The sequence below is a fragment of the Acinetobacter sp. ANC 4204 genome (assembly GCF_002135205.1).
Classification (GTDB): domain Bacteria; phylum Pseudomonadota; class Gammaproteobacteria; order Pseudomonadales; family Moraxellaceae; genus Acinetobacter.
Genome location: NZ_NEFZ01000004.1, coordinates 1 through 115,343 on the forward strand (window position 1 = coordinate 1; position 115,343 = coordinate 115,343).

Consider the following 115,343-nt stretch of genomic DNA (forward strand, 5'->3'; position numbering starts at 1 on the left):
AAAAGGCAGTAATTTAAATGCCTATACGGATGAATATATCTCAGAAATCACTCAACGTTTGAATCATCGCCCAAGAAAAAGACTCAGCTTTAAAAGTCCGAGTCAGGTATTATGGCAACAACATGGTGTTGCACTTCAAATGCTAATCTAAGTATCTAAAAATAATTAATATCAACCACATAAAACTCAAAACCACACTTTAACAATTTATCGCCGAAATGCCTTTGACTTTGAGTTGTTTAATATTTTTGTAATATTTCTTTAATATTAATGACTTATTTGTAATCAATAATGAGCGCCAAGAGACAGAAGTCTGATGGATAAAAAGACGACTGAATAACCTTTTATAGACGAATCAACAAAAAGTCTTTCTTGGAGCTACACATGAAAAAAACACTTTGCGCATTAGCAGTTGGGGCAACATTACTTACACCAGCTTTAACAATGGCTGCTGACGTAAAAATTTATGGCCGTGCGCATGTTTCTTTAGACTATCTTGATGATGGTGCTGACTACAACGAAGTTGGTATTTCTTCAAACTCTTCACGTCTAGGTTTCAAAGCTGAGCAAGAACTTGAAAACGGCATGACTGTATTCGGTCAAATTGAACAAGAAATTAACTTTGCGAGCGGTTCAGCAAATAGTGATCTTGAATTTGCAACACGTGATACTTTCGTTGGCTTAAAAGGTAACTTCGGTCAAGCACGTGTAGGTCGATTTGACAGCCCATTCAAAGCAGCACGTGGTCCAGTTAACTTCTTCGGCGACATGGTTGGTGATGTACGAAACGTAACACGTGTAGGCAACTTGAAGTTTGATGAGCGTAATGCAAATACCATCGAATATAAGTCACCTAAATTTGGCAATGGTTTTAATGTATTAGGTGCTCTTTCACTTCACGAAGCGAATAGCCCAGATGCTACAAAAAATGGCTCTAAAGACAAAGATAAAGCATACGACTTAGCTTTAACTTATAAAGAAGGCAACGTAGACTTCGCTGCTGCATACGAACACTATGAAGAAGAAGCAACAAGTGGCGAACGTGATGGTTTCCGTATTGCTGGCGCATATAAAATCACACCTGATTTTAACTTAGGTGGTATGTACCAATTTCTTCAACATGACAACTCTGATGCAAACCCTGACACGCAAGTATTCGGTGTAGCTGGTGAATATAAATTTGCACCAAAAACTTTAGTCCGTGGCGAAGTATTCTACCGTGATGTTGATGCTGATGATGCAAACTCAACATTACTCGCTGTTGGCCTTGAGCACCGTCTAGACAAAGCAGTACGCGTCTACGGCAACTTAGCAACTGTAATCAATGATGACAAGTCGAACTTAACACCATGGAAAGAAGGTCGCACAAACAGCGTAAGTGGTGTCGCAGGTGAAAATAGCCTTGGACTTTCTCTCGGTATGCGTTACGACTTCTAAGTTAAGCAGTCCAAAAAATTAAAAAAAACACGCTTCGGCGTGTTTTTTATCTGACAAGTTTGAATCTAGAAAAGGTTATTGCTGCATTAGAATTCATACTGATCAATCTAGAAATGACCTCATTTTCTTAGTTTTTGACTATTCACAACAGTAAGTAGAGTCTTACTATTTTAAATCAAATCTTCTAGACTCATTTTATTCCTTACGCAGTTTTTCTTATTTGCTAAATGCAATAAAGCAGGCTTGTCATTCGCATACCCTAGTTTACTGTGTCAGCGACTACAAAATTCATTAAGGGAATTAACATCGCCTTTAGACAAACAGTTGTGAATCATGTTTTTAAGTACCAGACACCTTGATGAATTTAAAAATCAAAAATACCAGTCAACTTCTTAGCTGACTGGTATTCAATACAGAGTTATTGTTCATGTAAAGCTTAACGTTTCAAGAAACCTGAAACCAAATTTAAAACTTGCTGAATATCTGCATTGGCCTCTTGTGGATTAGTTTGTCCTGCCTGAGGGGTTAAAGAATCAATGATCTGCGGTAAAACTTGTGAAATAGCACTATATACATCTTGTTTAGGCGCATTGACTTGTTGTGCAACCTGTTCTACATCAGCATCATCAAACAGGTTCTGTACCTGTTCTGGATTTACGCTGGCATTTTCTCCTGAGCCAGTCGATACCCAATCATCCACTTGACTGCTTAAGCCTTGCCCTTTGAGCTTATCCAAAGCCGCTTGTAAACCACCTTGCTGTTGAATCCACCCCAAAATCAAAGGCAATACAGCGATCAATAAACTTTTTCCACCACCTGAAAACCCAGAGTTCTGAGCATTTGACGTTTGTTGTGACTGCGCACCAGTTAAACCACCCAACACCGAACCTAAAATATCACCCAAACCACCCTGTGATGATTGCCCTGATGTATTTGTTCCAAGTTGTCCCAATACAGAGCCCAAAATTCCACCCAAACCGCCTTGTTGGTTTGACTGTTGCTGCCCTCCCATAGCCTGCTTAGCCAAGATTTCTATAATATTATTAAGGTTCGTCATCGTTTTATCCTTTGTAAGTTTTAAAACAGCATACGATGTTTAAATGGAGCCTACACGGATAAATTGTTAATTTTTGCTATGACTCAAGTCATATACGTCCTACTACCAACGAAATTTGTTCCAGTTTTCAGGGTTCGCCCAAAATTTTGAATTAAACCAATCTGGCACATGCTTATAAGTTAAAATATTAAACTGCCATAACGCAAAGTCTTGTTCGTGAGTTGTTTTATCTATGAGTTGAGTAAAGCCCAAAGCACGTAACAGTTGCTCATCTTGTAACTGACTGACCACCACAATCCGCTTTGCCATCAAATCTCTTAAACGCACCAATACTTGTGATTTTTGTTGCTCATTCACATTTTGCATTTCAATTGTATCCAAAAGCACGAAACCCAAGTCATAGCGCTGTGTAAAAGGCAGACTTAAAAAATCAGATACGCTAAAATATTGCCATTGAATAGATTGATGATGATCTGGGCTAAGATTTTGCCCAATGCATAATGCAGTTGAAATAGGCTGTTCTTGAGATAAATCGTCTAGCATAGAAGTAATGACGTTCAGTTCAGCCATAACCGCATCCTTAATATTAAGTGAGTAATTCTGTATGGAACTTCAAGGCATTTGCCATAAAATGCATGCAGGTCTTAAGGACCTTAGTGTAACTGATCAACATACACACAAGGCAAATGTTGAATATAAATTTATTTTAGATCGTTCAGAAGTTGACCTTCCTTTTAACTTAGGTCAAGAAATCGAAATCGAATGGACTGGTAAAATCTTCTGTGTCTCGTGCGGTGCTAAAACGTCTAAATCTTTTTCACAAGGTCATTGCTTCAAGTGTTTCAAAACTAAGGCCTCTTGTGACATGTGTATCATGAAGCCAGAAACCTGCCATTATCATTTAGGGACTTGTCGCGAAGATAGCTTTGCCCATGAAGTATGTTTTCAACCACATATCGTCTATTTGGCGAACTCAAGCGCACTAAAAGTTGGTATTACCCGGATTAGCCAAATGCCAACCCGTTGGCTTGATCAAGGAGCCACTCAAGCACTACCCATTATGAAAGTAGGCTCACGTCGCCTTTCAGGTCAGCTCGAAATCATGTTTGGAACGCAGGTTGCAGACAAAACCGATTGGCGTAAATTACTCAAGGGTGAAGCTGACCCATTAAACTTGATTGAAGTCCGTGAACAATTGCTCGAAGAGTTTTCACCTAAAATCCAAACCATTCGAGATGAATTTAGTCAGAATCTTGAGTTCAATGAAACGGTCGAAATTTTGGAAACCGAATTACCACGTGAATTTGTTTATCCAGTTGAGCAATATCCAGAGAAAATCAAATCTCACAACCTAGATAAAACTCCAGCCATTCGTGGCAAATTGCAAGGCATCAAAGGTCAGTACCTAATTTTGGATACTGGCGTAATTAACATACGTAAATATTCAGGCTATGAGCTCAAAATCCGTGCTTAAGCGTACTTCTCCCTAAGGCGAATTACTTCCCTTTAGATATAAAAAAACCTGCACGAATGCAGGTTTTTTTATTCGATATGATTATTTAATCTTTGCATGTGCTTTTAAGTATTGCACATAATCTTCTGACTCTTGCTGACCGCGAAGCTGTTGATATAGCTTAGAAAGCTCTGCCAACTGTTCATCCGTCAACGCATTAGACGTCGTCTTGTTTACATTTGATACTGCGACTACGACCATTTCAGTCGGCAATAATGCTGTTGTTACAGACCATTGCCCAGCTTTTGGCGTCGCCTGGCTAAATGCCGCACGCTCAACTACACGAGGAAGACCTTGCGAACGAATAAACACTTGCGGCGCAGTAAACGTTAAACCACTCTTCGCAACAACTGATGCCGCTGGTTGAGTTTTAAAGTCTTTTAAACTTTGCGCAATCTTCGCTTTCGCCGCTTCATACGCTTTTTGTTGAACTAATTTTGCTTTCACGCGTGGAGTTGCTTCTTGAAGCGTTTGCACACCTGCCGCATGGTAATCACGTACTTTGACCCAGACAACATCACCATTTGTAAGTTGAATACTACTGGTCGCGTTACGGTCACCGTTTTTAACGTCATCGTTAAACAGTTTCACTTTTACTGCTGCATTGCTTAATACAGGATGCTGTGTAGAAAGCGTCATACCTTTGACAGTTTGAACTTGTACGCCTTTCACTTCTTGTGAAACCACATCCAAAGCATCAGAATCTACAACTTGCTCATTTAAACTATTTACAGTGTCTGAAAACGCATTGGCTGTTTTACTTTTTTGAACTTCAGCAGTAAGTCGTGCTTTTTCAGTTTCAAAAGATGGCAACTTCACAGCAGGTGTGTCAGTTTCAATGACATGATAACCAAATTCAGTTTTAACAGGTGCAGACACTTGACCGGATTTAAGTGATGTTACAGCTTGATCAAAAGCATCACCAAATGTACCTTTGTTATAGACTGCCAGTACGCCACCATTAGACTTAGATGCTGTATCTTCAGAGTATTGAGCCGCTGCGGCTGCAAAGCTTGTGCCTGCTTTAATTTTTGCAACAACTTCTTCTGCACGCTTCTTCGCTTCAGCATCTGTACGCGTATCTACAGTAATTAAGATATGTTTCACCAAAGGTGCAACATTTTGCTTCTGTGCTTCAACAAACTGAGTATAAGCTTGTTGTAACTCAGTATCAGTGACTGGTGATGTCGTAGCAGGAACATTTGCAGGTGTTAACAACACATACTCTACATCTACACTTGCTACTTGTTTAAATGCTGATGGATGTTGCTTGTAGTAGTTAGCAATTTCTTGAGCTGAAACACTGATGTTCTTTTTGTATTCATCAAGATTTACATTGGCAAACTGTACGGTACGCTGTTCTGTTTGCAAATTCGCAATCTGCTGAATATCTAATTTACTCACCAAAGCATAATCAGCAAAAGTAGAACGCATCATTTTTAATGCATGATCTTGGCGCAGATTTGCAACCAAAGCATCACTACTCATTCCAACAGATTGTAAATAGCTAGAATACCGTGTTTCAGAAAATTTTCCATTTTCTTGAAAACTTGGTTGCTGAGCGATCATCTGTTCAATTTGAGTATCACTAAGTGAAATGCCTAGCTTTTCCGCCTGTTGCAACAACAAGGTATTAGAGATCAGTTGATCCATTGCTTTATCTTTGATAAAGCTTTGATTCAATAAAGTTTCATCACCATTGGCATAAGCCAAGAACTGTTCTTTAAAAGACGCTGTTAGTGTTTCTAGTTCCTTTTCAGAAATATCTTGACCATTGACTGATTTTACAGCGTCTTTTGATCCGCTACTAAAATATCCTTCAATACCTACAAGTGCTAAAGGGGTCAAAAACAAAATGAGTAAGGCTTTGCCCAACCAACCCTTAATAACTTTACGAAAAGATTCCATAAGTATTCCAATATTTTATTTGCACGAGATTTTAACTGAAAAGTAGCAATGAATGAATGTGTTATCGTCACATTTTCTAATGTTTAATAAAAAACGCGCCGAAATGGCGCGTTTAGGATTTATTTAAAAGATTATGCAACAGAATCTTTTAAACCTTTTCCTGCTTTAAAGCTTGGTACTTTGCTTGCTTTAATTTCTAAAGTAGCACCAGTTTGTGGGTTACGGCCAGTACGTGCAGCACGTTCTTTCACATTGAAAGTACCAAAACCAACAAGTGTAACTGTATCACCAGACTTAAGCGCTTCAGTGATTGAAGCAATTGTAGCGTCTAAGGCCTTACCAGCATCAGTCTTAGACAAACCCCCTTTTTCTGCAATTGCATCAATTAATTCTGATTTATTCATGTGGATCGCGTCCTCTTAATATCGTTTATTTAAGGTCCAAGAGTTTAGTATAAATTACCGTAACGCCTTTATAGCAATGCTTTAGGTGAAAACGCAATACTCTGTATAGGCTTTTTTGGAAAATAAATCACAAAAAAACCTTGAAATTGCTACAAAAGCACAACCAGATCACTTTTTATTCACTTTTTCGTTTAACTTCTTATTTTCTTCAATCAAAACATCTATTTTTTCGTTAAGCTGAAGAATTAAGTTTTCCAAGTACTGGATATCTTTGACCGTAACTAAACCAATACGGTTCAAAGAATGATTTACACTCCGGTCTACGATCTTCTCAACCTTATCTTTAGTATCCGTAACCGATTCACGCGCCTTTTCAGATACTTTTTCAACTGTTTGATCTGCAATTTCAGTGGTTTTTGATTCTAGCTCCTCGCCTACTTGGACGAGTGAGTCAAACAATTTATTGCCTTCCTCTTCCGCACGTGAGAAAGCACCTAAACCAGCCAACCAAATTTGCTTAGTGTACTTTCTAAAATCTAAACTACTTTTACGGTGAAAATGATGCTTAGTTCTTGTTTTTTTTAATGTTTCATCTTCTTGCAAAATATCATCCAACGCTCTATCTGCTTTTTCCATTAGCACCATCTCCTGCATGATTTATGTGCAAAAACTTCCAAAAAATCTTATAGATTGCACTATACTAGCAAATATTGGACTTGATCGTTTTGCAAAACTGTTCTACAAAGCATCTTTATTACATTTTTTATTTTAAGTCTGAAGTTTTTGCGAGCAGGATGCTCATTTCAGGTCAGGATTTAGGTTACTACTTATGAGTGATTCTCAAAAAGAACACAATCAAACACATATGCTACTCACTATGCTAATGATTGTTCTTGAGACGATCTTTTCTCTTATTTTAAAACATGACCGTGTGGTTGCTCTACATTCAAAAAAGTTTGTTGAGCAAAATATTGCGATTAAAATTAACAGCTATTTACCTTACTTCGACATCTATATTACCTTTAGTGAACAAGGTATTTTATTTGATGCGAAAGCACCTGAAAAACCTGTCGATCTCGATGTGCGCACTACCCTAATGGATTTAATTAAAATTTTCGTTTTTGGAAATCGTCGCAGTATTAAAACCATGCGTATTGATGGCGACATCATACTCAAAGATGAGTTCAGAGATTTAATTTTACACTTTAGTGCTCCTAAAGTTTTAGCCGACTGGAAAAACTGGTTAACTGAACCAACTGATCCACAAAATGTGGTTGCATCAAAAAAACGTATTGCGCCACTTTTAGAAAAAATTGATGATCAACGCTCTAAAATCAACACCCTACAAGTTGAAGTGAAACAATACAAAAACCGTATTCGTCGCATGGAGCAACGCCAAAAACGTATAAATGTCACATTTTTACTGTTTTCTATACTTTTGATTAGCTTATTGGTATATAATATTTGGCTTGCATAACTACATAATATTTCAAGCAAATTAAATACGCATAATCATTATTAAAAAAACTTGACTATTTTAGTCAGGATTCTTAAAATCGGCACATCTAGTCTAATCATGTGTATCGAATCATGCGCTTAACAACTCGCGGACGCTACGCAGTGACTGCTCTACTTGATTTAGCTTTGCAGCCAACTGAACAAACGATCACGCTTGCTGAAATTGCAGCTCGTCAAACTATCTCTGTTGCTTATCTTGAGCAGTTATTTGCGAAATTAAAGCGCCACGGCTTAGTTTCTAGCATTCGTGGTGCCAATGGTGGCTACCATTTAGCTCGTCGCGCTGATGAAATTACAGTATTAGCAGTTATTGAAGCTGTAAACGAAACAGTTGATGCCACTCGCTGTGACCATAAAGGCAACTGCCAAAATGGTGCAATGTGCTTAACTCACGATTTATGGCAAGAACTCTCCCATCACATTGCCGACTATCTCGCTAAAATCACTCTTGCTGACCTTGTAGCACGTGACAACGTCCAAAAAGTTGCCATTCGCCAAAACACAGCACCTTCAGATTCAGCCCTTTTATCGGTAACAGGTATTTGACATGAAACGTCCAATTTATCTTGATTATGCAGCAACAACCCCTGTAGACCCTCAAGTCGCTGAACGCATGATGGAATGTCTGACATTTGACGGCACATTTGGCAACCCAGCATCTCGCTCGCATGCTTACGGTTGGCAGGCAGAAGAAAAAGTAGAATATGCACGTGAACAAGTTGCGAACTTGATCAAAGCAGATCCACGCGAAATCGTTTGGACTTCTGGTGCTACTGAATCTGATAACCTTGCACTTAAAGGCGTAGCACAATTCTATGCGTCTAAAGGCAAGCACATTATTACCAGTAAAATTGAACACAAAGCTATTTTAGATACTTGCCGTGAGCTTGAGTCTGAAGGTTTTGAAATCACTTACCTTGAGCCACTACCAAACACGGGTTTAATTACCCCTGAAATGGTTGAAGCAGCTATTCGTCCAGATACCATTCTTGTTTCCCTAATGATGGTGAACAACGAAATTGGTACTGTGACTGATGTTGCAGCAATTGGTGAAATCACTCGTGCACACAAGATCTTCTTCCATGTCGATGCAGCTCAAGCCGCAGGTAAAGTTGAAATTGACCTTTCAACTATGAAAGTAGACCTAATGAGCTTCTCTGCTCACAAAATTTATGGCCCTAAAGGTATTGGCGCACTCTATGTACGTCGTACTCCACGCGTTCGCTTAAAAGCACAAATGCATGGTGGCGGTCATGAACGCGGTATGCGTTCTGGTACACTTGCAACACACCAAATCGTTGGTATGGGTGAAGCATTTGAACTTGCAGGTAAGAACTTAGCTTCTGAACAAGCACGCATTCGCGTACTTCGTGACAAGCTTTGGAACGGCTTACAAGACTTAGAACAAATTTTCTTAAACGGCCATCCAACACAAAACGTTGCAAACTACTTAAATGTCAGTTTCAACTTTGTTGAGGGTGAATCGTTAATGATGTCATTGAAAGACGCTGCTGTATCTTCTGGTTCAGCATGTACTTCAGCAACATTAGAACCTTCTTATGTATTACGTGCATTAGGTTTGTCCGACGAACTTGCGCACAGCTCAATTCGTTTCAGTTTTGGTAAATACACCACTGAAGCAGACATTGACCACGTACTTACAGTAACACGCTCTGCGGTTGAGAAACTCCGGGAACTTTCTCCACTTTGGGACATGTACAAAGAAGGTATCGACCTTTCTACAGTTGAGTGGGCTGAACACTAATTTTATCCTTTGAAGTCATTCACATACTGGATGACTTCATTGAAAAATCAAGTTTTAACCCCATATTAAATATTAACGCTGACCCCGAGGTTTGGAGACGCATCATGGCTTATAGCGAAAAAGTAATTGATCATTACGAAAACCCTCGTAATGTTGGTGTATTAGATAAAAATGCGGAAAACGTTGGTACCGGTATGGTCGGTGCACCTGCATGTGGTGACGTAATGCGCTTACAGATCCAAGTGGATGACAACGGTGTGATTGAAGAAGCACGTTTCAAAACTTATGGATGTGGTTCTGCTATTGCATCAAGCTCTTTAGTGACTGAATGGCTAAAAGGCAAAACCTTAGATGAAGCTCAAGCGATCAAAAATATTGATATCGCAACTGAGCTTGCTCTTCCTCCAGTAAAAGTACACTGCTCTGTGCTGGCTGAAGACGCGATTAAAGCAGCGGTTGAAGACTACCGCAGCAAAAAATCTAAAGCTTAATTGCTTTGCATTTTAAAGAACGATTAACGGAGTTTTCATGATCCATTTAACTGAAAATGCTGCAACTCATATCAGCAATTATTTAAAGAATCGCGGTAAGGGTGAAGGTATTCGCGTTGGCGTGAAAACTTCAGGCTGTTCTGGTTTAGCTTATGTGCTCGAATTTGTTGATTCAATTGATGCACATGACACCACTTTTGAGCAGTTTGGGGTAAAGGTTTTTGTCGATCCCAAAAGCTTGGTTTATCTCGATGGTATGGAGATGGACTATGTGAAAAACGGTTTAAACGAAGGCTTTGAGTTTAATAACCCAAACAAAAAAGGTGAATGTGGTTGTGGTGAATCTTTCACTGTATAAATCAAACCACAGGTTTGCCTTTTAGACATTAAAACAGTGTGTATTGCACTGTTTTAATTGCATTTACATAGCGTGTTTTTGCTTTTGCAAGCACTCCAAATTTAGCGCGGAACCCCCTTTCTATGAATCATTTTGAGTTGTTTAACCTCCCAGTAGCACTCGATATTGATTTAGCAGCCTTAAAAGCAGAGTTTTTAAAGTTGCAGCAACAATATCACCCAGATAAAGCTCTCGATAAAGATCAAGCCCTGATTAAATCAAGCGAGATCAATCAAGCATTTAAAGTTTTATCTCAGGTCGATAGCCGCGCAGGATATTTATTAGGTTTAAAAAAACAAGACTACCATCTTGATCAATCCATCAACGACTTTGAATTTCTTCAATCCGCATTAGAGATTCGCGAACAACTCGATGAAGCACGTTCAGCAGATGAATTACAATCGCTCAAAATTGACGTTCAACAATGGATTGACGGTTTAGTTCGTGAATTCAAAATTGATTTTGAAGCTGAAGATTGGGCCGAAGCACGTGATGATGTCCGCAAACTTCGTTTCTTTGTCAAAGTCATGCATGATATAGACAAAGCTGAAGATCGTTTTGAAGATGACGATAACTTTGATTTAGATGATGAATTTTAACCTATTTTTAATTTTTGACGCTCAAAGGATGTAACTCATGGCTCTCTTGCAAATTGCAGAACCTGGACAATCAAGTGCGCCACATGAACACCGTATTGCCATTGGTATCGACTTAGGTACAACTCACTCTCTTGTTGCCACTGTCCTTTCAGGCAAAGCCAAAGTTTTACACGACGAACAAGGTCGTGTCTTGCTTCCTTCGATCGCACATTATGGTACAAACCAAATTCAGTATGGCGATGAAGCAAAACCCTTTTTGACTTCCGATCCTAAAAATACCATTGTTTCGGTCAAACGTTTTATGGGCCGTTCTAAAGCCGACATTAAGTTTCAACACCCATACACTTTAGTGGGTGAAGATAATCAAATGCCCGCTTTTGAAACATCACAGGGCCGCAAAACCCCTGTCGAAGTGTCCGCTGAAATTTTAAAGCAATTGAAAGATCGTGCTGAAGCAAGCTTAAAAAATGAAGTCAATGGTGCAGTGATTACCGTTCCTGCATACTTCGATGAAGCTCAGCGTCAAGCAACACGTGATGCCGCACAACTTGCAGGTTTAAACGTATTGCGTCTTTTAAATGAGCCTACCGCTGCTGCAGTTGCGTATGGTCTCGACCAAGACACCAATCTTGCACATGATCATAACTATGTAATTTATGACTTAGGTGGCGGTACGTTTGATGTTTCCATTCTACGCTTTTCACAAGGCGTGTTTGAGGTCTTAGCAACAGGTGGCCATACCGCATTAGGTGGTGATGATCTTGATCGTTTAATCGTAAAATGGGCGAAAAAAGAACTCAACATTGAGCAGTTCGACGATACTGAATATGCACATGTTTTGGTTGCTGCGCGTAAAGCCAAAGAAGCTTTAACAAACGCAGAAAGCGTACATTTGCAGGTGCTAGAGCATAGCCTGACTCTTGATCGCACGACATTTGAAAGCATTATCAAAGTTGCTTTAGATAAGACGATTAGCGTGTGCAAACGCGTGCTCCGCGATGCCAAGCTTGAACTTAGCGACATTCAAAACGTAGTCTTGGTTGGTGGTTCAACACGTTCTTACGCTGTACAAAATGCTGTTCGTGAAGTGTTTGCTCAAGAACCATTGTGTACGATCAATCCAGATGAAGTTGTCGCAATTGGTGCATCAATTACTGCTAACCAGTTGATTGGCAATACAGCAGATGGGGCATTACTACTTGATGTCACCCCACTATCTCTCGGTCTTGAAACCATGGGGGGCTTGGTTGAGCGTCTTATTTCACGCAATACAGCCATTCCCGTTGCACGTCGCCAAGAGTTCACGACTTACCAAGATGGTCAGACTGCGATGCTGATCCACGTGGTTCAAGGCGAACGTGATTTGGTTGAACATTGTCGCAGCTTAGGTCGCTTCGTTCTTCGTGGTATTCCACCTATGACTGCAGGTCAAGCACGTATTGAAGTGACCTTCCAAGTAGATGCCGATGGCTTACTGACGGTTTCAGCTAAAGAAACAACCTCTGGCGTACATGCACAAATTGACATTAAGCCATCATATGGTTTGGCTGATAGCGATATGGAACGCTTACTGCTTGATGGTTACAAGTTTGCTGAAGAAGATAAAAATCTTCGCCACTTACAAGAAACCAAAGTCGAAGCCAAACGTGAACTTGAAGCTTTAGAACAAGCACTAAAAGTAGATGCACACCTACTCACAAGTGAGCAGCAAGTTGCATTAAATGCAGCCAAAATTTCACTAGAGGCAACGCTTGAAACAACAGAAATCAAGGCCATTGAATCTGCTGTTGAACAGCTTAAAATACACAGTGATGCTTTTGCAGCAGCACGCATGAATCAGCATATCGATGCTGCGCTGAAAGGCACAAAACTCGACGACTGGTCAAACTCAAACTAATTTATAGGTAAAGACTATGCCACGTATTAAAGTTCTTCCACATGCGCAAATCTGCCCAGAAGGTGCTGAGTTTGAAGTCGAGCAAAATGCAAATCTTTGTGAAAGCTTACTCAAAAATGGAATCAAAATTGAACACGCATGTGATATGTCTGCTGCATGTACAACGTGTCATGTGGTGGTGCGAAAAGGTTTTGACAGCTTAGAAGAAATGAATGATATTGAAGCTGATTTACTAGATCGTGCTTGGGGCTTAGAGCCTGATTCTCGCTTATCTTGCCAAGTGAAGTTAGTAGATGAAGACTTAGAAGTTGAAATCCCGAAATACACCATTAACCATGCGTCTGAAAATCACTGATTTTGCAAACATTAAAAAAGCCACTCATTTGTAGTGGCTTTTTTAATGTCTCTTGTTTTTACAAGCATATCATCATTAATGGTATTCGTTTCTTTTAACGGTTTCAACGACCTCATCTTCAAGATTTAATTTCACAATACCTTGAGAATTCGTCATTTTTTGCTGCGTTTGAATACGTTGAATCATTTTTTCTAAAACTTGAATCAACTGCGGGTATTCAAAATTCTGCACCTCATCCAAATTCAGCAGTAAATGAAATCCCTTATATTCATAATCAAACCAGCGTTGGTAGTCTGATTTCTGAGATGTATATTTTTCAACGACTTGCCAAGTCTTCACAGCCCCTTTTATCCCTTTAAGGAAAATTGGTGCTTTCGGTGCACAAAGATAGTCATTTTTCACCAAATTATGCGTATCATCTGAAATTAAGATTTCATCGACTTGAGCTGCACTCTGTAAACGCGCTGCAAGGTTTGCATCACGCCCAACAATGGTATAAGCCATCCGATGTGATGCACCATAGTTTCCAACGTGACAATAACCCGTAGAAATACCCATACGAATGTGCAAAGGCGGATAACCCATTTTCACCCAACGCTCACGCAAAATTTTCATTTGCTGGCGCATTGCCATTGCCATTTCTAAGCAATTCTGCGCATCCCGCTCTACACCCTCAGAATTCGGATCCCCAAAAAAGACTAAAATGGCATCCCCCATGAATTTATCAACAGTACCCTCGTATTGCTTCGCAATCTCGGTCATGTGTCTTAAATAGTCATTAAGCAGGAATGCCAAATCATCAGGAATTAAGCTTTCAGACAACTCTGTAAAACCTTGAATATCTGAAAAGAAAACCGTGAGTTTTTTACGTTTATATTCAATTTTCGCTTCAGACTCACCTTTCATAATTGACTGCCACAGTTGCACTGGAGCATAGCGGCTCAACTGATTCGCAAATTCCATGTAGCGATTCATTTGATCGTAATAATGATTCTTGCGGCGATATATATCCTGCATTTGGTTGCGCTGATAATAACTACCCACACCAAAATAAGTAATCAGACACAAAAAACCCAATACGGTCAGCTCGGTACTGGTCGCTTCAAAATATTCACCAAAACCAAAGATAAAGATCAGAGATAAATAAAAAACAACAACACCAATCAGACTCGCCAAAGAAATCATGAGAAATGAAACTTTGTTGCTAATGGCGGTATAAAGCAGTGCAAAAATAGACAAAAAAGTGAGTACGATATTCAGATGAATTGCTGCCAAAATAATTGAAGTGACAACAATATCAATCACAAACATCACACTACGTCGCACATTAGTGTTGAAGCGATAGCCTAACCACCGTGAAAAAGGTGGTGCAAACAATAATACAACCAATAACAATAATGGGACATAAATTTGATAATGCGTATCCGCCATCGTGTAGTGATAAACGATAGTCAATAGCGACAACATGCTATACCCCATCACTCGATGGAAGTATTCAAATTGTTTGGGTTCTTTAGATATCCAATCGTCTAATGGCACTGATTGTTCCCCATGATGCGCACGATCAAATCATCCCTGATTTGATTTCCACGTGAATTAGTCCATACGCCAATCAAACGGCATATCACCTTGTCCACGTAATGCAAGCATTAAAGTCTGACGCATATGTGCAAGGACTTCATTGCTATAAGGAACAGCTGGAGTACCCCAAACTGGTTTTGGCCATGCAACATCGTTTTGATAACGAACCACATGGTGGAAATGAAGCTGTGGCACCATGTTACCCAAAGCAGCAACATTCATTTTATCAGCTCGGAATACGCGAGCTAATTGGCTTGACAACCAACTTGACTCACGTAAAAACTGTTCTTGGTCGGCTTGGCTGAGTTCATATAACTCAGTGATACCTGGCACGCGTGGAATTAAAATTAGCCACGGAAATTGCATATCATTCATTAAGCGACATGTTGAAAGTGGAAAGTCGCCTACAAAAAACGTATCTTGAGCAAGTTGTGGATGCAAACTAAACATATCTTTATAAATGATGCAAATTAGAATAATGGCTAATACTATCACATCCAATCGGAGGTGAATATTATAAGCAATGTGTTTCAATACAAATAAAATACGTTTTACTTTGAACTACATCACATTTATCACTTTAATAAATTTCATCAAAAAATCAAGTATTTCTTTTTGTCGTGCAAACACCTACGAAATACCTGATATCTGTATGAAATAACAGCAAATTAGAGCTACTAATTAATGCAATTCTTTAAGTAAATTTGCTAATAAGTCATTGATAAACTGAATTCGCTTTTCATACTCTTCCAACATCACCATAACCTTTAAGCGCTGACCGCCCTCCATTCTAAAAAAGGTCGGGTGTTTTTGCATCATTTGAATAATACTGATGGCCTGTACGGGTGTATCAGGTGAGAATTCAATAGCTCCTCCATTGCCCGAAATATCGACTTTCGTGATCCCTAATGTTTCAGCTTTTAGGCGAATCTGATGAACAGCAAAGAGTTGCTTCACAGGCTGTGGCGGTATACCAAAACGATCAATCAGCTCCATGCGAATATTATCAAGCTTTTCCTGACGATCTGTATTACTAATCCGCTTATAGAACAATAAACGCTGATGCACATCTCCCAAATATTCATCTGGAATCAAGGCTGGCATATGTAAATTGATTTCTGCGGTCAGTGATAGTGGCGCATCGAAATTTGGCGTTTTCCCTTTTTGAATAGCTTTAGTCGCCTTCTCAAGCATTTCCATATACAAGCTATAACCAATGGCTTGCATTGATCCACTTTGTTGCTCACCGAGTAACTCACCAGCCCCACGAATTTCTAAATCTTCCGTCGCCAACATGAAACCTGCTCCAAGGGTTGAGGCCCGCTGAATGGCATCTAAACGCTTTTCAGCATCGCCTTTCAACCCTTTAATGGATGGCACCAGTAAATATGCATAGGCTTGATGGTGCGAGCGCCCAACACGTCCACGCAGTTGATGCAACTGTGCAAGCCCCAGTTTATCAGCACGTTCAATCAAGATAGTATTGGCATTTGGGACATCAATCCCTGTTTCAATAATGGTTGAGCAAACCAATACATTATATTCTTTATGATAGAACTGCTGCATGACTTGCTCTAACTCGCGTTCGCGCATTTGCCCATGTGCAACAGCAACACGTGCTTCAGGAACCAATTCTCGGAGACTTTCAGCCGCGCGCTCAATGGTTTCTACTTCATTGTGCAAGAAGTAAACCTGCCCACCACGCAGTAATTCACGCAAGATAGCTTCTTTGACGGCATCACCCGTATGCTCTTGTACAAAGGTTTTGACCGCTAAACGTCGTGCAGGCGGCGTTGCAATAATTGAAAGATCTCGCATACCACTAAACGCCATGTTTAAAGTACGCGGAATTGGTGTTGCGGTAAGGGTTAACATATCCACATCAGCACGCATCGCCTTGATCCGTTCTTTATCACGCACCCCAAACCGATGCTCTTCATCCACAATCATAAGACCTAAATCTTTAAACTGGACGCTTTCTTGCAAGATTTTATGCGTACCAATCACAATATCAACTTTGCCTTCTGCCAGATCTTCGATCGTTTTAGTATGGCTCTTACTACTACCAAAACGAGATAAAACTTCTATACGAATAGGCCAATCCGCAAAACGGTCTTTAAACGACTCATAATGCTGTTGAGCCAACAAAGTTGTTGGAACCAAAACCGCAACTTGCTTATTGTTTTGTACTGCTAAAAAAGCAGCCCGCATTGCCACTTCAGTTTTACCAAAGCCTACATCACCACAGACCAAACGATCCATTGGTTTCGTCTGTTGCATGTCATACAAAGTCGCCTCAATCGCATTAGCCTGATCTAGCGTTTCTTCATAGGCAAAGCCACTGGAAAACTGCATATATTGGCCATGCTCTAGCTCAAAGCCAAAACCAGGTTTGGCTTGACGACGTGCTTGAATATGTAACAATTCTGCCGCCACATCATGAATTTGCTCGAGTGCTTTACGCTTCGCTTTGCTCCAAGCATCTGTACCCAACTTATGTAAGGGTGCCAAGTCTGGGTCACCACCACTATAGCGACTAATCAAATGCAGATTAGTCACAGGAACATAAACTTTGGCAGCATCGGCATAGTCAAGCTGCAAGAACTCATAGTCCTGATCATCAATACTTAAAGTGACTAAACCTGCATAACGTCCTACACCATAGTCAATATGTACAACTGGCGCACCCATGCTCAACTCAGTCAAACTGCGAATGAGAAACTCTTCAGAAACCTCTTGTTGACGCTTACGCCGACGTTGCACCACACGGTGTTCATACAACTGGTTTTCTGAGATAACACTCAGCGTATTTTTTAAGACCAAACCACGTTCTAATGGTGCATTGGTAATGGCAATAGCATGTAAAGACTTTTGAAACTCAGCAAAATTTTCGACATTAGGAATTTCTCCCAATGTTGCGCGCAATGCATCTTTTAAAGTTTCACGACGTCCCGCGCTTTCAGCAACCAGTAATACGGGATGATTTGCTGTATCAATATACTGTTTCACCGCATGAAAAGGTTTTTCACTTTTTGGGTCGACGGGTAAACGAGGTGGAAGTTCAGTCTTTAAATTCACCACCCCCGCTTTTAAGTCGAAAATATCGCCTGAGGCAATAATACGTGGAAAGGTATTGAGCTGTTCTAAAATTTGATTGGTTGAAATAAAAAGTTGTTCAGGTGGCAAAATGGGCTGATCAATATTGTGTCTACGGTCCTGATAGCGACGATCAACCTCTTTCCAAAAACTATCTAAACCATCATCAACCTGTTTATCTGTAATGACAATAGAATGACTAGGTAAGTATGAAAGTAGTGTACTTTGAGCTTGCATCTGCTCCGCACTAAAAAAAAGTGGGAAATAGAACTCAATCCCTGGTGATGCAATCCCTTCTAGCACATCCTGATAAATTGGGTTCTTCTTAGGGTTCGCCGTTGGAAACATCTCCGCATAACGATCACGGAATACACTACGCGCTTCTTTCAGCGGAAACTCTTTCGCAGGTAAGATAGAGAATTGTTTTAAGTTTTCCGTGGTGCGCTGTGTTTCCGGATCAAAAAATTTAAGAGTTTCAATTTCATCATCAAATAAATCTATGCGAATTGGCGCCGCTTGACCTGAGGCATAGATATCCATAATGCTACCGCGAACTGCAAATTCACCATGGTCGTATACTGTGTCGACCAAATGATAGCCTGCTTGAATCAAACGTTTCTTTTGCTGTTCCAATTCAAACTTTTGACCGACACGGATATCAAAATGCTCACCTAAAACCCACGAAGTCGGTGCCACACGTTGTGCCAAAGTCGAAGCCGAAATCAATAAGACACCCGTTTGTGGCATATTGGATAAAATCGCGAGACGCTCAGACACGATATCTTGATGAGGAGATAACCGGTCATAAGGCAGAATTTCCCAATCAGGAAAAATCGTCGGTCGGATGCCGTAAAACTCAAACTCACTTTCGAGTTGCGCCAAATGTTGGTTATTTTTTGCAACAACCACAAAAAGTTTTTTATTCTGTGTACTGAGCGTTTGAATAAATAGCGCAACAGATGAGCCGAGCAGATTTCCGAGCCATCTTTTTTCGCCCGCTTTTAGTTGTTGCACATTCAGTTGGGAGATTTCTTCTTGGAACATGGGCATTGCTTAAGCACCTAAAAACATGCGTCATATACTAGCACGATGTCCTAAAGCCGCACGTTATTTTTCGCTACAAAACACCCTCTTACACGTAGCCAAGCCCCTTTCATCACTCAATTTTATGTCATTTAAATGCTCTATTTTTTATCGCGAATAAACTGATAATAATAGTCACTCAGGAGTTTAATGATGTGCTTTAACTCGGTTAAGTTTTCAAGATTATTACCCAAGCGAGCAACAAAGCGCCCACTGGCTATTTCCAAATCAATTTTTTCATTCATCAACATCGCACTATAAAAAAGTGCATTGAGGTCATCAAACTGATTGATTCGACGATTTGAGAAATACGCTAAGCGTTCAGCATGTATATCATTGATCACAACACCCTCAATAATAAATCCATTCTGTTCATCATATTCAATCTGATGCTGCTGCAAAAACAGTTGTTCTGGTGCATCTTTCTTTCGTTTCAACAAATTGGTTAGTTTAGTGAGCATATCAATCTAATCATCTTTCTCTCTGCATATTGTAGTTCTAACCAGGCTAGATTGTTAGCCAGTCTTAGCTTAAATGTATAAAAGCAGCCGATTGGCTGCTTTTATACATTTCTAAGGCTATAAATGTTTAACTGACTTGTGCCAAAGGAACGACTGTAGGCGTCACCTCAGTCACCAAGTTTTCAAATGAGAAGATTTGATCCAACTGGTCTTGTGTCAGTAGCTCTTGCTCCAATACTACCTGTTGAATGGTTTTATTTTCAGCAATACACTGTTTCCCAATTTCGTCACATTTCGCATGACCTAAAATTGGATCAAGTAAAGTCACAATGCCAACACTACGCATAACTGCGTCATAGCATACTTGTTCATTGGCTTGAATACCTTGAATACATTTAGTGTCTAATGCAGCAATACCATTTCTAAGCAATTCAATTGACTCATGAATACTCTGTGAAATAACAGGCTCCATTACATTCAACTGTAACTGACCTGCTTCTGCTGCCATGGTCACAGTTAAATCATTACCAATCACTTTAAACGCGATTTGGTTCACCACTTCAGGAATCACAGGATTGACTTTTGCAGGCATGATAGATGAACCAGCCTGTAGTTCTGGTAAACGAATTTCAGCCAAACCGGTACGTGGACCAGAACTGAGTAAGCGTAAGTCATTACAGATTTTCGAGAGCTTCACCGCCAAACGTTTTAAGGTGCTCGATAAGATAATAAACACACCACAGTCACTGGTTGCTTCAACATAATCTTCCGCACCAATTAAGTTAAGACCCGTCAGCTCTTTCAAGGCCTGAACCACTTCAACTGCATAACCCTGTGGTGTATTCACCCCAGTACCAATTGCAGTTGCACCCAAGTTCACTTCTAATAAAAGCTCACGTGTACGTTCAATTAAACGTAAGTCTTCCTTTAATAAAGTTGCAAAGGCACGAAACTCTTGCCCCAAAGTCATCGGCACAGCATCTTGCAACTGGGTACGCCCCATCTTTAAGACATATTGAAACTCAACTGCTTTGCCTTGCAAAGAATGAATTAAATTTTGGATCTGTATAAATAAGTCATCCAAACTGTAATACGTTGCTAAACGTAGCGCCGTTGGGTACACATCATTGGTCGATTGTGATTTATTTACATGGTCATTTGGATGAATAACGTCGTATTTACCTTTAGGAAGTGATAAATGCTCCAATGCAAGATTGGCCAACACTTCGTTGGTATTCATATTAATCGACGTGCCTGCTCCACCTTGATAAACATCTAAAGGAAAAGCATGCGTCCAGCTTTCAGGAGTTTGGATTAATTGATCACATGCAATATCAATGGCCTGAGCAATTTCGGGAGAGATTTTGCCAAATTTACAGTTGCTTTGCGCTGAGGCTTTTTTAACTTGCGCCAAAGCACGGATAAAATGAAGTTGAGTTCCTACTTTCTGATTAGAAATTTGAAAGTTTTCTAAAGCACGTAAAGTATGAATGCCATAGTAGCAATCCATTGGAACTTCCTTCGCTCCCAATAAATCACGTTCTATTCTTGTTTGATCGACTTGAACCGTAGTCACTGCCTAGTACTCACTTAGATGCACAGAATTAGTGCAATAATGAAATACTAGTCTTTTCGATATGTTTCATTGCTGTAAATATATTTCATAAATGAAATATTTTATATTTGAATGTTTGCTTTATGTATTAATTGTAACATCTCGTAATTAAAATAAGCTTTAAATTATAATTAAGCCAATGATTTCATAAAATGAAAAATATAATTTTTGTACAACTTGCACAAACTAAAACTAAGCAACAAACAAATAAAATATTTTCAATAAGTTATAAGACAATTTTAAAAAACAATTAATATTTACATAAAATACACAAAAATATCTCACAACTGTTACAGAGTGTAATTTTATTTTCATGATTGAATCGCCCTCTCAAACAAAGCGATTAAAAAATCTCCCATCTCGGATTTTTTGCCAAGGAATGCCTATGAGTCAAATTAACCCCACCCTCGTCACGTTTTTAGTTTATATCTTTGCCATGGTTGCTATTGGCCTCTATGCATACAAATCTACCAGCAACTTTGATGACTACATCTTAGGTGGTCGTAGTTTAGGAAGTGTCGTTACTGCCCTTTCTGCTGGTGCATCAGACATGAGTGGTTGGTTACTCATGGGCTTACCAGGTGCAATTTATCTATCAGGTTTATCTGAGGCATGGATTGCAGTCGGTCTGATTATTGGTGCCTGGCTGAACTGGTTATTGGTTGCAGGACGTTTACGTGTGCACACTGAAATCCAGAATAATGCACTTACACTACCCGATTACTTTACTGGTCGTTTTGCAGACCGTAAACGTATCTTACGTATGATTTCTGCGGTTGTAATTTTAGTTTTCTTCGCCATTTACTGTGCTTCAGGTATGGTTGCTGGCTCTCGCCTGTTTGAAAGTATCTTTGGTTGGGATTACACTACTGCACTTTGGATTAGCGCAATCGCGACTATCAGTTATGTTTGTATTGGTGGCTTCCTCGCAATCAGCTGGACAGACACATTCCAAGCAGGTTTAATGATTTTTGCGTTACTATTGACCCCAATCATGACTTACCTTGCGATTGATGGTAATGCAGCTGAATTCACGATTTTACTTGAAACTGCTCGTCCACAAGCGATGCATATTTTCTCTGAGTTGAGTACGGTTGCCGTTCTATCATCCTTAGCTTGGGGCTTAGGCTATTTCGGTCAGCCACACATTCTTGTCCGCTTCATGGCAGCAGATTCTGTGAAAACAATTCCAGCTGCACGTCGTATTGGTATGACGTGGATGATTTTATGTCTAGGTGGTGCGGTAGGAGCAGGTTTTATTGCCATTGCCTACTTCCAACAGCACCCTGAACTCGCCGCAGTGGTTTCTCAAAACCCTGAAACTGTGTTCATGGAACTAACTAAAATCTTATTCAATCCATGGGTTGCAGGTATTGTTCTGGCCGCAATTTTAGCCGCAGTAATGAGTACATTAAGCTGTCAGTTACTGGTATGTTCTACCACATTGACTGAAGATTTATACAAAGCATTTATCCGCAAAACAGCATCTCAAAAGGAGCTAGTTTGGGTGGGTCGTTTCATGGTGCTTGCTGTTGCAGTTCTTGCAATTTGTTTAGCAAGCAACCCTGACAGTAAAGTTCTAGGCCTTGTGGCTTATGCATGGGCAGGTTTTGGCGCGGCATTTGGTCCACTCATTATCTTGTCTTTGTTCTGGAAGCGTATGACCTTGAATGGTGCTATTGCAGGTATTCTTGTAGGTGCCGTGACTGTTATTCTGTGGAAAAATACTATGGGGCATCTTGGCCTATATGAAATCATACCAGGCTTCATCTTCTCTTGGATCAGTATTGTGGTTGTAAGCTTGTTGGGCAAAGCGCCTGAAGCTGAAATGGTTCAACGCTTTGAAAAAGCAGATGCACTTTATAAACAAGCAATGGCTGAAATGAAAGAAGAGTCTGCACAACGTTAATGTAACGCTTGGAATGGCAAAAATTAAGGGGCTTTTAAGCCCCTTATTTACATTTCGCACACTCAATCATTTCGACTGCGGTTTATATTTCAGCTGAATACGTGAACTTTCTTTGATGACTTCCATGACTGGATAACTGCGCGTTTCTTTCACGCCCGGCAACTGCCATAACACTTGACCTGATATTTTACGAAATTCGTCCATACTGGCACAGCGAATCTTCACCACAAAGTCAAAACCGCCACTGGTCATGTGACATTCCACAATTTCATCGTGTTGTAATACTGCATGGCGAAAATCATCTAAAACATTCGGTGTCGTCTTATCCAAAAGAATTTCAACAAACACCACAAAACTGGCATTCAGCATGTTTGGATTTAAACGCGCTTCATAATTTAAAATAAAACCTTCCTTAGTTAATTTTTGCACCCGAGCCAAAGCCGCCGTGGCAGATAGGTTCACCTCCTCGGCAAGTTTAATGTTCGATATCTTTCCATCTCTCTGAAGAATATCCAATATTTTGATATCTGTTCGGTCCAAACCAATAATTGGGCTCGTCATCTGAATTAATCTCTAAATAGCATACAAATTATAGTGAGTTATTCGGCATTCTTTCTGTAATCATAAATTAATTACTATAGATCTCTCAACACATTATTGTATGCACAGGATGTAGGCATGAATATGATGGAAAGCAACGCGCATTTCAACGAATCTCAAACACCATTTGAATATATTACCGAATTCAAAGAAAAAAATGAGTTTGAGGTTGAAATCAACACCGCTTGGCGACGTGCCGAAACTGAGTGTGTTCAAAACTTATTAGACCACAGCAAAATTTCTGATGAAATGAATCAACGCATTCACGAACTTGCGTTTGATTTGGCTCATACTTTACGTGAACGTAAAAGCGGCAGCGGTAAAGCGGGTATTGTACAAGGACTCTTACAAGAATTTGCACTGTCTTCTCAAGAAGGCATCGCACTGATGTGTTTAGCTGAAGCATTACTTCGTATTCCAGACATGGCAACACGTGACTTGTTGATTAAGGACAAAATCAACCAAGGCAACTGGAAAGAGCACGTTGGTCAAAGTAACTTAATGTTTGTCAATGCAGCAGCATGGGGCTTGATGCTCACTGGCAAGTTGATGGAAACACCAAAGCAAAATAGCTTATCAGGCACTTTAACAGGCTTATTGGCACGTAGTGGTCGTGGCATCATCCGTAAAGCAGTTGATGTGGCAATGCGCATGATGGGCGAACAGTTTGTCACTGGCGAAACCATTGGTGAAGCATTGCAACATGCTGAACGTCTTGAAGAAAAAGGTTTTCGCTATTCATACGACATGCTGGGTGAAGCGGCACTGACCGACCACGATGCTGATCGTTATATGAAAGACTATACCGATGCCATTCATGCCATTGGTCAAGCGTCAAAAGACAAAGATGTCTATGACGGCCCAGGTATTTCAATTAAATTATCTGCTCTACACCCGCGTTACCAACGTGCCCAAATTGCACGTGTGCATGACGAACTTTATGGCAAAGTCTTTACTCTTGCTAAATTGGCACGCGGTTATAACATCGGTTTAAATATTGATGCAGAGGAGTCTGAGCGTTTAGAAATTTCTTTAGAAATGCTCGAACGCCTATGCTTTGAACCAGAGCTCAAAGACTGGAAAGGCATTGGTTTCGTTATTCAAGCCTACCAAAAACGTTGTTTCTACGTGGTTGACTACATCGTAGATTTGGCTAAACGTAGCGAAAAACGCTTAATGATCCGTTTAGTGAAAGGCGCGTACTGGGATAGCGAAATTAAGAAAGCGCAAATCGAAGGCATGACCGACTACCCTGTATTTACCCGTAAAGTACATACGGACTTATCTTACATTGCCTGCGCAAAGAAATTATTGGCTGCGCCAGAACAAATCTACCCACAGTTTGCAACGCATAATGCTCAGACTTTAGCAACCATTTATGAAATGGCGAATCCTGAGCAATATTATGTAGGTCAGTATGAGTTCCAATGCTTACATGGCATGGGTGAACCCCTTTATGAACAAGTCGTCGGTGAAAAGCTAGATAAAAAACTGGGTGTCCCATGTCGTATTTATGCACCTGTCGGCAACCATGAAACACTATTGGCTTATCTTGTCCGTCGTTTACTTGAGAATGGTGCAAACACCTCTTTTGTAAATCGTATTGCAGACAAGTCACTCGCGATTGATGATTTGATTGAAAATCCAACGCAAACCATTCTAAGCAGTGCAAAACGTGAAAATGTTGTCGGTCAAAAACACCTTTCCATTCCACTGCCTGCTGAGCTTTATGGTCAACTGCGTGCAAACTCTAAAGGTTTAGACCTTGCAAATGACACGGAGTTAACCCAGCTCAATCAAACAGCTCAACAGTTTTCACAACAGCAATGGTTTGCTGCACCTATGGGTGAGCAAATCCAGACAGATGAAACGGTTGTAAAGCAAAGTATTGTTAACCCAGCACGTCACTCAGATGTTGTCGGTTATGTACAAGAAGCAACAACTGAACAAGTTGAGCAAGCATTAAATAATGCACAGGCTGTTCAAGACATTTGGGCACGTACGGCTAAAGACACCCGTGCAAGTTACCTACTTCGTGCTGCTGACTTAATGGAAGCTCGCCTAGAAGAACTGATGATTTTACTGTGCCGTGAAAGTGGTAAAACCTATGCCAATGCCATTGCAGAAGTTCGTGAAGCGGTCGATTTCTTACGCTACTACGCAACGCAAATGATTGATCTAGATCCGAATGCAGAGGTTGAGCCTTTAGGCACGATGCTGTGTATTAGCCCATGGAACTTCCCATTGGCCATCTTCACAGGTCAAGTCGCTGCCGCATTGGTTGCGGGGAATACCGTGATTGCTAAACCAGCGGAACAAACACCGCTAATTGCGGCTCAAGCGATTCAAATCTTATGGCAAGCAGGTGTGCCTCAAGCGGCTGTACAGTTGATGCCGGGTCGTGGTGAAACTGTAGGTGCACAGCTCAGCGCAGCTGAACAGGTTCAAGGCATCATGTTCACAGGCTCGACTGAAGTTGCCAAAATTTTGCAAAAAACTGTGGCGAAACGTCTGAGCAAAAATGGTGAAAGCATTCCACTGATTGCTGAAACAGGCGGTCAAAATGCCATGATCGTTGACTCATCAGCACTGACTGAGCAAGTTGTACTTGATGTCGTTAGCTCAGCTTATGACAGCGCAGGCCAACGTTGTTCTGCCCTACGCGTACTATGTGTACAAGAAGACAATGCCGATGCTGTGATTCAAATGCTTAAAGGCGCAATGCAGCAACTTCAAGTGGGCAATCCATATCTACTCAAAACTGATATTGGCCCTGTGATTGATGCTGAAGCGCAAGAAAATATCCAAAAGCACATCGAAAAAATGCGTCAAAAAGGTCATCGCGTACACCAGTTGATGCGTAATGATACTCAAGACTCTGAACTAGATGCAGGCACGTTCATTACACCAACACTGATTGAGCTGCCAAATCTCAATGATTTAGAGCGTGAAGTGTTTGGTCCTGTGCTACACGTAATTCGCTTTAACCAAGGCTCACTTAAACAGCTACTTGAGCACATCAACAGCAAAGGCTATGGCCTGACGATGGGTCTACATACCCGTATTGATGAAACCATTCAAACTGTAATGACCCATGCTGAAGTCGGTAACCTTTACATCAACCGTAACATCGTGGGTGCAGTAGTCGGTGTACAACCTTTTGGTGGTGAAGGTTTATCGGGTACAGGCCCTAAAGCGGGTGGTCCAATTTATCTATATCGCTTAATGCAAAACTGTTCTGCGAAAAAGTTGAATAAACCATTTGCAACAGGTGCTGATTTGAACCCTCAGGTCGAGTTCAGCAACTCTGCATTGCTCCTTGAGTGGGCAACTAAAACCTTCCCAGCTGTAAAATTGGCAAAAATTGAGAACTTCTGTTCAGGCCATCATTACGAGTTGCAAGGCCCAACAGGTGAAAGTAACCAATACATGGTGATCCCACGTCATGCAGTCTTGTCATTAGCTGAACAAGAAGCGGATCAGTTACAACAGTTGAATGCGATTTTTGCAGTCGGTAGCCGTCCAGCAGTACTCGCAGATAACCGCTTTGTGTTAAAGCACATGCCAAGCATGCCTAAAGCATTGGCTCAAGCGTTCCATGTCATCAAAGACATCAAAACTGATGCATTTGATGCGGTATTGCACCATGGTACGACAGCACAACTTTTAGCTCTGCAACAACAGATAGCTGAACGTCAAGGTGCGATTGTCGGTATTACCCACCTTAGCCCATCACAAACTGCCATTCCTCTGGAACGTTTTGTGATTGAGCGCGCGATCAGTGTTAACACTGCAGCTGCTGGTGGAAATGCAAGTCTGATGACTTTGAACTAAACCCAATTTAAACCTGTAGTCCGCATTGGGGTTACAGGTTTTTACCGTGTTTCCTCTATTGCCAAGTAAACATCTCCTGGTCTGTTTACTTGGCATTTTTTATGTGACTCAGTTTGGCTTAATCTGCTCGAAAATTTCTGATATAACAATACATCAATCCACCTGTAGCATGAATAAACTCCACGCTTTTGCTGAATATCTTTAGGCTAATTCGGCAAACTTTGTTACCATCTCTTTTTTCAATATGTTTGCGATTTTTACTGCATATGACTTCTTCTTATCAACAACAACTTGACGCCAAAATTGAACGAATTACAGCTCAATTTGCTGAATTCACTCCACCTTCGCTTGAAGTTTTTCAATCTCCTGAAAAAAACTTTCGCATGCGTGCAGAATTCCGTATTTGGCATACCGAAGATGATATGTTTTATGCCATGTTTGAACGCGATGAAGACAATCAGAAAAAAGTCATTCGTATTGATGACTTCCCAATCGCTGATACCAGTATTAATCAGCTCATGCCTGTTTTATTGGCAGAATTAAAAAGCAATGACCTCCTCTCAAAACGCTTATTTGAAGTGCATTTCTTAGCGACCTTAAAAGGTGAAATGCTGGTTTCGCTGATTTATCGCTGCCCACTCGATGAACAATGGCAGGTTTTAGCCAAACAACTCGCAGAAAAATTAAATATTAAGTTGATTGGTCGTAGCCGTGGTCAAAAAGTGGTACTTACTGATGAATTTGTGGTGGAAGAACTGCAAGTTTTTGAGCGTAAATATCAGTACAAACAAATTGAAAGCAGTTTTACCCAGCCCAATGCGCAAGTCTGCCAAAAAATGCTCGAATGGGCCTGTAATGCTGCACAACAGTCGCACAAAGATTTGTTAGAACTTTACTGTGGCAATGGTAACTTCACCCTACCGCTTTCAACCCGTTTCAACCGTGTCTTAGCCACTGAACTGGCTAAGTCCTCAGTGTATGCCGCACAGTGGAATATCGAACAAAATAAAATCGACAATATCCAAGTCGCACGCTTGTCAGCAGAAGACTTCACCCAAGCTTATAACGGTGAACGTGAATTCCGTCGCTTACAAGAAGCAAATATCGACATGAGTAGTTATGAGTTCGATACTGTGTTTGTTGACCCACCGCGTGCGGGTATTGATGATGAAACATTAAAGTTGATTCAACGTTTTGAGCACATCATTTATATTTCGTGTAACCCTGACACCTTGTATGACAACTTAAAAACACTCAGCCAAACCCATAAAATTTCAAAGTTTGCGATGTTTGACCAGTTCCCGTATACGCATCATGTTGAAGCAGGAATTCTGCTCGAAAAGATCTAAACAATTTGTTGCAAAATATGCAACTTCAAAAATGAAGCCGTCACAGGCTTCATTTTTACTTATTCTTAGAAAATAGTAATTTACATAAAATACAAGAATTTTCCCTGTCATAATAACGTTAACTTATGAAACTATAATCGGAATTTTTGGATACTGATTGTTGCTTTTATCTCTTTGCCCATCTTGCATTATTCTCTAGATTGGTTATATTTCACCCTATGTTAGGTTGTTAATGAAGTGTCTATGAGTTTTTGGCAAAAGCTGTTTTCAAATGAACAGCAAAACGAGCATAAAAATCAAATTGCTTGTGTTGAAAATGACTGCTCTTGTAAAACCAACGAACAACTTCTCGAAAAGCTGAAAGTAGCAACGGATGAAGATGTGATTGTTGGTATTAAAAAAGTTTTGGCTTCGCGTGGCTATAGCCGTAGGGAGTTAAATGAACTTCAGCATCGACCTCTACAATAGTAGAGTTTCTGAATATTCACCAAGAAGGCATTTAGATTAATCTAAATGCCTTTTTTAATGCCGACACATATAACTCCCCCCTAAGAAGATTGAACAAGTGCAAAACAATTCACTTTTGCGACTAAAAATCACACAAAGCCTTAAATTTTTGCTACCTTACAGGCTCAATATAAAAATCAATAATGTTTCAAAATTAAAGGTTTAAGCAATGAAAAAATTACTCATGATTAGTGCAAGTATCATCCTTTTGTCTTTGATCGCGTGCAGCAAAATGCCGAAGGCCTGTATTGAGTCATGGGAAAAGATGGAAAAACTTGGAAAACAAATGGGTTTAGCTGAAGAACAACTCAAAGAACAAAAGAAGAAATTTGAAGAGGAAATCAAAACAATGAACGAAGAAGAAGCAACGCGGATGTGTAGTACTCAAAATTCACTTTTAGGCTTGGTTGGTCAGTAATCCGTTCTATTGCTAAAAAGAAAATGACATAGAAAAAAAGCCGTATTATTTGAATACGGCTTTTTGATTCATTATTTAAATACCTTGAAGCGCACCGTATCATCCACAAAGCCTTTTTCTTTAGCTTCACCCTCAACTGAACCAAAGACTAATTGTGCGCGTAATTTCCAACTGGCAGGCACACTCCATTCAGCATGGACTTCTTCATCCACAATTGGATTATAATGTTGTAAAGATGCACCTAGACCCAAGGTATGTAACGCAGTCCACGTTGAAAACTGAGCCATAGCTGTCGAATGCTCTGCCCAAATAGGAAAGTTCTCAGCATAAGATGGAAATTGCTCTTGTAAGCTCTGAATGACATCTAGATCTTCAAAAAATAAAACTGTTCCCACACCTGCTGCAAAACTAGCCATTTTAGCGGTTGTTTTAGCTGCACTTTCTTCGTCTTTAGCATAAGACTTCAGTTTTTCAGCCACAAAAGTCCAGAATTTTTCATGCTCCGCATTGAACAAAATCACAGCTCGAGATGACTGCGAGTTAAAAGATGATGGGCTTTGTTTAATAGCTGTTTGGATCAAATCAGTTAAAAATTCAGAACTGTGCTCAACTTTTTTACCAATAGCATAAATAGTACGACGTTTTGTAATTAAGTCGATGAACTGATTTGACATGTATTAAAATCCTTGTGGTTCTATTCAAAAAAAAATTCATAGCAAATTTAAACATTAGTCTGCCATGAATGATGACCTAATGTATCAAGCAAAATTAATTCCAATATTTGACCAAATAATAAAATTTAATGCTTTAGATGTAGTTTAAATGCTTTGTGTTTACCACAAATACATAGTTCTGCTATCCATATAAAAAAAATCCTCCAAATGGAGGATTTTAAATTTGTTTAGAATTTGGCTTCTAAGACTTGAGTGGGAATTTTATTTTTCCATAAGTCCCGTAGCACGGGTAAATAGAATTTTTCACCCAATTCAACTAGTTCCGCATCAATTAACGCATGTATTTCATGCATAAATAAATAATCAAGTTCAACCGTTTTCAACTGTTGCTGTGTTTTGGCAAAGTCTTTGCGCTTTTGTTGTGCACGTTTCACTAGAGCATCTGCAAAATCTTTATCTTTAAACTGCTTAATCGCGTTTAAGCGTAACTCAATCACGCCCCAACCACTCAATAACAGTTTGAAAAGTTCAAAGTCAGCCGTGGTTGATTCCCATGTCATTTCTTCAAGATTTTCATTTTTAGGTAGAACAGGAAGCAATAATTCCATAACACTTGGGAAAATCTTTTTGAAATTTAAAACAAATTTAACAGGATGCTCACCCGGATAATCGTTAAATTGCACGTTTTTCTGAACATCTGTCAAATAAATATCAAGCATGGTAACTCATCAGCAGTTTATCTTTAGTCGACCATTGTACCGACTTCGCCCAAAGATAAAAACTGCTGATGTTCATTTGCTCTTTCATTGAGCAATTGAAGAAAATTTATTTTACATTTGGTGAAATCATTTGTTCTGGACGGACCACTTCATCAAACTGCTCAGCAGTGACCAAGTTCAACTCTACAGCCACTTGTTTTAGTGTTTTTCCTTCTTTATAAGCTGTTTTGGCAACTTTCGCTGCATTTTCATAGCCAATCACTGGATTTAAAGCCGTAACTAACATCAATGAGTCATGTAAGAAGTGGTCAATTTTTTCACGGTTCGGCTCAATACCCACTGCACAGTGATCATTGAAGCTATTACATGCGTCACCCAAAAGCTGAATCGACTGCAACAAATTAAACGCAATTACAGGCATGAACACATTCAATTCAAAGTTACCCGATGCGCCCGCAACATTAATCGTGGTGTCATTGCCTAAGACTTGAGCCACCACCATAGTCATCGCTTCACTTTGAGTCGGGTTCACTTTCCCCGGCATAATACTTGAGCCTGGTTCATTTTCTGGAATACGTAATTCACCAAAACCACAACGCGGGCCACTAGCCAACCAGCGAATGTCATTGGCAATCTTATTCAAGCTTACCGCAAGCGTTTTTAATGCACCTGAGGCAAACACGGCTGCATCGCGCCCAGCCAATGCTTCAAATTTATTTGGCGCAGTCACAAAAGGTAGTCCGGTCAACTGTGCCAGTTGCTCCGCCGATTTTTCCGCATAATCAGGATGCGCATTCAGCCCTGTACCTACAGCCGTTCCACCTAAAGGCAGCTCATACAAACCTGAGAGTGCCTGTTGTAAACGCTTTAAGCCATGATCGAGCTGAGAAACATAACCGCTAAACTCTTGGCCCAACGTTAATGGTGTTGCATCTTGTAAATGAGTTCGCCCAATTTTGACGATGTCAGCAAATGCTTGAGACTTTGCATCTAAAGTATCTCGAAGCTGAGTAACCGCAGGAATCAGTAATTCATTGATCAGAATACTTGCTGCAACATGAATCGCCGTTGGAAATGAGTCATTGGTTGACTGAGCACGGTTCACGTGATCGTTCGGGTGTACAGGTTTTTGTGCGCCTAAAGGATTGCCGAGTTTCTGATTGGCGATATTCGCAATTACTTCATTACAGTTCATGTTACTTTGCGTGCCTGAACCAGTTTGCCATACTACCAAAGGAAACTGACTATCCCACTGCCCTGCAATCACTTCATCCGCAGCGCCGACGATGTATTGCGCCAATTCTTGTGGAATTTGGTTAAGTTCAGCATTGGTCTGCGCTGCTGCTTTTTTCACTAAGCCCATAGCACGAATCATTGGTCGCGGTAGACGTTCACTGCCAATTTTAAAGTTTTGCAAACTACGCTGAGTTTGGGCACCCCAAAGTGCTTCGCTTGGTACTTCAACTTCGCCCATCGTGTCGTGTTCAATACGTGTTTGCATTTTAACCTCTTCCTTTTTAAGTGAATTGCAAAATGATTATTTTGCGCTTGTTTTCCTTATCTTAATGATTAAGTAAAAGCATGTAAATGATAATTGTTATCAGTAAATTAATTAAAGACCCTCTAAACTTTGTCGGTAGAAACGCCATCCATCCTCAAGGGTTTGTTGTAAACTGCGCTTCGCTTCCCAGTGTAAAACATTTTTCGCTTTACTACATTCGGATGCGACCTGATCTAATTCCACGATGTTCGAATCAACTATATCGACTGTAGCAATGTCACTTTGCGTCACGTTTTCAACTTTTTCAACCAACTGCTGTATCGACACACTTTGACCTGCAATATTAAACGCTTCACAAGCAAACTGTTGAGTGCTCAACCATTGTAACGAAGCAGCAATCGCATCACACGCATCCAAAATATGTAAAAAACTACGTTCGACCGTATGGTCTGCTGTTTGTGCTTTTTTTCTCAGTTCAATATGATCACGCTGTTTGGCAGCGACTTGCATCAACAGTGGGATAATATTTTTCGGTAAAGGCGGAAACAGCTCTCCGAGCATTCCATTTTCAAATGCGCCTGCGACATTGCCCATTCTTAAAACGGCAATTTTCCATTCATTATCTGTTTTTGCTGTATCTCGAATAATTTCTTCGACCATTTGTTGCGACTTGATATACGGGTTTGGATAGCCGAAATTCAGTTCCAAGTCTTCTTCTAGATGTAGACTCGACTCACCATAAACTGCAAGACTGGAAAGATGCACCAAAGTTCGAACACCTGTGCGTTGCATAGCACGCAGTAAACTCATAATACAACTAACATTGTCATTATAATATTCCAAAGGCTTCAACACAGACTCTTCAAGCGATTTAAAGCTTGCGGCATGTACCACTGCATCAATGGAATACTGCTCAAAAACTTTGTTCAAAGCAGGCGTATTTCGGATATCAATTTTGACAAAAGGCACGTACATGCCACTAATAAATTCTAATCGTTCAAGAGTTTGTAAATTCGCATTGGATAAATTGTCTACAATAATGACCTCTTGCCCATGCGCCATAAAGCTCAAAGCAATATGTGAGCCTATAAAGCCTAAACCACCAGTCACTAAAATCATTGTATACTACCTTTTTATTATGAAGTCCGAATGTACCAAGCAAGTTTTGGACATTCCTCTAGTGAAGTTTGATGAGTACTTTATTACTAATTACCTCCGCACCGAGTTCGATTCATGCATGGCATGCGCTGGGTTTAGCACAAGCACTGCATGCGAAAAATGAACTCTTTCGAGTGTTTTTCTACCAAGATGCTGTTCAAGTTGCCAATGCCCTACAATGGGTACCTGACGACCAACGGAATCTATGTTCTGAGTGGCAAAAACTCGCCATTCGCCTGCCAGTTTGTGTTAGTGCAGCCTTGGCTCGAGGAATTACCGATGCCGAAAATGCACAGCGTCATCAGTTAGCACAGCATAATCTTGCTACAGGTTTTGACTTGGTCGGCTTAGGGGAACTGGCCGATGCCGTTCAGTCTGCAGAGCGCTTAATTCAATTCTAAGTGCTAAGTTTTCAAGAATTTGTTGCTTTTAAAAGGTATATTGTGTGAAATCTGTACTGGTTATTTTAACCCAAGCCAATTTGAACTCTTTGCAGGTGCATGAAAGCCTCTCTGCAACGATGGTTCTTGCAACTTTTGGCTGTGAAGTCAAAGTCTTACTACAAGATGCTGCGCTCAGCTTATTAAACGATGCTCAGTCATTTGAACCCTTAAAGCATGCTTTTAAACTGGCGTCAAACATGGTTGATAGCTTTGAGTTTTATGACTTAAGCCCGATTTGGATTGAAACCAAAAATCAAGCTTCTGCCTTTGTTCAACAAACCGAGCAAGAAATAGAATGTGTTGAACTCAATGCCAATTTAATACAACAGTTTGACCATGTGCTGTATTGGTAAGGAGACAGTTATGAGCAAAACAATTTATCTCGTGCAGTCTCCATTTGCCGCGACAGAGCTAGCGCTGAGTAAATTACAAAGCCTGTATCAATCAGGGGATGATGTGGTTTTAATGGGAGATGCGGTCCTATATATAGAGCATCCTTTTATTCAGCAGTTGCCTTGTATATTTGTGCTTGAGCAGGATGCTGAAAATATCGCTGCGGCCTATCCGAGCAACCTAGAAACCATCAGCTATGCTAGGTTTGCTGAGCTATGTTTAAACCACAGTCGTTGTATCAGTTTAAAATAATTTTGAGTGTTTAGATGAATTTAGAATTAGACCAAGATGGTCATTTAGTCGATTACACCATTTGGAATCAAGAGGTTGCAAAAGAGTTAGCAAAATCTTTAGAGCTTGAATTGACCGATTGGCACTTTGAAATCCTCATGGCAGTGCGTCAGTTTTACCAGCAGTTTGGGCACTCACCTGCAACACGTCCACTGATTAAGTTTTTAATGAAAACAGTCAACGCAGACATCAATAATGCCATACTACAAGAAAAGTTTAATACTGGACTTGTAGCACGCCATCTGAGCCGTTTGGCTGGTGTACCAAAACCTGCCAACTGTTTATAAGCTTAAGCTTCTTTAATGTCTGATTGAGCTGCTAAAGCATCAACATAAACCTGTGTCGGTATCGCTTTGATGTCTTTGGCATGTATGGCATCACCACATTCGTTACAAACTAAACGTGGCTGAATGCTATGCCCACATGTTTTGTGGATAAATTGCACGGGACGACCTTGCCCCTCGTCCATCCATTGATCGGCCCATGTTGCCATCGACATCAGCACTGGATATAAAGCCAAGCCTTTTTCAGTTAGACAGTACTCAAATCTTGCTTGACGATCCGTGTAAGGTCTTTTCTCCAAAATTTCATGTTCAACCAAGCGCTTTAATCGAGCAGACAACAGGTGCCGAGTCATACCTAAATTTTCTTGGAAGCTTTCAAATCGGCGCGTTCCTAAAAATGCATTTCGTAAAATCAGCACAGTCCAGCGGTCACCAATTACCGATAGTGTTCGTGCAATTGAACAAGGCTGCTCCCCGATCTCATCCCATTTCATTACAAAAGAACCATGTTGATTGTTCCCGTAACGTTAAAAGATTTAAAGGCAGAAGAAAAGCTCTTTTACCTGGACTTCTCTTTAAACATCTAATTGTAGCTATGAACTACTCCATTACACACAACTGGCTTTTAAAGCCTTTTGCTGCGTCTGGAACATAAAGTCTACTATTTCAATTTCACCGTTTTGTAGCTCATTGAGACGTTTTTCCATGACGTAATACAAAGCTTTTTTATGTTCTTTAGACAGCGACATCTGTTGAAGCTGTTGTTTCAAATGAACCAAAAGGCTTTCTATTGGCTGATCATCTTCTATCATCAGGTATGCATAGCCAAAAATTGCACCACTTAATAAGGCTTCAAAAGAAAATCCATGCGAGACATTGTAAGCAACCGATGAAAAAACACGTTCAAATGCGCTTAGTTTTCGAAGTGGGTCACGCGCAACACGGCTGCATGGGTCTTTATAAGCATACTGGCATGACTGATCAAAACTTTTTGCCAATCGTATTAAATCATTTTTGCGTTTTGGCAGGTAATGCGTCAGACCTTGCGTCACTTCTGCAAGCAGTTTTTCAACATAATACTGCACTCGCGGATCGCCCATCGCTACTCCAATGGTCTGATGCCCGAGTAGGCTGGCATACCATGCAGTCATGGCATGTACGCCATTCCATAAGCGGTTTTTAATGAGCTGAATATCTGAAATTTGATCGACCAAGATCATTTGACGCATTTTACTGAGTAAGGGACTTTTGTTTTCCACGTAGATCGGCATATCCATTTCAGCATTGAATAGAATTAAATCCATATGTTGTAAAATATGGCTCGGTTGAAAGTTTTGTCTCAAATCCTCAACATATTCACTGGCACGGCGTTCTTGATCTGCACTGAGTTTACTGACATCTTCAACTTCAATTTGATTACTCTCATCATCAAGTTGATATTGCTTAAAAATATTGTATTTAATACACAGTTGACGATATAGATTTTTATCGCTTAGCTTAGACACCATACGGTTGACTACCGTATCGCAGAAATAGTGCTGCTCTAAAATAAAATCGGCAACAGCATGGTCTGTTAATTCCACCAAGGCTTTACGTACCTGCTCAAGAACCAACTGCTTGGCGCCTATTTTATTTAAGATAATTAACAGCGTCAGTGGAGTTTGAACTTGCTCATCTTGTGCCAAATAGCGTGCATAGAGGCCCTGTGCAATGGTTGCTGCTTCACTGACTAGAGCATTTTCAGCTAAACAAATCGCAATTAAACTCGACTCGACGTACATGGCATGCATCTGCTGTAAGTCTTCAGCATCAATAATATGCATATTTTCAATACGTTCATCATAAGACACTTGCCCATAGCGAATACAATATGCCCCAAATGCGTTAACGGCTGAGCGATATAAGCTATTCCGTGTAGACGCATAGATTTTTTTAGGACGCGTATAACCATCCCAATGCGATAAAATTTGTGCGATATAACCGCCACCAATCGCACCAAAGCCGTGAATTCCAACAGTGAGTTGATTTAAAGTTTGAGGAAAGCTTTCTTGTAAATTGGGCATTTCCAAATGTGAGCTGTAGATATCTAATTCCATTAGATAGTCATACATATTTTCAAAATAATAATTAGCATGAGCCAACATACTTTCATTCGGTTCTTTAATATCTTTGAACAGTACACAGATGCCCCCAGCATCATGTGCCGAACGGATACCATTTTCAGAGTCTTCAAACATGAAACACTGTGCAGGTTCAAGGTTCAGTTTTTGCGCTGCACTTAGGAAAATTTCAGGATGTGGCTTCCCCTGTTCAACTTCATCACCACAGACCAAGACATCAAAAAACTTATAAACATTGGCATTGATTAAATACTCTTCAGCAATCGCTCTTCGACTAGAGGTCGCCACGGCCATACGTAATCCTGCTTTACGTAGGCGTTCTAGAACTTGTACCAATCCTTTTTTAATCGGAACACCATATTGGCGCACTGTTTCTAATTCTAATTCATCAGCTCGCTTACGAATGTCCCCGTAAGGAACTTCTTGACCATATTGCTTTTGAGCTAGCACTTCAGAACTACGTGCACTTAAACCTAAACAAGCCATGAGGTAGGCATCTGAAAACTCGACCCCAATCTGCTCTTTGGATGCCTGTTTCAAGGTTTGAAACCGTAAACGTTCGGTATCAAACATTGTTCCATCCATGTCAAAAAGCGCACCATGCACAATATCATTTTTAAATTTAAACATTTAGCCTCCGTTTTTATGTTTGCACTTAGACTATACAAAAACCGGGCACAAATTTGATCCTCAGATTTCCTGAAACATTTTTGTTTACTTATTGATCAATAGATTGGGGTTTAAGCATTTTTTTGTAAACGCAAGGTAATCTTAGGTAATCGAACCGTAACCATAGCGATCATTTTTTTAACAAATTCTATCTGGAGATGAGCCATCTAAAAATGAATTTGATCTTTATATTCATCAATGATCGACAACCATGCACGAGTAGCAGGATTCATGACTACGGTGGAATTCCATGCCATATTTAAGTTCCAGCGCAAACTTGGTTGTTCCACTAAACTGACACTGAATTTTGCGCGATCTAATTGCTCACAATAAATTTGTGGTAATAAAGCAATACCGACACCAGACTCGACCATTTTGGCAATAAAGTCCCACTGACTACTTTTACATAATACTTTGGGTTCAAAGCCTGCTGCCATAGCTGCTTCCAATATCACATGGTTCAATGTAAAGGTATCTGCATACAGCAGAAACGATTCTTCTTTGAGCTCGGCAAATTGCACCACGTCACGCTTTCTCCATTGTGAGTCATGGTTGGAAAGCAAACACAGCGGCGAATCAATAATTTGTATCCCCTGAATACTAGGCTTTAATTCTCCCAGTAAGATACCCACATCAATATTTTTCGCTAAAATTGCTTCTTCAATTCCTGTTGCACCGACTTCTAAAAAATTCAACTCAATATTGGGATAAAGTTTATGAAATTTAGCAATCAATGAGCTTAAAAGGACTGAACCTAAAGGTGGCAGACCGAGTCTCAGCACACCTTGCTTTACCCCTCGAATCTGATCAGCAGTTTCAAAAATTTGCTGTTGCTGTTGTAAAATCTGCAATGCATGCTGATACAGCTGTTCCCCCATATAGGTCAATTTAACTTCTCGCTTTCGTCCTGCTTGCCCTTTATGAAATAGGGGTAAGCCAATTTCATCTTCTAGTTGCCTTAATACTTTGCTGATAGTGGGTTGAGTTAAATAAAGTTCCTCAGCAGCTACACTAAAACTTTGGCTTTTCACTAGTTGCACAAATATTTTAAGGGTCTTAAAATCCAAAATTATTCCAGATAAGCATAATTATTATTTTATTATTCATAATTACCACCCTAGGTCAAACTTAAAATAACACTAACAATCCAAACATGGTGGACATCAGATGCGTCCGTTCAAACTGGTTTATCGTTCAATTCTTCAAGTCGGCCTGCTAATGGCCATTTGGTATATCGGTACGTTTGTACAAGCTACGCTGTCCTTGCCTGTATCTGGTGGAGTCGTCGGCTTAACACTTTTGCTTATTGCACTGTTAACAGGATTATTCAAACTAGAATGGATTAAGTCAGGCTCTGATCTACTCCTCACTGAGCTATTATTATTTTTTATCCCCTGTGTCATCGGGTTAATTAAATATAAACATCTCTTTCTTACTCAAGGCTGGCAACTGGTTTTATCTATTGTTGTTGGTACCATTTGCGTAATGACCTGCACGGCCTACTGTGTCTCCTTAGGCTTTAAGCTTGAAGAAAAGTTTCAAAAAAAGACCAAACGACCCCATCAGCTCAATACACAAGTTTAAGGAACCACCATGCATATTCATTTTGTAGCCTTAATCTGTTTTATCGGGACCATACTGGCATATATTTGGGGTAAAAATTTTTATCAGAAATATCCCTATCTGTTATTCTCACCAACCATTCTAATCCCTTGTCTCATCATCCTATGTATGATGATGTTCCATATTCAGTATGACAACTATATGTATTACAGTAAGTGGCTCGTATGGATGTTAGGCCCTACGACAGTTGCTTTCGCCATTCCAATCTTTGAGTATCGCAAAGTCATTCAACAACATGCTTTCTCTATAGCATTAGGTATTATCATCGGCATGATGGTTGGAGTACTTAGCTCTTTTTACTTGGCACGTTTGTTTCATTTTGATGCTGTAACCAGTTACAGTTTGATGAGTCGTTCTATCTCTACCCCTTTTGCCATGGAGCTCAGTAAGGCCGTTGGTGGTTCTGTAGATCTGGTGATTTTATTCACTGTGATCACTGGTATAGTCGGCGGACTTTTGGCCAATTCTGTATTGTTAGTCCTAAAACTAGATTCCAAATTCGCTCAAGGAGCATCTTTGGGCAATGCAGCACATGGTTTTGGTACCAGCACTGCGTTCAAACGCCATAAAGAAGAAGGCGTAGCAGCCTGCCTCAGTATGGTTTTAGCAGGTATCTTTATGGTTCTTTTTGGTCCAAGTTTAATTAAAACAGTAGTTTATCTACTCAGCTAAGGCACAATAATAGCTTTAGCTAATACGGCTAAAATTCTGCTCTTTAATGCCTTTAAAAGCAAAATACAGCATTAAGCCCATCATTAGTGCCAATAAAAAATAATAGGGCAAATGTTGGTTCACCTGATAGAGTCCAGTACTCAGCAACGGCGCGAAAACAAAACTTAAAGCCTGTGTTGCCGTACATAAACTGGCTATTTTAGTTTGTAGCGTGGTTGACGCTGTTTGGGCTGCCCCTGTGGTAAAAGCGGGCATTAAACAAGCTACAGCAATACCATAAAAAAGATAAGCGGCTTGAAAAACCCAAATCTGGCTAGCGCTGACTGAAAGTATTAACCCCAAGACCATTGTCGCTAGACCGAACCATAATAATTGTTTAATTGACCAATTGAGTCGTTTTGAAATCGCCAATTGCATTAAAACCAGTGCGATCCCCACAATCAATGAACACTGAGAAAAATAAATTGCACTTTGATAGGTATCGAAATGGAAGCGATCTTGAATATAAAAACCAGCAGTTAAATTTAAGGTAACAATCGCAACATATAAACTAAAACCTAACAATAACCAAATCCCTAATTTTGACCATTGCAATTTTTCTGTCGGCAGAGTGTCTAATTTCGCCGCAGTATCCGCTTGTTCCTGTACCTGTGGCGCTTGCTTTGCTTGAAAACTAAGTACAATCCAAACCGCCATACCCGTTAAAATAGCCACGGCACCCCAAAGTGGTGTCAACATGCTCCATGTCAATAACATGGTCGTCACCAAAGGCCCAATGACAACCCCTATACTGTTTAGTGCGCCAAACTTTGCCATGTTCTGACTACGATCCTGCTCACTTTGAAAAGCCGTCATGACATAACTTTGCAGCGCAATTTGTGGCATTGCCATAAAAAAGCCCGTACTGGCACGGGTCAATATGAGTAAGCTAAACAAAACAATAAACGACATGGAATAACTCAGCCCGTAACTAAGAACACCTGCAAATAAGCCCCATGTCAGCGCCATACCAGTGAACCCAATACTTAATAGTTGATAAATGCTGAATTTTTGGGTTTGCTTCGCGATATAAATAGCAGAAACTGCCATGACTAATGCCCCAGCCGACACCAATGCACCACCTTGCAGCTCAGTCAGCCCTAGTTGCCGAATAAAGGGCGCAAGCAAAGGTAAAATCATTGAGAAACAGGCGCCATTGGCAAGACTACCTGCAATAAAAATATTGTTATTGCTATTCATTTTATTATTTGAACCATATTTTAAGGCGAGATTACAAAGTAAAGAGGTAGCTGAACGCTACCTCTAGACATACAGTTAGTATTTCAATGTATAGCTCAGACCATAGGTTCGACCTTGAGCAGCTAAGCTTGAAATAGCCCCATAAACCGACTCAACCGATTGACTATAGACCGATTTGTAGTCTGTATTCCACACGTTATACACTCCAAAGCCGATCGTACCAGGACCTGCTTTTGCATTGGCAATCACATCCATCGTTGCAAAGCCTTTGATTTCAGCAGGAACAGTCGAACCGTACTTTTCAGCGTCTTTTTTTGCTTTATCCGTACCACCAATAGCTAAGGCTTGAACACGTAGACTCATGTCATTGTTAAACTGCCACTCAGAAAATGCTGTGCCTTTCAGTGGCGCAACTCTGATTGCATCTAGTTCTTGCCATTTCCCAGCAGTATTTTTGAACTGTCCACGGGTATACGCCATGGTTCCACCCACTGTCCAATTTGGCTGTAGTCGATATGACGCATTTCCTTCTACACCATAAACGCGCTCATCTGTATCTAAGACTTCAATGGTATAGTTTGGACGGCCAAACTTTAAACTTTTATCTGAGTCATTATAAAAAGTGGTCACGCCCGCATTTAGACCATTTGTAGCTTGCACACGCCAACCCAACTCGTAGTTATTCACTTTAATTGGGTCAATGGTTTGGCTGTTGACTGTAAAACTTGCAGGCACATCACGAAGCATACGTTGAATATCAGGTAAATTTGAGCCTTGGGAAAAGTTTGCAAAAATTTGTTGAGCATCGCTTAAGTGATAAACTGCACCCACATTAAATAATGTCGCGTCATGCTTTACTTTACCGCCATTTAAAGTCTTGGCTTGGTAGCCTGGTTGCAAGTCAGCGGTAATTGCCTCTAAATAAGGCGTTGATTCATCCACTTGGCTTTCTACACGTTCATAACGTACCCCTGCTTTTAAGCCTAAGCGATCTGTCACATCAAAGTCTGTTTGAATGAAGGTACCCAACTTTTCTGTTTCGACATCTGGCCCAAAAGCATAATAATTAAAAGGCTTATAATTTAGACCGTTACTAGCCACAAATGCAGCACTATCGTACATTTGAATATTTTGTTCATCTTGTTCATTTTCATAGTCAATACCATAGCTGAGCCCCAACTTCCGACCATTTAAGTCAAATTGTTTCTGCAAGGCAACTCGCGCACCATAAACATCAATATCTGTTTCCGACTGATAAACAAGATATAAACCGCCTCCCATAGCCTGAGCAGAAGGGAACCAGCGTGCTTGCTCATTCCGATAGTACGCTTCAGCATTTAAGGTATGCCCCAATACATTTTGATTTTCATATTGCGTATTAAATGCGTAGCGTTCGGTTTGCGGTTGGGTCTCTAACTGCATGCCTTTGACCGCAGCAAGACTGGCAGTATAGGTTGGGTCACGTCTTAAATAGGCTAAACTCGGACCATAGTCAGGACCATATTCACTATCTTGTTCGTCATTAAAATATTGAGCACCAAAACTCAAACTTTGACTATCTGAAATATTCCAAGTCAAACGACCATTGATATCTAATGTATCCGTATCTTGACGGTCTGTTTGCGCAACTTCAGGCCCAATACGGTTACCATGGCTGTCCTGAATTTCACCACGAGTGGTATAACTGGCACCGAAAGCCCCTTGTAGCGCACCTTGGTTAAACAAAATATTTTGTGATGCTTCATAGGCCATAGCATCTGATTTAAAGTTATTTCCCGCAGTCATCCCAACTTTAGTTTCAAAGCTAATCGGGTCTTGGCCACCACGTTTGGTAATAATATTAATAATCCCGCCTGTTGCGCCCGAGCCATAAATACTGGTTGCCCCTGAAACCACTTCAATACGCTCAATCATAGACGGTTGAATGCTATTTAACTGACGTGAACCATCGCGATAACCTGTTTGCGGTACACCATCAATCATGTATTGCACTACACGACCACGCATGGTCATACCATAGTTTGAGGTCGTTCCACTACTCGGTGTCAGAGATGGAACTAACATTCCCAAGATATCTGCAATACTCTTTCCTGCATTGGCCTGTTTTTCAATTTCAGCTTGATCAATGCTATAAACTGTCCCCGCAATATCCGCAATGCTCTTTGCAGAACGAGTTGCTGTCACCACAATCGGTGCCAGTTGTGTAGCCTCTTTTTGTTTAGCTTCAACACGGCTTGTTTGGCTATCTAATGTTGTAGTGACATCATCTTGTGCATACAATTGTGTACATACAGCAAGTGTTAAACAAGTCAACTGCATAGGTAACATAAAACGGCTCATATCTTTTTCCTTTTATTAAATTTCTTGATTCAAAAGTTTTGTTGAGTTTTTTGATGACGTGAAATGATGTATTGGCTCAGTAGTACACTGACCACAGACGCAACCGCCAATACCATATAAAAATTGCCATATCCGAGTGATTTGGCTAAAAATCCCGATGTAGCTCCCCCAATGAAATAAACCAGTAGCTCAAAACACACCAAAATGGTGAAGTCCGTGCCTGCCTGTTCTTTAGAACTGCTCTGCATGAAATAGGCATAGAGTGAAGTCATTGCTACATAACGAATCGCAAGCATGACAATCACAAATCCCCCCAAGAGTAAATGCCACTGGTTTAACCAGCCCAAAACAATGGCTGCGCCAATCACTCCATACAACACCGTTCGACACCACCCCGCCCAAATAAGCAACTGAGTAGCTTGCAACTTTTTCAGAAGAAATGCTGCCGTAACGGCAGCGAGCAAACCCACGCCTGCACCAATCACAGACATCAGCACCCCAATTTGAGCAAGCGTCCATTTTTGGTCAATGAGCATCGGATTGAGCATCGCCATTGCAGGTGCTTCAACCACGCGATAGCACAAAATCAGTGCTAAGGCCGATAAAATCTCTGGCCGTTTAAAAGCACGGATTAAGCTTGGAGCTTGTTTAGCGATATTCGTCTGTTCACTTGCATTCTCTTGAATGTAAAAAACAGCAAACATGGTCAATGCTGTCATAAGTGCTAAACACACCAATGCGCTTTCCCAGCCGTAATATTGGTACAACCATAATGTTGCCGCACCACCTAACATACTCCCCAAAGCGACCCCAATACTTTGTGCCATACTGCCTAGACGGTATTCAGACTCTGAAAAAGCTTCAACGGTATAGCCATCAATAGCAATATCTTGAGTCGCAGCAAAGCTTGAGATCCATAAACCAATCACAACAAATACGATCAATCCGTAAGAGAACTGGGTAAAAGCCAAGGCCAGAACGCCAAGAACCAATGCTATTTGAGTAAAAAGCAACCATGTTTTTCGTTTCCCTAACTTCTTGATATAGAGTCGGTCAATCAGTGGTGCCCATAAAAATTTAAAAGCCCATGGAATATAAAGCAGTGACAACATTCCAATCCAACGTAAATCCACCCCCTGATGTCGCAAAATAGCGGGTAATGCCACATTGTAAAAATACAAAGGCAAGGCATGCGCCAGATATAAAACAATAACAACGGCTAGGCTCAAAGCAGAGATTTGGCGTGTTGCTCTTTGTGAATTTAGGTTTTGCATATCCACCTCTGCACTGCCCATTGCAGTGCATCAGAATGATCAAGCGTGACGTAATAAGGCACCCGCCACGCAGCATGCAGTGCGGGTGTATTCAGTCGTTGTTGATCTGCCGGGTCTTGTGCAATTCGGACTAAACCCAAGCAATATTGAAAAAAAAGCTGTTTGTATGTTTTGTACCAAGCCGCTTGCAATTGACGGTATTCTTCCGGAAATTCCGTGCCAACGTCGGTTTGCATGACCAAAGCAAAGTTTTGTTTCTTTAAGAAAAAACGTTCAATTTGGCTGAGCCATTGTTCAAATTCGGCGACTGTAACATCCTCCGAAAATCGCATATTCATGATGTGTATATGTTCTGAGCTATAGCTCATGTAAATTCCTCAGTCCTATTGAGTGGGTTGTGGTTTTGCATAAATGCAGTTGAATGAGTTAAATACCCTCCAAATTTTTCATAGAATTTATGTTTAAAGCAGTAATACAACATGGCTGTTTTTTCAGGCATCGGAATTAGGCGCTGTGCCTCATAGCACATTTCTTCCACTACTGCTGCATAAGGTTTAACAGTATGGTCAGGCTCACCAACAATTTTTTCGGATGGCGCATTCTCAAAAATGTAAAAACCCAACAAGCGCATTACTGGGCGCAAGTAGCCCTTGCCGAAAGCTGACTTTTCACCAAACAGTAAGTGCCAACCAAGGTCTAAAGCATCGCCATCGTAATAACGCCCAAGGCGGTCACGCTTGCCTTCATAGATTTCGGTATAACCCACATCCTGACCATCTACCCCTACGATCAACAACCGATGGTGATCATCAGCCAGCATTTTTTCAAAATAAACAGCAAGGTCGATTTCAGACTTATTCAGCTGCCACTGCGGTATAACGTGGGGCTCATGCATCCATTTATGTAACAATGCTAAATCCTCTGGATACTGCACTTGACGTAGGTAAAATTGCGTCTCATTCTCATAGTATTCATAAAAATCGGGAAGTTGCTGTGACAGTGTTTTCATGGGGAAGCCTTCTAATTTTTTAGTGTTTTACGATGCGATACGCTTTGTAGTTGTATCATCAGTTGATTTCGCCACCTGTTCTGACCAGCGTTTTAAGGTTTCAGGGCTGACAGGATTAGCAATTGGATCTAAAAATACAGGGACAGGACGTTCTGCCTCATCGTTATAACTGGTGGTAAATAAGCGCACACGGTTTAAACAAATCTTTTCAAACTCTGCTCTAAACATGGCAAATTTTTCAATACGTTCTGCCAACTCTGGATGCGACTGATGAAACGTCTCAATCACTGATGAAATAGTCTGCCAAAACTCAACTTCACTATGCTCAGGATAGTCTTGTAGGAATACATTACAGATATAGCGGTAATGCACCATAAACAGCCCAGTGAAAATAAAATGACTGAGTTCCTGCGCAGGATGTCGCAGTAAAATTTGTCCCTCAATAGGTAAACCTGCCAACTCTGGGAAGTCTTCATCGACCAAGTTGACATCATCAATAAAGTCTTTCAGCACCATTTTCTGCGGTACGCCATTGGTGTGAATCAGCATGGTATTTTCCCCATGTGGAGAAAAAGCCAAGCCATATTTGTACAAACAAATTAAGAGTGGAGTAATAGATACTTCAGCAAAGCGTTTTAACCACTGTAATGGGCTCAAACCTGAGGCCTGAATCAACACAGCTAATATTGACTGTCCGTTGATGTCTCGATGTAACAAAGCTGCTTGCGAAAGTGCCTGTTCACCAGTTCCAATCACTGGGTCTATACTTTCACGCCATAAGCATCCAAACAGTTCTTTAAACTGATACGGCGCGCCTTCAATCTCATCAAAGCATGGCTGATGGATGGTCAATGTTGCGACTTCACCTAAGAATGCAACACCTGACTGTTTTAAGTCTGGATCTTGAGATTGAATCTGCTTTAGCCAAGCTGTGACGGCTGGGGCTGCGATGTTCCGTTTAGATGGCAATCCTCGATACACTGCGGTATTGAAAATACTGACTGGTAATTTGACATAATGCCGCTCAGGCTGACTAATGTTGCAAAGCGTACGAATCGACTGCATCGGCACGTAGTCATCGTCTCCAATACCCAACTCGATAATACGCTGATCTACAATTTCATTAGCATACGTTGGCATTAACCATTGGTGCCACTGCCATGCATGTACGGGAATGAGGAAATAGTCACGACAAGAGCAGCCTCTGTCATGTAATTGTTGTTCAAAATTTGTGAGTTGTTCTGCACTTAACTCATGTTGATAGAGTGTCCCCGCTTGCCACTCTTTGGTAGAGCGAAATTCCGCTAGATCACGATGGACTGCTAGCCACAGTACTTTTACAGTTGGAGAAAGTTCTGGCGCAGCACTTAAATAATCATCATAACCAAAACCCATCCGACCTTTACTCATAATCAACCACGGATGACCACGCAACATGCCTTCAATTTCATGATGAGATGCGGTCAATACCGCTGCACTGCTTAAACGACTTTCATCAAATAAATGCGCTTCAGCTAACCATGTATTGTTCATTTCTTTGATCAAATACGCCTTAGTAAAAGGCTTAACTTCAGTTTGATTTGAAAAGGCGCGAATAAAAGTATGTAAGTTCCATGCAGGAATATCCTCAACCGCACCCAACTCGCGTACCGAACCCTCCTCAATTTGCCAATGTCCCAATAAATAGTTCTGAGCTTTAAAGGTATAGCTTTGATCATCCAAAAGAAGTTGATAGCTGTGGTCTCTTAAATGAGTCACTTGAATAATTTCTTCATATAAAAATTCAGCAATCGCCATTTCGATTAAACGCTGTCCTGCTGAACGCCACTGTTTCTGATTCACTTGAAGTTGTGCAAAGTTCATATTATTTTCTCGAATGTATAGGCCGTCATAGATGGATGTAGACCTGTTTGTATTTTTTGCTGTTCAGTATTTTTGGACTTGGATAAAGAATGAACTGAAACTGATACCCTCTGAGTGGATATGCCATGCTGCACATACACTTCGGGGTTTAACTCAGGTTTAAAGTGCTGGAAAGTCTGCTCATTACTTCCTATTTCATAGAGCTGATAACCGAGCAATTGATTGGCAATCATCGCTGCTCGAAATGCACCAAGTCCTAAGTCTGGTGTACCAACACCATGACTATGCATCTCTTGGTTTTGCACAAAAATTTCGCCCATTGCACTATGCTGTAAACGATAATCTTGACTGACTTTCCAGCGCCCCATTTGATCGGTTGCAATCAAAGGTTTTAAATATTTCAAAAATGGAAACTCAGGGCTGTAATAACCTGTGGATGCAACCACAAAGTCAACATCCATATAGAAGCGCTGTTGAGTTACCGTATGTTCAAGACTTAATCTGATGTGCTGACTTTCCATCAACTCAGCATCAAGCAACTGAATTTGAGCATGCAAATGTGTTTTTTGCGGGGTAGATGCAATACTACGGTGATAGAGCCTTTGGTAAATATCTCGTATGGTTTTGGCACTAATACCTTTGTACAACAACGCTTGATCTTTTAACTGCGCAGCTTTTTGTGACTCCGAAAGCGTGTAAAAATGCTGGGTATAGTTCGGGCTAAAATGTTCCAACCCCAAAGGGGCATATTCCATCGGGAAAAAGCCATTGGAACGCGTCAGCCAGTGCAACTTGAAGTCTGCTATTTTGGTACGATCATGTTGATACTGCTGATCGAACAAATCCAAGAAAACCTCAGCAGAAGACTGGCCAGAACCTAAGACCACGACATTACCTTTTAGTTTTTCTTTTTGATGTGTCAAATAGTCTGATGAATGAATACATTTCTCAGGAACTTGCTGCTGTAACTTATGTAAACAATCAGGTAAATAAGGCAAGTTACCTGAACCAATTACTAGGTTTCGGCACAAGTAACGGATAAAACGGCCACCTTGTTCAACCACGACCTCATAACCTTCACTTTTAGCATAAATGGCCTTAACTGTTGATTGGTATTGAATATGACTGAGTTGATCTGCCACCCATTGGCAATAATGGTTGTATTCACTACGTGGAATGTGTTGCTGTTCAAGAAAGTAGAATTTATATAAGCGCTGCTGTGTTTTTAAATAATTCAAAAAACTCAACGGGCTGGTCGGATCGACCATCGACACCAAGTCTGCCATAAATGGAACTTGCAAAACTGTATTGGGGAGTTGCATACCTGCATGCCAGTCGAACTGCGCTTTTTTCTCAAAGAACAGATAGCTTAATTCCGTCTTTTCATGCAACAGACTGGCAAGGCTTAAGTTAAATGGCCCTAGGCCAATCGCAATAAAATCAAGCATAGAGAGCATCCTCTTGTTTGATACATAACGGATTGGCTAACTGAATATAGACCGACTGATTTTCAACAGCTGCTATTAATTCATCTAGTTCATATAATCGGGTCAGCAAGTTGCCCTTATAGGGTAAAGTCTGCTGATACAACAAACTCTGAATTAAACTACTCTCTGGATATTGTTTTAAAAGCTCCAATAGATGTTGCTGAAGCACTGTAAGTAAATCGTGTTCACTTACATAGCCTGTTGCACCAATCGCATTAATAATGCCGAATAAGGTATTACCAAAAAAATAATAACTAAAACGCTCATCGACAAATGCCTTTGGTCCAACCGCATGAGCTTTGTCATTCAGCTCTGGGAACTGTTGTAAAATTTCAGTTGCAAACTCTTCGATATAATAAAAGCCTTGATTATCACGTAGCCACAGCAACTCTGGCCAACCATCTTTTAACTCAACCAAGACATTTTGTTGATGCGACTCAAAGGCCATTCCGTAACGATGATAAACATACATGAGTGGGCTCAGACTGATATTTAAGAAAGCCTTAAACCAGTCGTGGGCAATTTGTATTTTATCATCTCGCCTGTGTTGAACTGCGATTTGCTCAAATAATGCGTTAAAACGATTGCGTTCTTTTATAGGATGGTCCTGACATAATGAAGCAATACATGTCACTTGCTGTTTTAGATCAAATGGCTGATCACGCACGATACAGATTGTTTCATCAATAATTTCACCATCCAGCTGTAGAGCAATCCATGCAGGATCATTGACCGCTTTTAGGCTTGGGCATTGTTTTAAAATATCTCGGCCCAATTCACTATGCCAAAGCCGATGCGTCATTTCACCGCGATGGCATTCTTTGGCTAAGTTGACACGTATAGAGTTGGTAATCATCACTGAAAGCGAAGGTTTCAGCATCCACGGCGCACTAAAACTAGCTAGAGTGCGAACAGATGTTGTTGGTGAGAAGAGCCAGGCTTTTTCACCCAAATCGATAATTTTCAATTTCGTTTTTAAATGTTTAAACCACGCTTTACTTTGTAAATAGCGGGCTTGCCACGGATGTAAGGGTAATAATTTATAATGTGCATAGGTAGACAGCGTGACACTTTCGGCTTCTGAGAGATGCCATTGAATTTCTTGCTTCAATTGCTCTGAAAAAGGGTTCTCAAGTGCTGTTCCTTCAGCAATATATTCGGGTGCCACTAGCCAATAGTGAAGTTGAGTTTGTCCTCTGGCTTCAGGTGAATATTTCTGCCAGTCTTCATGTACAAAGCCTGTTCTGCTTTTTGGCGCAGGATGCATGCTATGCCCTAAAATCAAAGCTTGTTCAGATGCGATAAAACTTTGCTCAGCCTGAACAAGCTCATCAAAATCATCTGCTCGAATATTTAAAAACTGTTGTAAAGCATCACGGCTTTGGATCCAACGCTCTAATAATGAGGCCGCGTCTACTTGACCTTGGGTTTGCTGAACCAACTCTTCTAGTAGCAGACTGACCATTGCAACTGAGCTAAAGTTAAGCTTCTGACCTTTTTGAAAAATTTGAGGCAAAGCAGCAATACGATGTCGCCCAACACGGCTGACATAGCTTAACGGAACAAAAAGCTGCGCTTGGATTAAATTGAGTGGTAAAGATAACAGCGTCAAACCTTGGCTAAACGCGAGTTGAGTTGAGTTTTGTTGATACTTCTCAAGCAAATTAGAATTGCCTGTTTCTTGTGAGTATGCATTGACTAGATGTTGCATCGCCAAGCGATTGGCTTGCTCTTTCATCTGACCATATCCTCTTATAAAAGCTTATTTCAAGCTCATTTCATGTAATTATGTTTCTTAAAGGTGTTCACGTTGGCCAACGCTGTAAAGCATGTTAATGGTAATTATTATCATTTATCTTTGCAATTTTGTTTACTTTTGAAAAAAACACCAAAAAAACAACATAAAGTATTGTTTTATATTTATTTTAAATTGTTAATCAGTTTTTTAAATATATAGTATACGAAATTACACCATAGCTTTAAATGATAGTTTATGAATTTATAATTGATCTGAACTATAAATTTTCTCTATTTTAGATTGAAAAAAGCCCACTCAGATGACCTGAATGGGCTCTAAAATAAACTAAAAGTAAACGCAAGATTCGCTGTTTATTCATCCAACAAATCAGCAAAACTAGCAGAAAGTACTTTGGCCAAATCCTGAGGCTTTAAACCGATATCCAATCCACGTTTACCGCCACTGACATATAGTTTTTCCAACTGTTCTGCGCTTTGGTCAATTACAGTTTTTAACCTTTTTTTCTGCCCTACAGGACTAATCCCTCCGACCAAATAACCTGTCAGTCGTTCTGCATCTTTAGGATCGGACATTTTTAGTTTTTTGGCACCTACAGCCTGCGCCACTTTTTTCAAGTTCAACTGATGATGTACAGGAAGAATTGCAACAAAATAGTTTTTTTCATCGGTCACTAACAGTGTTTTAAACACTTCTTCGACACGTAAGTTTAATTTTTCCGCAGCTTCGAGCCCGAAGCTTTTGGCATTGGCATCATGCTCATATTCATGAATAGAGAATTCGATTTTATTGGCTTTCAAAAGTTTGGTTGCTGGTGTCATTACTGTTCAATATTTTCATTACATACATCGCAGTATAAGCCTTTTAAAAAGGAATGTTTAGCGGTAGGCCTTTCATGAGCATCGAACTTACAAGCACTCAGTAAAGCAATGACTGTAAGTTCGATGTCAACTATGTATTCAGCTTGTTATCGCTGAAATATTGCAGTTTAGTCAGCACTTAATCCGAATTTCTTAAAGATTTGAGCACGGCGCTTAGGCAAGATATTGGCTTTGGTCAAATCACCTTGGTAGTGATCAAACACTCGTTGATCCATCATTTTAAACCACAGCTTTGGAATTAACGCTGGAATCAACATGGTGGCATAACCACTCGGTAGCTCTGGGGCTTCATCAAAATGTCTTAATGCCTGAAATGGGCGGGTTGGATAGGCATGATGATCTGAATGGCGTTGTAACTGATATAAGAATAAATTCGTCACAATGTTGTTATTATTCCAGCTGTGTTCAGGCATGGTTCGCGCATAGCTGCCATCTTCTTTTTGGCTACGCTTTAAACCATAGTGTTCAATATAATTAATAATTTCAAACAGGCTCACCCCATAAAATGCCTGTGTCACCAGATATGGCGCTACTTTTTTACCAAACAATTTCAACATGGTTGCATGAAAGCCCGCACTCATTGCCCATCCATGAAACAGTTCATTTTCTTTGGAAAAGAATGACAGGCCTTTGCGTTTTAGGCGTTTATGTTCAATTTCAACCGCCGACTTCAATCCACCCAAAACAGTTCGCGGCCAAAACTCATAAAAAGTCTCCCCCATTTTCGATGAAGCAGGATCTTCTGGCGTCGCAGCACGTTTATGGTGTCCATAGGGGTGCTCTATACGGAAATGATTGTAGACCAACGGCACTAAAGTCATATGTGACCAATAATGATCTGATTTTTTAGGACGATGGCACAACTCATGTGCTGTATTTACTGCTACTCCATTAATTGCCCCCATGGAGACACCCAATAATATTTGGTCGAGCATTGATACATTTTGGCGGGTCACCACATAACCTGCAAACAGGTTGGCTGCCATTTGTAGCGGAATGAACAATTTCACAATACGGTCATAGTACGGGTCATCCACCAAGACCTTAATTTCATCATCTGAAGGATTGTTCTCATCTGCACCAACCAAAGCATCGACCGCTGGAATGATGACATGTAATAATAGTGGCCCACCTAAGGCAAATATTTTCTTAGTGGGTTTTGGACCAAAATGATAGCCTGCTAAAATGCCCATGCCAATCACAGGAAGCCCAGGACTCAAGAGCCAGCCAAAACGCTTTTTATCCATCCCTGCTGCATTTTTAACGACTACGCTAGAATTCGTCATTTTCACTGATGCATTCATTACCATTCTTCCAATTTTCTTGTTATGCCTTTATATTTCTAGAAATGGGACATAAAAAACAGTTGCTAACGTCCAAGAAAACAGCGTAATCGTCCTTGACCTCAAATGACTAAAATTGACCCTAAATCAAATATCAAGACCCAAAAATAAAGAATAGAAATCGTAACGTATGGATGCTTTAAGTAAAATTTTTGAAGATATACACCTCAACCAATCTGAGTACCTCTACCTTAAACCGTATGGTGAGTGGGCTTTTCGCTATAGCGAACAATCCACAATGATGGCCTATGCGGTATTACAAGGTGATTTCAATATTTACCTAGAAAACAAACAAAGCATACGAGCGGAAGCAGGTGATCTGATCTTACTCCCTTCGGGGCCAAGTCATGAATGTCGGTCGTCAAGCAAAGACCAACTATTAGAAGTATTCGATATTTCTGACTTATTTGCTCAAAACCAACACAAAGAAGTCACTTTTGGAAGTGATGCGACACAACAAAAAACCGTAATCTTGGCCTTACATGCACATATGGACCCTATTATGGCGCGTCCGTTGGTACAAGCCTTACCCGCATTTATTCACCTGCAACACCAAGACCTCAGCACAGTGCCTGAATGGTTGCAAATTGGATTGCAGTTTCTCGCTCTAGAAGTCCAACGCATACGCCCGGGTCGCGACAAAATTTTGGATCATTTGGTCAGTATTTTATTAATTGAATGTGTACGTGATTATATTGACGCGCTGCAAGACTCGAACAATTGGCTGAGTGCTTTATCTCATCCTGAACTCTCCAATGCCCTTGCTAAAATTCATGCGGAACCTGCACAGCCTTGGACAGTTGAGTCCCTTGCAGAACAGTGTTGTATGTCACGATCTAAATTTGCCACATTGTTTAGCCAAATTTTAGGCACCAGCCCTTTGGCTTATTTGCAACAACATCGTCTGCGTTTAGCCGCCCAATACCTGCGCAATGGACAAGGCACAATTCAACAAATTGCACATCGGGTCGGATACAACTCAGAAACGGCTTTTAGCCAAAGCTTTAAACGACAGTATCAAATGAGCCCAAGCCAATATAGAAATCATCCAAACCCAACTTAAAGTGCTCGTCCTTAATGGTTTAATAGCAATCTTCTCTCTACTTATGTCTTTCTGTGCCCAGATAAATACCTTGAACTTGCAGACAAAGATTAGCATCTTGTGAAAATCCCACTATAATATCCCGCATCCTTGCTAGAGATGGCTTCAAACCACTGCTTGTTTGTTCTTTTTCGCTCTAGCCACACTTTTTTAAGTCCAATTTTCATCCGTGATTCGGCTTATTTTTCAATGTTTTATCTCTTGTATGTCCATGCTGACATATAAGAAAATTTAGGTGCCAGCATGGAAATCAAGGTTAATTATCTCGATAATCTTCGCCAAGAAGCGAAGTTCGATGATTTTACAGTCATTGCCGATCAACCGATTCGCTACAAAGGTGATGGCTCTGCACCCGGTCCATTTGACTACTTTTTAGCATCTTCTGCGCTTTGCGCGGCTTATTTTGTCAAAGTGTATTGTTTGGCACGTGACATTCCAACCGACAACATTCGTTTGTCGCAAAACAACATTGTTGACCCTGAAAACCGCTATAAACAAATTTTCAAAATTCAAGTTGAGCTCCCAGCAGACATTTCAGAAAAAGATCGTCAAGGTATTTTGCGCTCTATCGACCGTTGTACGGTTAAGAAAGTCATTCAAACAGGTCCTGAATTTATTATTGAAGAAGTAGAAAGCATTGATGCTGATGCTCAAGCCCTGCTTATTCCAAGCCTTGCTTCTGAAACCAGCACCATCATTGCAGGTAAAGACCTGCCTTTAGAAGAAACCATTGCCAATATGTCAGGAATTTTGGCTGGTCTAGGCATGAAAATTGAAATTGCCTCTTGGCGTAACATTGTGCCAAATGTGTGGTCTTTACATATTCGTGATGCACAATCGCCAATGTGTTTTACCAACGGTAAAGGGTCAAGCAAAGAAAGTGCATTAGCTTCTGCACTGGGTGAGTTCATTGAACGTCTGAACTGTAACTTCTTCTATAACGACCAGTTCTGGGGTGAAGACATTGCCAATGCCGACTTTGTGCATTATCCAGATGAAAAATGGTTCATGCCAGGTCCAAATGGTGAAATGCCAGAAGGCGTTCTGGATGAATATACACTTGAAATTTATGACCCTGAAGAAGAACTGTTAGGTACGCATTTATACGACACCAACTCAGGGAAAACTGAGCGCGGTATTTGCGCTTTACCTTTTGTTCGCCAGTCTGATGCTGAAGTGGTTTACTTCCCATCAAACTTGATTGAGAACTTATACCTCAGTAATGGGATGAGTGCAGGAAACACCTTAGCTGAAGCACAAGTACAGTGTTTGTCTGAAATTTTTGAGCGTGCGGTTAAACGTGAAATTTTGGAAGGTGAACTGACCCTGCCAGATGTACCGCAAGAGGTTTTAGCAAAATACCCTAGTATTTTAGCGGGCATTCAAGGTTTAGAAGAGCAAGGTTTCCCTGTACTAGTGAAGGATGCCTCGCTAGGCGGTCAATACCCTGTCATGTGTGTAACCCTTATGAACCCACGTACAGGTGGTGTATTCGCCTCTTTCGGTGCACACCCAAGCTTTGAAGTTGCGCTTGAGCGTAGCTTAACTGAGCTACTGCAAGGTCGTAGCTTTGAAGGTCTAAACGACTTACCTCGCCCAACATTCAGCTCAAATGCAGTCACCGAACCCAATAACTTTGTTGAGCACTTCATTGACTCAAGTGGTGTGGTTTCATGGCGCTTCTTTAGTGCTAAATCGGACTATGACTTTGTCGAGTGGGACTTTACCAATCAAGGCCAAAACTCAAATGCTGATGAAGCTGATGAGCTGTTCGGTATTTTGGAAAATATGGGCAAAGAAGTCTATATGGCCATTTACCAACATTTGGGTGCAACAGCCTGCCGTATCTTGGTGCCGGGTTACTCAGAAATTTACTTGGTTGAAGACTTGGTTTGGGACAACACCAACAAAGCACTACTTTACCGTGAAGACATTCTCAACTTACACCGTTTAGACGATGAACAGCTTGAAGCACTGGTTGAACGTTTAGAAGAATGTGAGCTAGACGACTATACTGAGATCAAGACGTTGATCGGGATTGAGTTTGATGACAATACCGAATGGGGTCAATTGACTCTGCTTGAACTTAAACTACTCATCTATCTTGCATTAGAGCAGTTTGAGGAAGCAAAAGACTTGGTTGAGGCATTCTTACAATACAACACCAATACCGTTGAACGTGGTCTGTTCTACCAATGCATGAATGTCGTGCTCGAAGTGATGTTAGATGACGACATGGAACTGGAAGAATATGAAGCCAACTTCCGTCGTATGTTCGGTGATGAACGTATGGATGCGGTAATAGGCACAGTTGAAGGTCGTATTCGTTTCTATGGTTTAACAGAAACCAGTATGAAACTTGAAGGCTTAGACCGTCACTTACGTTTAATCGACAGCTATAAAAAGCTACACGCTGCTCGTGCCAAAGCTGTTGGACTAAAACCTTAACGTAAAAAGAAACAACCCAAATATGTTTGGGTTGTTTCTCACTGTACTATCGCTATCTCTTAAAGAAAATTAATCTAAAATATTTAAAATCGCCTCTACAGGATTTTCACTATTACCTGCAAGTAACTGTTTATGCATCGTAATGTGTTGCATGGCCTGAATCTGTGCGGTTTCAATATTCATTAATTTTTCAATTTCAGCCGCCAATTTCTCAGGCGTTGCCTCTTTTTGAATTAATTCTTGTATCACTTTCTTGCCTGCAATAATATTCGGCAATGAATAATATTGAATCTTGATCAAGAATTTCACCACATGATAGGTGAACCAATTCAACTTATAGAAGGTCACCATTGGTCGGTGTAACAGCATAGCTTCTAAAGTTGCTGTACCTGAAGCCAAAGCTACAATATTAGCGGCATTCATCACTTGGCGTCCAATTTTAGACTCGGTGCCTGAGTTTTCAAGCAAATCAATTTGGTCGACCAGTGCTTTTGGATACTGCTTAAGCAAAGCTTCGATTTGTTGCTTTCGCGCATCATTAATCGCAGGTATCACAAAACGATAGTTTGGATATTTGGTGTAGAGTAATTTTGCAGCATCTAAAACCAGTGGACCGAGTCGTTCAATTTCACCACGTCGACTTCCAGGTAGTAAAGCAATATGTTTTTGACTCAGATCTAAACCCAGCTCTTCTTTGGCTTGTAAAATTGGGTTTTCTAGAGGCAATTGGCTCGCCAAGGGGTGTCCTACAAACGCAGCAGGAACATCCCATTTTTTATAAAATACTTTTTCAAACGGAAATAAACACAGTACCAAATCAATAGAAGCTTTGATGCCATGAACCCGTCCCTGACGCCATGCCCAAACGGAAGGACTAACATACTGCACGGTTTTTATAGGCAGTTGTTTTTGCTTTAAACTTTTTGAAAGGCGCAGATTAAAGTCTGGCGCATCAATCCCAATAAACACATCGACAGGATGGGCTGTCCACTTCTCTACCAGTCCATCACGTACAGCAAAAAGCTTTTTAATGTCTTTAAGAACCTCAACCAGCCCCATAACTGACAAAATATCCATCGGATAAAAGCTATTAAAACCCTCTGCAAGCATTTGTGGGCCACCAATACCCTCAAATTCTGCATCAATTCCTTGCTCACGAAAACTACGAATAAGTTGAGCACCTAAAGTATCCCCTGATACCTCACCCACTACGATTCCAATTTTAAGTTTCCGGTTTTGCAAAGCATTATTCCTTATTTTTCAACCCATGCATCATAACATAGCCATTTTTAGATTGGCGCGACTATGTTGGCCCAATCTGGGGATAGCAAAGGCTACGATAATGAAAGAAAATCTAAATACACTAAATACTGCGCTTCAAATCTATCAAACAAAATTTTTCGATTTATTTTTTCAATTGTGAAGAACTTGTAAACAATCTCAGCAAACAATAAACTTATCAATAATTATTCTCATTAGTATTAATCAATGTTGAACATTCAATCTCATGGCTTTAGGTTATCAATTATTAGCTTAGCTATTTTTAGTGCTCAATATAGCCTTGCACAAGATGCGCAAAATTTAGCAACGATTACTGTGCAAGCAAGTGATGAACAGCCAGAACAAAACTCTGAGCGTTCGAAATCGTATATTGTTAAAAATTCATCGAGTGCAACTAAACTAAACATACCGCTCAAAGAAACCCCACAAACTGTGAATGTAGTTACACGGCAACAGCTTGATGATTTTGCACTCAATAGTACCCGTGATGTTTTACGGAACGTCCCTGGTGTTATTGTCAGCAACCAAGAAACTGATCGTACAACCTATCTTGCTCGTGGTTTTGAGATTTCAAATGTACTTGTTGATGGTGTGGGCTTTCCACTCGAAAGCTATAATTATAACAATGATAACCCTGACAGTTTTTTATTTGATCGAATAGAAGTAGTAAAAGGTGCTGACGCACTGAATAATGGTGTTGGTGATCCAAGCGCAAGTATTAATATGATTCGAAAACGCCCTACACAAGAATTACAGGCATCGTTCAATGCAAGTTATGGCTCTTGGAATACACAACGTTATGAAGCAGATGTGTCCTCGGCATTAACAGAAGACGGAAAAATACGTGGACGTGTATTTGGTTATGAACAAACAGGTGACAGTTATTTAGACAACTATGAGCTTGAGAAAAACGGCTTCGGTGCAATTATTGAAGCAGATATCACCAGTTCAACATTATTTACCGCGGGTTATACTGAAACCAATAATAAATCAAATGGTAATAACTGGGGTGCAAACCCTCTCATCAATACAGAAGGTGAGCAGTTAAGTTATTCAAGAAATTACAATTACAGTCCAGATTGGACCTATTGGGATACCAATATCAAAAATTATTTCGCTGAATTACAGCAAAAAATTGGTGGTGATTGGGTTGCAAAACTATCTTATGATGAAAAGCATACAACACGAGATTCAAAACTTCTGTTTTTATCTGGCAACCCAAGTGCCGATGGAACTTCAGGCGTATACCTATGGCCTGGTATATATGTGGATGACAATAAAGCTCGTCAAGCCAATCTTAATTTTTCAGGAACCTATCCATTATTGGGACAACGTCATGAGGCTGTTTTCGGGTACTCATGGTCTGAGAATGACAGTAATGAACTGGGTTATGGCGGTAGTTACAGCAATCACAACACAACAGATTTAGCCAGCTGGACACCAGATGAACCGACTTGGGATTTATCACAAACTAGTGGTGAAATGCATATGAAGCAAAAAAATCAAAGTTTTTATGCAGCAACACGTCTGCATTTAAACGATGATTTAAGGCTTCTTTTAGGTGCAAACTATGTACAAGCTGAAAGTAAGGGCACAAGCTATGGTGCAGATACAATTTATGATGAAAATAAAGTTTTACCTTATGCTGGCTTAACTTATAACTTTACACCTGAATATACAGGTTACATGAGCTACACTTCAATTTTTAGACCTCAAACAACCAAAGCATTAGATGGTGGTATTAATAAGCCAATTGAGGGGGAAAGTTATGAAATCGGTGTAAAAAGCTCATGGCTAGATGATAAATTGACAGCAACCATGGCAATTTTCCGTACAGAAGAAAGCAACTATCCCCTACGCAACTCTGATGGCCTGCCAACAACTCGTAAAACTCAAGTCAGCGACTTACGCTCGCAGGGTTATGAATTTGGCTTAGCTGGGCAACTTACCGACCACTTAAACCTAAACTTTGGTTACACCATATTAAGTTTGAAAGATTTAATCAATGGCGGTGACGCACGAACCTTTAACCCTACCCAATCTTTTAATTTATTGACAACTTATCAAATCCCACAAATTCCTAAACTAAAATTAGGTTTGGGTGTACAGTGGCAAGACAAAACCTATTTAGACGTTCCTGAGACAACAAATACCAATGGTGTAGTGACACAAAAAGCTGGCACCATACAACAAGATGCTTATGCGCTCGTAAATGTTATGGCAAGTTATGAACTAAATGACCATATTACTTTACAAGCAAATGGGAACAACATCACCGACGAAAAGTATTTATTCAATTTCCCTGATGCACAGGGTTTTTATGGCGCACCAGCCAATTATAGTGTTGCTGTGAAATTTAAATATTGATTCAATTGCGCCTGGGTTTCAGCTTTTAAAGCCTAGAGACTAAGGTGCTATTATCTGAGTAAAATGTTTAGTCATGAATCAAGTTCTATACCCTGTATCCGTCTTGTATCGGTTTTTAGTTGCATTTGGCTTAGGCTATTTATGCACATTCATTTTATCTGAACTACTGACTCTCAGTTTTTACCCGCTTTTAGATAAAGCAGAATCCATTTTTCTCGCTGCTTTTTTGTCGCTGATTTTTTTTATCTGTTTTGTTATTTTGAGTTTTTGTGTTCAATCCTTAAAAAAGTTAAGTCTTGTGACCTTTTCACTGGGTCTATGCTTTTTTCTCATGCTGAAGTTCGTAGGTTAAACCATGCAAAAATCCGTTCGCCAATCAATGGCATGGCTACACTCTTGGCTTGGTCTGACATTTGGTTGGCTATTGTTTGCAATTTTTTTAACTGGTACTGCAACCTATTATCGTCATGAAATAAATCTGTGGATGCAGCCGCAATTTGCCACCATGCAAGTCAAACAAGACACCGCGATACAGTCAGCATATCAATACTTACAACAAAATGCCGCAGATGCACAAAGTTGGTATATAGGTGTGGCAAGTACAAGTTCACCAGTCAATAAAATTTACTGGCAAAAAGCCGATGGTGGTTATGAAAGTAAGACTTTAGATGCAACTACTGCAAAAGAAGTCAGCCTATCTGCAACTCAAGGTGGTGAATTTTTCTATGGCTTCCACTACCAGCTGTACGGTGTGCCCTATTTTATCGGCAGGCTTCTAGTTACTATCGCAGCGTTTTTAATGATGATTATCCTCATTTCAGGCATCATTACGCATAAAAAAATATTCACAGAATTCTTTACCTTAAGGGCATTTAAAGGACAACGTTCGTATTTGGACTTTCATAATGTCACTTCTGTGATTGCTTTGCCTTTTTTTCTCACTATTACATTTACAGGTTTAGCCATTTTCTTTTATCTCATTCTGCCGAGTGGTATGAAAAAACTCTACCCGGAACAACCCTTTCAATATTTCGATGAAATACGAAACACTAGCATCGCATCAGATATAAAACCAACACCAGCAACTATGCAAACCATAGGCTACTTTATACAGCAGTATGAACAGCGCTGGAGTAAAACTGAAATTGATAATATCACGGTCAAACATCCTAATACGGACATGGCTCAAGTGAACTTTGTTGCGTCAACTGACTCAACCATTACACGTAGTCCTGACCAACTCAGTTTCAATGCTGAAACTGGTGCACTACTTGGTGATACACGCAATAATAGTGCGATTGCGACACTCAATAATGGTGTTTATGGCTTACATATGGCGCACTTTGCACAGCCACTATTACGTTTCGCATTCTTCTTTTCAGGGCTTTTAGGTTGCGCCATGATTGCTTCAGGACTTTTGTTATGGAGCTTAAAACGTCAATTACAAAATAAGAAACAAAGCTTCCACTTTGGACATTATTTGGTAAATCGTCTCAATACCGCAGCTATTATTGGCTTGCCAATTGCCATGCTAAGCTATTTGTTCACAAATCGTTTACTTCAGTTAGAAGCAGGTCAACCCAACTATGAGATTTACGCCTTTTTTGGCACTTGGTTACTCAGTTTATTCATCGCACTGCTTACTCCACAGCAACACCTTTGGAAAACTCAATTAAAGGGATTCATTTTACTTGCTGTGTCTTTGCCTATTTTCAATCTTTACTATTTAATCAGCCATCAATATGTACATAACTTAAATGAATATTGGTTGTTTTTTCGCGTTGATTTTATGATTATGATCCTTACGATATTGGCTATTTTCTTACATCAAAAAATCCAGCCGATTCAACAAAAAGCAGTTCAAAAAATTCAGAAAAAATATGCCAATACTGCTGCTCAGGAGACCCACTCATGATCTATATCATTACTGGGATCCTTATCGCATTATCCTGCTATATCCTTTTTCTGGTGAGTGAAAAGCAACGACCTAAAACTCACAAATCACATTGGTCGAAATGTGCAGAACATTATCAAATCTGTCGCTATTTTGCTTTTGCTGTATTGGCTGTAGCATTAACTTTATTGATTCAATACACGGGTCGCGGTGTAGGAAGTGTTAGTTTCTTTATATTTGCAAGCCCTATCCTTTTTATCCTGATTCTGCGCATCAATGACTTAAAGCCCAAGAAAACAACCAAATCTAGCTAAGCATTTATTTTAAACTCGCACACTTCTTATTTAGATCATGACCTAAATAAAAAGCTGTGCGAGTCAATATAAACAGAAAAACTCAACAGAATTTTATAGACTGATCAAAATCATTTAAGTTGAAGCACCCTGCTTTTTTGGTTATAACATGTTTAATAATCAGCACTTTATACAACTTTCCACAGGGTAAAACCTTGCGTTCAATTTTAAATTGGTCACAACAAGAAATCATCACTCCTCTTCGACAGTTATGGATTTGGTCGAAACATCATTTTGGCTGGACACTTCTGATTTCGGTCTTTTTAAACCTGATTGTCTTTATTTGTTTCCCGAGCAGTTGGATTCCTACTCAGATTCAAAGCAAGATCTTTGATGAAATCACGATTGAAGTCAGTAAAGGAAGGATGAGTACGTTGAAATTTAAACAACAGCATCATTTATGGGTCGCAAACTGCGCATTGATGGTAAAACCTGTTCAGACACTATGTGACCAATCGGTTCATCGTCACCAATTTACGGTAAGGCAGGTCGAAATTTATTATTTGCAACCTGTTTTTTGGAACCTAAAAAATTCCAAAAAGGAGGTCTTTATTCATCAGTTCACTGTACCTGATCCACGTCAGCAGCACTTCGATATGACCTATACTTCAACATTCGCAGACTTTGAAAAATGGAAACGTCACATCAACCGTCACATCTATGTTGTACGTGGGATGATCGCTCTCAATTTTTTATGGCTATTTACTCTTATATTGTTTAAATCACAAACCGCTTCTTAGCAAACATAATTCTTTGCTATATCTTTTTTTAGAATAAGTAAATCAACAATCAAGACAACGGCTTATATTAAAACGTCATAAGATATGCACGTTTTTGATATTTGGCATATAACAATGTTTGGTCCAATTGAATTTATTCTCGCAGGTGTTTTAGTCGGTTTTTGTGTGGGAATTACAGGTGTCGGTGGTGGCTCTCTGATGACCCCTATCCTGATAAGTCTTTTTAGAATCGAACCTCACATTGCGATTGGTACAGACTTACTTTATGCCGCAATCTCTAAGTTCTGCGGTTCATTTGTGCATGCCAAAAAGTTAAATATTGTCTGGCCAATTGTACTTTGGCTTGCAATCGGTAGTATTCCTGCTTCTTTTGCAACACATTGGGTACTCGACAACTATTTAAGCCAATCTACACATTATAAAGCTGTACTGACCATGGTCTTAGGCTTTATGTTAACCATCACAGGTTTGTCGATTGTTTTTCGTAATCAAATTGAAAAATTTTTCAATAAATTACGCAAAGATGAACTCCCAGACATGACTGAAGACTTAGAAAAAGTCCAGCTTCAAACCAGCAAGAAACGCAAATACATTGTCATAATGGGTGTGGTTCTTGGTGTCTTCGTAACACTATCTTCAGTTGGCGCTGGTGCGTTTGGCATTATGGCTTTGGTCATTATGTTTCCAAACTTACCAATGATTCGTATTATTGGTTCTGACGTAGTACATGCTGTCCTCCTTACTTTTGTAGCAGGTTTGGGTCATATGACTTCAGGCAATGTCGACTTTCACCTCCTGATGTGGTTATTGGTGGGTTCGATTCCTGCAATTATTGTCGGAACACTGATTAGCTCGCGTCTTCCTGAAAAAATCATTCGCAAAGTCCTTGGCATCACACTCTTTGCTCTCGGGGTAAACTTTATGTTGAATCCTGTTAAAGCAAAACCAGTTAAACCTGCAGAAACTGCGCAAGTCGTTCAAATTTCTACACATCAGAATGCCTCAGTTTAGGCATTCTGATTTAAAATAACTCCAAGATTCATCACTTTTTTTTCAAAGATTCATTCGACTTTTTTATAACCTTTTCTCAGCTAAACCGTGTTATATTCAGCTCATAAAGCAACTTAATACGATCGAACCAGTGACGGCAATGAATACTCTACAGTCAAACTCTATTACCCAAAACGATATCGATGACGTGAACTTACAAAGCATTCATCCGCTTGTAACACCTGCGGAATTAAAAACTGAATTGCCTCTCACTGAGTCTGCATATCAAACTGTACTTCACGGTCGTGAAACAATACGCAATATTTTAGATGGTAAAGATAAACGCATTTTTATGGTTATTGGCCCATGCTCTATTCATGACCCAATTGCTGCACACGAATATGCAGATCGTTTAAAAGCGTTAAGTGAGAAAATTAAAGACACCATTTATATCGTTATGCGTGTTTATTTTGAAAAACCACGTACCACTGTGGGTTGGAAAGGTCTCATTAATGACCCAGACATGAATGACTCATTTAACATTGAAAAAGGGTTACGAATTGGTCGTAAGCTTCTGGTTGAGTTAAATGAAAAAGGTTTACCGTGTGCAACTGAGGCACTTGATCCAAACTCACCACAATACTATCAAGATTTAATCTCTTGGTCAGCGATTGGTGCACGTACCACTGAAAGCCAAACACACCGTGAAATGTCTTCAGGTTTATCTTCACCTGTAGGTTTCAAAAATGGTACAGACGGTGGTTTAACTGTTGCAACGAATGCAATGCAGTCTGTTAAACATGGACACCACTTCTTAGGCCTAAACAACCAAGGACAAGTTTCTGTAATTCGTACTTCAGGTAACCCATACGCACACGTAGTGCTTCGTGGCGGTAACGGCAAGCCAAACTACGACGCAGGTTCTGTAGCAGATGCTGAAGCAGCATTGGCTAAAGCTAAAGTCAGTACGAAAATCATGATTGACACCAGTCATGCAAACTCAAACAAAGACCCATTCCTCCAACCGCTTGTTCTGAAAAATATTACAGAACAAATCCTTGATGGTAATAAGTCTATTATTGGCATTATGGTTGAAAGTCACCTTAAAGGTGGACGTCAAGAAATTCCTGAAAACTTATGCGACCTCGAATATGGTAAGTCTGTAACCGATGGTTGTATTGACTGGGATACCACAGAAAAGGTATTACTAGAGATGCACGAAGCACTTAAAGACGTTTTACCAAACCGATAAGTTTAAAAAACGCCATCTTCGGATGGCGTTTTTCATTCTATGATTAAGAAAAAATTATGAACGCTATTGAAACTCACTTAAGCCAAACCCTGAATTTTCAATTCATCCACGAGCATTTACTGACTTCTGGACAACCAACTGCAGAACAGTTAAAGCAAATTAAAGAGTATGGTGTAAATACTGTGATCAATCTTGCGCTCAGTAATGCCAGTAATCATTTGCCCAGTGAAGATCAAATTTGCTTAGATTTAGGGCTGAACTATATACATGTACCTATTTCGTCGGACATGCCTTCTGATGATCAATGTTTATTGATCTTAGATATGATTGATCATTTAGTTCAAGAACAAACCATTTGGGTACACTGTTCGAAGAACTACAGCGTCAGCAGTTTAATGTATTTATATCGTCAGTATTATATGAATATGGATATGCCGACAGCCCATGAGGCCATGCATCAAATTTGGGAACCCAATGACACATGGACAGGTTTAGCACATGCTGTTGCTTTACAACTTCAAGGCCGTAAAGCAACACAAGAGTTAAAACTTGCGATGATCAACCCTGATCATTTTGCATGAGAAATCAACACTGTTGCAGTAGATAAAATACCTTCTTGACGACCCGTGAAACCGAGTTTCTCTGTGGTCGTTGCTTTGATACTAATCTGCGTAACTTCGACATCAAGAAGGTCTGCAATACTTTGACGCATTGCCAGATTATGCGGCGCTAACTTCGGACGTTCACATGCTACGGTAATATCAGCATTATTTAATTGATAGCCACGGTCTAAAATAAGCTGATAGACATGTTTAAGCAATACACGACTGTCTGCTCCCTTAAAACGAGGGTCTGTATCTGGAAAGTGTTGACCAATATCCCCCAAAGCCAACGCACCCAATAATGCATCTGTTAAAGCATGCAAAACAACATCACCATCTGAATGTGCTTTCAAACCGTGTGTATGTGGAATCTGAATCCCAGCCAACGTGACAAACTCACCCTCTTCAAAAGCATGTACATCCAGCCCCTGTCCAATTCGAATATGTGCAACCATGCTCAGTTTCCTTTAAGAAATAAATGATTGAAATCTTGTATTCACGCTTTCTCTTTCGCTATAGTTACAAGCAGCGCAACATAATGAAAGTATAAGCGATCATGCTGTTGGAAACCGACATAAAACTTATGAAAAAATTTAGTATTTTAGTGTGTCTAAGTTGTCTTTGTACCAGCTTTAGTTATGCTCAAGTCATTGACTGTGACGCTCCTTCATCGTCTGGTCTTAAAAAGATCTGTGGTGATCAATTCAAAGACATTCGGCACAAATTAGACACGCAATCAATGACTGCTTTTTTAATCAGTGATGCCCCACAGCGTTTATTAGTCGATACCCAACAGCTATGGTTGAACCGTCTACAACAGTGCAAATCCTTAGATTGCTATCAACAGCAGATGGATTTTCGAATTGATGATCTGAATTTCTATACTTCACTTAATCAAAGTTTGACCCAACACTATTTAAAGTTTGAACATGGGACGATTGCTAAGCAACCTGTGCATCTGCAAGTTCATCAACTGTCTAAAGATAAAATTAAGATTGAAGGTATCGCCTACCGTAATCCTAATAATCGTATAGAGACTCAAACCATTTCATTTTTGGCCTACACTACACCAGATCAGAAACAAAACATCACGGACAATGAAAACAACTGCCATTATCAGTTCAACTTTCAAAAAGCCATTCTTTCTGTAAAAAGTGAAAACAAAGCATGTAATCGTTTTGTTGGTGTGTATCGTGTTTATGACTAGGCTACCAAATAGATCAACCTAATGAACATCAGGAGGTTAAAAACGTGCAAATATTAGTACAATGCTGCAACCTCCTAGAACAGAAAAAATTGACCATCGCCTTTATCGAAAGTGCCAGTTCTGGTTATTTGTCCAGCCAGTTTTCGATTTATAAACATAGCGGAGCTGACATTTTACTCGGTGGACTGGTCAGTTACGATCCCAGTATCAAATGTGAAATTTTAAAAATAGATCCAGCATTGATTCAGCAATATACAGCAGAGTCGATTGAAGTCACTGAAGTTATGGCAATTCACGGTCATCGACTGTTTCGTCATGCCGATATCATTGTCTCATGTACAGGGTTATTGAAACCTGGAGGAAGTGCGACGCCTGAAAAACCAGAAGGCACCTTTTACACGGCTATTTATTATCAAAATACATTAAGTAGCTACCAGTATTTGCTGCTAGGAACTGCGCTCGAGCGACTTGATCAACTTACGAAAAACGTAGCCCAAATGGTCATTGAACGTATCCAAAATACTTAAAGCATTATACTCAAGTTAATTTTTCTACATTTTGTAGCCACTAAAGTGAAACATCATCAGTAAAAAATATGAGGTGCCTCATGATGATGAGAATAATCCACCCACTACTTTTCAGTAGCTTATTTTTTTCAAGCCACAGTTTTGCAACTGTAGGTGGACCACAAAATATTGAAGTTTTAGGACTCGACCAAACTGATCAAAAAATTTATGTGATGCGACATTATTTAGATGGTCGGGGTCGTTTGCCACAATTGTATTATTATCAACTCAACAGCAAAACCCCCTCCAAACTGATTGAAGTAGAATCTTTATATATCAATCCAAAAACTCAAAAAATTGACTATGATCAAGACAGTCAGAAGTTTGACCGTGACATTGCAAAAATTAAAAAACGACTCAAAGCTTTAACGCCGATTCTGCCCAAGCAGGTTAAAATTCAAGTCATCAATAAAAAGACTTCAAAAGAACCCTCTTGGTATGACCCTACACTCTCAATACCGAAGTTTAGCTATCAATATCAAGTGAAATACATCAATTTGAAAAGCCCCATACACAAGGCGGTGGACTATAAAAATGGGCTGCGCATTTCACAAACTTATAAAGTTCCTCATCAACAAAAAGCACTGGTGACAGTTCAATATCTCGGGATTCCTTTTGAAACAGGTTATAACATTGAGGACCCTGTACTTCTCACCCGCTAAAAAAATAAGGTCTAAAATTATGAAAGTAGAGCCTTTTGGCTGAGTGCATTAGATTTTGGCCAAAGCCCCCTATATCCTTTCTATTGCTAGTTATTGCGGGTCAGAGCCTATAAAATCTGCATTTGCACAGAATTAGGAATGTCTATACTTAGTTCCACTTGATGTATTGACCTAAACAATTTAGTAGTACCACTTGCTAGATGCATAAATTAATTCAACAACATTGAAAACTCATCATTTTCTAAATTACTTACGTATTAATATTCAAATCTTCTAATTGTTGGGATACTGTACAACCAAGTATGAAAAAGCTTGTTTTTTTAAAAAATCTTCGCTAGTATTCATTTCGCTTGAACTTGTTGATATATAACAAATTCAAGATATTAGGGCCTATAGCTCAGTTGGTTAGAGCAGCGGACTCATAATTCTATAATCTAATAAAAATAATGCAATCTCACGCAATATTACACAATCTGTATTTCCCTAAAACCTCTATATTCAGTGCTTTATACGACACTTTGCAATATTACCCAATCTATCACAACACTACTCAATAGTTCTGCGGTCTACTATCAGTCTACTTGGGAGTAGACCTGAGTAGACTTGAAATAAATTAAATTTTTCCCATTAATTTTGAAGGTGCATTGATTATCCACAGCTTTTAAATTTGAATTTATTTTAACCAAAATCTACAATCTTGAAATCTGTTACAGAAATCAAGTTTGATTATGAGCGATATTAAAAATCATGGTGGTGTGAGACCGGGTGCGGGGCGAAAGCGTTCAGAGCTAACCACGCTTATTCGTGTGCCAAACTCTTCTGTTTTAGAAATCAAAGCCTTTCTCAAGAAGGCTAAAGCTGATCCTGAAATTGACAGTATTCGCCAGGTCGATCCTGTCACACACATGGCTATTCCCTTAGCCACAGAGCGCGTTCAAGCGGGTTTCCCTTCCCCCGCCCAAGATCATGTTGATAAGACTTTAGACCTTAATGAGCACTTGATTAAGAATCCTGCTGCTACGTTCATTGTGCGTGTCAATTCCCTTTCTCTCATCAATATTGGGATTGATATTGGGGATGAATTAATTGTCGATCGAAGTCTTGAAGCAAAGCATCGGGACATCGTGATTGCACTAGTCGACAATGAGTTCACTGTTAAGCGACTCATGTGTGAAGAAAATGGGATGTGTTGGCTGAAACCTGAAAACCAAGACTTTAAAGATATTCATTTCAGTGAAGGGCAAGAGTTTATTATTTGGGGTGTTGTCACCCGCGTTCTGAAGAGCTTCAGATGAGAAGCGAAAATAAGATCTATGCCTTAATTGATGTGAACAATTGCTACGTCAGTTGTGAGCGTGTGTTTAATCCAAAGTTGAATAATAGACCAGTCATTGTGCTTTCAAACAATGACGGCTGTGCTGTGGCGCGTTCGCAAGAAGCTAAAGACCTTGGGATTAAAATGGGTGTTCCCCTATTCCAAATAAAAGACATTGTTGAGAAACACAATGTAGAAGTACTTTCGAGCAACTACAAAGTTTATGCAGAAATGTCTAAACGCTTTCACAGCATCCTTGCAGAATATGTTGCACCAGGAGAGCATGAGATCTATTCGATTGATGAATGCTTTCTAGATCTCACCGCATATGAACATAAATTCGATTTGACGGAATACGCTCAAGACATGCGCGAACGTATTGCCAAGTGGATCGGCTTGCCTGTATCAGTCGGAATTGGTCGTAGTAAAACTGAAGCGAAGATTGCTAACCATATGGCCAAGAAAGCCAAACGTTTTTCGGGTGTCTGCAACTTGGTATCAATGGACCCAAAACATAAGGATTACTTTTTTAGTTTGATAGATGTATCTGAGGTTTGGGGAGTCGGTCGACAGCACAGCAAGAAACTGCATGCCATGGGTGTGCATACCGTTCAGGATCTCACCCGAACTGAACCTCGGAATATGAAAAGACTCTTTTCCATTGTTATGGCCAAAACGGTTGCCGAGTTGCAAGGTATTTCCTGCATAGAGATTGAACATGCCCCACCCGCTAAAAAACAAATCATTTCATCGAGGTCGTTTGGCCAACGTGTAACAGATAAAGAATCTTTGTCTGAGGCAATGAGTGATTACCTGCAGTCAGCTGTTAAACGCCTACGAGAAGATAAAAGTTTATGTGGTTGTGTGATTGCTTTTGCTGAGTCCAATCCATTTGATAAGAACAAGCCCTTTTATAAGAAATCAATTAGTGTAAGCTTTGCTGAGCCTACTGACTCTGCTGCAGTCATGAATAAAGCCGTGATGAAGCAAATGAATGAACTATTTCAAGAAGGTATTGATTTTAAAAAATGCGGAGTGATTTTAACGTGTATCGAAAACAAGGCCACCTACATTCCCGATCTGTTGACTGATATTGAATCTATAGAGCGAAATGAGAAACTGCAGCTTGCAATTGAGGGTGTTAAGGAAAGGTTTGGGGATAAAAAGCTTGCGATAGGACCATGTAAATTGCCAAATCGTGGTTGGTCGATGAGTCGAGGGAGTTTGACGAGGGATTACTTTAGCTGGGAAGGGATGTTGACTATAGGGAGTGAAACACTATAGTTAAAGAATATTTTACACCCATATCATTGATTATAAAACAAATAATTTAAAAATTAAAAAGCAAAGTTATAATATTTTTTTATGAAATAGCTTGTAGTAATTTTAGATTGATATATATTCTCCTATAGGCAATAATATTTTTATGGATAAATTATCCAAAATAACTAGGTTTCAACATGATTATTGATTTCACGATCGAAAACTTTTTGTCTTTTAAGGAGCAGCAAACTTTAAGTTTTGTTGCAGAACCTCCTTACGATATTCATCCAGACCACTTGTTAGAGACGCCTGAAAAAGATCTAAAACTACTTAAAACAATTGTTATCTATGGTGCCAACGCATCAGGTAAGTCAAATTTTTTGTCAGCTATCCATTTTTTAAAACATTTGGTAATTAAATCTACTGATAAAAAGCCAGATGAACCCTTTGAGCTAATCTCATTTTTATTAGAGAAAGATTCTAAAACAAAACCTTCATGCTTTGACATTAACTTTTTTTGCAATGGTATTAGATATAACTATTATCTAGTCCTTGATAAAAATAAGGTTTTCCACGAACACCTTGCTTATTATCCCAAAAAATATAAAAAGAACATTTTTACTCGTGATTTAAATGATTCTGGTACATATGAATACAATATTGGCTCTGATCTAAAACCTAAACGCATCTATGACGACACAGCACTTAAAACGTCCCCGAATGTGTTATTTTTGACAAAGATGGTTGAAGAAAATAGTCAATTTTTGAAAACAGTTTATGATTGGTTTGCTAATACACTCTCTAAGCAATTTTCTTTAGAAGATACTGCCAAAAATATTCATTCCAGCATCGACTTTAAGGAAAGATTTTTAAAATTCCTGAAATCTCAAGATATTGATATTGTAGATATTGATGTTGATAAAGGTTCATTAGCAGAACAGATCATTAAAAATAATAACAACTTAACGCCAGAAGTAAGGGAAAGGATAATGGAGGATTTGAAAAACCGCTCTTATTATGAAATCAAAACCTTTCATAAAAACTCTGAAAATGAACTTGAACCATTCGACTTGGAGTTGGAATCTCAGGGTACACGTAAACTTTTTGCACTTTCTTCTTTATTGCTAAATAATTATGAGAAGTTTGAGAAAACCTTTTATGTTGACGAATTAAGTTCAGCACTTCACCCACTGCTTGTTAAAAATTTCTTAAAAGAATTTAATACAACAACCAATAATCAATTGATTTGTGTAACACATGATACGCACTTGATTAATCAAGAATGCTTAAGAAAAGATCAAATTTATTTTGTAGAAAAGGATAAACTTCAAGCTTCTTCATTATATTCTCTGTTAGAATTCAACCCTAGAAATGATAGAGAAAACTGGGAGTTACGATACTTATCTGGAAGATATGGGGCTACCCCATTTTTTAGATAAGGTGAGTATTTATTATGGGTACTGATGATTTAGCTAAAAAGCGTATCTCCGCAAATAAAGAGAGGAGAACTGCTCTTAAAGAATTGCGTAAGGCACGTAGTGTTGGTAATCGTACTATCTTTCCTAATATTTTAATATTGACTGAAGGATTTTCAGAAAACATCTATTTTGATGAACTCATTAAAGTATTAGGCTTGGATACTGTTTTTTCCAGAAAAAGTGTAAGCACTTCAAGTAAAGGTATATTACATGAAGCCGAACATGAGGATTTAAAAAATAAGGATACTGAAAAAGAATGGACTTATATATTCTGTGTTTTTGATTTAGATACAGTTAAGGATCGTAGTCATTTAGAACTCTTAAGTAGAATAAACATTAATTTTACTAAGATCATTCCAATTTACACTTTCCCGTGTATTGAAATATGGTTTCTTCTTCATTTCGAGTGTAATACTCGTCCTTTTCAATCAAAGGGGAAGAAATCTATTGGGAATATCGTAAAATCCCATTTCAAAAACACCTATAGTCCTGAATATTTAGAGACTAATGAAGACGTAATTAGACCTCTAGCTCATGCACATGACAATGCTATCTATAATTCTATTCGCTTATACTCTCAACAAGTGGAAGTAAAATCGAATAACCCTATTTCAAATATACATGCTCTCGTTACCCTATTAAAGAATATGTCTGATCGAACGCAAGAGTATGATTATAATTATGAATACCAATCATTCATAGAAGATAATCTTTGAAAAATATATTTTTCAACAATAAAAATCGCTCACTTAGAGGGGGGTTTTTCAGCTATAGAAATCACTGCTGCATGGCGTTGCTGGCAGTCTACATACTTTCAACCATCATCAATAATTCCATTTAATTGTATGCTTAGTTGACGATACTGGAAATTAATAAATCAACTTTTACTTACCTTGAAAAGCATTCCAACTGGAGATTGCTTAACTTGTTTATTCTGATCAACCAAATCACGAAATCTTTGAGGTATTTCTCTCAATTTAGGAGCATCAAGTAATTGATCCGCTGCTAATACTGCTAGTCCCCATGTAGGTGTTCCAGTTAAAGCTGCCCCTATTTCTATTCCTCCCGAAACAATCCAAGATCCAATATCAAATCCAGCAAATTTCCAATTTTTAGCTTTCAACTCATCAAGTTTCTTACGATGTTTATCAAAACTTTGCTCAATATTTTCTAATATTTGATCTCTAGTTCTAAAACAATTAGTAGGATTAGTTTCTACTAATTCCTTAATATTATTTCCTAAAATATTGCGGATTTCTTCTAAAGCACCTTGCTTTCTAAGCTCCAACAATGATTCAGGAGGGATGTTGCCTAACCAAGGTAAATCCGTTTGAGCTAAATCAGTTAAGCCTTTCGTTATATGCAAGTTTTCAGAGCCATAATATTCTTGAGCCTCATCAGCATCATATTCTAATTTCCAGTTAAAATATTGCCATGATGTTTCAGCTTCAATAATTGGAGTTCCTGAAAGTTGTCGTGCCTTGAGTAATAATTCATTACTCACTGACATTCTACCAACAGTTTGCATTTGAAATAACAAACCTGGCTCTGTTCTATTAAGAGCTTTTAGCTCATCTCCCTTTAAAGCCCTATTTATTTGTTCCTCTAAAGAACCTTTGCAGTTTGTATCAAATAAGGCCCTTTTTTTATCTTTTATTGCTTGAATTGTTTTTTCTACAGTATCAAGGCTTAAACAAAACTCATTAAACTCCTCAATACTTTCAAAGTTTCTACCAAATAATTTACTACCGTGAGTTAGTGCATCATTTAGAGAGAAGTTATAAATAAAATCTCTACCATTGTCTTCTAAATTAGATAAATCAGGTAATATTACTACTACAGACATTCCTTCTTCGACACACGCTAATTCTTTATATTTGAGAATATTCATAGCGTGCTTTATTAGGAAAAAAACTGCTTTTTCTTTTGGATAGTGTTTGAATATATGGAGTGATCGAACATATGGATCAGGTAATACGATAGTGTCAGTGTAAATACCACATTTTGAAGCAATATTTTCATCATGGGCAGGAAATAAATCTCCACCATAAACCCCAGTAAGATTTGAGTGGTTATCTTCTAAATGCCAATAGCCAATATCACCTACTTCTTTCCAAAACGATAAAATCGCATCCATAAAATCAGGAATTTGTTCAAACATATTGTTAACAAAATCGGCTTTTGTTGATAAAAATTCCGCAATATGGTTAGGGTTAGAGTTCGCTTTAAGCATTTGTTGATAGATGAAATCAAAATTTTGCTCTATCAGATCAAAATATAGTTTTTGAATTTCAACTAGCGAAATTTCTTTCTTTAATTTTCCCCTTGTGTCGAAATGTTCCACAGCCAAAGCCATTGAACGAATTCGCCCATCAACAGACTCTAAAATGATCTCACCACTTTCATCATATTTGATATTTCGAAGACTCTCTTTGAAATCTTCAGCTAGGTGTGAAGCAATTTTTACTTTACCGGCCTCTAACTGTTCTGAAAGAATTTTAAGTCTATACCTTAATCTTTCTTCATAATCTTGTTGTTCTGTTTCTAAGTCAATCATTCCAAAACCTTTTTAATAATATTTAAAGTTTAATAGAGCTAAATTTTTAAATTCCAATAAGGGCGATTATTTCATATACTTCTATTTAACATAAAACCTCTTATTCGACATCTGAATTTTCCACTAAATATCCACCCATTTATCATAATAGAAACTTATACAAGAGCCATCACTTAGATGGCTTTTTTAATTCACACACTGCACACAAACAGTGACATGCACCTTTGTCGAAATCGTATGAGCTCAAATCAAAGAATTGAAAATTAATTATATTTAACTATTTGTAATTTATATATTATTAGTATAGATTAGGATAATTTCACAAGAATTATTAAAGAATGTCAGAATCAAACAATTTAAAACTTGCTGTGTTGATAGATGCGGACAATGCTCAAGCATCCGTATGTGAAAATTTACTAAAAGAAATTGCCAGGTTTGGCACAGCACATATTAAGAGAATCTACGGGGATTGGACTAAGCCAAATTTAAAATCATGGAAAGAACAACTACATAAACATGCTATTCAGCCTGTGCAGCAATTTAGCTACACGTCAGGAAAAAACGCTACTGACTCAGCATTAATTATTGATGCTATGGACTTACTACACCAAAGCCACCTAGATGGATTTTGCTTAATTTCTTCTGATAGCGATTTTACTAGACTCGCAACGAGAATTAGAGAGAATGGTTTGGTTGTTTACGGTTTTGGTGAAAAGAAAACTCCAGAAGCATTTATTGTCGCATGTGATCAATTTATTTATGTTGAAAATCTTACGCCAAAACTTGAAGAGGTAATATCAGCAGAAATAGATGATCAAAAACCAGCTAAAACAACGAAAAAAGCAGATTTATCTAAAGATAAAAAGTTAAAAGATGCACTTAAAGTCGCTATTAATGCTCTATCAAAAGATTCTGATTGGGCACCATTATCAGGTGTTGGGGGGTATATGGTTAAAAATGACCCCTCTTTCGACTCTCGAAGCTATGGCTATGAAAAACTCGGAGCGTTAGTTGAAAACCTAAATTACATAGAGGTAGATAAGCGCAAACCTAACGATGCATCACATATTTATCACATGTATATTCGCCTTAAATAACTGTACAGCTCACTAAATTAAAAGCCCTCATTTAGAGGGCTTTTTATCGACTATTGAAATCACCGCTGCATGCCTCTGCTGACAATCTACATACTTTCGGCGATCATCAATCATAATGGGCAGAATGTCTTTGCCTTGCCCTGATTCAAGCTTTTGCAGATCAGGGCAACGCGCTTTCAAGTTCGACGGTATTACCAGCGGCGTTGACTGCTGACACCCCAGCATCATCGAAACAAGTGTTGAGATAAATAGGACGTTCAATGATCTTTTGCACTTCACGTGTAATTGTTTCTGTTTTGACTCGCTCGGTTTCTTTGGTTTGTTCATAGTCTTCACCTGCTTTCTGTGCCCGTTCTTGTGCTTCCTGTTCTGCGTCTTTGTAAGGCTTCACAGCCTTATCGACTTCTTGCTGTACCTTAGTTTTACAATCAGCCTTCGCCTTATTCAAATCACCAGCCAGTGAATTGGATTGCCATGTTTGAAACAAGGTATAAATCAAAAGCACAAGGATTAGGGTCCAGCGTTTGTTATTCCAAATCAGTAAAAGAAATGGCATCTAGTTTTCTCCCATGCATTTTTCATAGCGAGCTTGTTGTCGAACCCATACCCCGTAGCAATTATTTGAGCGGATCGAACAATCTCGCTTTGCTGCATACTTCCACTTCAATAGCGACTTGCAAGCTTGTAAATAGTTGCGGGATTTCAAGTTACGAAGCATTGAAGATTGCGACCATGCGCCTGTGCCGAACTGGTATGTGAAGTCCATGTACAAGTCATACTCGGCTTGAGAAAGCGGAATACCAACAAGCGTTTTATTGAAAATCTTGGCATCCTTATTAATATGGAATTGCAGATATTCAGCCGCTTGTTTCTTTGTAATCGGTGGATCTGTGATTTTGACGGTTTTGCCGTTTGGATAGACCGTTGTGCCTGTACCGATAGTTGCCACTTTAACGCTATCGTAATAAGGTTTAAGTACAGTGCCTTCCCGGCTTTGCGTCCAAGCAACACCTCCCAAACTAATCACCGTCGCCATCGTTACAGCGACTTTGGTTTTATTTGACATTGCATTCATCCTTTGCTTTTCGTAGCGCAATTTCATGAAGTTGATCTGCACGCTGATCTTCTTTTTTCTTGTAGTGCCAATTAATTAAAAAACTCAAAAAACTAACTAATAGGCCACCTAAACCAATGCAAACACCAAGGATGGTCATCGGATCAAGACCAGCTAACCAGCCAACAAATGAAATCCCACCACCAGCAACTGCAGTTTTTGAAAAAGCACTCGTCATGGCTGCACTTGCTTCAATTGCCGTTTGTGCATGATCTGCCATACTCCCCCCTTTTTTTTGGTAATAAAAAACTCCACGCATTGGCGTAGAGTTTTATTTAAAGGCGGTTATTTAGCGAACCTTACAGGGGGTTATTCACCAAAAGCAAAGTAACCAGCTTCACGTGCATCTTGACGATTTCGTGATAAATATATGCCATCTTCCGCACGGTCGATACGACGTTGGCGATTACGATAACTTTGGTTAAGGTTGATTCTAGTGATTCGACGTGATGGATTTTTATCATTGAAGCCTTGAATCTCTTCCCAAATTTCATCCATCTCTTGCTGGTCATCCAGCATTTTCGCTCGTGACCATAATGTCATCAAACGGCTACGACGCTCGTTGAGCTTTCGGTTAAGCTGGTAAATTGCTGTTTTGCCTTCATTAGCTGTTCGAACATCTGCTGGTGAGAAACCCATACCTTGTACAAGTAAATCCATTGAGCTGACATCATCCATGATAGATACACCAGTTTTGTCTTGTACACCCTCATCAGCATAACGATAGGTTTTGGCAAAGTTTTTTAGGAAAACTGGCAGCATAGTCTCAATGCCACGTAAAGTCTGACCTTCAGTAATATCTTGACTACCTTTGACCAAATTAGTTCCTATTCCTGCCACTGGTCCAAGTGCACCAGCCATAGCAGATTCAGCCCACCGCTTACCTTCAAGCCCCTCTTGTACATCCGGAAGTAACATATTATTAATACCAACACGGCCTGATAGATCTATTGGTGTTAGAGCTCTAGGTGCACCTTTCATCAATAAAGTTGAGATCGTGGGTCCAAACGCTTCAGCAAGATAGTTTCGTAATGCAACTTCTGCATCCCAAGGATCATCATCATCCCCGCCCATCCATGATGCAAGTGATAACAACATCCCGACCATAGGTAGCCCAAGCGTACCCGCAAAAGTTGCGTGCATTACCAAAATTGCACCAAGTGATTTCAGGGCTTCTTTCCGTTCAGCTTCTGTCTCACCTTTGATTGACTGATATGTCTGACGAGCTAATGTATAAACCATGTTCTGCCCAAACTGTTTAAACAGTAGAAGAACTTTAGCAACATTACCTTGCATAATACGTGGACGGTTCCCAGAACTGTAATCAAAGTGTCCTCTGTAAGTTGCATCTACAGCTTGATCAAAAGCTGAGTCATGATTTACACCTGCTTGCCGAGCCAAACGATATGAGGCAATAAAGGTCACTTCACGGTTGAAACGCTCTGCATTATGAAACAAGACACTAGCTGCACGCATAATCGGACGTGTTTTCCACATAATTCCACTATCCTCTCCCTGAGCAATTCCTGCTAAATCATGTGCCTGTGTTACATCAATCACACCACGAGATACAGCTTCATCGTAAGCCTGCTTTTCGTCCTTATTTAAAAATTTGGAAATATCAGCACTCATTGTTTTATAAAGGTCGGTTTTTGAGCCTTCCCACTTAACCTTATGAAACTCCACACCCTTTCTAAAATCATTAGATGCTTTCAGCAACTCATTAGCTGCTTTGTCGAAACCCCATTTAGCACCCATGATCGGATATGCAACCAATGCTGTCTGCGATAGGTTGACCAAAGCTGCTGCTGGTGATAGCCCCAGGTAATAAATAAAGCCCAAACTGGTTAATGCACTTGATAAAGGATGCCCTTTAGGGTTCATTAAGTTGTCATGACGATTGTTCATTTCATCAATGACTCGTTGAGCAGTCGGCTGATCAAAACTTTCTTTAAGCTTACTTTGTTCTGAGGCGTATTTCTGCATATCATCAAGCTGCTGAGCTAACTGATCACCAAATCGCAATTTGGCAAGATAACCTGCACCATGAAACATATTCTGAGCAAATGCACGGCGAGCATCTTGACTGAATCCAGCAGTACCTTTTCGGTGGATACCGTGTTTTGCCCAAGATAAATCGGGCATAGATGATAAATACAGTTGACTTAAAGTATCTTCAAATTCTGCCTGTTCAGCAGTAGATAAACCCAGATTATCAACTTCAGCAAATAGGCTAGTCATAAATCCACGACCAACTGCATCACGAGAAGCGTTAAACGCTTTATCTAGCATGACTCGATCAGTTTTATAATGCGGATATTTCTGCATTAATTCTGACCGTAGACGTTGTGCTTCACCCATGGTCTCAGCGCGGCTAATGCTTTCAACTTCACCATTTTGATTTCGCATCACCACTACATATTTACCAAAACGAGCTAATGGAAAGTAGACGCCTTTGACATATCCAAAGAAGTTATCATCCATTTGTTTAAGTAAATCAGCTTTCTTTTGACTAGAAAGTTCTGATCTTAAGATGCGCTCTTTAATTGCTTGATGTACTTTTGCATAGTGCTTTTTATAAGCATCACGTGCTTTTAAATACATTGCCTGAGCTTCAGGTGATAATGAATTGTAATCATCCCGTAATTGCTTATATCTTGAAACACTATCGCCTTTTACATAAGGCTTTGTAGGGTCAATTTTTGCTAACGTAGCATCATGCATTAACTCTGCAAGTTGATTTTCATCTTTTAGATTTGCCCACTCCCGCACGATACCGTCAGCTTCAGCACCTGCATCATTCTTATCAGCATCCATTTGAGCAACTAAATCATTATATTTGTTTAGTTGTGGTAATAGTTTGCTATAAATTTCAGTAAGTTGTCTACGTCCTAAAGCTGACAAGCCGATACCTAACCAATCAGTAAATTTATAACCTGTCTTATCCTTGACTGATGAAATGGAAATATTACTAAGGTTTTTGCTTAAATTATCAATAACATCTTTTGCTGAACGGCTAAATCTAATATCTGAACTTTCGCTATTAAATGTGCCCGTATTTCCCTCAGCTATTTTTACTTGGTTAGGCTCTAAGGCAACAATATATTCTTGATTTTCAAATTGATGTACTACACCTTGGTACTTACCTGATTTCGTTGCTTCAACAACCTTATCTCGAGATACATTACCAGTTGTTTTAAATGCATTTCGAATGTTTACGAATAATGGCAATACGAAGCCATTATTGCCACGGTTGTTCGCGTACATATCAGCAGTATCAAAACTATCTGTTAAATATATTCCATCACCTAGAAGTCCATGACCTTGCTTAAACTCATTGAACTTGGTGGAAGTGCCATGATAAACAACCTTAGGTTCCCCATTTTCATCTAACACCTGTGAAGAATTTGCTACATCATTTTCCCAATCACCAAACCATTTCTTAAATTCTGGGGTACGGACTTGTAACCATTGTTGTTCTGAAAGATGTGTCTTTGCACCGTTTGGTGCTGTCATCCAATGACTTGTACCATGGTATTTTTGACGAATTAAATCTAATGATGACTGATGTTTAATTTGCCCAATCATACGCTCTGATAGTGCAAGCATATCATCAGGATTCAAATTAAGATTGATACCAAAATTATCAAATACCCATGCTTTTACATACGAAACAATATTGTTAATCAACTTTTGTAGTGCATTCCGTTGAATCACATTACGTTGTTGCATAGTGGATGAAAGAGTTAACAAATATGGTAAATATTCAAGCTGCTGTCGTTCAGAGCCTTGTTCACGTTCCGCAAGCATTTTTGCAGCCAAAGCAACAGGATTGCCTTGCTCGACCAGCTTATTAAATTGATTCATCAATTCATTATATTGCTTCTGGTTCATCATGTTTTGAAAACCAGCATGCCCACCCAACTCATGCAAGAATGTTGGCACTGTGCTTTCAGCAGTCAAATTTGATGCAACAAGTACAGCTTTACCGTTGTAATAAAAACCCTCCACACCATCAACCTGATAATCCTGAATAATTTCAAGCTTACCTTGACGCTCCAATTCAGCAATGGTGTCCTCACCGAAGCGGTCAATCAAAAGCTCTCGTACTTGTTGAGTTGTAGAGCCTGTATAGCTTTTAGTGCGACGGCTATAAAGTGGAGTATCAGAATCGTTCTTAGATGAAAATTCTTGATTTTTATATTTACCAAAATAGCTTCGATCAACTACAGCCTTACGAGCTTCTGATAAAAACATCATTAAATCAGCATCATTATAACGTGAAAGGAATTTATCAAATCCACGATCACGGAACCACTGACGAATATATCCTATAACTTCATTTAGCTTTTGACGTACAAAAGGACGTGACTTGGCATTTTGAGCGATAAAGGCAAATAGCTCACTTACAGTTGCTTGTTGCGCATCTAATGGATCGTAATAGCCTTCCTCAACACCTTTTTTAAATGGCTTAATATATGCATTATCGAATTGATTCATATCAACGCCATTATCTTTGGCTATTTTACGAATACCCTCAATGCCACCAAGCGCATTAAAAAGCTGCTGAAACTTGGTTTTATATTCTTGGCCAAATAATTGCTGAACTCCAAAATGCCCAACCACTTCATGTAATATGACTTCCTCATAGGCTTCATAAGTGGTCTGTTGTGTATTATGATTTCCTTGGACATCCCCAGCATTAATATAAAGTGTGCCTTTATGCCAAACAGCACTTACATCATAACGTTTTGTATTGCCATCTTCATCTTGGTAGTAGTTTTCTTGCTGTATCGCTTCTGGCAAAGTCTCAAACGATTCAACGACAATAAACGGAAATTTGGACTCTACTACCCCATTGATCCCACTTTTAGATTTACTTGGCGTGCTCCCTTTAGAAATCCCAGAGAGTATATCCGTTACAAGACTATTAGCCCGATTCTTAGAAATAGGCAAAAATGAAGTAGATAAAGGGGATGTATTTTTTCTCTCATTATCAGGTTTTAATTTGTCACGACTATAAAGTTTAATCCCTGTTTCTGTTTCTTCTGTTTTTAGTGTATCAACCAAATCAGAAAACTTTGCATTGATTGCTTTGCGTTCATCACCATGTGGATATGGGCGCATCCACCCCCATGGTGTTTCTATCGCAGCATTTTCAGGTGCATGGTTTAAAAATGGGCTATGTCCATTATTTTCAGTTATCTTATCCTCAACAAACCCCTGAAACGCACGTGCACTCAACTCATGCGGAGTTGTCCAATAATCAGAACCACGTCCTTCATCAAGGTTTTTGGCATCCATCACAAACTTAGTAGGTATTTTCCTAGTCTTGCTAACTTCTTTTTGAGCATCAGCCAACATTTTCAGACGATTTGCATAACTGTTCATGGCTGAACGCAAGCGATCCAGTACTGCATCTTGATCTTTACTAAAACCAGAACGCCCTCGTACTGATTTATAAATCTCCCCTAACTGTTCTAAAGCATCATTAGTCCAACGAGCACCTGAAAATATACCGCTTGCAGATTTGTTTTTTACATCAGTTCGCCATTCTGTTTCGAGTAACTCACCATTGATCAACTGCTGGGAAATCGTATCAAATACAACCAATTGTTCAGCACTGGCTGGCTTGTTATGACGTTTATAATATTTTGGATCACGCTGTTGAGACAATTCCTCTCTCAATGAATCCAACCGCTCTTTCACGCTGTCCCGACTTTGACCTACAAACTTATCCACCGCCTGCACATCTTCTACATACTGCTCAGCTTTTGTGGACATAGTTTTCATTAAATCAGTATAGGCATTGCGCACATCTTCTCGAACACCTGAATTCCTATAAGAAAATCCATGACTCACCATACGGTCTTTACTATTGTTCGTTATTTTTAAACTACGTGTGCCATCAGAATCCACAACCCACTCTGCCGATGCGATACCATCTTGGCGTGCAAGATAGTGATCAAAAGCATGCCACCACTCATGCGCAAGTGAACCAGCACCATTCATTTTGGTTAAATTGATCACCACTTTTGCAGGCTCATAATGTGCACGTGCACTACTTAAACCTTGCCCTCGTGCACCAAATGCCAATGCTAAATCACCATTTAAACTGATTGCTTTAGCAGGGATTTTCAATACTTCAGCCAGATCAAGTAAGCCGTCGTAGGCGTCATTAAGCAACTGTTGACGTTCTTCCTGGTTATTCCAATTTCCAAATTCAACACCACGAAAGCCAAACACTTTCATAAAATCGGTATCTTTAGCATCACCTTTGCGACGCTCAATACCTTTGCGGACTGTATTTTCAGGACGTGGTAAATCCAACTCACCAAAAGTGGTACTGGTTTCAAGAATATTCGTTGCATTTTCAATTAAATAGGTTTGAGCATCCTGTTTCGCATCAAAAACCTTGTTTACTACTTTGACACGCTTTACATCATTAATTTGTCTCCAAATTTCAAATCCACTTTCGCCATCACGTCGTGCATATACCCGATGTTTCAAGCCAACCGCAACGACAGGCAGCATATCTTTTGCTTCATGTTCGCTATCAAACATACCAAGTTTTTTAGGACTTCCTTTCCAATCGGTTTTTTTACTGTCCTCAATGACCCATTTACCAGTTTCATTTGAATTGGTCGATGACACAATTTCACTGATCGTATATCGCTTTGACCATGTAGGTCGGTTATCTGTTGATTTGGTTTTTTTTGATTTCCCTGCTGATAATGCTGTATCTTTTCGAGCACCTCCAATTTTTTCACCTAAATCTTTAATCACTTCTTTAGGTTTATTGACATCGGTGTTAGTCGCAGGCTTGGAAGTATCCTCATTTTTCAGCCAATCCTTAAATTGTTCCATATTCATGGTACGAATTGGACCTACTTTCCAGCCTTTGTCAAAGTTGGATTTATAGGCAGTGGTAGCTTCTTCCTGACTATCAAATCCCATCATCACTTTATGTTCATCAAATCCACCCGTCACTTGATCTATTTGATCAACTACATAGATTTTTTCGGAGTCAGGATTTCTACCGACATAGGTATCAATGTTTTCCTGATCTGCACCTACAGTACGCTTGATATATCCATAGTGGTCGCTCATCGTGTGAGCCCATTCTTTCCCATTGGGATTAGTGCCACGACGTTCTGAACCTTTTGGGTTTTCTATAGCAATATCTAAACCATGAACTTTAATATGCCCTTTCTTATAGTTACCAGCTTCAATCTGGGCTTGAGTTGGTTCTGGCGTATTATTTTGTGAACTTGTTGCAGCCTGATGTGCATTTTCATCAATACTAATAGCATTAGGTTTTTTACCTATCCACTCCCCTGTATTTGGATGTTTCATACCTACAATTTCTACTGAACCATTGGCTTTCTGTACAGCGTTGTAATTAGGATTATTTAATGCATTGGTCTTTTTATTGTCATCACGCAAATCAATTGTGAAATCATCACCCAATATCTCAATATCAGACATTACACTTTCAACTGTATCACCGTATTGTTTTTGAATTTGCTCAGAGCCAAATGATGTTGTAGTAATTTCAGTTTGCTGAGATTTAAGCTGATCAATCTGTTTTTTAAGTTTTGCTTTTTGTGGAACAGATTTGGCATCTAAAAACTGTTGCTCGAGTTGTGCAAGTTGATCTGCAACATTGTTAGTTTTGGTTTTGTCAATATTATTTTGAGCATCCAAAATAGTATTTTTAGGCGTAGAAATATTATTTTCAGAAGCTGAAATAGAATTTGCTATTACACTTGGTTGGTCATTGCTTTGCTGAAATGCATTAATTTCTTTACGAATCCTTGCCTTTTCAGGAACGGTTTTAGCTTCTTCAAATTGTTGTTCCAAAGCTTCAAGTTGTGCTTGATTTCCATTTTGTACCTGAGCTACATGGGGTTGAATCTCAATACGCTTTCCGTCTTGGACTACCTGGTAATCATTGCCTAAATTTTTCTTATCAATAAATGCTTGCGCTTTTTCCTGATTACCAAACCATTTATTTTTACCATCAGGACCTAAGATTGGTTGAATAGTTTTCGTTTGTGGAGCCGACTCTGTTCCATTTTTCTCAAATTCTCCTGCCATTTCATCCGCTGTGTTAACGTCATACTGTTGAGAAATTGATTCGCCTGCATTGTCAGATTGTGCATTTCCTTGCTGTACTGCTGCATCTTCAAAGTTTGTATTAAAGGATTGTCCTTCATTCTGGTTTCCTAATAATTGGCGATAATCATTCGGTACCACATCACTGATCGGCGTATTGCTTTGCTCTTGAGTCTGCTGCTCTGGCGTATATCTCAATTGAGCTGTTGGAGATGCTCCACTATCCACAGCTAAAGCTGCTGCGGATGACATAGGTCCATCATCTGGATTAATACCTAAACGTTCTGATGGTAACTGTGGCTGTGTTGAATGATCCTCAAAATAGTTTCCGCCACTTGGAGATAGTGGATTATTTGACGGGTCTAAATTACCAGACGTATTAAAATCTGCATCACCTTCATAATTGTTGCTTAATAAATTATCTGCATCCATTGATGGTTGATCATAAACAAAAGCTGTGCGGCCTTGATTATCACCCTGTGCTACATTTTCACGTGGGATATATTCACCAGACAAAGCATTATCTGGGCTTGGACCCAATTGAGGTGGTACAGATGGTAAATTAGGTGTATTTGATTGCTGTTGGCTGTTTTGAGGTTCGGTTCCCGTGTTATGGCCAGATAAGATATTGGCAGCACCACCCATTGCCATACCAGCCAAAGTACCCATGACTGCTGCATCTTCAATACCATCATGCCAAGGCTTATCTAATGCCAAATTTTGTAAAATCTGCTCAGATACTGATTGCGGTAATTCTTCTAAAAAGCCTTCTGAAATTGCACCTTCAATTACACGACGAGGTAAAGACTTCGCAGGCATTGATGCAATCTCACCAGCAATATCTGCTGGACCTAGCTTACCATTCACCAACATGGTATCTACATCACCGATACCTAGTTTTTGTGCTATACGACCACCAGCAAAACCAATTAAGCCACCAAGTACACCTGTTGTTGCTCCCGCTAAAGATTGATCTGCTGTTAAGCGTCCATCTACAGTCTCTTGGCGAATTTGTTCTGCTTGGCTACCTGCCATTCCGAGACCCTCACCAACCGAAGCAGCAACAACAGGGTTGGCTATGCCTGTACCTCGACCAAGTGCAGCACTGGCAAACATGGGTAGTATAGATTCAGCAACGGTATTTGTAAGAAGCGATGGATTGTCGATGACGTTTTTTGTTATATCAACTGCATTGTCGAATTTTTTACCAACCTTTGTTGCAAAGTCATCGCCTTCTTCAATTTTTCGATTTCCAACATTTGAAGAATCTTTTAATTGCTGTTGATACTGTTCAGACTGCCAACCTGTCATTGAGTTCTTAGTTGCTTTTGGATCGTAACCAAGCTTGTCAACAAGTATTTTGCCCGTAGCGCCATCAGACATTACATCACTTAAACCGACAACAATTTCACCAACACCTACTGTACCCTTACCGAGCAATGAAACAGCATGATCTTTCACTTGACCAAGAAAACCTTTATCTTTAGGTTTGTCTGTCTTTTCTTCGCTCCAATTTTGTTCCCAAGGTTTTTTATTGATGGTGTCAGAATTATTTGCAGTTGGTTGATTCCAATTTTGTTCCCATGGTTTCTTTTGCTCAGACATGACAAACTCCTATTAGCATGTCATGTATGCTGTGGCTTAAGCACTTTTTAGTCGAACCTTAGAGGGGGATAAGATTTTTAAATAGCCTCCCAAGAAGATGGACTATTCGGATCACCCCCTTTGAATTTATAACCACCTTGAACTTGTCCTACTTTTGGACCATTACTGGTTTGATTATTAATTTGGGTATCGACAAATTGCTGTGTCTGAGTATCAAATAATCTTTGTGGTTGAGTGAGCGTTCCGCCTGCCTTATCATCCCATTGTTGTCCACCGCCTACTGTCATGAAACGGTCTTTACCAGTATCTGCTTTATTACCTGCATAACGATTAATTTTTTCTTGAATGGATTTACGATCTTCATCCGATTTCGCAGAATCATATTGTTCATACAGCTTTTCCATTCTTGCGGAGTTGCGAATGCCAAAACCTTTTTCAGTGGCATTCAAATTAAATTCGCGGTTAGCTAAATCGTTTGTTGCTTGAAATTTCTGAGCATCAAGACCTAGATTCGCATTAAATCGGTTATTGGTGCCTTGCTCACCTAGTTCAGTACGGTAATTCTGTGCTTCTTGACCCATTGCCTCCCGTTGTAACGATGCTTGGTTATTCGCATCAGTGGTATATCGCTGATTTGCGCGGTTATCTTCTCCTTGCTGTAAATCCGATAGGATTCGCATTTGATTTGCTGTTAATCCATTTGCACCTTTGATCGTCTTACTTGCAGCGCGTATTACATTTTGACGTTCTGCCTCCTGTGCATCGGTACGTAGAGGAGCTTCTATCTGTCTTTGGCGCCCACCAAAACCTTGCATGCCTATATTCATTTCATTTTGTGCAAATGCATTTTGAACCTGTTGTTCTGTTGGCCCCATCTCACGGGTATTTTGCATAAAGTTTGCAACACCTTTTGGATCATTTGCAGGTCGCACTTTGAGCCCTAATCCTTCGCCTTCCCGCACTCCATTTGCACGTGCTTGAGCAGCTGCAGCAGGATTAGCATAACTAAAGCTGTTTCCCTTTTGTTGAATCGCATAAGGATCAGCGTTCAACGTAGGATTTGATGAAGTCTGGGATACAGGCTGTGTCTGTGTAGTAGGTGATGTTTTATTATTGCCAAATGGATTGTTTACAACAGTATTTGGATTATTTTGTTTAGCATTAAATTCGGGTTGAGCTGCTTTTGCTTCACTTGCGATACGCTGTTTATCTGCATAAAAACGTCCAGCTTGTCCAAAAGTTAAAGCATTACCTAAATCGGATGCGTAACCTAATGCACGAACACCAAAGTCTTTCGCAAATCCCTTAACTGTACCTAAATCTTCTGTTGATTGATCCCCGATACCAAATCGCTCTCGATAATCTTCACTTGGTGTAGCGGCATTTGCAAATAAAGAAGATGCGGCACCCAAATACCCAACACCTTTTGCAAATTTACTGTTATTCACGAAGTTTCTCATACCTGCGCCAAAGCCTCCACCTTGTGTTGGTGCTGGATTACTTGGACCTGCTAATGGTGAGCTGGTTGTTGAAGGTGCAGTTGATGTTGCTGGAAGTTGACGATTAATTGGTGTGACATCACGCATTTGTGGCCCACCAATTCTATTTTGTTGTGCACGACGAATATCATCTGCACTTGGGTAGGCACTTGGTACCAGTCCACCATTTGCAAAAAATAACTCAGGTTTATTTTGACCAGGCTTAAAACCCAATTGAGGTTGATTAACAGGCATATGTGTCTGATCTTTCATGGCATCAAGAGTTTGCACACCAACCGAATGAACTTGGTCAGGCGAGAGTTGGAACTCACCGTTACTGAGATTAACTGGCGTGGGACTCCCCATATTTTTTAAATTATTGGTACCAATCTGCTGAGTCGAATCAGCAGGCATAATATAACTACCAGCTGGAACATTTTTATAAACATCATCAGAAGTGCCAGTACCTGCACCTTGAATTAGTCCATTTTCATCCTGCTTTGAACGCTTTTTTAAGCCATACATGATACTTATTCCAATACAAATATCATGTATGTTTAATCAACACATGCTGTAGGCGTTAGCCTTACAGGGTTAATATGAATAGTTGTGGTTTGTACTGGTACTCTCAGAGGCACTACCACTAATTGAAGCATTCGCTCCGATACTTGCAGATACATGCATTGCTGACATAGCACCAGCAGCCAATTGAGATGAGTACTGTCCGACCGCTTTAGCAGCTTCCAAAGCAAGCTGTGCTTTTTGAATCGCATTTTGCATTTTAGCTTCATACTCTTTTAACTGCATTTCAGAAAAGGCAATATTGGTACGAACATTCATATCAGCATAACGTGACTGAGTTTCAGCATTGGCAATCTGTGTGCGGAGAACCATATCGTTGTAACGTGATTGAGTTTCTGCAAATGCAATATTGGTTCTACTGTTCATATCAGCATATCGAGCTTGCATTTCAGCATTCGAAATAGAAACACGCGACCGCGATTCAATGTAGCGGTTGTACACATCAGCATTCGCAATCGTCGTTCTTAGGCTTAGGTCTGCATAGCGTGAATGTGCATCACTCACAGCAATGGCAATACGAGTCTTCATTTCCGCAAAACGCGCCAAAGATTCACTATTAGCAATATTTACCCGCATTCGCATTTCAGCATATTTGGCTTGCGCATCAGCATATGAAATTTTTGTACGCGAGATTGAATCAACAACACTGGCTTGAGTTGATAGTCTAGAGGTTTCAACTTCAGCTTGCGCTTTAAATAATTCAACCTTGGAGTTAAAAGCAGTGGTATTGCTTTGAATAACACCCATTTTTGCATCTATTTCAGACTTGTACGCTTCAATATTGGCTTGATATTCAGATATTTTTACCCGTGCAGCCTCAAGATTAAGTTCAATCTGCTTTGACTTTAGATTGGCTTTCGCTGAAACCCCCTCAACCGTCGCTGCATACATGCGTGCAAGTGATTCATACATAGATGTTTTTGAGGTCTCTGCCTTAATTTGCGAATCATAAGCATCGACTTTGAGTTTTTCCGCACCGATCTGTTCAGAATATGCTTGCACCTCAGATTTATACGCATCGAATTTTGTTGCAATCAATCCAGCCCTTGCAGTAGCACCCTGCACTAAAGCCTTATAAACTTCAACATTAGTCATAACGGCTTCGATTTTCGCTTTAAAAACATCTACTTTTTGTTGATTTAACTGACCGATAACCGCTTGTGCATCCAGCATGGTTTTATAAGCACTGATACGCGAAATTGTTGCTTCAATTTTGGTCTTATAAACACTGATTAAACTTTCAAATGCAGAATTTTGTGCATTAAAAATACTAATTTGAGCATTTAAAATACTAATTTTGCTATCTATTTGAAATTTAGCCATCTCCATCGTATTCGACACATAGGCCAACCACATATCTTGCTTCATTTTCTCCAAAGCCATTCCTTGCTCTGTGAGGAAACGAATATGCTCAAGCTGCTTATCAAAAGACTGGATCATGATGTCACGATTCAATTCAGCCGTATTCAGCCGACCTTGTTCACGGATAACAGCTATCTGCTTGTCTAATGCACCTTGAGGAAGTGAAAAACCACGGCTGGCCCATGTTTCAGTGATTTCTTGAACAGCTCTTTCTGTTTCAGCATTATTACGCTCACGCGCTCGGTTAAATAGCGCTTCCTCTACCACCAGAGGCAACCCTAATCCAACATGAGAACCATCTAACCATTGACGAATTTCAGTGACCAAAGGTTTAACGACATTATCCACATTAGCTGTATAGTAATCCTTTGATACAACCGCTTGGGTATTCGATAAAATAACATCAAGGTTGTCTGGAATGGTTGCATTGAAAACAGGTGCAGTCCCTTCAAATACCAGAATTTCCTCATATTCGAAGTCAGGTAATTGAATTTTTTCCATTACATCCATTTCTGGAATGATGATTGTTGGTGCTGCTGGCATCTCAATATCATCATCAATTTCTGGTCTGAATGGAACCGCTATATCAGTCATGCTTGGTGCTGTCGGTAAATTCAATACAGGAGCATCAGGCGTGGTCGGAAAATCCAAATCACTTAAATCTAATTCTGTAATCAAATTGCTTAAATTGATTTTGCTTGGTAAGGCACCTGCATCAAAATTCTGAATATTGAATGTTGGTGCTGTTGGCAAACTAATCGTTGTATCAAATTCAGGCAATGTAGATGCATCAAGAAAATCAGGTGTCGATAAGTTCTCAGAGAAAATAGGAGCATCAGGAATATCTATACTTAACCCAGTAAATTCAGGGCTAAGCATCTCTTTAGGCTTCTGAATATCAAGGTCAATGACAGGTGCTTCAGGGCGATCAACCGTTAATTCGGGTGCTGTTAAACCCTCTAATGGCTCAAAACCTGACTCACCCGGTGTAGCAAGATCCAAAGGTTCATCTACACTATCAATAGTAATATTGGTGATGTTACTCAGGGCTTCTGCTAAGTCACTAGAGAAACTATTAACCTTGCTTTCAAAATAATCGAATTTTCCCGTAACCTCTTCCGTCACAGTATCAATCTGAGGAATAATGGTTCCAGCCATATTAAACTCTCCGTTTTGTGGCAGCTACATCAATATTCAAGTCATTGATATAACCGTGCTCACCTGATATTTTGATTTCAAATTTAAAGTGACGACCACGCAAACCACGTCCAAACAAAACACGTCCGTTGGTCAGGTAGTCAGCTTTCTCAGTTGGAAGTACATAGTTGTAGGTTTGCTCACTACCACTTTGGGTTGTCGTTATGGCAACTTGCAACGCTTTGGAGTTTCCGAATAGTTCGTATTCAAGATAGGCAGCCAAAGGGTGAATCAATTGCCCTCGACCTAAATCAATCTTGCCTGTGGTCAATTTTCCTTCTACATGGTTACGAGCATTCAAACGATACAGGCCATCCTCTGCCACACCATATAAAACACCATCAACTACTGCTAAGTCGCTATAGTTAAAACCATCATAACGACTCATTGCCCAGTTATCCGCATTAGACGTCCACGCATAACCACTTAACGGCTGATTTAAAATCAGGTCATCAATAAAGAAATAATCATGAATAGTCTGATTTGCAATAAGACTTCCTTGGGTTACATCCCTGATGATCAGTTGATCAGTGATTTTTTGCGAAAAGACAATCTGTGACTGCAGCACATCTGAAATCGGCACTTGGTCAACGATCAACTCAGATATTCGTGTTTGCTCATTGGCAGCATCAACGACATATAAGTCGTCTTCGATATACTCTGAATATACGAATAAATTTTTATCTGCAATCTTCGCTTTATTTTCAACCAAAATTGATGCCTGGTTAAAACTAAAAACTTCACTTTTAATCTGAACTTGATCGCTGATGGTTGAGGATGACTGCTGATCTAATACGGCATCAATTGTGATCAATTGATCTTGAAATAAATGAGTCGTTACAGCGATTGTTGAAATAATATCTGTGATTTTTCGCTGTTCAGTAATGATCTGTGTACGCTGAATCAACTGTGTTACTTGACTATTAATTTGAATGGTATCGCTTATAAGCGCTATGGTTTTTTCGGTAAACTGCTCAGATATCGCTAAAGCATCAGTAATCAATACACTTATATTTTTATTAGCCTGAACCTTATCCTGAACATTAATGGTTTCTTTAACAAAATCGTTAGCAATCTTATATGACAATACGTCATCACTGATAACAGCCCCATCCTCCATTAATTGTGAAAAATGAATGATCGCGTTATCAACAATCAATACAGCATCATCTTCAACTAATTGTAAAAGTACGTTTGTAGAATCATCAGCAATCTTTGCGCTATCAGCCACAATAAGTGAAATAATCGCTTTGGATGTATCTGCAATCATTGCAGAATCTACGGTTACACCAATCGCAAGATCTAAAACAGAGTTCGACGCCACCATTATTTCATGGGAGTCATCCCGATAATTACTCATTGATAACTCCGATAAAATGTTGAGCCGTTGTGCTGTCAGAAAAGATTGTTGATCCCCAAGATTGGCGATCGTCAGCGGTTGTGCTTAAACCAATGTTCGCATATTGCTGTGTACCAAAAACAACCTTACAGCCATCTAAATATGCATCGGTAGAAAAGTAACTGTTTCTATTGGTTGTATCTGCAATGAGTAAGGCATCACTTAACGGAGTACCGTATAAAGTTGCTGCCTTTAATGATGTTGTTTGAGGCTCATCATAAGTAAGTACTGCTGTTCCATAAGGTGGTTTAGTCACAAGATTTGTTGTATCGAACTTTGATCCAACGGATTGCCAAGAGGGTTTGTCTAGAATAGTTCCAATAATTGAAGGATTATAAATAGACATATCAACTTCTTCAGTGATTCGCCAATCATTTGCCGCAACCATTCTCATGCCATAGTAATAGCGCTGGTGGTCTGTTTGGTCATTTGTCCAGTAACATGATGTCTCAAGTGGTTTAAATTCTTCTGTAGCAATTAAACAATTGTTACGACTGAAGTATGGAATAATTAATGAAATATCCAAGCAACGACGTGATGTTAGTTTGAATGTATATTTTTGTTGCCACATTTCATTCTTATAGATGTAGCCACTGACGAAATACACCCCACTCGTACCCGTATGGGTTCCGTCATAAGTTTTCGTATATTTATAAAGATAAGTATCATCTCTTAAATCTAAATCAGTGGTATAAAAATATCCTTGAGCAGTAGATGGTGCACTGGTAATTGCTCGCTCAAATGTTCCTGTTATCATTGTGGATTTAAGCCCATCTAACGTATCTTTCTTATATGCATCCCAATCGAGAAAGTACTTAACAACTTTTAAATCGTCTCCAATGAAATACCCAAATACTATAGTGTCACAGCTTTGTGGATCTTGATTGATTGAGGTAAATGAGAATTCATCAAATGAATAATCTGCAGATGGATTTGGAAAGCGCAGAATAGGTGGGGAATTGGTTTTATTTACTCCTTTTAAATTATCCATTAAATATTGAATCAGTGTTTTAGAATTATTATTTGATTCAGAAGCTTTTTCTTCTGCCAGAACAATTGATGAGTTCTCACCTTCTGTTTGATAAGAACTATTATAATAAAGATACCCTTCACCAGCACTGATTAAACTCGCTGTATGATTGGAGATTGGTGCCAACTCTAAACTGTCCCAATAATCCACCTCACTGCTATTGACAGCACTTGTGGATGCTCTTTCGATTACGATATCCAGCGATCGACGAAGTTTATATTTAATTGCAAGGGATTTTGTGGCGTCATCTAATAGTGGAATAAGCTGAGATAAATAAGAAGAGACCGCTTCTACACTTTCACTAGGAACTGAAACTTTATTGATCCAACCTCGGGTGTATTCAGAAGTTTGTAGGCTAATATCAAGACGATATGCATAACCAACTTTGTAACCATTTTCTACGTTATAGCAAGTATTAAAGCCTATCGAGCCTTTTGAATTAAATGACCATCCGCACGACTCACTGTATGCATTTTTTTCATAGAATTCATCCATTTCGCACAACTTTATAATAACACCAGCTCTAACCCATGCTTCAAACTCATCATCATCTATTGGAAAAGATTCTCCACTTGGCAATGCTCCAAAACGATCCAAAACTGCCAATAACTCTGTATCACCCTTATTGTTTATATGGCTTCTAAACTGATCTGTAGCTGTTGCTGGCACAATCGGCAACGGCATTGCATGCACTCCTTGACTAGAAACACGTATAAGCCAAGGGAAATTATCTGTATCAAAACCTACAGCGTGTGTTTGAGAAAATTTATAGTCATATTGAAATTGTCCATCTTCATTAGGTTTACCTGTGTATCCAGGCAAACCTACGCCCATTAATTTTTTATTGATGTCTTTGGCTAAGGTTTCAGGCAAAGTAAATTGAATTGTTTCATACTCACTTTGGTCAGCCCCACTTCCAGACTCATCATCTGTTTTCGGCTGTTTGCCATAGCCCCCAACAATTTGCATGACCTCTGCCATTGCCCCACTGTACCAAGTAGGACGTTGCAATTGGTATTGTGTTGAAGCTCTTTCGAATTCAGGGACGACTTCTGTATTTACGCTAATATTAAAGCGTTTCAAGCTGATATCTTGCTCGGGTAGCTCAGCATCTTCACTATAACCAACTAACCGTTGTTGTGTTAATGAACTAATTTTTAGTGCTAGTGCTTCTTCGCTTGAAATAGCATCACTACTGATACCACCACAAAACAACATTGGTATTTCTAATTGTTCAATGTCCTCTGCCGCTTCGGTAGTTGTTGGGCTTTTATCAATGATTACCCGAAATATTCCGCCCATATATTGCACGATAAATATCCCACCATCAGGCAGGTCATAACACATGCGCAGACTCTCTAGATTAGAAGTTTCTTTAAAATTTAAAAAGTTGCGAACCACGGCATCAACATAAGTTCTGTCTTTTGCAGTGAGTTCGCCACCACCCTTAATCGAGAGACCATGAGGTCTAGGGCTATGCATATTAAACCGTGAGACTTAAACGATAACCCACTTGATATACATCGCCAGTTTGGAAGGTACGTGTCGCAGAAAATTTAGTTGCCGAAATTAAGACACCAGACGTTCCTCCACGTGTACTATTGGTCAGCAATGCTGCACCCGTAACATTGAGCGTAGATGTTGTTGCAATCGTTAATGATGCTGTTGCACTCATGTTATCAATTGACCCTGTGGTGGTATTCGCTGGTGTCCATTCAGGACGCGTGGCATTTGTGTACCCTTCAGTGGTGCTTACAATTTCGGATGCAACAGAAGCAAAGTTGGCTGCTGTCCAGTTAGCTGCTGGGGCAGTTGCCCCACTAAATAAGGCAAGGTAATATCCGGATGCCTTAGCTGTACTACCTAAAGCAGTATTCAAAATATGAGCTAGACCTTCTGTAACTACAAGGTTTGGAGTGCGCTCCCATTCACCATCATTGATTCGATCAAAGTACTCCCCCTTCACCATGATCCCTTGTCGTGGCAAATACAAACCTTCTTCCGTCAAATCAAACAGTTCATTATGTAGGCTTTGCTGAATTTCTTTGCGTAAAGCTTTCATTTTTACAACCCAAGTAATAAATATTCCCTTAGGTTACTGCGGTAATAATCCTACGCCCTAGCCTTACAGACCTGCTAAGTTTTGCGCTAATTCCTTGAAGCTTGCCAGCTTGGTACTGGATGATTTGCCCTGTAGCTGTACCCAAGACATATCCATTTTCTGCCAGCCATAAAGCCACATTAGAGTTTTGGGAAACATCATCTCCAACCAAATCAGCATCTACCAAAATACAGCTATCATAAATTGGGGCTTGAGTTGATTTACGGGTATAGCTCATATCCTTTGGCTGAGCCCCAGTTAAAAAGGCAACATGGTCAGTCTGCCCAACCCAAATGCCACCATCAACAGGCTGAATAAAGGTAATCCGCTGTGGCATCATCATATAGCCATGGCGTTCATCATAAAGATGATATGCCATTGGCTCAGAAAATTTAATTACATTACGCTCCGCGGTAATCAAACGACCATTCCAGTATTTCATGAATTTTCCACTTGGCATTGGTGATAAATGCTGAAACTCTGCAAGTTTTCCTAATCGGCTAATCTCGTGGATAGACACCTGATTGGTTGATACAGGGTAAGTGCCAAACTTGTATAACTCACCGCCATTACGCTGTGTCACATAGATAGCAACGTCTGTCACGGTATCATCAATGCAAAATGGTAAAGCAACATTAATGCTTAAGTCATTGATCTGGTCATAATTACTCTGCCCAGCTAATTCGACATGAGAAATTGCCGATACTGCCGATTCAACACCATTACGAAGCCATGAAATGGCCACACCGTATTGGCCTGTTTTGAGTGTACCATTGCCATCCTGCTGTAATAACGGCGAAGCTGGTGTGTCAATGGTTAAAGGGCTAACCGCAAAACCATTATAAGAAAATAGTCCTCTTGAGCCGTTGATATAAACCAAATTATTGATCACTTCAAATCGAACATTCTGTCCAACAAATGTTAGATTCTCAAAGGTCCATGTCTGCGTATTCACTTTCACTAGCTCACCATCTAGCGTTGCAAATACATCATGATGCAATGGGCTTTGCCACAAATTCTCATAATTTAACGATGTAACCAATTCCCCAGCTGGGCGCAAATTCACTTTACCCGACGATGAGATATCAACATTCAAGGCATCACGAACAAATAAGAATGGCGCATCACCCCCACGCTTGAGCTCATCATCATCCTGAACATTGTTTATTCCAGCCAGCGGAAGTAGACGTTCTGTCATCACCATGCCCCTTTACGAAATTGATCTGAGTTTCCATCAGGGCGAATATAGTGGACTTTATTTTTAATATCAGGGATTCCTGCCTTCCAAGCATCTAACCCTACAACTGAAACTATTGAAGCCGTAGCTTCTTGGCTTTCAAAGCTGAAGTTAATTGGGCTCTCACTTGTTAGACCTTTTGTCGTTGTTGATTTAAACGCAAATGTAAATTCCATAATACTCGCCATAAAATGAATAGACTTTCACCAGTTTTAGAGAGGTTTTATGCACTTACAGCAGCTAGGCAGAAACTAATAATCCCTGTTGATTCATCAATGCTGACTGTTGGGGTTCCCGACAATGTTATGCTTTCTACACTAAATGCCTTATCAGGTATTAGGCGTACACGCTTATCTGTCGTACTGATGCTTGTAATGACCAAACCAATCGCGGCTTCACCTGTAATTCCAAGAGTATCCTGATTGGGTTCAAGATAACCTTCCATATAGTTGTAACCTTCTACAGCTGCCATTGCGGGACCAATACTTTCATCATAAAGAATCCCATCAATTTCAACTTGCCATAAGATGTCACTCTCATCAGTTGCCACATAAGGCAAATCAGGGAAAATTGTGAGTGATGATGTTGCGCCATCGCAACTAATTGTATTTCCTTCTTCCCCTTCAACAGTAGTGTCATAATACAAACAAGCATTGAAACTACCATCATTATTTTTACTGATTGTTGGGTTCTGCATCCAATCTACTGGAGGATATATATTAAATTCCAGTTCACTATCAACGACAGTAAGATTGCTCACACGATATTCAATAAGTTCGGATATTAAAAATAGCTCAATCACTCCATCATATTCACTCGATACTGGGTTGTCTGTCTGATCCCATATAGAAAAACCTAGCACCGCACTGATTGTGGATGTTATGTCATTATTGTCAACATTATAAAAAGTTGAACTCGTTGAATCGAAACGAATAAATGCATCTGTAAAATCACCACCATTGAGTGTGAAAGTAATCTCAATTCCAGTCGGAACGGTTTGATTAGGAATGTAAATATCTAACCAAGAGACAGCACCATCACAACTAATCACCACGATTTCAGGTGTGTCCACAAGGGTAATTCGGTCATATACAAGCCCTTCAAAATCAGGAACTTCATCATTATCAAGACAAACAATAAAAACCAAATCATCCACTTGGCCTGTATGTGTCATGGTATAACTACCTGTCTCATCTGTGACAGCACTTCCCAGCAATGAGCCATCACTTCTTAGAAACATGAAAACTTTACAATTAGCAGAAGGTTGACCTTCTGGATCCCCCACATAACCCTGAACATCTATTCCCATTTCAATTCACCCTATTCCAAATTAAACACGGAAGATACGATTGTCATCGTCACCCCAAGCAATCACCATGTCTCCACCATTTGGTGTAATAGGTAGCCCAGTTGCCATGTCAATACACATAATCAATGGGCTAGTGGCTTCCTCACCTGTATCCTTGTAGATCACCACAGCTTCAATGGACTCACCCGTTACACTGGTAAATGTCACATCATCAGCATCAGCTGCACCACTTGTTGTGGTCTTGTTGATTAAAAGCTCTGGTCCGGCTACACGCGCAGCGGATGGAATATCAGATAGATATTGGTCCGTTGATGTATCCAACGTATATTCACCTGCATCAATCAAAATGCATTTAATCGTATCAGTCAGCCAATTAATCTCCCCCTCTAAAAAGAGTTGACGTGCTGAATCATAGAGAATGTTAGCCATGCACTTGTGCCTCCAAAATTAAAGAAGCACATTTATTATGCTCAAGAGAAATATTGATTATTTGAGGTGCTGTAATTTCCAATCTTGATGACTTTCCTGATTTCGCAATCAAACGAATCTGAGAATCACCAATATTTAGAACGTCACCCTGACGAATATCGAGAGTTAATTTGCCCATCTTTGCGCATGATTAAATAAATGAAGAAGCTTTATTATGAAAAAAACCCCTGCAAAACATGAGCCTTACAGGGGTGCATTAGACAAGCAAATTTATGGCATAAAAGGAACTACAGCATGAGGTATATCCTCGCGTGTAATTCGACGTAAATCACTATCAGGACGAATACCGAAATAGTCTGTAAATACCTGTTCTGCTTGCGCAGATCGGTTCGAATCAAAGAACTCCGCATCAGGCACATTAAATGCCTGATGCAATGCCCACTGAATCAAATGGACGTGATGAATCGAGTTTATTTCAGGAATATCTGTATCATTCTTAAGAGCTGACAATGGAACACGATAACCCTCTAGTTGTACTTCACCATCAATTGAGGGGATGGGTACAAGGCGAATACCCGTGTCGTCCTGAATAGCAAATTGAGGCACCCCCTTCATCAACTTCCAGTTGTCGCATTTATAACGCTGGTCCATATTTTCAGCCGACATTAATGCCAAATAATGACCTCGAGTACCATCACCAGGCTCAAACCAAATACGACTTAATTCATACAGTGATTCATGTAAGGCATAGTTGGCCATTCCTATGGTTAAAGTAATCTTACATACTTCATCATTTTGTGATTCATGTAGTAAACGACCCCTAACGCACGCCTCACATACAGCATCATTCAACCAGTCAATGACACTGGCATCATCAATAAAATATGGCTCTACTTTATCGTTGGCCAGTGTACGAAAACGGCTAATCAGGTCGCTTAATTGCATTACACCACCCCAAATCGCTTGATTAAATCAACCACTTGGTTCTGCAAAGTTTTTACACTACTTCGCCCGTCTAGCTCTTGGTCATACTTGTTTTTAGCGTAATCAATTAAACTCTTTTTATCACTGATACGCTCAACAGTATCAATCTCATCTAATTCAATTGTTTCCTTTTCATTATCCTTATCTTGTTGTTTCTTCGCCTCATCCAAGATCGTAGAAGTATCATCCGTCTGTTGAGCATCTTGCTCAGATGAATCAAATACTTGTTGTTCATAACGCTGAAACTCAGGATGTTTGAGCAAATTCCCAGCAATATTACTTGGGACATGACGAACTTGCCCTTTCGTAAATGTAAGATTGGAGCCATATAAGAGGTCAATAAATTGATCTTTACGTCCTATATATTGGATCGCAATACCACTCGAACCTAAAGAAGTTGCAGATAGCGTTACAGGCGTTTGTGCATTCAGTGCATTCGTTTGGATTTTTTCTCGCAGATTTTTAACCTCATCTGCCAAAGCTAAATACTCCCCTACGTCAGGAAGATCCTTCATTAAATGTACTGTAGCACGGAATAAATAGTCTTTGGCTTTCTGTTCAGGCGGTAATTCATCATAAGGCAAGAAACAAGGATGCTCTTTTTTATCGGCATCTTTGACTTCGCCATAAACCCAACCTTCTGCCTCTTTCTGTGCATACCATGATTCATGGGATTGCTCAGGGGTGGCATCAGGATTGGCTATATGCATTTCAACACCAGCTACAGCACTATTTTTTTGCCAATCTGGTGCATCATCCCATGTAGGCTGACTATCATCACCCAAAGACTGACAATACGCAGCATTAATCGAATGGCACAGCATGGCGATTGCTAAAGTTTTCATCTCATTTTCCTTTTCATTTATCTTGAAAAAAAAGGCGATGTAAGCACAGCTACTCACACCGCCAAAGGCTCAACCAACCAAAATTAACGAGGGCCTTTTAATTCACCACTCACCATAATTTGGATCTCTGATGCTTTCGCATTTGCTGCACCTGAAATCGTTAAGATTAAGCGTGCTGGCTTAGGTAAGGTGAATAGCTTCGAACCATTTGCACGTACACGACCCGCTGTAGCCAAATCGCCATCATTCACAAAATATGATGAATTTTGAGGAGCATCATCAACATCAATACCATCATCGTATTGAAAACCTAAGTCACCTTTAATTGCTTCGGTCATACCTGTTGAAACAATGATCTGAGCATCTTGCAGATTCATCCCTTCAGGTAATTCACCCAAGTCAATAACATCACCTACGGCAATTGCGGCTGTTGAATCTGAGTCAATCACTGCACCTGTTGCATTCGTCTGTAATGAATACACCAAACTCGTTACATTGCCGTAAGGAGTGAAACCACCAAATTGACGGTCACGTGCCGTCTTGCGTTTAATCGTTGCCATAACTGCAAACTCCATTCATTCAAAGATTAAGAGGGTTTGCCCGTAGTGAAGATCACAACGGGCAGCACCTGTTTACACTTACAAACCACGACCAAAGATTGGAACAGCGGTATCCACCACAGTTACACCGTAGTCCGTGAATTCCTGACGCTCACCCGTGTTCACATCAAAACGAATCTTAGACACACCACGGATCGCACCAATGAGCAGTTCCCATTTATCACCATGGTCTAAATCTTTCTCAGACCAGAAGAACGGCGCACCTGAGTGCTCAGATGAAGCCATAGCTTCAGCAATCGCCTGACCACCCAAAATGATTGAACGATCGACAGCGAATTTTTCACCGAAGCTTGCTGGCACAATTGCACTTGACTCAACTTCCGAGTTATATGCAGCGCAATATTTGATATTGTCTCCGGCATAGAAACGAATCGGGCGCGGCATTTTGCGGATGATAAAGTTATTCCAGATACCCACATCACCCGTAAATAATGGATGTTGCTTTGCTTGGCTAGCACGAGCCCATGCAGCTGATTGGAATGAACGGAAACCTGGTTGTGCTGCAAATTTGTTGTATTGATCAGGTGATACCAACCACACGCGAAGTGGAGAGTCATCCGCGTTAGAATCACCTTCAAACTTACAAATTGGTGGCGGTAAGGCAATGGTATCCAATACAGATTTCATTGAGTCCACGGTGTCCATCGTAAATAGATCACCTGTTTCCAGTTCAACTTCATCAGCGGTTTGTTTAAATAACTGAACACCTGAACCATCAACAAGGAAGTGACGGTTTTTAGTTGGTGCTTTAACGTTGTTCACCATAATTTCTTTGAAATCTTCATGGTTTTCCGTAGGAATAGCCCACTCAATATTGTTATGAAAACCACGTGCACCAGCCATGTGGACTAAAAGAGACTGATCGCAGTAACGATCCATTAAGCTTTGAGCCACTGGACGACCCAGTTTGCGTAAATCCGCAGGACTACGGATTTGTGACATCACATTACCCAAGTCAACAGGGAAACGTGCTTGATTCACACGCAAGCGGTCTTCATTCAAAGACATCCCTACGCCACGACCTTCCGCATGTGCACTACCCATAATCGGATAAGCACCAACAGGGTTAAGTAAATGGAATGTGACCTCATCCCCGCGACCTTTACCTAAGTCTTGTACACGTACAATCGGCATGTGTTGGGTAGTCTGTTTACGTAGTGTTGCATCAGCGCCAGCTTCACCTTTAGGCATTTTCCCTGCTAAAAGGTTCAAGGTGCTGTTTCGTTGCATGTGTGTAGCGAACAAGCCAACGGCCTGAGTCACCATATTTGTTTTTGCACCATAAGCGGCATTGGTTTTATTCGTCATGTCGACTCTCCACAATTTAAATTACACACGGCGATTCAGGTATTGCTCACGCTGTTCTTCTGTCCATGTCGACATTTCTTCGATCATTTGCGCAGGTGTCATATTGGCAATGCGTTCATCACGAGAAACACCAGCAGGAGAACCAGCGGGTAAATCTGAAAGGCTGTGAGGTACTTGTGTTTGAGCGTTTTTTACAGCTTGCTGCGCTGCTGCTTTCACCGCATCAGGTTCGGCAGCTTGTTGAGTTGATTGATTTTCTGACTTATACAACCCTAAAAGCTCGACAACTTGTGAGGCTGTTCCACCATTTAAGACTGTTTCGTAAGCACCTTTAGTAATACCCGGTTGTGCGTTCATCCAATCAGTGAACTCTTTAGATTCAACAATTGACTCTGCATCGGGATGTGCCGTAAAGATCTCGGTAAAGTGTGCTTGTTCTGCACTAAGTGCTTGTTGCTGTTGTAATGGTGCTAAAGCGTCTTTTAAGCGCTGGTCGACCATTGCTGCAACACGCATATCTACAACTTTCTGAATACCTGCAGCTAATTCTTTCTCACTAAAATCACCAAAGACAGCAGGATCTACACCCTGTTCAATGGCTTGTTGTGCAATGGCTGCTTGATTATCTTGAGTTGTAGGTGCTTGACCGTTCTCGATACGTTGTTGTGCATCTGCTTGAAGCTTTGCAAGTTCACTCTGTGCATCTTCAAACTTTAGCTTCCACTCTTGTTCACCCTTGCGCGCATCTGCAAGTCGTTCAAATGGAATCGTGTGCTTACCATCTTTTGCCAAAACCACAGCATTATCAGCATTTAGCTGACTTTCATCAGGTTGCTGCTGTGCTTGCGGTTCCGCATTTGGTGTATTGGCTTGTTCCTGTTCTTGGGTAGTTATTGGCTGACTACCTTCTTCCGCAGGGTTAGGTGCGGTATCGCCATGAAGCTCTTGATCTATCAATTGAGCTGCAAGTTCAGGTGTTAGTTTTCCACCATTTTCATCAATCAACTGTTGTTGTTGCTCTGTAATATCCATGTCTTTCCTATCACTTATCGCTGTGACCGCTAAGGCGAATGGCTAGAGTTACTAGCGTTTAGCTGCTGATTGCTCAACATGAGGAAAGTTTCAGGGATTTGGATATAATGGCGTTAGCCTTACAGGGGGTAGGATTAATGGCAGAATATTGTGCTCAATGCGCCAAGCAATATGGAATGATTAATGGGTTTTTCAATGAATGTAAACCTAACTATCTAGCAAATGTTATTTGTGAAGGTTGTGGTTTAATTCAGGTGAATCACAAAGGTGAATGTGTGAGCCATGATTGCGATAATAGAAATCATGCCGTTGAATGGAAAATCAAGAAATAAAAAACCAGCATATTGATGCTGGTTTAAAAGTCTATTCGATAAATTTAAATCAACTCATCTAACAATGCAGTCATTTTTGCTTCAGCTTTTTTGCGTAACGCACTATTGATATTTGGTGTATTCAATAATTGAGTGAGCAAGTATGCATTTTCACGATTATCTAACAGCTTAGAACGATGAATGCATCCACCAACACTACCATCAGAACGTGCTGGATCATCACCAGTGACATCAATTGGTTTAACATCATTGCTATATTTGATTTCAAGTTCAGGTAATTCAGAAACTACTGGACTATCCTTCAATTTCTCAATATCTACACCTTGGCTAGTAAAATGTTCTTCAATTTTAATTTGATGGCTCAATTTTTCTTTCAACAAATACCCTTCTAACTGCCAAATCTTTTCACGTGCATTTTTGAATGCAATTTCTTGCCCAATAGCTTCATCAAAATTTTCAGGACTTGCACACGCCGATTCACCTGTGACAGTAAATCCATTTTCAAGAACGATGGTACAGAAAGTAAGGCATCGTAAATTTTGATATGCACCTTCATCTATTGCTGTTTCTGGATTAATACCTTGTAACGGATTCGAGAAATAAATGCCTTTGATTTTTGCATCAATATCCTGTGGTGAAAGGCGTGGCGCATTTAATCCTTTAGCTTGAATTTCTTGCTCAATTTGCTGTTCAGTATTTGACATGAACATAACCCTCAATAAAAAGACAGCCGATTCGACTGCCTTAGTATCTGTGAACAATGAAAATTACTCTTGCCTTACAAGGGGCATGTTGTCATTGGTTCGTAGAGTCTCAATCCCCTGCATTCCTGTTGAACCTTGCTGTGGTACTGGTGGGTTCATTGGACTGGTATTCTGCTGTATCTCTGCCAGTCCTTCACTTCCTAACTGCGCCCCTTCACCTTCTAAATACGGTGAACGCACGTCACGTGCTGCGGTCTGCTCAGCTGTCGGGAAGTTGGGATCATCACCGATTGGATTAGGGCGCTGATAACCAGCACCCTTCATCACCTCATCTGCAATTGGTGCGATTTGTGGTATTTGAGCAACCTGCGCACCTGCTTGCATTGCTGAATAAGCAGCTTGAACACCAATTTGTACTGAACGTGCATCAATTTCACGAATTTCACTGCCAGCTTTACGCTCCTTGAGTTCAAGCTCACGGCGTTTAAGGTCAATACCAGCATCAGCAAGTGCTCTTTCAACAGCTTCTTTGATTTGTTGCTCGACTTGTTCAGGAGTTGGAGCCTGTGTAGCTTGGCGAATAGACTCAATAATGTCTTTCTTGAATGGAATGTCGGTCAATGCCATCACATATGGTAATACTGCAGTTTGAATCTCGGCAGATAATGACTTAGTAATCTCAGACAATGCGTTTAATTGCTGCTCACGGAATGTTGTAGAACTTGGAACATCATCAAGTACCACTTTTAAACGAATCCGCTGTATGTCATTGGATACGTAAGGGTAACCCAGTTCATCTACTTCTGGCTTGTTGATTACAACTGTACGGTCTTCACGTACTGCATCACCTTCAATAACTACAGTTTGCTCACGGCTACCCATATCTTCAACAATCATCGAGAGAAGCATCTCACCGATTAAGGTGCGTGCTTCTCTAAAGTTATCCATGATCTTCATCAAAGTTTGATTTGATTGTTCAATCTGCAATTGTTCCTGCTTACCAGACGTCGCATTGCCCTGCTTACCCTGAAAACCACTGGTGATATTACTCACACGCTCAATAGCAGCACGATTGTCATTGATCAACTGGAAGTGTTGCTGTGATAACTCAAAGTCGCGCTTCACTTCAAAGCGTGCACCAGCTTTAGCCATATGGTTGGCATTAAGCACAATGTCAGCATCGGGACGTGCAACTTGACGGCGTAACTGCTCGTCAGTCATATCAACCGCACCTTTGGTCCTTTCAACACGTGTGACACTCATGCCCCAACGTAGTTTAGAGATACCAGAATTAATACTATCTTGGCTGAACTTCATCCGACGTACAAAACCATAAGGGATATTGGTATTGTCCTCACGCGCTCCCCAAAATGGCACATAGGGGAAATAATGATGTGAGTAAGGTGTAGGACCATCAAATAGCACATGAGGTCCTAACCAATAAGAGCGTCGAATCTTAGAGATGTTGGCCAGCTCTACATGGGCTAAACCTTGATAAATCGCAATATCATGATTCATATTTGACGAATCATACTCAACCACACGGCCATCACCGAACTTCAATACAGGTACACGCACCCAACGGCGGTACCAAACCTCAGCAACATTGATTTCTTTTGATGTGGTGTTATACCAATGCTGTTCACTAATCGTGTATGAACGTGCATCTAACCATGCATTTTTAAGGCCTGTGCTTTCACCACCATCCATCACACCCGCTTCTTGCCACCATGAAGCACCATAACGCCCAACAGTTTGAATCAGCTCTGCATGTTGGGGAAACGCTTGAATCAATCGCTTTGGATGAATCCAACGGGTACGGCGCAACCAACGTGCATCGCTCAAATCATTTTCCGCTGCTTTCATGTCCCAATGAATTTCGTTGCGGTGTACTTTTACGCAACGATACGGGTATTTAAACGGATCTTGCTCACGCTTAACTTCAACCCAACCAATACCACAACCAATTTGCGGTCGAAATGCATCACTACATGCTTTATCAGCCTTAGATAAACGTTCTGCTTGATTCAATTTGAAGTTTAATGCATCTGCAACATCATCACTTCCAGTATCACCATTGGCTTTAACACGCCAATCTGTACGTGTCTGTAATTCAAACCCTTCGACAGATTGCAATGCAGGGCCTATCATATCTTCGACAGCAGGAGGAATACCGATCTGCTTCATACGATTAAGCAACTCAGACTCAAGCTGGTTACCATCCGCATAATCCATTTCCTTATCAGCAATATTCCGCCAATAAGGTTGCTCCTCGATTTCGTACATGATTTCTGTCAGTTCATCAAGTGTCAAAGCATCATCATCTAGATTAGCTTGCTCAATCTCTGCAGTTTCTTGATCAAACATTTATAAATTCCTTACATTCGCCAATCTGTTGGTGGTGCTTCTTTATAGCTGGATCGCTGCTCATAGGTATTTGTACTTGATTCACCGCTTGAACGACTAGCCGTATAGACGTAATCACCCAAAAGCTCTGCATCTTTGGCCTGAGCCCATTGTCGAAGTGCATCGGCACCTTCAGAGCAGCCATTTGATTTGTCAGGCTGATCAATAAACATATTGGCCTGTTGGTTAAACTTTTTCTTATAGCCTTCAATTCGTTCAATACCCAATTTGCATCGCTCCTCATCAAACCAAGCATTTTTAAGATGTCTGCGGGTCTGTTGAATACCAGTGGTGAGCAAAGTAATACGTGGAATGACCACAAAATTATGACCAGGTAAAAGCTCTTCCAACATTTCTAAAACTGACTTGTTGTAGTCGCCTAAGCGTTGGTGTGCGGCATCATGTGGCAAATAGTGTGTGTGATAGATATAAGGCTTATCTTTGATCAGTTTTGCGTAATGGCGTAGATCTTTGTAATGGTCTTCTTCGTAGTCAATAAAACGGTCTTGTTGGTTCATCATTTGATGAAACCAAATTGCACAACCGTCATGGTTGCCAATATCCCAAAACGTACACGTAGGCACGTCTAAAACTTCAATTTGAGTAATGCCACTACGTTTACGCAGTTCAAGCATATCTTTTGCGTAGTAGTTCCCTTCTGTCGAAACCTGAAAAGCTTCATCAGGGAAAGATGGGTACTCTTGCCACATTAAAGCTTGGTCACCAGATAGATCGTTATCACGTGTCGATATGTACCAAGCACGTTGATCAGGATCAATCTTGATCTTCTTGCCTAAATTCTTGGATACAACAATTTCAATATGATCAAAAATATTATGGTCTTTTAAGCTAATGACGACTTCAGATGAGTCAATACGGTACTTAGGTTCTTCCCACCAACCATAAAAATGTAGTCTGAAATCTTTTGGCGTGAGTTTTTTGCGTGAAGCAAAGTTCTTCTGTGCGATCTGAACTTTATCAAAGAAATCACCACCACGACCTTCAGCAGTAGATTCAATGACACAGATACCTGTTGTTGGAACTGCTGGTAATGAACCTGTACGAACTTCTTTAGCTTTACCCGGTGACTGTGCACAAATCTTGCCATACTCAGAAATAAGTAAGCGGTGCATTGTGCCGCCACGGAATGAAGTCGCCACTGAGATTTTAGAGCCGTTGTGCGCAAACTCCATCTCAGTGCCATTATTCGTTTTAAGTGGAAAGCGCTCTAATATTTCGGGTGGTAAGTTATCGTAGGCAAATTTAATCTTGTCTGTGAAAATATCACCGACTGTCTCAAGGTTCTGTGCGATTACACCGCAGTGCTGGTTTGCATTAAATAAAGCATGGTCCAACCAAAGGACACTAATCAATGTAGTGAAACCCAGCTGACGCGCCTTTAAAATAATATTGCGGTACCACAAGCGATTTAAAAATCGCATCTGCGCATCATTCGGTTTAAAAGGCAACTCATAGGTAGGGGCTTCTTCTACTTGCCCCAATTCATTAACAAAGTCATCGCCCTTAATTTTGATCTTGTATAAACACCCACTAAAAATACGCCAAATAGGATCTGCCAAGCAGCGTTCAAGCTCCTCGGCATTTGTCGGTAGTGGCTGTAAGTTAGTTTTATAAATCAATTTTTACTCCATTTTGCACAATATTGGTGCAATTTTGAAGCGTGTACGTGAATGAAATTAATTTGGTGTGGGTGATTAGTCGCTCCATTCACGTACATGCACTAATACTCAGGATCATCAGCAATGGGTTTAAATGCAGAGCTATTTCCAGTGCTCACTCGTTCAAGCAATGCGGTCAATGCATCAACTGGTTTATTGTTCTCATCATCAAGGCCAAACGCTTGGCGTTCTAAAGCAATCAATGTTTTGAGTGTGTCGCTTAAATCCTTCATAGACTTCACGCGACCAGGCATTGAGATGATCTTCATGTAAAGGTCATTTACTTTGTCATTGCCTTTATCATCAGGTGACCACATCAGCTCACCCAACATTTCCAACAATTTGACATTCTCTTGACCAACCATCATTTCAAGTTCATCAAAAAGACTCATGGCAATCTTGCGTGAACGTTGAATATCCTTACGATGGGCTAAACGTACTGACGCAACTTCATTGGCATTTGCATCAATAGTGTCTTTTTCTGAAATGGTCGTTTTCGTGCGCACAACACTGCGCACACTCTCCTTGCGCACAATGTCATCTGCTTTAGCTTTGATTTTTTCAGATAGATCTCGAACCCATTCATATTGCTTTGCACGGCGTCTAATGCCAGATTCTGCAATTTCATTTTCCGCAGCAATTTGGCGAATTGACTTAACACCAGCTCTATAGTCGAGTTCGATTTTTTCCCAATTGATTTCTTTTTCAGCCATGACCACCAAACCTCATATTGGTTTAATGATCATGTATATAGGTAGGGAGGTCTAACCTTAGAGGGGGTTAAAAGTCAAAAGAATCAGGAGGAAGCTGCTGGGGAATTTTAGAGGTTACATCCATATCTTCAAAAATTGGTGCATTTGTAAATGTTCGGCCATACATCTGACTTTTTTGAAAAAACTTCAAACAAAATTTCTCCTCATGAATTTGAGATGTAAAAAATGCTACATGGTTTAGCTCAGGATCGTCTTTTAAAAGCTGATAGACTTCATCACAGAATTTAGGATCTGCCTTACAGCCCATTGTTACTGACTTGATATATTTTTTATTAAAATTAAACAGATGGATATCAAGATTATCACCTATTACCCTATCCGCATCCTCTAACCTTTTTACAACCCTAAACTCACTTTCGTTATGCCAAACATTTTTTTTAGTATTAAAAATTTGAAATAAATTTTCTTCGTTTCGATCATCAATATCTTCATATGTCACCAATGGTCGATCATTATCATATGTAACTTGTCGTGTTTCATTAAAAAAAAAACTATTATGAAACTCAATGACCATACCTTTGTGGTTATTTGCATAATATGACCACATTAGAATATTTTGTCTTGGCTCATTTTCATCATGAATTATTATTGATGGATTATAAGTTTCAGCGCCATTATGGAATAAACTCAGAACACCATAGTCAGATAAAATTTTATTCAGTTCATTTTTATATTTGGTGTATTTGAAATTTCTTTCAGCTGAATATTCACTTATTTCTCTCTCCGAAAGCTCCTCGGAAACAGTAGCATTTTCATATTTTGCAATGAGTTCATGTTCACTCAGTGTCAGACTATCCAAATGATATGGTAAGAATTTTCGATTAATTTTGGTTAAATGAGGCTTAAACTCAAAAGGATCATTAAAATCAGAAGCTGGCGTAAACCTAATACAACCTTTTCGAATGATATCAATTCTTTCCTCACTTACAAACTTAAAGAAGCTCAATTCATTACCCCATTCTAAAAATTTAAATAATGTACACCAGATTTCTTGCACAAACTACAACAACTCTCCCTGCTTCCCAACATCCAATAAATTACTAACTTGCCTATTTAATTTTCGAACCTGACTCGTTACTTCACTTTGAAGAATCGCCATGTGATGGCCCATTTCAATGTTGGCATACTGCATAGCCTCTGCAACCATCAGACTACCAAGATGACGGGCTTCACGTGGTGTGAGCGTTAAAATCTCATCATCTCCAATTTCAATTTTAACGGTACCGTCTGGTAATACCATTTTAGACATCAATCTCGCTGGACGATGCTTTGGAGCTGGAATGAACACTCCACGCTGTACACGGATAATTTGTCCACTATCGACTAAATAACTTAAACGGTCATCAACAATTGATAATTTTAAACCTGTCAGTTGTGACAAAGTTTCTCTAGTAACGATCTGCTCTTGATTATGTAAATCCTCAATGGCTTCAAGGATTGTTTCAGCGTTAGACTTCATTGTCATACCCCTAAATCGTTCTTAAACTTCAACTACGTCGATATTGTGAATTAGCTTCATCAGCTTACGTTTGATGATGTAATCCGCAGTCTTGTGGCCTTTGGCATCTTCACAAATGAACTGGTTATCTTTGGTCCAGTAAACAAAATCTGCGATGTAATCTGTACCACGTACTTTCTCACCACAAATTTTCTGTGATGGGATCAGGTTGTAACGTACTTGCGTATGCAGCTCTTTTATTTCCCCTGCACGCTCTAGAACTTTAAGATCATTTAGACGGCGATATTCACGCTGTGAATCAGCAACCTTTTTGCCATCAATCACTACTTTGTGATTCCCATATTTAGGTTGTTTGGGCTTGTTTTCTTTTTGGTGCATAAGTCGTTTAATTTGTGATTGTGATAAGTAATTTGTCATGCAACCTCCTCTTTTTTCTTTGTCCAATCGTGCCAAACACGTTCACCGTTGACGGTACCGAAACCACAAATCAGGCAAGCAATGTCAAATCCATGCGGGCAATGCGATTTACTGAGCATTGCTTGGATATTTCGTTGCTGTCTACGCTGCTGTATTACGCGCTGTCGCATTTTCCTTTTCATTGGCTATTCACCCGTGCATCAGCCCATTTACATTCCACTGTCGCTAAGCCGTCATGTTGGAAACGCGACCATAGGCGGTCACCTAAATCCAATTTAAGTGCCTTCAATGTGAAGTTTGAAATCAACATGGTCGGCTTCTTCCAGTCATAACGTGCGGTTAGAACTCGGTGAATGATCTCCAAACGCTTATCACGGTCATGCAAGCCGTATTCATCAACGATCAGCAAGTCGTACTGAGAAAAATCATAAATAATTGATGCTTCTGATTGATCTTTTGTGTCCTTGTCCCATGCATTCATCACACGCTGTGCAAGTTCTTCACTGGTGATGTATCGAACGTATAGGCCCTTTTTCAAAAGTGCTTTTGCTGTTGCACAGCCCAAATGGGTTTTGCCTGTGCCAGTGGATCCAACCATGATGAAATTGGATTTCTTCCCCTTGATGAGTGCTTGAGCGTAAGCAATGCATTGGCTCAGCGTATCGGCTTGAGCTTGTGTGTTTGTGCGGTAATTGGTGAAAGCTGATTCAGCATGGCGTTGTGGCAACATTGCCCCGCCTAAGTGTTTTTCACGAACCATTTGATCAGCACGTGGCTGGTCAAATTTTTGAATTTTCTTCACATGTTCTACGGCGCACTGTGGGCAGATATGATTTTCACCCGCTTGGATTTTTTGCACCCGGTGGATCGAACAAATGTGTTCAGTAACCTTGAAGCCGTTCGATAAATTTGCCATCGCATTCATCGTAAATCCTCCGGTATTTGGACAGTTCCATGGAATGGACGATCATCGGATTGTGGTTCGTGTTTCCATGCGTCATTGACGTTTGTGTTGTCGTGCTTAGGTTTGCTTTTAGAATCCACACTAGGTTTTCGCTGCTTGAATTTATCTATGAGCCACACAGCAAACTTACGGGTGCGTTGGTTTTCAGTAAGTTCTGATTTGTTTTCCCAATGGGCGTTGAAGTTACCAAGATGAAATTGGTAATCAGGCATGCTTAAAACAGATTCAGCATGAGCACCTACGCTTTCACGAATGGCGTTCAGCAAGAAATTGGAATCAGGTTTCCAAGAATCGTCTTGTTCGGAATTTTGGTTCGCGTCTTGTGTGTGTTTATTAATATCTATTCTATTTACGTTCTCTTTACTCTCTATTGCGATCCTCTGACTATTCGGGTCGTTATCGCCCCCCGATACGGGTTGCGATCGTGACTCGACAATTTTGGCAATCTTTTTAGTTAACGCTTTGGATTGCGGGGCGATACTTTTTAGTCGGTAAACTGCATCGCATAACTGACCTTCTAATTCAGAAGTATCAATCTCAATACTCCAACGTTTAGCATTGCCATGTGCCCCAGATATAGCATTGGCAAGCTTTTCAATCCAAGCCTCCAATGCTTTCTCTGCAACAACGTGGTGATATAGACGTCCATCACCACCATCAACCCAGCCACGTAAAACGTGATCTTTTACTTTTTTCCACTTGGTTCCCATGCCAGATAAATGCGCAAGCATCTTGTCATTGTTAGGAATACTTGCGGCTGGTACTTGCGACCAACTTTTCAACCAAAGCGTCATGCTTGCAATTTTTTCTGAATCATCTCCAAGAATCCATGTTTCAGAATTCAAAAGTCGATCAATTTCAATCGGCATATATGGAAAATTTGATACATCACACTCTTTTGGTGTTAGTGGATTTTTTAAACTACTCATATCACCTCACCACAAGTCTTCACTACATAACCCAAGGCGAGAAAATTCCATCTCACCTAAGGCTATTAGCTCTAATTGGTTTGCAGTCCATTCTTGTTGACCACATTCAACCGCATGTAAAAATGCTTGTGGACGTGTATAGAACTTCCCATTTTCACAATAGAAACCTTGATGTGCAGATTTCCCCCATTGATTTTGAATATCTGGTACCAAGCCAAGTGACAGAATAATATTGGTACAATCCGCATGGCGGTTAGGCTTAGGTAAAGCAACCATAAGATCACCTGCTTTTACAGCAACACCGATAATCATGCCGCCCCCTTATGATTTCTAATTGCGAAAGGATTATTAGCTTCAGCAATTGCCGCCATTGGTAAAGGTGAAACTGAATTTCCAACCATATGCACCTGGTCTTTTTTTGAAAGCGCCACACCATCATGACCATGTTCAATTACGTAACGCTCAGGAAATCCTTGTGCTTTATATAATTCTCTCGGGTGTAGCATGCGCATACGGATATCAACGATTACCCAAGGTTCGCCTTTAATCCACACCGTGACTAAAGCCAGTCGATCTTTTGTTGTAACTGTGTCTAATGGCGCTGAAATGTCTCGTGCATCACCATTGCCATAGAAATTTATGAGGAAAGTTGCTACACGTAATGCATCATTTAAATTTCTTTGGCTTAGCGTTGCTGAAACTAATTGTTGCTGACTACCAGTATTAGTTATTGTGGTTAGTGGCTCATTTAATGAACGACCATCAGTGTCATTAAATCCACCATTTGCTTGCATCATGTAGGCACATACAAGATTACGACCACCTGATGTGGTTATTGTGCCTAAAGGCTCATTAATACTGTCGCAACCATCACTCCAACGCGGTTTATCTGGTGTACCTTCGCCATGACCTGCGTGAATTAAAATAGGGGCAACAAGCCCATGATGCCCACCTTTCACTTGTGCACATATCGTGCTTAAAGGCTTATCAGCAGACCAGTTGCGCTGTTGTGATGCGTTTGCAAACTCGGTGAAATACGGGGCAATAATTGGACTAACAAGAGCGCTATGACCACCAAATGCTGAAGTAATTGTTGCTAATGGTTCATCAATGCCATGTCCAGTAGAGGTTCCAAAATCACGACTAATAAAAGGTGTAGAAGCATTTACGAAATATGGATTATCCGAATCAATAACGAATTTTTTTAGGCCTCGTGCAATGCG

100 protein-coding genes and 1 pseudogene (1 of these 101 running past the window's edge) are annotated in these 115,343 nt (G+C 39.9%); 39 read left to right on the plus strand and 62 right to left on the minus strand.

Going from position 1 to position 115,343, the window contains the following annotated elements; genetic code table 11:
* Positions 1-384: 384 nt before the first annotated feature.
* Positions 385-1,437, plus strand: a complete 1,053-nt coding sequence (locus tag B9T36_RS09200) for a porin (protein WP_086209199.1) — start codon at positions 385-387, stop codon at positions 1,435-1,437.
* A 436-nt stretch (positions 1,438-1,873) separates the two neighbouring features.
* On the opposite strand, the gene B9T36_RS09205 is transcribed toward B9T36_RS09200, so the two are convergent.
* Both B9T36_RS09205 and B9T36_RS09210 read right to left on the minus strand, forming a co-directional pair.
* Positions 1,874-2,494 carry a YidB family protein gene (locus B9T36_RS09205; RefSeq protein WP_086209200.1) on the minus strand — a complete coding sequence of 207 codons (621 nt, stop codon included), beginning with the start codon at positions 2,492-2,494 and terminating at the stop codon, positions 1,874-1,876.
* Between the two features lie 102 nt (positions 2,495-2,596).
* Entirely contained in the window at positions 2,597-3,064 is a 468-nt protein-coding gene (locus B9T36_RS09210; RefSeq protein ID WP_086209201.1) for a DUF6231 family protein, read from the minus strand.
* Positions 3,065-3,098: 34 nt separating this feature from the next.
* Here B9T36_RS09210 and B9T36_RS09215 point away from each other — a divergent pair, with 34 nt between their 5' ends.
* Positions 3,099-3,968: a DUF2797 domain-containing protein gene (locus B9T36_RS09215; protein ID WP_086209202.1), complete on the plus strand. Its 870-nt coding sequence runs from the start codon at positions 3,099-3,101 to the stop codon at positions 3,966-3,968.
* Positions 3,969-4,049: 81 nt separating this feature from the next.
* Here the strand turns inward: B9T36_RS09215 and B9T36_RS09220 are convergent, their stop codons facing one another.
* The 3 genes from B9T36_RS09220 to B9T36_RS09230 all read right to left on the minus strand — a co-directional run bounded on the left by B9T36_RS09220 (position 4,050) and on the right by B9T36_RS09230 (position 6,955).
* Complete coding sequence (locus B9T36_RS09220; protein WP_086209203.1) at positions 4,050-5,915, minus strand: SurA N-terminal domain-containing protein; 1,866 nt, start codon at positions 5,913-5,915, stop codon at positions 4,050-4,052.
* A 131-nt stretch (positions 5,916-6,046) separates the two neighbouring features.
* Positions 6,047-6,319 carry an HU family DNA-binding protein gene (locus B9T36_RS09225; RefSeq protein ID WP_004697018.1) on the minus strand — a complete coding sequence of 91 codons (273 nt, stop codon included), beginning with the start codon at positions 6,317-6,319 and terminating at the stop codon, positions 6,047-6,049.
* Between the two features lie 168 nt (positions 6,320-6,487).
* Positions 6,488-6,955: a phasin family protein gene (locus B9T36_RS09230; protein ID WP_086209204.1), complete on the minus strand. Its 468-nt coding sequence runs from the start codon at positions 6,953-6,955 to the stop codon at positions 6,488-6,490.
* Between the two features lie 193 nt (positions 6,956-7,148).
* Between B9T36_RS09230 and B9T36_RS09235 the strand changes: the two genes are divergently transcribed.
* From B9T36_RS09235 to fdx, 8 genes are all read left to right on the plus strand, one after another.
* Positions 7,149-7,796 (plus strand): hypothetical protein, encoded by a 648-nt coding sequence (locus tag B9T36_RS09235; protein ID WP_086209205.1) that lies wholly within the window; start codon positions 7,149-7,151, stop codon positions 7,794-7,796.
* Between the two features lie 113 nt (positions 7,797-7,909).
* A complete protein-coding gene (locus B9T36_RS09240) occupies positions 7,910-8,383 on the plus strand; it encodes an Rrf2 family transcriptional regulator (RefSeq protein ID WP_004697011.1) in 474 nt (157 codons plus the stop codon).
* A 1-nt stretch (position 8,384) separates the two neighbouring features.
* The gene (locus B9T36_RS09245) at positions 8,385-9,602 is read left to right on the plus strand and encodes an IscS subfamily cysteine desulfurase (RefSeq protein WP_086209206.1); all 1,218 of its coding nucleotides are present in this window, start codon (positions 8,385-8,387) and stop codon (positions 9,600-9,602) included.
* A 104-nt stretch (positions 9,603-9,706) separates the two neighbouring features.
* Positions 9,707-10,093 (plus strand): Fe-S cluster assembly scaffold IscU, encoded by a 387-nt coding sequence (gene iscU / locus B9T36_RS09250; protein ID WP_086209207.1) that lies wholly within the window; start codon positions 9,707-9,709, stop codon positions 10,091-10,093.
* A gap of 37 nt (positions 10,094-10,130) precedes the next feature.
* Positions 10,131-10,451: an iron-sulfur cluster assembly protein IscA gene (gene iscA / locus B9T36_RS09255; protein WP_086209208.1), complete on the plus strand. Its 321-nt coding sequence runs from the start codon at positions 10,131-10,133 to the stop codon at positions 10,449-10,451.
* Positions 10,452-10,573: 122 nt separating this feature from the next.
* Positions 10,574-11,089: a Fe-S protein assembly co-chaperone HscB gene (hscB, locus tag B9T36_RS09260; protein WP_086209209.1), complete on the plus strand. Its 516-nt coding sequence runs from the start codon at positions 10,574-10,576 to the stop codon at positions 11,087-11,089.
* Positions 11,090-11,126: 37 nt separating this feature from the next.
* Positions 11,127-12,986 (plus strand): Fe-S protein assembly chaperone HscA, encoded by a 1,860-nt coding sequence (hscA, locus tag B9T36_RS09265; protein WP_086209210.1) that lies wholly within the window; start codon positions 11,127-11,129, stop codon positions 12,984-12,986.
* A gap of 16 nt (positions 12,987-13,002) precedes the next feature.
* Positions 13,003-13,341: an ISC system 2Fe-2S type ferredoxin gene (gene fdx / locus B9T36_RS09270; protein ID WP_086209211.1), complete on the plus strand. Its 339-nt coding sequence runs from the start codon at positions 13,003-13,005 to the stop codon at positions 13,339-13,341.
* Between the two features lie 75 nt (positions 13,342-13,416).
* On the opposite strand, the gene B9T36_RS09275 is transcribed toward fdx, so the two are convergent.
* From B9T36_RS09275 to aspA, 5 genes are all read right to left on the minus strand, one after another.
* Positions 13,417-14,880: an adenylate/guanylate cyclase domain-containing protein gene (locus B9T36_RS09275; protein WP_086209212.1), complete on the minus strand. Its 1,464-nt coding sequence runs from the start codon at positions 14,878-14,880 to the stop codon at positions 13,417-13,419.
* Between the two features lie 57 nt (positions 14,881-14,937).
* Positions 14,938-15,372 carry an HIT domain-containing protein gene (locus B9T36_RS09280; RefSeq protein WP_004696995.1) on the minus strand — a complete coding sequence of 145 codons (435 nt, stop codon included), beginning with the start codon at positions 15,370-15,372 and terminating at the stop codon, positions 14,938-14,940.
* 231 nt (positions 15,373-15,603) lie between these two features.
* On the minus strand, positions 15,604-19,062 hold the full coding sequence (mfd, locus tag B9T36_RS09285) for a transcription-repair coupling factor (protein WP_086209586.1): 3,459 nt from the start codon (positions 19,060-19,062) through the stop codon (positions 15,604-15,606).
* 140 nt (positions 19,063-19,202) lie between these two features.
* Complete coding sequence (locus B9T36_RS09290) at positions 19,203-19,562, minus strand: hypothetical protein (protein WP_162900277.1); 360 nt, start codon at positions 19,560-19,562, stop codon at positions 19,203-19,205.
* A gap of 127 nt (positions 19,563-19,689) precedes the next feature.
* On the minus strand, positions 19,690-21,138 hold the full coding sequence (aspA, locus tag B9T36_RS09295; protein WP_086209214.1) for an aspartate ammonia-lyase: 1,449 nt from the start codon (positions 21,136-21,138) through the stop codon (positions 19,690-19,692).
* Between the two features lie 424 nt (positions 21,139-21,562).
* On the opposite strand from aspA, the gene putP reads away from it, so the two are divergent.
* Positions 21,563-23,086 carry a sodium/proline symporter PutP gene (gene putP / locus B9T36_RS09300; RefSeq protein ID WP_086209215.1) on the plus strand — a complete coding sequence of 508 codons (1,524 nt, stop codon included), beginning with the start codon at positions 21,563-21,565 and terminating at the stop codon, positions 23,084-23,086.
* Positions 23,087-23,152: 66 nt separating this feature from the next.
* Here putP and B9T36_RS09305 read toward each other — a convergent pair whose 3' ends face one another.
* Positions 23,153-23,647: an Lrp/AsnC ligand binding domain-containing protein gene (locus B9T36_RS09305; RefSeq protein ID WP_086209216.1), complete on the minus strand. Its 495-nt coding sequence runs from the start codon at positions 23,645-23,647 to the stop codon at positions 23,153-23,155.
* A 117-nt stretch (positions 23,648-23,764) separates the two neighbouring features.
* Between B9T36_RS09305 and putA the strand changes: the two genes are divergently transcribed.
* The 4 genes from putA (at position 23,765) to B9T36_RS09325 (ending at position 29,794) form a co-directional block, all read left to right on the plus strand.
* Entirely contained in the window at positions 23,765-27,520 is a 3,756-nt protein-coding gene (gene putA, locus B9T36_RS09310) for a trifunctional transcriptional regulator/proline dehydrogenase/L-glutamate gamma-semialdehyde dehydrogenase (protein ID WP_086209217.1), read from the plus strand.
* A gap of 266 nt (positions 27,521-27,786) precedes the next feature.
* Entirely contained in the window at positions 27,787-28,869 is a 1,083-nt protein-coding gene (gene trmA / locus B9T36_RS09315) for a tRNA (uridine(54)-C5)-methyltransferase TrmA (RefSeq protein WP_086209218.1), read from the plus strand.
* Positions 28,870-29,112: 243 nt separating this feature from the next.
* Positions 29,113-29,337, plus strand: coding sequence for a hypothetical protein (locus tag B9T36_RS09320; protein ID WP_086209219.1), 225 nt, complete (start codon positions 29,113-29,115; stop codon positions 29,335-29,337).
* A gap of 208 nt (positions 29,338-29,545) precedes the next feature.
* The gene (locus tag B9T36_RS09325) at positions 29,546-29,794 is read left to right on the plus strand and encodes a hypothetical protein (RefSeq protein WP_086209220.1); all 249 of its coding nucleotides are present in this window, start codon (positions 29,546-29,548) and stop codon (positions 29,792-29,794) included.
* 71 nt (positions 29,795-29,865) lie between these two features.
* Here the strand turns inward: B9T36_RS09325 and B9T36_RS09330 are convergent, their stop codons facing one another.
* The 4 genes from B9T36_RS09330 to B9T36_RS09345 all read right to left on the minus strand — a co-directional run bounded on the left by B9T36_RS09330 (position 29,866) and on the right by B9T36_RS09345 (position 33,807).
* Positions 29,866-30,468, minus strand: coding sequence for a nitroreductase family protein (locus B9T36_RS09330; protein ID WP_086209221.1), 603 nt, complete (start codon positions 30,466-30,468; stop codon positions 29,866-29,868).
* A 227-nt stretch (positions 30,469-30,695) separates the two neighbouring features.
* Positions 30,696-31,187 (minus strand): hypothetical protein, encoded by a 492-nt coding sequence (locus tag B9T36_RS09335; protein WP_086209222.1) that lies wholly within the window; start codon positions 31,185-31,187, stop codon positions 30,696-30,698.
* A 106-nt stretch (positions 31,188-31,293) separates the two neighbouring features.
* Positions 31,294-32,688 carry a class II fumarate hydratase gene (gene fumC / locus B9T36_RS09340; protein WP_086209223.1) on the minus strand — a complete coding sequence of 465 codons (1,395 nt, stop codon included), beginning with the start codon at positions 32,686-32,688 and terminating at the stop codon, positions 31,294-31,296.
* Between the two features lie 111 nt (positions 32,689-32,799).
* Positions 32,800-33,807 carry an NAD-dependent epimerase/dehydratase family protein gene (locus B9T36_RS09345; RefSeq protein ID WP_086209224.1) on the minus strand — a complete coding sequence of 336 codons (1,008 nt, stop codon included), beginning with the start codon at positions 33,805-33,807 and terminating at the stop codon, positions 32,800-32,802.
* Positions 33,808-33,878: 71 nt separating this feature from the next.
* Here B9T36_RS09345 and tusD point away from each other — a divergent pair, with 71 nt between their 5' ends.
* The 4 genes from tusD to B9T36_RS09365 are packed head-to-tail and all read left to right on the plus strand — an operon-like array spanning position 33,879 to position 35,260.
* Positions 33,879-34,247 carry a sulfurtransferase complex subunit TusD gene (gene tusD / locus B9T36_RS09350; RefSeq protein WP_086209225.1) on the plus strand — a complete coding sequence of 123 codons (369 nt, stop codon included), beginning with the start codon at positions 33,879-33,881 and terminating at the stop codon, positions 34,245-34,247.
* A gap of 44 nt (positions 34,248-34,291) precedes the next feature.
* A complete protein-coding gene (locus B9T36_RS09355) occupies positions 34,292-34,642 on the plus strand; it encodes a hypothetical protein (protein ID WP_086209226.1) in 351 nt (116 codons plus the stop codon).
* A 10-nt stretch (positions 34,643-34,652) separates the two neighbouring features.
* The gene (locus B9T36_RS09360; protein ID WP_086209227.1) at positions 34,653-34,934 is read left to right on the plus strand and encodes a DsrH/TusB family sulfur metabolism protein; all 282 of its coding nucleotides are present in this window, start codon (positions 34,653-34,655) and stop codon (positions 34,932-34,934) included.
* A gap of 14 nt (positions 34,935-34,948) precedes the next feature.
* Positions 34,949-35,260 (plus strand): TusE/DsrC/DsvC family sulfur relay protein, encoded by a 312-nt coding sequence (locus B9T36_RS09365; RefSeq protein WP_086209228.1) that lies wholly within the window; start codon positions 34,949-34,951, stop codon positions 35,258-35,260.
* A 2-nt stretch (positions 35,261-35,262) separates the two neighbouring features.
* Here the strand turns inward: B9T36_RS09365 and B9T36_RS09370 are convergent, their stop codons facing one another.
* From B9T36_RS09370 to B9T36_RS09380, 3 genes are all read right to left on the minus strand, one after another.
* Positions 35,263-35,751: a winged helix-turn-helix transcriptional regulator gene (locus B9T36_RS09370; RefSeq protein ID WP_086209229.1), complete on the minus strand. Its 489-nt coding sequence runs from the start codon at positions 35,749-35,751 to the stop codon at positions 35,263-35,265.
* Positions 35,752-35,865: 114 nt separating this feature from the next.
* Positions 35,866-38,007, minus strand: coding sequence for a bifunctional mannitol-1-phosphate dehydrogenase/phosphatase (gene mtlD / locus B9T36_RS09375; RefSeq protein ID WP_086209230.1), 2,142 nt, complete (start codon positions 38,005-38,007; stop codon positions 35,866-35,868).
* A 206-nt stretch (positions 38,008-38,213) separates the two neighbouring features.
* Complete coding sequence (locus B9T36_RS09380; RefSeq protein ID WP_086209231.1) at positions 38,214-39,113, minus strand: LysR family transcriptional regulator; 900 nt, start codon at positions 39,111-39,113, stop codon at positions 38,214-38,216.
* Positions 39,114-39,213: 100 nt separating this feature from the next.
* Between B9T36_RS09380 and B9T36_RS09385 the strand changes: the two genes are divergently transcribed.
* Together B9T36_RS09385 and B9T36_RS09390 are read left to right on the plus strand one after the other, a co-directional pair.
* Positions 39,214-39,630, plus strand: a complete 417-nt coding sequence (locus B9T36_RS09385; RefSeq protein WP_086209232.1) for a CidA/LrgA family protein — start codon at positions 39,214-39,216, stop codon at positions 39,628-39,630.
* A gap of 9 nt (positions 39,631-39,639) precedes the next feature.
* Positions 39,640-40,341 (plus strand): LrgB family protein, encoded by a 702-nt coding sequence (locus B9T36_RS09390; RefSeq protein ID WP_086209233.1) that lies wholly within the window; start codon positions 39,640-39,642, stop codon positions 40,339-40,341.
* A 15-nt stretch (positions 40,342-40,356) separates the two neighbouring features.
* On the opposite strand, the gene B9T36_RS09395 is transcribed toward B9T36_RS09390, so the two are convergent.
* The 10 genes from B9T36_RS09395 to B9T36_RS09440 form a co-directional block, all read right to left on the minus strand.
* On the minus strand, positions 40,357-41,580 hold the full coding sequence (locus B9T36_RS09395) for an MFS transporter (protein WP_086209234.1): 1,224 nt from the start codon (positions 41,578-41,580) through the stop codon (positions 40,357-40,359).
* 75 nt (positions 41,581-41,655) lie between these two features.
* The gene (locus B9T36_RS09400; protein ID WP_086209235.1) at positions 41,656-43,920 is read right to left on the minus strand and encodes a TonB-dependent receptor; all 2,265 of its coding nucleotides are present in this window, start codon (positions 43,918-43,920) and stop codon (positions 41,656-41,658) included.
* A 29-nt stretch (positions 43,921-43,949) separates the two neighbouring features.
* Positions 43,950-45,194 (minus strand): MFS transporter, encoded by a 1,245-nt coding sequence (locus B9T36_RS09405; protein WP_308463946.1) that lies wholly within the window; start codon positions 45,192-45,194, stop codon positions 43,950-43,952.
* Complete coding sequence (locus B9T36_RS09410) at positions 45,182-45,562, minus strand: hypothetical protein (protein WP_086209236.1); 381 nt, start codon at positions 45,560-45,562, stop codon at positions 45,182-45,184. The genes B9T36_RS09405 and B9T36_RS09410 overlap by 13 nt, the downstream gene beginning before the upstream one ends.
* Complete coding sequence (locus B9T36_RS09415; protein ID WP_086209237.1) at positions 45,559-46,203, minus strand: GNAT family N-acetyltransferase; 645 nt, start codon at positions 46,201-46,203, stop codon at positions 45,559-45,561. The genes B9T36_RS09410 and B9T36_RS09415 overlap by 4 nt, the downstream gene beginning before the upstream one ends.
* A 27-nt stretch (positions 46,204-46,230) precedes the next feature.
* Positions 46,231-48,066 (minus strand): IucA/IucC family protein, encoded by a 1,836-nt coding sequence (locus B9T36_RS09420; protein WP_086209238.1) that lies wholly within the window; start codon positions 48,064-48,066, stop codon positions 46,231-46,233.
* The gene (locus tag B9T36_RS09425) at positions 48,063-49,514 is read right to left on the minus strand and encodes a lysine N(6)-hydroxylase/L-ornithine N(5)-oxygenase family protein (protein ID WP_086209239.1); all 1,452 of its coding nucleotides are present in this window, start codon (positions 49,512-49,514) and stop codon (positions 48,063-48,065) included. The genes B9T36_RS09420 and B9T36_RS09425 overlap by 4 nt, the downstream gene beginning before the upstream one ends.
* Entirely contained in the window at positions 49,507-51,291 is a 1,785-nt protein-coding gene (locus tag B9T36_RS09430; protein ID WP_086209240.1) for an IucA/IucC family protein, read from the minus strand. The genes B9T36_RS09425 and B9T36_RS09430 overlap by 8 nt, the downstream gene beginning before the upstream one ends.
* 371 nt (positions 51,292-51,662) lie before the next feature.
* The gene (gene ybaK, locus B9T36_RS09435) at positions 51,663-52,130 is read right to left on the minus strand and encodes a Cys-tRNA(Pro) deacylase (protein WP_086209241.1); all 468 of its coding nucleotides are present in this window, start codon (positions 52,128-52,130) and stop codon (positions 51,663-51,665) included.
* A 167-nt stretch (positions 52,131-52,297) separates the two neighbouring features.
* Positions 52,298-53,494 carry an alkane 1-monooxygenase gene (locus B9T36_RS09440; protein WP_086209242.1) on the minus strand — a complete coding sequence of 399 codons (1,197 nt, stop codon included), beginning with the start codon at positions 53,492-53,494 and terminating at the stop codon, positions 52,298-52,300.
* Positions 53,495-53,663: 169 nt separating this feature from the next.
* Between B9T36_RS09440 and B9T36_RS09445 the strand changes: the two genes are divergently transcribed.
* Both B9T36_RS09445 and B9T36_RS09450 read left to right on the plus strand, forming a co-directional pair.
* Positions 53,664-54,596 (plus strand): AraC family transcriptional regulator, encoded by a 933-nt coding sequence (locus B9T36_RS09445; protein ID WP_086209243.1) that lies wholly within the window; start codon positions 53,664-53,666, stop codon positions 54,594-54,596.
* Between the two features lie 282 nt (positions 54,597-54,878).
* On the plus strand, positions 54,879-57,083 hold the full coding sequence (locus B9T36_RS09450; protein WP_086209244.1) for an OsmC domain/YcaO domain-containing protein: 2,205 nt from the start codon (positions 54,879-54,881) through the stop codon (positions 57,081-57,083).
* Between the two features lie 69 nt (positions 57,084-57,152).
* Here the strand turns inward: B9T36_RS09450 and lpxB are convergent, their stop codons facing one another.
* Positions 57,153-58,325: a lipid-A-disaccharide synthase gene (lpxB, locus tag B9T36_RS09455; RefSeq protein ID WP_086209245.1), complete on the minus strand. Its 1,173-nt coding sequence runs from the start codon at positions 58,323-58,325 to the stop codon at positions 57,153-57,155.
* 246 nt (positions 58,326-58,571) lie between these two features.
* On the opposite strand from lpxB, the gene B9T36_RS09460 reads away from it, so the two are divergent.
* The 7 genes from B9T36_RS09460 (at position 58,572) to B9T36_RS09495 (ending at position 66,541) form a co-directional block, all read left to right on the plus strand.
* Positions 58,572-60,731, plus strand: coding sequence for a TonB-dependent siderophore receptor (locus B9T36_RS09460; RefSeq protein ID WP_086209246.1), 2,160 nt, complete (start codon positions 58,572-58,574; stop codon positions 60,729-60,731).
* Between the two features lie 355 nt (positions 60,732-61,086).
* Entirely contained in the window at positions 61,087-62,646 is a 1,560-nt protein-coding gene (locus B9T36_RS09470) for a PepSY-associated TM helix domain-containing protein (RefSeq protein ID WP_086209248.1), read from the plus strand.
* Positions 62,643-62,939, plus strand: a complete 297-nt coding sequence (locus B9T36_RS09475) for a hypothetical protein (RefSeq protein ID WP_086209249.1) — start codon at positions 62,643-62,645, stop codon at positions 62,937-62,939. Before B9T36_RS09470 ends, B9T36_RS09475 begins: the two co-directional genes overlap by 4 nt.
* Before the next feature lie 194 nt (positions 62,940-63,133).
* Entirely contained in the window at positions 63,134-63,718 is a 585-nt protein-coding gene (locus B9T36_RS09480; protein WP_086209250.1) for a hypothetical protein, read from the plus strand.
* A 114-nt stretch (positions 63,719-63,832) separates the two neighbouring features.
* Positions 63,833-64,729: a sulfite exporter TauE/SafE family protein gene (locus tag B9T36_RS09485; protein ID WP_086209251.1), complete on the plus strand. Its 897-nt coding sequence runs from the start codon at positions 63,833-63,835 to the stop codon at positions 64,727-64,729.
* Between the two features lie 139 nt (positions 64,730-64,868).
* On the plus strand, positions 64,869-65,960 hold the full coding sequence (locus tag B9T36_RS09490) for a 3-deoxy-7-phosphoheptulonate synthase (protein WP_086209252.1): 1,092 nt from the start codon (positions 64,869-64,871) through the stop codon (positions 65,958-65,960).
* A 56-nt stretch (positions 65,961-66,016) separates the two neighbouring features.
* A complete protein-coding gene (locus B9T36_RS09495; protein ID WP_086209253.1) occupies positions 66,017-66,541 on the plus strand; it encodes a protein tyrosine phosphatase family protein in 525 nt (174 codons plus the stop codon).
* Here the strand turns inward: B9T36_RS09495 and ispF are convergent.
* Positions 66,529-67,017, minus strand: coding sequence for a 2-C-methyl-D-erythritol 2,4-cyclodiphosphate synthase (gene ispF, locus B9T36_RS09500; protein ID WP_086209254.1), 489 nt, complete (start codon positions 67,015-67,017; stop codon positions 66,529-66,531). The two genes, B9T36_RS09495 and ispF, sit on opposite strands and share 13 nt — an antisense overlap.
* Positions 67,018-67,118: 101 nt before the next feature.
* Between ispF and B9T36_RS09505 the strand changes: the two genes are divergently transcribed.
* From B9T36_RS09505 to B9T36_RS09535, 7 genes are all read left to right on the plus strand, one after another.
* On the plus strand, positions 67,119-67,769 hold the full coding sequence (locus B9T36_RS09505) for a hypothetical protein (RefSeq protein WP_171264449.1): 651 nt from the start codon (positions 67,119-67,121) through the stop codon (positions 67,767-67,769).
* A gap of 44 nt (positions 67,770-67,813) precedes the next feature.
* On the plus strand, positions 67,814-68,296 hold the full coding sequence (locus B9T36_RS09510) for a CinA family protein (protein ID WP_086209255.1): 483 nt from the start codon (positions 67,814-67,816) through the stop codon (positions 68,294-68,296).
* Positions 68,297-68,376: 80 nt separating this feature from the next.
* The gene (locus B9T36_RS09515; protein WP_086209256.1) at positions 68,377-68,997 is read left to right on the plus strand and encodes an aminotransferase; all 621 of its coding nucleotides are present in this window, start codon (positions 68,377-68,379) and stop codon (positions 68,995-68,997) included.
* A 728-nt stretch (positions 68,998-69,725) separates the two neighbouring features.
* A complete protein-coding gene (locus B9T36_RS09520; RefSeq protein ID WP_086209257.1) occupies positions 69,726-70,292 on the plus strand; it encodes a LexA family protein in 567 nt (188 codons plus the stop codon).
* Positions 70,289-71,596, plus strand: a complete 1,308-nt coding sequence (locus B9T36_RS09525) for a Y-family DNA polymerase (RefSeq protein WP_086209258.1) — start codon at positions 70,289-70,291, stop codon at positions 71,594-71,596. Before B9T36_RS09520 ends, B9T36_RS09525 begins: the two co-directional genes overlap by 4 nt.
* A gap of 176 nt (positions 71,597-71,772) precedes the next feature.
* A complete protein-coding gene (locus tag B9T36_RS09530; RefSeq protein WP_086209259.1) occupies positions 71,773-73,014 on the plus strand; it encodes an AAA family ATPase in 1,242 nt (413 codons plus the stop codon).
* Between the two features lie 14 nt (positions 73,015-73,028).
* The gene (locus tag B9T36_RS09535; protein ID WP_086209260.1) at positions 73,029-73,769 is read left to right on the plus strand and encodes an RloB family protein; all 741 of its coding nucleotides are present in this window, start codon (positions 73,029-73,031) and stop codon (positions 73,767-73,769) included.
* 161 nt (positions 73,770-73,930) lie between these two features.
* Here the strand turns inward: B9T36_RS09535 and B9T36_RS09540 are convergent, their stop codons facing one another.
* On the minus strand, positions 73,931-75,610 hold the full coding sequence (locus tag B9T36_RS09540; protein ID WP_228146992.1) for a hypothetical protein: 1,680 nt from the start codon (positions 75,608-75,610) through the stop codon (positions 73,931-73,933).
* 338 nt (positions 75,611-75,948) lie between these two features.
* On the opposite strand from B9T36_RS09540, the gene B9T36_RS09545 reads away from it, so the two are divergent.
* A complete protein-coding gene (locus B9T36_RS09545; protein WP_086209261.1) occupies positions 75,949-76,707 on the plus strand; it encodes an NYN domain-containing protein in 759 nt (252 codons plus the stop codon).
* A gap of 160 nt (positions 76,708-76,867) precedes the next feature.
* Here B9T36_RS09545 and B9T36_RS09555 read toward each other — a convergent pair whose 3' ends face one another.
* From B9T36_RS09555 to B9T36_RS09645, 19 genes are all read right to left on the minus strand, one after another.
* The gene (locus B9T36_RS09555) at positions 76,868-77,263 is read right to left on the minus strand and encodes a hypothetical protein (protein ID WP_086209263.1); all 396 of its coding nucleotides are present in this window, start codon (positions 77,261-77,263) and stop codon (positions 76,868-76,870) included.
* Positions 77,264-77,773: a lysozyme gene (locus tag B9T36_RS09560; protein ID WP_086209264.1), complete on the minus strand. Its 510-nt coding sequence runs from the start codon at positions 77,771-77,773 to the stop codon at positions 77,264-77,266.
* Positions 77,763-78,041 (minus strand): holin, encoded by a 279-nt coding sequence (locus B9T36_RS09565; RefSeq protein ID WP_086209265.1) that lies wholly within the window; start codon positions 78,039-78,041, stop codon positions 77,763-77,765. The genes B9T36_RS09560 and B9T36_RS09565 overlap by 11 nt, the downstream gene beginning before the upstream one ends.
* An 89-nt stretch (positions 78,042-78,130) precedes the next feature.
* Entirely contained in the window at positions 78,131-87,544 is a 9,414-nt protein-coding gene (locus B9T36_RS09570; protein ID WP_086209266.1) for a PLxRFG domain-containing protein, read from the minus strand.
* 77 nt (positions 87,545-87,621) lie between these two features.
* Positions 87,622-89,547, minus strand: a complete 1,926-nt coding sequence (locus B9T36_RS09575; protein WP_228146993.1) for a hypothetical protein — start codon at positions 89,545-89,547, stop codon at positions 87,622-87,624.
* A gap of 69 nt (positions 89,548-89,616) precedes the next feature.
* On the minus strand, positions 89,617-92,124 hold the full coding sequence (locus B9T36_RS09580) for a hypothetical protein (protein ID WP_086209267.1): 2,508 nt from the start codon (positions 92,122-92,124) through the stop codon (positions 89,617-89,619).
* 1 nt (position 92,125) lies between these two features.
* Entirely contained in the window at positions 92,126-93,523 is a 1,398-nt protein-coding gene (locus tag B9T36_RS09585) for a hypothetical protein (protein WP_139841357.1), read from the minus strand.
* On the minus strand, positions 93,516-96,074 hold the full coding sequence (locus B9T36_RS09590) for a hypothetical protein (protein WP_086209269.1): 2,559 nt from the start codon (positions 96,072-96,074) through the stop codon (positions 93,516-93,518). The genes B9T36_RS09585 and B9T36_RS09590 overlap by 8 nt, the downstream gene beginning before the upstream one ends.
* Before the next feature lies 1 nt (position 96,075).
* On the minus strand, positions 96,076-96,654 hold the full coding sequence (locus tag B9T36_RS09595) for a hypothetical protein (RefSeq protein WP_086209270.1): 579 nt from the start codon (positions 96,652-96,654) through the stop codon (positions 96,076-96,078).
* 28 nt (positions 96,655-96,682) lie between these two features.
* Positions 96,683-97,891: a hypothetical protein gene (locus B9T36_RS09600; RefSeq protein WP_086209271.1), complete on the minus strand. Its 1,209-nt coding sequence runs from the start codon at positions 97,889-97,891 to the stop codon at positions 96,683-96,685.
* Positions 97,891-98,106, minus strand: coding sequence for a hypothetical protein (locus B9T36_RS09605; RefSeq protein WP_086209272.1), 216 nt, complete (start codon positions 98,104-98,106; stop codon positions 97,891-97,893). Before B9T36_RS09605 ends, B9T36_RS09600 begins: the two co-directional genes overlap by 1 nt.
* A 47-nt stretch (positions 98,107-98,153) precedes the next feature.
* Positions 98,154-99,239, minus strand: a complete 1,086-nt coding sequence (locus B9T36_RS09610) for a hypothetical protein (protein ID WP_086209273.1) — start codon at positions 99,237-99,239, stop codon at positions 98,154-98,156.
* A gap of 21 nt (positions 99,240-99,260) precedes the next feature.
* A complete protein-coding gene (locus B9T36_RS09615) occupies positions 99,261-99,668 on the minus strand; it encodes a hypothetical protein (protein WP_086209274.1) in 408 nt (135 codons plus the stop codon).
* Complete coding sequence (locus tag B9T36_RS09620) at positions 99,661-99,846, minus strand: hypothetical protein (RefSeq protein ID WP_086209275.1); 186 nt, start codon at positions 99,844-99,846, stop codon at positions 99,661-99,663. Before B9T36_RS09620 ends, B9T36_RS09615 begins: the two co-directional genes overlap by 8 nt.
* 92 nt (positions 99,847-99,938) lie before the next feature.
* Complete coding sequence (locus tag B9T36_RS09625; RefSeq protein ID WP_086209276.1) at positions 99,939-100,613, minus strand: hypothetical protein; 675 nt, start codon at positions 100,611-100,613, stop codon at positions 99,939-99,941.
* Positions 100,613-101,497 carry a RyR domain-containing protein gene (locus B9T36_RS09630; protein ID WP_086209277.1) on the minus strand — a complete coding sequence of 295 codons (885 nt, stop codon included), beginning with the start codon at positions 101,495-101,497 and terminating at the stop codon, positions 100,613-100,615. Before B9T36_RS09630 ends, B9T36_RS09625 begins: the two co-directional genes overlap by 1 nt.
* An 83-nt stretch (positions 101,498-101,580) precedes the next feature.
* Positions 101,581-102,057 carry a hypothetical protein gene (locus B9T36_RS09635; RefSeq protein WP_086209278.1) on the minus strand — a complete coding sequence of 159 codons (477 nt, stop codon included), beginning with the start codon at positions 102,055-102,057 and terminating at the stop codon, positions 101,581-101,583.
* A 78-nt stretch (positions 102,058-102,135) separates the two neighbouring features.
* Entirely contained in the window at positions 102,136-103,425 is a 1,290-nt protein-coding gene (locus B9T36_RS09640) for a DUF4043 family protein (protein WP_086209279.1), read from the minus strand.
* Positions 103,426-103,446: 21 nt separating this feature from the next.
* A complete protein-coding gene (locus B9T36_RS09645; RefSeq protein WP_086209280.1) occupies positions 103,447-104,457 on the minus strand; it encodes a hypothetical protein in 1,011 nt (336 codons plus the stop codon).
* Between the two features lie 107 nt (positions 104,458-104,564).
* Here B9T36_RS09645 and B9T36_RS09650 point away from each other — a divergent pair, with 107 nt between their 5' ends.
* Complete coding sequence (locus B9T36_RS09650; RefSeq protein ID WP_228146994.1) at positions 104,565-104,789, plus strand: hypothetical protein; 225 nt, start codon at positions 104,565-104,567, stop codon at positions 104,787-104,789.
* A gap of 332 nt (positions 104,790-105,121) precedes the next feature.
* On the opposite strand, the pseudogene B9T36_RS19370 reads toward B9T36_RS09650, so the two are convergent.
* From B9T36_RS19370 to B9T36_RS09710, 12 genes and pseudogenes are all read right to left on the minus strand, one after another.
* Positions 105,122-105,493, minus strand: a pseudogene (locus B9T36_RS19370) (Gp49 family protein); the annotation flags it as partial.
* A 63-nt stretch (positions 105,494-105,556) separates the two neighbouring features.
* Positions 105,557-107,860 carry a hypothetical protein gene (locus B9T36_RS09660; protein ID WP_086209282.1) on the minus strand — a complete coding sequence of 768 codons (2,304 nt, stop codon included), beginning with the start codon at positions 107,858-107,860 and terminating at the stop codon, positions 105,557-105,559.
* Between the two features lie 11 nt (positions 107,861-107,871).
* Entirely contained in the window at positions 107,872-109,539 is a 1,668-nt protein-coding gene (locus B9T36_RS09665; protein WP_086209283.1) for a terminase, read from the minus strand.
* A 101-nt stretch (positions 109,540-109,640) separates the two neighbouring features.
* Positions 109,641-110,291, minus strand: coding sequence for a hypothetical protein (locus B9T36_RS09670; RefSeq protein ID WP_086209284.1), 651 nt, complete (start codon positions 110,289-110,291; stop codon positions 109,641-109,643).
* Between the two features lie 67 nt (positions 110,292-110,358).
* Positions 110,359-111,348, minus strand: coding sequence for a DUF2971 domain-containing protein (locus tag B9T36_RS09675; protein ID WP_086209285.1), 990 nt, complete (start codon positions 111,346-111,348; stop codon positions 110,359-110,361).
* A gap of 3 nt (positions 111,349-111,351) precedes the next feature.
* Positions 111,352-111,810, minus strand: a complete 459-nt coding sequence (locus B9T36_RS09680) for a hypothetical protein (RefSeq protein ID WP_086209286.1) — start codon at positions 111,808-111,810, stop codon at positions 111,352-111,354.
* A gap of 21 nt (positions 111,811-111,831) precedes the next feature.
* Positions 111,832-112,227 (minus strand): DUF1064 domain-containing protein, encoded by a 396-nt coding sequence (locus tag B9T36_RS09685; protein ID WP_086209287.1) that lies wholly within the window; start codon positions 112,225-112,227, stop codon positions 111,832-111,834.
* A complete protein-coding gene (locus tag B9T36_RS19055) occupies positions 112,224-112,397 on the minus strand; it encodes a hypothetical protein (RefSeq protein ID WP_171264450.1) in 174 nt (57 codons plus the stop codon). Before B9T36_RS19055 ends, B9T36_RS09685 begins: the two co-directional genes overlap by 4 nt.
* Before the next feature lie 8 nt (positions 112,398-112,405).
* Positions 112,406-113,152 (minus strand): ATP-binding protein, encoded by a 747-nt coding sequence (locus B9T36_RS09695; RefSeq protein WP_086209289.1) that lies wholly within the window; start codon positions 113,150-113,152, stop codon positions 112,406-112,408.
* Positions 113,149-114,120, minus strand: coding sequence for a DUF1376 domain-containing protein (locus tag B9T36_RS09700; protein WP_086209290.1), 972 nt, complete (start codon positions 114,118-114,120; stop codon positions 113,149-113,151). Before B9T36_RS09700 ends, B9T36_RS09695 begins: the two co-directional genes overlap by 4 nt.
* 6 nt (positions 114,121-114,126) lie before the next feature.
* Positions 114,127-114,432 (minus strand): hypothetical protein, encoded by a 306-nt coding sequence (locus B9T36_RS09705; protein WP_086209291.1) that lies wholly within the window; start codon positions 114,430-114,432, stop codon positions 114,127-114,129.
* Positions 114,429-115,343: the 3' portion of a DNA cytosine methyltransferase gene (locus B9T36_RS09710; RefSeq protein ID WP_086209292.1), read on the minus strand. It continues 867 nt past the right edge of the window; the window shows 915 of its 1,782 coding nt (coding positions 868-1,782); its start codon lies beyond the right edge, outside the window; the stop codon is at positions 114,429-114,431. The genes B9T36_RS09705 and B9T36_RS09710 overlap by 4 nt, the downstream gene beginning before the upstream one ends.

Coding starts and splice junctions, on each gene's coding strand:
- B9T36_RS09200 (WP_086209199.1), top strand. CDS start 385: ATGAAAAAAACACTTTGCGCATTAGCAGTTGGGGCAACATTACTTACA.
- B9T36_RS09205 (WP_086209200.1), bottom strand. CDS start 2,494: ATGACGAACCTTAATAATATTATAGAAATCTTGGCTAAGCAGGCTATG.
- B9T36_RS09210 (WP_086209201.1), bottom strand. CDS start 3,064: ATGGCTGAACTGAACGTCATTACTTCTATGCTAGACGATTTATCTCAA.
- B9T36_RS09215 (WP_086209202.1), top strand. CDS start 3,099: ATGGAACTTCAAGGCATTTGCCATAAAATGCATGCAGGTCTTAAGGAC.
- B9T36_RS09220 (WP_086209203.1), bottom strand. CDS start 5,915: ATGGAATCTTTTCGTAAAGTTATTAAGGGTTGGTTGGGCAAAGCCTTA.
- B9T36_RS09225 (WP_004697018.1), bottom strand. CDS start 6,319: ATGAATAAATCAGAATTAATTGATGCAATTGCAGAAAAAGGGGGTTTG.
- B9T36_RS09230 (WP_086209204.1), bottom strand. CDS start 6,955: ATGGAAAAAGCAGATAGAGCGTTGGATGATATTTTGCAAGAAGATGAA.
- B9T36_RS09235 (WP_086209205.1), top strand. CDS start 7,149: ATGAGTGATTCTCAAAAAGAACACAATCAAACACATATGCTACTCACT.
- B9T36_RS09240 (WP_004697011.1), top strand. CDS start 7,910: ATGCGCTTAACAACTCGCGGACGCTACGCAGTGACTGCTCTACTTGAT.
- B9T36_RS09245 (WP_086209206.1), top strand. CDS start 8,385: ATGAAACGTCCAATTTATCTTGATTATGCAGCAACAACCCCTGTAGAC.
- iscU (WP_086209207.1), top strand. CDS start 9,707: ATGGCTTATAGCGAAAAAGTAATTGATCATTACGAAAACCCTCGTAAT.
- iscA (WP_086209208.1), top strand. CDS start 10,131: ATGATCCATTTAACTGAAAATGCTGCAACTCATATCAGCAATTATTTA.
- hscB (WP_086209209.1), top strand. CDS start 10,574: ATGAATCATTTTGAGTTGTTTAACCTCCCAGTAGCACTCGATATTGAT.
- hscA (WP_086209210.1), top strand. CDS start 11,127: ATGGCTCTCTTGCAAATTGCAGAACCTGGACAATCAAGTGCGCCACAT.
- fdx (WP_086209211.1), top strand. CDS start 13,003: ATGCCACGTATTAAAGTTCTTCCACATGCGCAAATCTGCCCAGAAGGT.
- B9T36_RS09280 (WP_004696995.1), bottom strand. CDS start 15,372: ATGTTTAGTTTGCATCCACAACTTGCTCAAGATACGTTTTTTGTAGGC.
- mfd (WP_086209586.1), bottom strand. CDS start 19,062: ATGTTCCAAGAAGAAATCTCCCAACTGAATGTGCAACAACTAAAAGCG.
- B9T36_RS09290 (WP_162900277.1), bottom strand. CDS start 19,562: ATGCTCACTAAACTAACCAATTTGTTGAAACGAAAGAAAGATGCACCA.
- putP (WP_086209215.1), top strand. CDS start 21,563: ATGAGTCAAATTAACCCCACCCTCGTCACGTTTTTAGTTTATATCTTT.
- B9T36_RS09305 (WP_086209216.1), bottom strand. CDS start 23,647: ATGACGAGCCCAATTATTGGTTTGGACCGAACAGATATCAAAATATTG.
- putA (WP_086209217.1), top strand. CDS start 23,765: ATGAATATGATGGAAAGCAACGCGCATTTCAACGAATCTCAAACACCA.
- trmA (WP_086209218.1), top strand. CDS start 27,787: ATGACTTCTTCTTATCAACAACAACTTGACGCCAAAATTGAACGAATT.
- B9T36_RS09320 (WP_086209219.1), top strand. CDS start 29,113: ATGAGTTTTTGGCAAAAGCTGTTTTCAAATGAACAGCAAAACGAGCAT.
- B9T36_RS09325 (WP_086209220.1), top strand. CDS start 29,546: ATGAAAAAATTACTCATGATTAGTGCAAGTATCATCCTTTTGTCTTTG.
- B9T36_RS09330 (WP_086209221.1), bottom strand. CDS start 30,468: ATGTCAAATCAGTTCATCGACTTAATTACAAAACGTCGTACTATTTAT.
- B9T36_RS09335 (WP_086209222.1), bottom strand. CDS start 31,187: ATGCTTGATATTTATTTGACAGATGTTCAGAAAAACGTGCAATTTAAC.
- fumC (WP_086209223.1), bottom strand. CDS start 32,688: ATGCAAACACGTATTGAACACGACACGATGGGCGAAGTTGAAGTACCA.
- B9T36_RS09345 (WP_086209224.1), bottom strand. CDS start 33,807: ATGATTTTAGTGACTGGTGGTTTAGGCTTTATAGGCTCACATATTGCT.
- tusD (WP_086209225.1), top strand. CDS start 33,879: ATGAGTACTTTATTACTAATTACCTCCGCACCGAGTTCGATTCATGCA.
- B9T36_RS09360 (WP_086209227.1), top strand. CDS start 34,653: ATGAGCAAAACAATTTATCTCGTGCAGTCTCCATTTGCCGCGACAGAG.
- B9T36_RS09365 (WP_086209228.1), top strand. CDS start 34,949: ATGAATTTAGAATTAGACCAAGATGGTCATTTAGTCGATTACACCATT.
- B9T36_RS09370 (WP_086209229.1), bottom strand. CDS start 35,751: ATGAAATGGGATGAGATCGGGGAGCAGCCTTGTTCAATTGCACGAACA.
- mtlD (WP_086209230.1), bottom strand. CDS start 38,007: ATGTTTAAATTTAAAAATGATATTGTGCATGGTGCGCTTTTTGACATG.
- B9T36_RS09385 (WP_086209232.1), top strand. CDS start 39,214: ATGCGTCCGTTCAAACTGGTTTATCGTTCAATTCTTCAAGTCGGCCTG.
- B9T36_RS09390 (WP_086209233.1), top strand. CDS start 39,640: ATGCATATTCATTTTGTAGCCTTAATCTGTTTTATCGGGACCATACTG.
- B9T36_RS09395 (WP_086209234.1), bottom strand. CDS start 41,580: ATGAATAGCAATAACAATATTTTTATTGCAGGTAGTCTTGCCAATGGC.
- B9T36_RS09400 (WP_086209235.1), bottom strand. CDS start 43,920: ATGAGCCGTTTTATGTTACCTATGCAGTTGACTTGTTTAACACTTGCT.
- B9T36_RS09405 (WP_308463946.1), bottom strand. CDS start 45,194: ATGCAAAACCTAAATTCACAAAGAGCAACACGCCAAATCTCTGCTTTG.
- B9T36_RS09410 (WP_086209236.1), bottom strand. CDS start 45,562: ATGAGCTATAGCTCAGAACATATACACATCATGAATATGCGATTTTCG.
- B9T36_RS09415 (WP_086209237.1), bottom strand. CDS start 46,203: ATGAAAACACTGTCACAGCAACTTCCCGATTTTTATGAATACTATGAG.
- B9T36_RS09420 (WP_086209238.1), bottom strand. CDS start 48,066: ATGAACTTTGCACAACTTCAAGTGAATCAGAAACAGTGGCGTTCAGCA.
- B9T36_RS09425 (WP_086209239.1), bottom strand. CDS start 49,514: ATGCTTGATTTTATTGCGATTGGCCTAGGGCCATTTAACTTAAGCCTT.
- B9T36_RS09430 (WP_086209240.1), bottom strand. CDS start 51,291: ATGAAAGAGCAAGCCAATCGCTTGGCGATGCAACATCTAGTCAATGCA.
- ybaK (WP_086209241.1), bottom strand. CDS start 52,130: ATGACACCAGCAACCAAACTTTTGAAAGCCAATAAAATCGAATTCTCT.
- B9T36_RS09440 (WP_086209242.1), bottom strand. CDS start 53,494: ATGAATGCATCAGTGAAAATGACGAATTCTAGCGTAGTCGTTAAAAAT.
- B9T36_RS09445 (WP_086209243.1), top strand. CDS start 53,664: ATGGATGCTTTAAGTAAAATTTTTGAAGATATACACCTCAACCAATCT.
- B9T36_RS09450 (WP_086209244.1), top strand. CDS start 54,879: ATGGAAATCAAGGTTAATTATCTCGATAATCTTCGCCAAGAAGCGAAG.
- B9T36_RS09460 (WP_086209246.1), top strand. CDS start 58,572: ATGTTGAACATTCAATCTCATGGCTTTAGGTTATCAATTATTAGCTTA.
- B9T36_RS09470 (WP_086209248.1), top strand. CDS start 61,087: ATGCAAAAATCCGTTCGCCAATCAATGGCATGGCTACACTCTTGGCTT.
- B9T36_RS09475 (WP_086209249.1), top strand. CDS start 62,643: ATGATCTATATCATTACTGGGATCCTTATCGCATTATCCTGCTATATC.
- B9T36_RS09485 (WP_086209251.1), top strand. CDS start 63,833: ATGTTTGGTCCAATTGAATTTATTCTCGCAGGTGTTTTAGTCGGTTTT.
- B9T36_RS09490 (WP_086209252.1), top strand. CDS start 64,869: ATGAATACTCTACAGTCAAACTCTATTACCCAAAACGATATCGATGAC.
- B9T36_RS09495 (WP_086209253.1), top strand. CDS start 66,017: ATGAACGCTATTGAAACTCACTTAAGCCAAACCCTGAATTTTCAATTC.
- ispF (WP_086209254.1), bottom strand. CDS start 67,017: ATGGTTGCACATATTCGAATTGGACAGGGGCTGGATGTACATGCTTTT.
- B9T36_RS09505 (WP_171264449.1), top strand. CDS start 67,119: ATGCTGTTGGAAACCGACATAAAACTTATGAAAAAATTTAGTATTTTA.
- B9T36_RS09515 (WP_086209256.1), top strand. CDS start 68,377: ATGATGATGAGAATAATCCACCCACTACTTTTCAGTAGCTTATTTTTT.
- B9T36_RS09520 (WP_086209257.1), top strand. CDS start 69,726: ATGAGCGATATTAAAAATCATGGTGGTGTGAGACCGGGTGCGGGGCGA.
- B9T36_RS09525 (WP_086209258.1), top strand. CDS start 70,289: ATGAGAAGCGAAAATAAGATCTATGCCTTAATTGATGTGAACAATTGC.
- B9T36_RS09530 (WP_086209259.1), top strand. CDS start 71,773: ATGATTATTGATTTCACGATCGAAAACTTTTTGTCTTTTAAGGAGCAG.
- B9T36_RS09535 (WP_086209260.1), top strand. CDS start 73,029: ATGGGTACTGATGATTTAGCTAAAAAGCGTATCTCCGCAAATAAAGAG.
- B9T36_RS09540 (WP_228146992.1), bottom strand. CDS start 75,610: ATGATTGACTTAGAAACAGAACAACAAGATTATGAAGAAAGATTAAGG.
- B9T36_RS09545 (WP_086209261.1), top strand. CDS start 75,949: ATGTCAGAATCAAACAATTTAAAACTTGCTGTGTTGATAGATGCGGAC.
- B9T36_RS09555 (WP_086209263.1), bottom strand. CDS start 77,263: ATGCCATTTCTTTTACTGATTTGGAATAACAAACGCTGGACCCTAATC.
- B9T36_RS09560 (WP_086209264.1), bottom strand. CDS start 77,773: ATGTCAAATAAAACCAAAGTCGCTGTAACGATGGCGACGGTGATTAGT.
- B9T36_RS09565 (WP_086209265.1), bottom strand. CDS start 78,041: ATGGCAGATCATGCACAAACGGCAATTGAAGCAAGTGCAGCCATGACG.
- B9T36_RS09570 (WP_086209266.1), bottom strand. CDS start 87,544: ATGTCTGAGCAAAAGAAACCATGGGAACAAAATTGGAATCAACCAACT.
- B9T36_RS09575 (WP_228146993.1), bottom strand. CDS start 89,547: ATGTATGGCTTAAAAAAGCGTTCAAAGCAGGATGAAAATGGACTAATT.
- B9T36_RS09580 (WP_086209267.1), bottom strand. CDS start 92,124: ATGGCTGGAACCATTATTCCTCAGATTGATACTGTGACGGAAGAGGTT.
- B9T36_RS09585 (WP_139841357.1), bottom strand. CDS start 93,523: ATGAGTAATTATCGGGATGACTCCCATGAAATAATGGTGGCGTCGAAC.
- B9T36_RS09590 (WP_086209269.1), bottom strand. CDS start 96,074: ATGCATAGCCCTAGACCTCATGGTCTCTCGATTAAGGGTGGTGGCGAA.
- B9T36_RS09595 (WP_086209270.1), bottom strand. CDS start 96,654: ATGAAAGCTTTACGCAAAGAAATTCAGCAAAGCCTACATAATGAACTG.
- B9T36_RS09600 (WP_086209271.1), bottom strand. CDS start 97,891: ATGACAGAACGTCTACTTCCGCTGGCTGGAATAAACAATGTTCAGGAT.
- B9T36_RS09605 (WP_086209272.1), bottom strand. CDS start 98,106: ATGGAATTTACATTTGCGTTTAAATCAACAACGACAAAAGGTCTAACA.
- B9T36_RS09610 (WP_086209273.1), bottom strand. CDS start 99,239: ATGGGAATAGATGTTCAGGGTTATGTGGGGGATCCAGAAGGTCAACCT.
- B9T36_RS09615 (WP_086209274.1), bottom strand. CDS start 99,668: ATGGCTAACATTCTCTATGATTCAGCACGTCAACTCTTTTTAGAGGGG.
- B9T36_RS09620 (WP_086209275.1), bottom strand. CDS start 99,846: ATGGGCAAATTAACTCTCGATATTCGTCAGGGTGACGTTCTAAATATT.
- B9T36_RS09625 (WP_086209276.1), bottom strand. CDS start 100,613: ATGCAATTAAGCGACCTGATTAGCCGTTTTCGTACACTGGCCAACGAT.
- B9T36_RS09630 (WP_086209277.1), bottom strand. CDS start 101,497: ATGAAAACTTTAGCAATCGCCATGCTGTGCCATTCGATTAATGCTGCG.
- B9T36_RS09635 (WP_086209278.1), bottom strand. CDS start 102,057: ATGGCAACGATTAAACGCAAGACGGCACGTGACCGTCAATTTGGTGGT.
- B9T36_RS09640 (WP_086209279.1), bottom strand. CDS start 103,425: ATGACGAATAAAACCAATGCCGCTTATGGTGCAAAAACAAATATGGTG.
- B9T36_RS09645 (WP_086209280.1), bottom strand. CDS start 104,457: ATGGATATTACAGAGCAACAACAACAGTTGATTGATGAAAATGGTGGA.
- B9T36_RS09650 (WP_228146994.1), top strand. CDS start 104,565: ATGGCGTTAGCCTTACAGGGGGTAGGATTAATGGCAGAATATTGTGCT.
- B9T36_RS09660 (WP_086209282.1), bottom strand. CDS start 107,860: ATGTTTGATCAAGAAACTGCAGAGATTGAGCAAGCTAATCTAGATGAT.
- B9T36_RS09670 (WP_086209284.1), bottom strand. CDS start 110,291: ATGGCTGAAAAAGAAATCAATTGGGAAAAAATCGAACTCGACTATAGA.
- B9T36_RS09680 (WP_086209286.1), bottom strand. CDS start 111,810: ATGAAGTCTAACGCTGAAACAATCCTTGAAGCCATTGAGGATTTACAT.
- B9T36_RS09685 (WP_086209287.1), bottom strand. CDS start 112,227: ATGACAAATTACTTATCACAATCACAAATTAAACGACTTATGCACCAA.
- B9T36_RS19055 (WP_171264450.1), bottom strand. CDS start 112,397: ATGCGACAGCGCGTAATACAGCAGCGTAGACAGCAACGAAATATCCAA.
- B9T36_RS09695 (WP_086209289.1), bottom strand. CDS start 113,152: ATGAATGCGATGGCAAATTTATCGAACGGCTTCAAGGTTACTGAACAC.
- B9T36_RS09700 (WP_086209290.1), bottom strand. CDS start 114,120: ATGAGTAGTTTAAAAAATCCACTAACACCAAAAGAGTGTGATGTATCA.
- B9T36_RS09705 (WP_086209291.1), bottom strand. CDS start 114,432: ATGATTATCGGTGTTGCTGTAAAAGCAGGTGATCTTATGGTTGCTTTA.